Source organism: Pelotomaculum isophthalicicum JI (genome assembly GCF_029478095.1).
Classification (GTDB): domain Bacteria; phylum Bacillota; class Desulfotomaculia; order Desulfotomaculales; family Pelotomaculaceae; genus Pelotomaculum_D; species Pelotomaculum_D isophthalicicum.
In genome coordinates, this window is record NZ_JAKOAV010000002.1 from 1 (window position 1) to 115,343 (window position 115,343).

Here is a 115,343-nt window from a genome sequence, read left to right on the forward strand (position 1 = left end):
GGCTACTCTAGGTAGCCATTTCTTATGATATGCTTTATTTAATTCCGTCTGTTTGGCCCATGTAATCTTATCTTTTTGTAGTCATTTATCTCTGGCAGACTTGGTTCAAATATTGTCAGCGGCAACACTATCCGCAGCATCGGGTAACACCTCCTTTCCTTTAAATAATCCCGCCAATATGCTATCTAGCTTGTGAATGACCTGATAACCCGGAGGGGAGAAACTAAATGTCTGTGTAAGTACGGCAATCAAACCGGCAATGGTGATGGAGAAGTTATTGCAATTAATAAAATACACACTGACTCCCATCCATAAAGCAAGGCTGGCAAGTGATAATAATTTAAAGAGAATTCTATCTGAAATCTTTGTTATTTTTTTAAAAGGAACCTCTCCCGGAGCCCAAATAACAACTAGTCCCAAGCCTGAATGCCCTTCTTTTGTAGTGAAATCTGACTTAAATATGTCATCTCTCATTTCCGGGGCAATAGGGGTACCGGTATTGGTACATGTAATCACGTATGCCCCGTGTTCGAGGGTGATTTTTACCTCCACCCTCCTATTTTCGCCGGTATATTCCTCCACGGCTTCAAGGGCGTTATCGATCAGGTTCCCGAGCAAGGAACTGGTTTCAAGAGGAGTTAAGGGCATTTCTTTAAGGCTGCACTCAATATTTATTTCCAAATCTATGTTTTTAGCTTCGGCGAGGCCTATTTTGGTGTTTAGAAGGGCGCTTATACTGGGATTATCGGTCTTGATCAATTCCCCGGTCTTAGAAACTGCACAAAACAATTTACTTATATAATCCCGCGCTCTTTCATGAGAGCCGCTTTCGAGCAGGCCGTAAACCGTCTGCAATTGGTGGTGGAAATCGTGCCGCTGCTTTCTGGAAGAATCAATCAACTGTTCTATCTGCTTCAAGTTTTCAACTGCTCTTCTGGCTTCATATTCTTTTTCCACATATTGTCCGATTTTTTTGACGGCAGCAGCGGACAGCACCGTCAGAACAGCTATAAATATTCCGATCATACCGGTAAAGATATTGAGATGAGCTTCCGAAATATCGTCAAATTTAGAAGCGTCATAAGAGGTATTTAAGATAACGAGTAAAAGCAGGGGTGAAAGGATAACCACAAATAAAAAGAGATTTTGTTTGTTTTCGATATCTGTCTTTAGAATTTTTTGAAATTCCTTTCTCGAAAGATATTTTCCTGCGTAGCCGTATCCTTGTGAGTAACTGATTAATGAGATATTTAAAATTCTACATGTGGTTATGAATAATAGCATAATCAAGGCCTGGGGTAGAAAGAAAAGGATTCTTATTAAAGTACGATCCAAGACATCGCTCATTGAGTACCCTGTGACATAGAGCATGAACGGCGCTACTACCGTTTCTATTGAACCGTAAAAGATCAAGCCGAGTAAAGATATAAGCAGGACTATCCTGTACGGCAGCCGGGTAACCAGGCGAATGTTTAACGTAAATAATAGTATTTCAATGATGGAGTGAAGCCCGAAAGGCACCGGCAAAAGGCGGACTATATAAGATAAACAAGCTTGTATTGCCCCGATGATTAACAGATCGCGCCACCAAGGTCTGAAACCGGTGAGAAGAAAACCCAGAGCTGCTACTAGGATTGCTTCCGGGAAAGAAATAAATAACAAGGAAAAGAAGTTCATTACATCCAAAACGTTCCTTTCCTCCTTTTTATTATTTAATTAAGCCATGATTCCTGCCTGTCTTGTCTAAAAGCTGCCTTTTCATGCCTAAAAAGCGCATTTCCATGTCTGAATTTACATGGCTCAAATTTGCATAAAAAAACAGGGGTGATAGTAGTATTAAGTTTTGTCATTATATCAATAATAACATATTATCATTGAAATATTTGTCGGATCATGAAATATTAACTAGTATTTTTATGGTTTTGTTTTTTAGCGCATAGTAAAAAACCAAACTGAAAAAAATAATATAGCTATAAAATACCCATGAAAGGAGCAACATCTGTGGCACAATTAAATCAACTTGAACTTCAAAACCTGAGGCACTTGATCGGCTCACATGAAACAGCTTATCAAAAACTGCAGGCATTTTCTCAGCAAGCCAGCGATCCCCAAGTTAAACAAATGTTTGAGAAATCTGCTCAAGATGCTAGAAACACCAAGCAAAAGCTATTGTCATTCTTAAGCTAAAGGAGGAATACTGATGCGTGAAAAAGATATGGTGAACGATGTGCTATCCATGGTAAACAGCAGTTTGACCGGTTATGCCAGTGTCATCTCCCAGACATCGAACCAGCAGTTAAGACAGACTATCCAGCAAATAAGAAATCACGACGAGCAGTTCCAATACGATCTTTATAAACTGGCTAAACAAAAAGGTTTTTACCAACCCGCTCAGCAAGCCGACCCGAAAGATATCCAGCAAATCAAGACCCAGTTGAGCGGTGATATGGCCGGTGGGAGTGAGATGACCGGTAGAAATGTAACAGGCGGCGGAATGAATATGGGCGGCGTAAGCGGAACTGGCGCTGAAATAGGCAGCAGAAGCAGAATGGACTGGTAAGCTCGGGGGCAGGGTAAATGATCAAACATTTTACCTGCCCCAAATGTTTGCCATCTTATTTTTGAAGTGGTGATAATGCGGGATCAAACCTGACGAAGAAGGTAGTTCCTGTGGAACTTGTTTTAAAAAATATTTTGGCGTTATGCCTGGCCACTATACTGTAGCACACCGACAAACCCAAGCCCGTTCCGTGGTCTTTAGTCGTAAAAAACGGCGTACCTATTTTATCCGCTATATCATTAGGGATGCCGCAACCCTGGTCCTCTACCGCCAAAACCACTTCTCCATCTTCCGTATATGTTTTTATCTTTAAGGTTTTACCGTTAGACATTGCCTGGTAGCCATTGTGGACGAGGTTGAGAATAAGTTGGCGAACTTCTTTTTCATCTAAAAGCAAGTCTGGAATTTCCGCCAGTTCCATTTCAATATACTTGTCAGAGTTCATTGCGTCTGCTTGAATTAGCGGAAATAATGTTTGCAATAATTGATTAAGATTCTGTGATTTTAAATCAACAGGCTTATCCTTAGCCATGGACAGAAATTCCGTTATTATAGAATTGGCCCTGTCCAGTTCGCTAATCATTAAATTGAAATATTCTTTGTGTTTATCGTATTCTATTTTTCTATCAAGCAGTTGCAGGAAACCACGCACTGTAGTCATGGGATTTCTTACTTCATGTCCGATCCCGGCCGCCATTTCTCCGATCAAGTTTAAGCGGTCGAGCCGGGCCATTTCGGCTTCCATCTTCTTTTCTTTGGTTATGTCTTTCATCATTACAATACGGCAGTTTTCACCATTAAGATTGATACGTTCGGCCGACAATAATAAGTTTACTGTCTTACCTGATTTAGTCTTTACTTTAAGATCAAAGTTTTGCAATTCCCCTTTTTCTTTAAACTCAATAATAGCGGATTCTATTACATTATCCTGTCCACTCAAAAAATCCAAATCTTCAGGTTTATGGCCCAATACTTCTTCCCGGGAGTACTCTACAACATCCAAGAATCTTTGGTTAACTTCTACAAACCTGTTATCTTCCGCCCTGAGGATAGCTATTAAGTCAGGGCTGTTATGAAATATCTTTTGAAAACGCTCTTCTGATTGATAAAGGTCTACCTCTCGCAGTCTTTTAGCAAGGTTGCGCAGTTTTTTGGCAAGGTTGCGGTAGCGTTCTTCCACTCGCTTGCGATCTGTAATATCTAAAAGAGCTACCACGATCTTATTCGTCCGTGGGATGACAGCAACGGTTGTATAGATATCCTTAATATTTTCCTGTTTATCGAAAAATTGAAACTCATAGTTCCTGGGGGCGATATTTTTATAAACCCTTCTATTATAATAATCGTTTATTCTATCCAAATCATCTTTAGCAACAAAATCAGTTATTTTCTTTTTATTTTCAACCTCTTCTTTAGTATAACCAGATAGTTTTTCAAATTCTGTATTCACTAGAGATATAACTTTTTTTTCACCAATGATTAATATGGCAGTTCCGGTATTTTCAAAAATTGTCCGGTAATTGTCTTCACTTTCCTGAAGCTTGTATTGAGACCGCTCAAGCGATGACAGCATCTGGTTAATTTGACCCGCGAGGGTGGATAATTCATCTCCCCCTGTCATGGACACACGACAGGCAAGGTCACCGCTTGTACTGATATCTAAAACATTAGCGCTCAGCCGGGCCAACCGGCACAATACCACTTTTTCCAGCAGCAACAAGGTTACCACACCAAACACCAGGCCGATCAGCAAAAGTGACAGAATTAAATATTGCATGCTGGTTCGGCCCTGTTTGTAAATCTCCCTGGACATGTCTGTTCTTAAAATAAGCGCCGGACTGCCGTAAATATCATTTAATAAAGCATATCCCGCGATAGAATCCGGGCTTACCGGCTGAACAAATGCCGGCGATTCTTCCGATAAAAAGGAACTTGCAGTCTGGATGTCCGGGAATATCCGGACATCGTTAAACTGACACACAGCGAGAGATAGATGCGCTGTTTCAGATAAGCGATTGATTTCAGATGAGTCCAGGTAGCGGCCCATGATCAGCACACCCCGGGCAGGGCCACTTCTTTCACTTGTCAGGATCGGCCATGAAGCGATAAGCATAGGACCTTCAGGGAGAAGTATAATTCCAGCCGCACCATCTTTTTGATTTTTATTATTAAATAAAAAATCGTAATTATTTAGATGATCTACCAAACTATCCGGAACGGGTGTCTCATTCTCGTTCTCCAAATCAAAACCTTTACCGTAGACGATACGGCCAGAGGAGTTGATATATAAAATCAGATTCAATTTTAGCGCGATGAAAGTGTTATTAGTAAGGTTCATTTTGATATATTCTTCATTCAAGTCGTTAACAAATTCATACGTATCGTTCCATTGAGCCCAGTCACCGGCCTGACGGTTCAGTGTATCAATATTATTTAACAAGGCATCCCTAGCCCTTTCAACATTCACAGTGATGCTTTGTTTTTCAAGATTGGCAAAGCTGGCAGACAGTATGCATTTTGAAATTATGAACAAAATTATAATTAAGCAGATAAGCGTTATACCAAATATGATTATTGTTTTTTTACGTAGCGTCATGAAATTACCACCAATCACATATCTCTCTATTCTGTTTTTTTGCGCTGTCCTTTACCGGCCACATGGGATATGTTCGCTGCAAACATTGTAGAAACCTGTCGGAAAAGAGAAAAATTTTATAAAAAAGAAAAACTAACCTGACCGCCCCGTCTGTAATCGGGCGTTCAGATATTAGCAATCCCGTACCATTGATCGTGATACGGGATTGCTATTTAAGACATAGCTCCTTTTTGGAGCAAATTCCTTGCGTTTGTCTTCCAGCCGGGCTGCTTCTGCAACATAGGTAAATATCCAGGACTATTTAGCATTTTTTACTATTTAATTGTTTTAAGAGCATTTAATAGAACTTTTAAAACAAACCATTTTGGAGCGGTTTCATCGGGATCATGATCAACAGTGATCAATCCAGCTTGTTTTGCTTCTTTAATAATATCAAGTTTCCATTGTTCTGCCATTTGTGATTCCTCCGGTTCATAAAAAATAAAATAATTGGCACTTTGTTCTCGAAACAAATCATAACTTGCTTGAGTTTTTACCGTTGAATTTGGATCGTTTACAAGAATTCTTTCATTTACTTCGTCTAATCCCCAAAGCAAAATATAATGTCCATAATTTGTAAAATAACCTGGCCCCATACTTGCAATAACCAAAGCGCTATTTTTTAATGCCTCTATAACATCATCTGTACTATATGTTAGTTTAAACTCTAAACCATAATATTCTGATGCAAATAGGAAGAATGCCCAATCGACACCATCATCGTAAGTCCGGTACCCGTTATCTACAATCACCTTTGCTACGTCTGGAGGGGTAATATTTTCGTCTAAAAAAGTAGCTAATACCATAGCCATGCAGGTAGCGCCACAACCAGATGAAGCAATAGTTTGACTTGAGTCATTATGATTACTAAAAATAATAGAACCCCATCTGGGATCATCCTGCAGATAATACACAGGTTTATTTTGCATATTGCTCACCCCCTGCCGGGAGTATTTTTTTGCATAAGAATATAGCACTCATGGGAAATTATGGTTTTTATATGTTTTATAATATTCCTGTGAACGTGAAATTGTTCTGCTACTTGTGCAATAAAGCTTTCTAACCTGAAATATATTAAAGCCCCCGGAGTAGGGGGCCTAAACGGTGTTGCACATTTAAGTCAAAAGCGTCAATCCAATTTACCTGTTCGCCAAAAGTCACCGACCTTATTTCGGACAATCAGCCTTATCAATACTATCATAATAATTACAAAACCAATCAGTTCAGGCATATAGGTGTATGGGTCTGTTAAGAGCTTCTGAATTACCATCCAGAAATACTTTTCTTGTTCTGACCTCGGAAAATTCCAACCGTAAAATGGCCAGAAAAAAGTGTCCGCATACAACCACATGCTGTCTAAAACGTCGTGGAAGAAGACACCCAATGCTAGCGCTAATATTTCTGGTTTTTTATATTTGCGCCAGAGATTCATACCAAATACTAATATTAGCAATAAGAATATTGTCGTATGGGCATAAATCCGGCCGTTATTAATAGCTTCCTTAAAAATGACGCGACCAACCGGCTTGTCTATAAGATCCGGCAATATAGAACCTACAAGAACAAGACGATAATCCAATAACGATGTAAAGTCCCTGTTAATTTTCATTTTATTAAGAAGCTTGGTGGCACCAAGGGTTATTCCTAAATGACCAAAAAGTATCATATTTTACTCCATATTAAACAAACTTGTAATCCTATTTTATGCATGAAATCTACGGAGTCAATTATATTGAGGCAAATATTTCACATAAATCCAGGTTCCCTAAATTAATGGCCTTTGCAAATGCCCAAAATTACAGAACAAATTTTGGTATTGACACCATAATTACTATCTGCTAAAATAATATCGAACATAAGTTCGGGGGCAGGGCAAATGGTCAAACATTTTACCTGCCCAAAATGTTTGCCATAGCCCTCCTCGCTTCAATCAAAAACAACGGCTGAAGGCGCTTTTTAGCAGGCTTTCCCGGAAAGGAGGTGAACCATATGGCTGTAAACAAGGTCCCCGCCGCTTCAACACTCAGGCTGGAACTACGCGTGGGTGTCAGCGCCAGCGGCAACCCGGTTATCCGTAACAAGAACCTGGCCAACGTCAAATCCACAGCGTCCGACCAGGATCTGTATGACGTCGCGGCAGCGCTGGCCGCCCTGCAGCAGTACCCGCTGAACGGCATTTCGCGCGTCGACAACGCCCAACTGGTTCAGGCTTAGATAAACCGGATCAGTATCCGGCAATTGTGATTGATTGATAAACATCACAACTAATCAACAAAATAACGAAGAAAGGAGAAGGTTTCCGGCAGTTGCCCGTCAAACAGGGCGTCCAAGTGTCACCGGCATGCCCGGCATAGAGCTTTCAGACATGTTGAAAAACGCAACTGCCTCCCGTGTAGTCGGACGGGGGATATATTCGAACTAATAGTTCATATATATTTTGGAAACCGGTAAACGGATTGGCTACTACGACTGACCAGACCCTGCGCATGGTTTTCCGCAACCAGGAAGGTAAAAACGTTACCATTACCTTGGACAATCCCAAGGAAAACTTGACTGCGGCAGAAATCGAGACAGCCATGGACTTGGTTATCGCCCGGAACATCTTTACCAGCACGGGCGGAGACATTGTCGCCAAGCAGGACATCAGGGTTATCAGCAACACCACAAACGATCTGTATGACCCGCCCGCCTAGAATCCGGGCGTTCATATAAAGGTGGGGGCAGGTCCCCCGCCGCATCTAATTAAAAGGGGTGATTTAACTGGAAACTATCCTGCAGGCAGTGGGCAACGTTGGATTTCCCATAGCCGTAGCCGCATACCTGCTGGTGCGCATCGAGGGCAAGCTGGAAGCTCTGACCGCCAGTATTGCCAGATTGGCCGAAGCGGTAGCTGGTGAGCGGCGGCAGGAAGAGTAAAATATTCATGTATGGAAAAGCCGCCCGGTTGAAAGACCCGGCGGCTTTCATCTTTTCCATTATCAGCGGGGCTTCCGGCTTTTAGCAAGCCTATTTAATATAAAGCGTACGATAATGTCCTGCTGCCTGTTGGTGATATTGGTAAATTCCACCGCCGCGCTGATCGCGGTGGCGCTTATTTTACCAGAACGCACCACTTTGCCGGAAACAGCGATTTCTTCTGATTTATCGCCCAGCAGCAGATTAAATTTCATCAGTAAAGCGGTACCGGCCTCGTATATGTTTTTTACCAGCATTCTGACACCGCCGCCGCTGATGTCCTGCACGGAAGATTTAATATACCGCGGGCTTTCACCTTCTTTTGGCACCTCAGCGTAAAAAATGTCCATGATAACAGGCAGCCTTACAAACTTGCGATCCTGAACGCGGTTATAGTCGTCCGGCCAGGATAAGGAATAGAGCGGTATGTTGTCTACCCGCCGCCCGAGCATAGCGCTTATAAATTCAATTCTTGCCCCCTGCAAAACAATATTTACAATTACCCGGTCACCCTTGCTCAGGATTAACGGGTTGGCTTTCTGGTAGGGTATGGTTATGTAAAATTTCCCTTTTTGGACATCCTGGATATTTGAGTCAAACCAGTCCGGTTCTTTCATGTCGCGGGATACCCTGATGCTCTGATTTATCTTTATCCACTGCTCAACCGTCATTTTCTATCCTCCCACATAAACAACACAGCTTTATTCCCTCCGAATCTATCTATCAACTAGGAGAAAAGCCTTTCCACCGGCTTGCCTCCTCACCATGCAACACCCTGACAATAAAGAGTCCCTTCTCTTTATATAAAGGCAATTCAATTTGCTTGGGCAACAGCCGTTTTTTTTCATCAAAATAAACATGAACCATGGGAAAAAGCGAATTACCTTTTGGTGTATCGGCCGCTACGCCAGCCATGCCGTTATTCAGCTCAACGATAGTGCCGGCGGGGTAAGCGGCAATGTTATACATAAACGCCTTTGCGACAGATTCCTTGACAAAATAGTTAACCGAAGCCTCACACATTTCGTAAGCTTCGACAGGGGGGAAAGCCTTCCGGTAAACCCTGTTCGCGGTTATCGCGTCGAACCTGTCGGCAATGGCCACGATCTGGGCATATTCGTTAATTTGCTCGTCCTTTAGTCCCTTGGGATAGCCTGAACCGTCGTAGTTTTCATGGTGCTGAAGAGCCATTACAGCATTAATTTCATCCAGATTTCCCGCTTCACGGATTAGTTCATATCCAAAAACCGTATGTTTCTTCATAACTTCAAATTCCTCCGCGGTCAAGCCACCTGGTTTATTCAGGATTTTATCCGGTATTTTGACCTTGCCGAGGTCATGCAATAACGCCCCTACACCAAGAAACGCCAGTTCGTTATGACCATATCCTAAAGTTATCCCGGTCATTAGCGTTAAAATGCATACATTTACTGAGTGCGCAAAAGTATAGTCATCTTGTGAACGCAAGTCAACCAGATTAAAAATCAAATTTTTATTGGATAAAAGCTGCTCGGTAAACTCCCCTACAGTGGTATAAAGCGATTGCGGCTCAATCACCAGCCGGCCGGATTCCTTTGCTTCCAGCAGGACATTCTTGATCTGGCGAACTGCCGCTACACGAGTTTGCCGCTTTATCACGTCATTTGCTTCAGGCATCTTAAAAGGTAATCCATCGTCCACCCAGACAAAAGGTAATTCCAGTTTGATTAACAGTTGAATATATGCGTCAGTAAGCGCAACACCGTTTTTTAACAGCTCTTCACCTCTGCTATTGTAAATAGTGCGGCTGAGTTTCATTCCCGGTTTGAGATCAGATACACCGACCTTGCGCATAATTTATTCATCCTCGTCAACTATTTCTGCATACATTACTAATTTCCTTCGATCTCCAAAAAATAAACTATTATATACCATAAAATTACAAATATTACCATTTAAGCGTGAATTATTCCAATAGTTTATATATTACTGACTAATGAACTAAAGCGCAAATCCCATTACCCCGTTATAATGATATTTTTATTCCTTTAAGTGAATCATTTGACCTGTTTCTATGATGATCGATATTTTGCTCTCATGAGGAAGCACCTTTGCAACGCTACCGACATATCCTAAAATAGCAAATTAAGGTACCGAACCTATTATATGCCGGTGGGGAAATTAGATGGGAGAAATTTATTATGGTATTGGCAACTAGCATTAAGCTTAAGTTAATGGTAATAATTTTCTTCGTTCTGGCAACAGCTCTTGGCGCTCTGTCTTATCTCAGTTATTACAAAGCACGGCAGGCTTTAATTAGCAATACGAAACAGGATCTCAATTCCCTGTCCGCAGCTTACGGCAAAGAGGTTAGCCTTTGGTTGGAGCAACACAAAACCGAGATGATTACTTTGGCTAATTCCCCTGTTATAGCCGGGGGAAATCGCAGTTTGATTCTCTCATATTTTAATGACGAGCTAAAACGACTCAAAAATTATGAGTCGTTGTTAATAGTTGATGGAAAAGGGGACTATTATTCGGCTGATGGCACTACGGGCAATGTTAGTGACAGGGATTATTATAAGCAGACGCTAAGCACCGGTCAGGCGGTAATCTCTGATCCCCTTATGTCAAGAGTAACAGGAAAGTTGGTCGTTGTAGCCGCCGCTCCCATTAAAAAGGATTACCGGGTCACCGGTCTTGTTTTAGGAACGCTGCCGATAGATGAAATTGTTCAAGAAATATCTTCGATTAAAATTGGCAAGACCGGCTATGCCATTATGGTGCAGGGTGATGGTTTATGCATAACCCACCCGAATAAGGATTCGATTATGAAACTTAATCTGCTGAAAGACAATAGCCTCCATCCAAATTTAATCACAGCAGCGCAAAAAATGACTAAAGGGGAAAGCGGGGTCACCCGCTGCCTTGATAATGGAGTGGATGAGTTCCTGGCCTACGCGCCGGTACCAAGCACCAATTGGTCTCTTGCCATAACAAGTCCTCTTGCCGATCTTTCATCCTCACTTAGATCCCTGGCTGCCATGGCAGTCATTTTAACCCTGCTCATCCTGCTCATATCGGCATTTATCGCGGTTGCCCTGGCAAACAAAATTGTCAAACCCATTCGCTTTCTCAATAAAGAAATCAGCTTATTGGCGGAACAAGGCGGCGACCTGACCCAGTCGATCCATATTCAAAGCAAGGATGAGACAGGTGAGCTAGCCCGTTCCGTCAACGAGTTCCTTGGCAACCTGAGAGAGATTATCTCGGAGGTAAAAGAAACCGCCGTTAAGGTCGCCGGAACTTCCCGGCAGTTAAACTCCAGCGCGCGGCAAACTGCCGCGGGCGCCAGTGAAACCGCCTCCACTTTGAGTGAAATTACTGCTGCTGTTGAGCAGGTAACCGCTAATATGCAAAACATAGCAGAGGCTTCAGAATCCGCCTCCGGCCATGCCAACGAGGGGAACAAGGGAGTGTTGAGGATTACCGGACAAATGCAAAATATAGCCGATACCGCTGTGGTTGTTTCCAGGGCAATAGACGAACTGAATTTAAAATCCAAAGAAATCAGCCAAATTATCGGGCTGATCACAAATATCGCCGGCCAGACCAACCTGCTGGCTTTGAACGCGGCCATCGAGGCAGCCCGGGCAGGTGAACACGGCCGGGGATTCGCTGTGGTGGCTGATGAAGTGAGGAAACTGGCCGCTCAGAGCGCGAGCGCCGCAAAACAAATAAACAGCTTGATTAGTTCCATGCGGGCTTTAACGGAACAATCAGTTGAAAGCATGTCCCTTGGCAGTAAAGAAGTTGAAGCAGGCATAAAAGTCGTTCAAGAGGTTGGGGGAAACTTTAGAGTTATTATCGGCGCCGTGCACAGCTTAACCTCTCAGATTCAGGATGTGGCGGCGGCGATGGAAGAAATGTCGGCCGGCATGCAAAACATAGCCGCCGCGACTCAAGAGCAAACCGCAACCATGGGGGAAGTATCGGCGTCGGCTGAATCTTTGTCAAGACTATCCTGCGATTTGGATGACTTGGTGGGTAAATTCAAGGTATAACACCGAAAACCCATTCAATCCTACGTCGCCGTCATTTGACGGTATATTTTTCTGCCCAGCCAGCGGGCCGCCAAATTAAAGCCAAGCACCACCAGGATCAGCACCGCTGCGGAACCGTCCGCGACTCTTCTCAAGTCCGGGATGAGACCCTCCGTGTTGACCTTCCAGATATGCACCGCCAGGGTTTCCGCCGGGCGAAAGGGGTTCAAGGGCGAAGCGGGATTAAAGATATTCCACTGAGTGAAGTCCAGAGCCGGGCTGGACATGCCGGCGGTAAACAACAGCGCGGCGGCCTCGCCGAATACTCTGCCTGAGGTGATAATCGCGCCGCTGACCAAACCGGGGAAGGCGCTGGGCAATACTACCCGGCAGATTGTCTGCCAGTGGTTGGCGCCCAGGGCCAGGCTCGCCTCGCGCAGGCTGTCCGGCACACCGTGGATAGATTCCTCAGTAATCCGGACCATCAGCGGCAGATTGATTACAGTCAGGGCTAACGCCCCGGAAATGAGCGAGTAACCCCAACCGGTCATGTTGACGAATGCCAACAGCCCGAAAAGACCGACCACGATTGAAGGCAGCGAATTCAACGTTTCGATGGACAGCCTGATCGCTTCCGTCAACTTGTTGTTCCTGGCGTATTCAGCCAGATAAATCCCGCCAAGCATGCCCACGGGAACTGTAACAACCATAGATAAAAAGAGCAGGTAGAAAGAGTTAAAGATCTGCGGCCCAATCCCGCCCCCGGCGCGAACCACTTGCGGCGGTTTTATCAAGAAATCCCAACTGATGTACTTGCCACCGTGGTAGAGAATATACACAATCATCGCGCCAAGAATAACGATCACCAGCAGCGCGCCGGCCCAGAATACGAGAGTTGCGATTCTGTCGGCAATACGGGAATTCACCTGGTTATCCCTCCCTTCCTCACTCCGTAACGGACAACCAGAATAAAAAAGAACGACATTATCAGGAGAAACAGACCCATTGACCAGAGGGTGTTGTTCCAAAGGGAACCCATGGGAGTGTTGCCCATATCCATTGTGATGGCGCTTGTCAAGGTGATCACGGGATCCAGAATGGACGTTGGAATTTTCCTTGTATTGCCGATAACCATCTGGACGGCCAGCGCTTCGCCAAAAGCCCTGGCTAGGCCGAGAACGACACCGGTGACCAGACCGGAACGCGCGGCCGGAATGAGCACCAGTCGGATAGCCTGCCAGCGCGTGGAACCCAAGGCCAAGGCAGCCTCCTTGTACTCACGCGGCAGCGACTTCAAGCTGTCGGTCAAAATGCTGACTATCGTTGGCAAGATCATCACGGACAGCACCAAAAAGCCAGCCAGGACACTAAAGCCCAGGCCACCGACATTGTCGCGGATAAAGGGGACCAGCACGCTTAAGCCAATATATCCGTAAACAACCGAAGGGATGCCGGCCAGCAGCTCAATAGCCGGCTGCAAGAAGCGCTGCCCCCAGAAAGGCGCGATTTCTACAATGAACACGGCGCATGTGATGCTTAAGGGGCCGCTTAACAAAACAGCCAGCATCGAGACGATAACCGAGCCGAATATAAAAGCCAGCACACCCACTTGCGGGCCGCCTTCCGCCGGCAGGCGGTCCGGCAGCCAATTGGCCGAGAATAAAAACTCTTTAACGCTTACACCGTAAACTGTGAAAGTTGACAATCCCTTTATTGAAATAAAAACAACAATGGTGACAGTGGAAACAATGGCTATCAGCGCCGCCCCGGTAGCCAGGCTTTTGCCCAGCAATTCATTACCGGCAAGATTTCCTAACCTTTTTGTAAAATTATTTTTCATAAGACTATTTATCTTTAGAATTAACGTTGACATTCTTTTGCTACCTCACTTCAGCTTCGAGGATCCCGTCTTCGTAATATCTTTTCTGACGCCTGGTCAATTCAGTTCTTTACGTTCGCCGGTCACAAGGTAGACAATCCGTTCGCCGATGTTGGTGGCGTGGTCGGCTATCCGCTCCAGATGACGGCTGGCGAACAAGAGAGCGGTGGCTTGATTGATGATCTTGGGGTTCTCCATCATATACACCAGCAATTCGCGAAAAACCTGGTTGTGCAGGCTGTCTACCAGTTCATCGTCCGCCGCCATTTTCAAAGCCAGTTCAACGTCCTCACGCACATAGGCGTCGAGCGCCTCTTTCACCATAGTCTGAGCCAATTGCGCCATCCGGGGAATATCGATCAGCGGCTTAATCAGCGGTTGATCCGCTATACGCCTGGCTATCTTAGCAATGTCACACGCTAAGTCACCCATCCGCTCCAGGTCGGTGATGATCATGAGCCCCGCTGCGATACGTCGCAAGTCCTTTGCCAACGGCTGCTGGGTGGCGATCAACTTCAAACACTTGTCCTCGATCAGCATTTCCTGATCATCGATCTGGACATCCCCGTCAATAACACTCTGAGCTAAACTTAGATCTTGTTTAGCCAGTGACTCCACCGCCCGGGCGATAGAGTCTTCAACGAAAATACCCATTTGTAAAATATCTTGCTGCAGTTCACTCAAAGCCTGATCAAAGGTTGTCCTGGTAGCCATAGATATTTTCCCCTCTTTTATCCTAGCCGAAGCGGCCGGTAATATAATCTTCCGTGCGCTTATCGCTGGGTTTAGTAAATATTGTTTCCGTGACGCCGTATTCAATCAGGTCGCCGCTCAGGAAAAAAGCGGTAACGCCTGAGACACGGGCGGCTTGCTGCATGTTATGGGTCACAATGATAATTGTATAGTCGTTTTTTAATACCTGAATCAATTCTTCGATCTTCATGGTAGCCAGGGGATCCAAGGCCGAAGTAGGCTCATCCATTAGCAGCACTTCCGGTTCCACCGCCAGCAACCTGGCTATACAAACCCGTTGCTGCTGACCGCCTGAAAGCCCCAGGGCGGACTTATACAATCTATCCTGAACCTCATCCCAGAGAACCGCGGCGCGCAGACTCTTTTCCACAATTTCATCAAGTTTGCGCTTGTTTTTTGTCCCGTGAATGCGCGGACCGTAGGCTATGTTATCGTATACCGACATCGGAAAAGGATTGGGGCGCTGAAAAACCATACCTATCCTCTTGCGCAGGTTTACCACATCCTCTTCCGGGCGGTAGATATCCTGGCCGTCAAGGAGAATCGCCCCATCTACCCTTACCCCTTCGATCAGGTCGTTCATCCTGTTCAAAGTGCGCAGAAACGTTGATTTGCCACAGCCGGACGGTCCGATAAGCGCTGTAACCTGGTTTTTTTCAACTTCCAGGTTAACATTTTTCAGCGCATGGAAGTCGCCGTAGCGCAGGTTCAAATTCTTTACCGATATCTTCGCTTGTGCCACTGCATTTGCCCCCTCAAGGAGGTATTCTAACCAAAATAAATATAGAACCTCTCACGACATCATAGCAATGCCAGGTTAGATTAATGTTATGCAATTGTTAAGATTAGATTAAAGAACAAAAACTGCCCATCGAGCAAGCAGGGACTGTTCTCCCTACCCCTGAGGGTAGCTAGAACAGTCCCTGCTTGTCCCTGCCCCAAATAAGACTACAATCTTATAGTTTTTTTCCCTTTCCAAGATATTAAGCTCTAATCTAGTACGGCCCAAAACCTCCTCAGTGAGATTCAGTGAGATTAGGCAATTATTTTATGCCCAATGGTCCCTAAAAGATGTTTTTAGTTCTCTTTAAAACGGTAGCCGACTCCCCGCACCGTCTCAATAAGACGCGGTCCTTCCGGCAGATGTTCAAGCTTTTGCCTGATATGACGAATGTGAACATCAATCGTTCGAGTATCGCCAAGATAGTCGTAACCCCAAACACTTTCAAGCAGTTGTTCCCGCGAGAACACTTTTCCCGGCCGGCGGGCCATAAAACGTAAGAGCTCAAATTCTTTTAAGGTGAACTCCTGCTTGATGCCGTCAACATAAACATCAAAACGGTCTTCATCAATAACCAGACGTCCAAAATCCATTAGAGACTTTTTTGTCGATTCATTTTTTCGTTCTTTTTCATGCCGAACGTTGCGAAGCCTGGCTTTAATCCTGGCTACCAATTCTCTGGGACTGAAAGGCTTGGTGACATAATCGTCAGCGCCTATTTCCAACCCGAGAACACGGTCCAATTCCTCAGCCTTGGCGCTAAGCATTATTATCGGAATATTTTTTGTCTTAGTATTCTTGCGCAGTTCCCGGCATACTTCAAGGCCGTCTATTTCCGGCAGCATGACATCAAGCACAATTAAATCAGGAGACTGCGTCCGGGCCAACTCAAGGCACTGAGCGCCATCGGCAGCTGATATCACCTGGTAACCTTCGCGTTCCAGGTTAAAACGAACCAGTTCCAAGATATGTTTTTCATCGTCCACTACCATAATAACGGGCATTTTTCCACCCTTTCTCATGGTTATTGAATAAACAATTTGTAAATAAAGCTATATATATATTATTACAGCTTGAACCGAACATAAAAGGTGGTTCCCGTAGAATAGGTTTCCACCTTTATTGCAGCTTTGTGCCTGGCGGCGATACCATAACAAACCGCCAGCCCCAAGCCTGTCCCGTTATCTTTGGTTGTGAAAAAAGGAGTGCCTATCTTTTCAAGTATATCCGGCTCGATCCCTTTGCCCTGATCCCGCAGCGACAAAACCACTTCATTATTATTATTATCCACGTATGTTCTGACATAAAGATTGCCGCCGGACGACATTGCCTCCAGCCCGTTGCGAGCAAGGTTGAGGATGAGTTGGCGAATTTCTTTCTCATCCAAAAGCAAGTCCGGGATTTCACCCAGTTCAACTTCAACAGATTTATTCGAGTTCATCGCGTCGGCAGCAAGTAACGGAGACAGAGATTTAATGATGGAATTGAGATTCTGCGCCTTTAAATCCACTGCCTTGTTCTTTGCCAGGGACAGAAATTCCGTAATTATTGTATTGGTTCTGTCCAACTCTTCGATCATGATGCCGAAGTATTCCTTGTTTTTAGCATCTTCTTTATTTTTTTTCAACAATTGCAGAAAACCGCGCACCGCGGTGATCGGGTTCCTGATTTCATGGCCGATACAGGCGGCCATTTCTCCCACCAGGTGCAGCCGGTCGAGGCGAGCCATCTCTTTTTCTATTTTCTTAAGTTCGGTGATGTCGTTTATTATGCCCAGTATACATTTTCTACCTTCTATGCTGATTATTTCACCGGAATATAACCCCACACGCACCTCGCCTGTTTTTGCGCGGAAATGGGTCTCCATATTGTTGATCCTGCCTTGTTCATTTAACATCCGGATAAGTTTGTCGCCTTCTTCCGGCTTTGCCAAGGTGTTAAGCTCAAATATCGTATAGCCTAAGACCTCCTCACGCCGGTAACCGGTCGCGCGCAGGAAGCTGTCGTTCACATCTATGAAGCGTCCGTCAAATGTACTGACAGCCATCAGGTTAGGACTAAAATTAAACGCTTTATAAAACCGTTCCTCTGATAATCGCAGCGCCTCCTCAGCACGCCGGCGTTCCAGCGCTTCTCCGAAACTCGCCGCCACAGCCGTTAGAATTGACTCTTCATTTTTTGACCACTTGCGCTCCGAGTGGCAATCGTCAAAGCCGATGAAGCCCCAATACTTATCGCCTACGATTACGGGCACTACTAATAACGAGAGTATTTCCTGCTGCTCTAATAACTCACGCTCAGCCGTTGGAAACTCTTTGATAGGACCGCTAATAGATTTTCCGGCTGAGAGCAATACATACCACCGGGTCATACCCTGGGCATCGTATGAAGCGTTTTGCAAATACGGGTTGTCAATTTGCGGTTTAACAGAATCACGCGACCACTCAAAACGTTGGCTAACAAGTTTTTCCCCAGTTTCGGGGTGCAGGTGATTCTCAAAAATATAGACCCGGTCAACTGCCACCGCTTCGCCAATGATTGCTAAGGCATCGGTTATTGCGGAAATGTAATTGTCAACTGCTAAAAGACGCTTTGTCGCGTCAGCCACCCCTTTTAGCAATTTGTCCCGCTTGAGGAGTTCTTCCTCTGTCCGCCTGAGCAAGTTTTCCACCGCGTTGACCTTTTGCCGCATTTCAACTAATTCATTAATAAGCTGCTCTTTTGTTTTATCTGCATCATTCGTCTTAATTCTCATTCAGACTAGTCCTCCCAGGAATCAAAACAAAGATCGCGGCTCATGTCGGCGCCCCAGGCATATACCCGCCGCCGGCCATATAGATCCGCTAATTTGCCATAAATAGGAGTGCTTACCGCACCAATCAGCAAGTAAATGGAAAAAACCCAGGAGAAAAGGGACATTCCTCCCAGGCGTCCGATGATCGTGGGCATGGCTGTGTTTTATTCCTGGGTCAACCGGCTAACCTTGCCTCCAACCAGTACAAGCTGCACATCCCAGCCTTCATCGACGTCATAAAGGCTGATATTATGGCTGCTATTATCTATCAAACTGGCGCCATCCCTCAGGTAATAGCTAAATTCGTTGCCGCTTAGTTGCTTAATGGTTATTTTCTTACTGCTGGTACTGACATAAGTTACCGTACCTGATACCGTGATATCCTCGTCGTTTATAATCTCAATATTTTTCGCTTTTCCGTTACCAATCTGCGCCTCAACTTCACTGCCGATTACCATATCCCTTAAATGGAGGCTTTCACCATCCCTGTCAATGGTGACATTGTCCGCCAGGTAATACCGGCTCTTGCTCCCGTCGTTTTTCTCTATGATGATAAATGGAGAACTACCGGTTATTAAATCCGCAATTTTGCCGTTGACAGTGGAGTTATATTCGTCAACAACTTCAATATAATCTACACGGTTTACGCTGTTTAGTTCCAGTTTGACCCGATCACCGATACTAAGCACGTTGAACTTAATGTGGGAGCCGTCCCGCACAACTTCCACATCGCTTTCCACCACATAATCCAGGGTATCTCCGTCATCGTTTCGTATGGTTATCCCGAGAGTTCCGGCGGTGTCCAATTCTCTTATATCACCGGTTAACTTATTTGATTCTGAGCCGACTATTTCGATGTATGTAACCCGGTTTTTGCTGTTTAATTCCAGCCTGACCTGGTCTCCCACCCGCAGGTTGTCATAACTAATGCGGGATCCATTTTGCATTACTTCCGCGTCGCTGACCACCACATAATCCCGGGTATAACCGTTGTCGTCACGGATAGTAATAACATAATTACCTGTGGTATTCAGTTCACTAATTACACCTTCCAAATTGGGGGCGCTCAAAATGTCAATCCGTTGCGCTTTGTTATCCAACACCGTGACTTCAATCCGGTTGTCTACTTTAACATCATTATAAGTCATTGTACTGTTATCTCTCACTACTGTTACGTTGTCCGGCACATCAATGTCTGTATTCGTCCCGCTGTCGCTACGCAGTGTCAACCCGGATGTCCGGACCGACGTTACAGTACCTACAATCGTACTTAGAGTTAAAGAGTTGATTTCAATAATTTTATCACCGGAAACCTTTATTTCTACATAGTCCCCTTTGCTCAAAGAGGATACTTCTTTCTGACTGCCTGAATCGTTGACTTTAACGCCGCCGGTTACCGGTCTGGTTACCTGAGTACCGTCGGAACATGTAATGCCAAGCCAGTATTCCTCACCTATCTGAAGCTGGGATGCAACCTTGCCTTTATAGCTTGTGGCCGTGGCATTTGTCTCTGTATTCGTGTTAGTGCCGCTTGCCTCAGTGTTTGTCCTCGCCGCATTGATAAAGGCAATTTGATCGCTTCTATTCAAAACGAATTTGATTTTGTCATCTACTTTTAGATCAGCGATACTCGATGCATTTCCGTCCAGGAATACCTCGCACTCAGGATCAGTAATCTTATTCACGCCGCTGTTGATCGAAACCAGCCAGCGGGACTGGTCCAGGGATAAAACAGATGAAATAGTACCGCTGTAACGCCGGGATTGGATCTCTGAACCGCCAAAATTATTTTCCAAAATCCGGGACAATAAGACAGCCATCTGTCCCCGGTTAATCTGGTCATTTGGTTTGAATACATTGCCGGGGAGCCCTTGCATGAGCTTGTTCTTAACCATCGCCGCCACACAACTCCGGTATGTCTGGGGAATCTGGTCAGAGTCAGCAAAGGTAAGGTTACTATTGTCCTCATTGAGTTTCAGGGCGTGGTAAACCAGTGCGGCCACTTCCGCCCTTGTCGCCGGCTCAGCCGGCCCAAGCTGGATCAAGTAATCCTTGTCCAGCATCCCCTCCTGGACGCCCATAATCAGGTAGCCCCTGCCCCAGTTTAAGGGCGGCAATTGATAATCCACATCGTCATCTTCCTTTTCTTTCGCCTGCTCTTCCAGGCCAAGCACCCGGATTAACGTGGCCACGACCTGTAGTTTCGTGACACTGTCATCCGGCTGAAACAAACCGCCGGGAAAACCGGAAATAATTTCACTGGCATACATCTCCGATATAGCTTGCTGCGCCCAATGCCCCTCAATATCCGTCAGTTTGCCGCCCGCCGCTTCCGTGGTCAAGGTCCCGGCAAGTAAGGTGAATATCGTCAGAACTAAAATCAAAAAACTCCATCTCTTATTTTTTAGCAAAATAAATTTCCTCCTTACAATATAAAGCAAACATAGTAACCAAATAATTAACAAAAAACTTGTCAAATGTAAGCAATAGTTACTCTTTATATATCACATCGGACCACATGATTCAACAGTTAAATCTCCTCAGAAATAAATATTCTCTAACAAACATGCTAAAACGGCGGAAAGCCAGTTCTCCGGCATTCCGCCATCCGATATGCAAATAAAAAATTACGCGTTAGTGATGGTACGGTTCACCCCGGCTGATTTTAAACCAGCGGTAAAGTTGCTCCAGCAAGATCAGCCTGAATAACTGGTGGGGAAAAGTCAGCTTCGAAAATGACAAGAGCAAATCTGAGCGTTGGATAATGTTTGGTGATAATCCGAGAGAACCGCCAATAACGAAAGTCAAGTCGTTTCTGCCCGCCAGCGCCAACTCATTCAAAAGCCCCGCCATTTCTTCGGAAGAACGCGACACTCCTTTTTCGTCCAAAGCCACCAAAAATGTACCCGGCCTCAAACGGTTAAGCAGCCGCATCCCTTCTTTTTCCCGGACTTTTTGCCGCTCGGCGGTAGAAGGATTGTCCGGAAAACTCTCGTCTTCCACCTGGGACAATTCCACCTTGGCGTAAGGAGTCAATCTTTTCAGATATTCCCCCACTCCCGCGGTCAGGTATTGCTCTTTCAGACGTCCGACAGTAAGGATGGCAATATGTCGCATGAACTTACTTTCTCCAAACTTTTGCGCCAAGGGAATTTAGCTTCGCTTCCAGGTTGTGGTAACCCCGGTCTATATAAACAGCGTTAGATATTTCAGTGTCACCGTTTGCCAGCAGGCCGGCCACAATAAGCGCGGCGCCCGAACGCAGGTCAGTGGCTTTGACCTGTGCCCCATGTAAAGCCGGCACTCCTTCGATCACCGCCATTCTGCCTTCAATCTTAATCCTTGCGCCCATGCGCTTCAGCTCATTTGCCACCATGAACCGGTTTTCAAAAATATTTTCCACAATCATGCTGGTACCTGGCACGATGGAAAGCATAGCCATTAATTGGGACTGCATGTCGGTAGGAAAACCAGGGTAAGGCATCGTTTTAATGTCTATGGGCTGCAACGGTTTCCCGGCTAAAACCCTGAGAGTGTCCTCCTCCTCGTACACATCGACATTAGCTTCCCGCAGCTTGGCGCTCAAAGGCTCCAGATGGGTCGGAATCAAATTCTCCAGAATGACATCTCCACCCGTGGCAGCCGCGGCTACCATAAAGGTTCCCGCTTCAATCCGGTCAGGTATAACCGAGTAACGGCCATCTATTTCCAGACCGGGCACACCATCAATCTTGATTATATCGGTGCCCGCCCCGCGCACCCTTGCTCCAATGGTATTTAAAAAGTTGGCCAGGTCAACGATTTCAGGTTCCTTGGCTGCATTTTCAATCAATGTCTGCCCTTCGGCAAGGCACGCCGCCATCATAATATTCTCAGTCGCGCCCACACTGGGGAAATCAAGATAAACTCTGGCTCCCTTTAGTTTCCCTGTGACACTTCCACGCACGAAGCCACGTTCCATAGTAAGCTCCGCGCCTAAACCGGCGAGACCCTTAAAATGCAAGTCCATCGGTCTCACCCCGATGTTGCAGCCTCCCGGCAGGGCAACCTGCGCGTGCCCGAATCTGGCCAGCACCGGTCCCAGGAGGAGATTCGAAGCACGCAGCTTCTTAACCAGATGGTAGGGGGCTTCGAAATTGATCCGCTCAGAAGGAACGATCTTAAGCGTTTCGGCACTTTCCCAGGACGCCGTGACGCCCATGCTTTTAATTATTTCAATCATTACCCTCACGTCACTGATGTCAGGGATATTCTCCAGCACTATTTTCTCCCGGGATAATATAGTAGCACACAAAATAGCCAGGGAAGCATTTTTCGCGCCGCTAATTTTGACCCTTCCCCGTAGCGGCTTTCCCCCAGTAATAACAATCTTGTCCATAAAATCCTCCTAATAGTGCCCGTAGAAAATTCTACATAATTATATATAAATATTCGCCTTAAAAAATGTAATCCCTGTTACAATTCTTTTTTTCATAATTCACTAACAAGGAAAATATCATGATTTCGCCATTCTTTTTCAAACTGCATGATGTTTAAATTTAAGACATTTTCCATAGCCTGGCTCAAGCTGCACCCCTGACCCAGTTCACCGATTAATTCGTACAAAACGTCTTCTCCATAAAATTGCACGATATAATATACCGCTGCAAATGACTCCTGGTAGGCCATAGCCTGATCCGGCAAGCTGTCAAAACTCGCCCCCAATTCCTCCATAGAATAAAGTTGCCGCCCCGGTGAAGCCGCCGGATCTCCAATGACAAATCCAGTCAACTTGTAATCCTCATATTGCGCAACCCCTTCGGTAAACCAGCGCGGGTAGTTTCCCCCGGTCAGGTAATCCACCATCAAGTGGGTAAGTTCATGGGCCATTGGTCCGGAAGAAATAAATTTATCTTTAACCTGTCCTTCATCAACATCACCAGCCCATACCTCAGGGGAAAGCACCCTGATTGTGCCGGCCCAATAAACACCCATCGCGCTTTCTTTCGCTTCCCAGCCAAAACTTTTATTTAATTCCTCTTTAGAGGAATAAAGAATTACCGGGATCTTGCCACGGGTGGAGTAGCAAAAGTCAGCCCTTACCGGCCGGTAAAACTGTTCCGCCACTTCAAGGACCATTTCTGCTTCTGCGCGTTTATCCGGCAAAAACCGGACACAAAAATGCTCCGAGGAAATTTTATTCATCCCCCACGTCCCCATGACCGTATGGACCTTCATCAGTTCCCTAATTGCCCCATAACCATAGAATCTAACGCCGGCCGGGAGCTTAAGGAACATTGCCGTCACTATAATAAATACAGTTGTGAACAAACCCAATACTATTTTCATAGTTTATCCTCTATTTCTCTCACCGCCGGTCTTAATAACGGCATTCAGCAATTAATTAAATTATCTTAATTAACTAATTAATTATAAAGCCCGAACGAGAGCCTTCCAAGAGGAAATACCTGGGGTGACAAACAAAAAGACGGGAAAATACTTTTTTAGTCGCATTGATTTCCCGCCGGTTTAAGTCCATAAAAATTTATTGTTTTTGATCTGCCAGCGCCTTCCATTCATCAATAGCCTGCTTGGCATGTTCAACATCCGGTCCTTGCTTGGCCACGGCTATATATTTCTCCAGTTCCTGAATACCCGCCGTATAATCTTTTTTCCCTTGACCGAGAATATAGCCATACAACAGGTGGGCTTCCCCGTTGCCGGGATCATTCTTAATTATCTCGTTAAGCTGGTCTATAGCCTGGTCATATTTGTTGCTAAAATAATAAATAACAGCCATTTCATAACGGGCCGCGCCGTTATTTGGCTCAACGGAAAGAACCTGTTCATAAGTTTTAATGGCTTGATCCGGCTTACCCAAACGGTAATATGCCTCACCCAGCTCCATCAAAACAGCCGTATCACGCGGGTTCTCTTTAGCCCTGGTTTCAAGGCTGTTCAGCCTGTCTTGCACAGTTTGTCCGGCCTGCCCCGCACTTGGCGACCCGTTGCCGCCCGGCTGCTTTTGAAATAGTCCTGCCAGCGGAACAACCAGTCCAATACCAATTAAAACGGTTATCACTATAAACACAAATTTTTGAAATTTATTTTTTTTGACAGATCTATATATGGACAAAGTTTCTTCACCCCAAACAATTTTAAACATCAACATGTATTATAACATTACATCACATGTTGACAAGTATTTTTCATTAATGTAAAGAACAAATTAGCCCTATGTGACCTTTGGGCATATAGATAGCGCGACTCCGACTCATGTCCGGCCCTTCGCAATAAATAAGCCGCCCGGCTCTGTGTCCGCGCGGCTAAATAGTTATGTTACTGTAAAAAGTTGACCGGATTGCGCTGCTGCCCGTCTACTATTACTTCAAAGTGCAAGTGCGGCCCGGTGGAATTACCCGTGGATCCAACCAGCCCGATTAGCTCCCCCCGGTCGACCGATTGACCGACTGCAACACTGATGGTCGAAAGGTGCGCGTATCTGGTTGCCACGCCGCCGCCGTGGGATACTACCACTGCTTTGCCGTAGCCGCCGTCCCAACCGGCGGATATCACCGTACCTCCCGCGGCAGCCGCGACCGAGTCGCCGTAGTCCGCGCCAATGTCTATTCCTTCATGCATCGCGCCGCCGCGCATGCCGAACGGTGACACAATACCGCCCCCGCAAGGCCAACTCACACGCGCCGAACCACCACGGGAAGCGAGCAACGTCTGAGATCCTCTAACCACAATTTCATTGGATGGCTGACTAATAATATTTTGTTGGCAGATTTTCCTGTCAGTTTCCAAGCCGTTCTCTCTGGTAATGAGATAGGTGGCTATTCTTTGTCCGGGCACACCGCTTTTGACAACTTTCTTTTCACCTGACAACAAACTGTCGTCCATCTCTTCTTCTACCTGATATGGTATTTCTTCCTCGACAGTTTCCTGCCGGGTCGCCACAACTGTGAGCAGCGGCACCTCCTTGCTGAGTTTCAACACTTGTCCGATACTCAGTTCAGAGATATCCACACCCGGGTTGGTCGCCTGCAGCTGTTCGGGGAAAATATCGAACTTCGCGGAAATGTCCCACGCAGTATCCCCGTCTTTTACCATATACTGCTGAATTTGACTTGTCCCTAACAAGACCACGTCTTTAGCGGCCTCAAATTCAAGCAGATCACTCGTGCAGACAGGTTTTTCCACCAGTTCGACTTTTTCCTTAAAACCTACTTGTTCATCTTGTCCAGCGGGATAAACCGACTTAAGCCAATCAAGAAGCTTTCGCGCATCGTCTATTTGTTTCAGGCATAATTTAGTTTCTCCATTAATCACAATAGCAGTGCCTTTGAGATTAAATGACAATGTCTTGTTTAAAATGTCCTTTAAAGCTTCGCGGTCTAATATTTCTCCTTCCTTTACCCGTATTCCGTTATAAGTAACTTTTTCACCAATCATTAATGATGCGCCGGCCTGGTCGGATTTTAGCTTGACCAGCTCGTTAAGCGCTTCCTTCGCGTCACTTTTGTCAGCAACAACAGCTACCACCTTTCCGTCAACAGCCACCGCGCAGGCGTTCTCTCCCAAAAGCGCGTAAGCCGCAAAAGCGAGAATAAAATACAACGCAACGCCCATCCCTATGCGGCAGGCAACTGACTGATTGGAAAGCCACCGTTTAAAACCGTTAATAGACTCCCCCAACTCTGGAAGGCGCCGCAGTCCTCCAATAAATCGCGGCAAATCATTCAACTCCTTTCAGCATAAATTTATTTGTAATTGAAAAATATCCAGTTGTTAATGCAGAACAATATACCCTAAAATAGGAAAAAGCAGAGATATTATAACATATACTATTAAGTCCGTAAACTAACAAATAAAATAGAAAACCGCTCAATTACAGCTATAGGATGAGAATTCTGAAAATATTCCACATTATTGGCAATCGATTGCGCTATCATGACTCTACGGATATTTCCGACTCCCTTGTTTTTAAATAGATCGCACACTCCAAGCGTTTTCGCGCCAATACACAACCCTGTTTGTGCGGTCTAAAAATAGATCCGTTCAGTGCCTCAGCGTTAGCGTGACAGCCGCCGCTGCAGTAAAATTTGGCCCAACAACCGGCACAGCCTTCTTTACTATAGAGATGAGCGTTCCGAAATAATTCCATTATTTCCGTCTTGATTATCCCTTGAAAGACGTTGCCGATCAGGTATTCCGGCCGGCCGGCAAACTGGTGGCAGGGATAAAGCTCTCCGCCCGGCGTAACGGCCAAATACTCGTGTCCCGCGCCACAGCCCGACAGACGTTTAGGAAGGCAGGGGCCGCCGTCGAGGTCTATATTAAAGTGAAAAAAGTCAACCGGTCTGCCGGCCTGTTTCAGGTCAAGCAATTCCCGCGTCAGCCGCTCATATTCGGAAAGAATAAAAGGGATATCCTCATCACGGATGGCATAATCCGCTTCCGGCGGCGCCACAACAGGCTCAACTGAAATCCGGTTAAAACCCAAGCCGGCAAGATGCAGCACATCCGCGCAAAAATCAAGATTGTGCCGGGTGTACGTGCCCCGGATATAGTAATTCAACCCGTCCCGCGAATTCACAAAATTTTTTATGTGGGACAGAACAACGTCATAAGAGCCGCCGCCCCCCCGCGCCTGGCGCATGGCATCGTGGATTTCCCGCCTCCCGTCCAGGCTCAAAACAACGCTAATTTGATTTTCGTTAAGGAATCGGGTGACATCGTCGTTTAGTAGAACGGCGTTGGTTGTCAAGGTAAATTTAAACTCCTTGCCCCTCTCCCCGCCCCGCTTGTGGCCATAATGAACAAGCTCAGTCAAAACCCCAAAATTCAGGAGCGGTTCTCCACCAAAAAAATCAATTTCCAGGTGTTTCCTCCCGGCTGACTTTTCAATTAAAAAGTCGATTGCAGCCCGGCCCACCCGTTCCGGCATAAGTTCATCAGCACCGCCAAAATTACCCTGCCCGGCAAAACAATAACGGCAACGCAGGTTGCAAGCGTGAGCCAGGTGCAGGCACAGCGACTTGATTACACCGCCGGGCGGCGGCTCGTATCCCTGGGCAAAAGGGTCCGGACTATATAATAAGTTGTCTTGTTCCAGTTGGCGGATTTCCTCAATTGCTTCGGCAACCTCTTCGCTAGGATAAAAACGCCGGTTTTTCTCTAAAAGTTCCGCACCGGACATCCGCCGGTAATCGTCAAGCAATTCCCAGACCAAGTCGTCAACAACGTGCACCGCTCCACTGTTCACGTCAACAACAATTTTTGCATCGTCAAATATAAATTTATGCAGCAAGAATTAACCCCCAATCCTACCTTTGGGCGTACAACGCGGCTCATGTTCGGCCCCTATAATTGGGGACATTCCTCTGACCCTAAATATAGGCCCGTTAGGGAGGTGTGTCCCCTTTCCTTATTAGAAAAAGAACCTTATCCCTAGAGGGACAAGGTTCCTTTATTTTGAATTTTCTTTTGCGCAAACCTGATTGCCGACTGTGCAAGAAGTCTTGCAGGCTGACTGGCAGGAGGTCTGGCACTCACCACAGCCGCGATCCTTGATAGTTGCCGGAAGCCGGGTGCTGTTTAAAGTTTTAACGTGTTTATTCAAGGTTCCCACCCCCACTTTCTAGAACATTATAAATGATTCAGAAAGAAGGCGCAATAAAAATGAAATAAATTTTAACAAGCAGCAGTTGAAATAAATCGCACAAGACATCGAAATTAATCGCAAAACGTTTCAGAATAATATGGATAATTTCTATTGATCTATTTGCCGCACCCTGTTATAATTAAATAAAGTTTCATAATATTCTAGGAATTTAATTAATTTAAGAATACATTTGAAAACCCTCATTCCTCTCCTTTTCTATGGTACCCGGCGCAACCGGGTATTTTTCTTTCCCCGTTTTTATTAATATTTAAAGGATTACATGGGGTTTTTACCGAATAATTTTTTTGGGAGTTGGTACAATGATTAACCGTCAAAAAACTATAACCGGTGACCTCGCTTATTTTCTTCCGGTAACAAGTACTTAAAACCAAGAAATTAAGGAAGGAGGTGAAAACCGAAAAATGTTGTCACAACAAATACAATCAACACTGCTTTGCCTGCTTGCCGCTTCAATCATAATCTTACTTACCATCCTGATATTCGTTATGATCACCAAATACAATGACTGGGAAGAAATCCGCAAAGGCAACATTGCCGCCGCTATGGCCCTGGGAGGCAAAATCTTTGGTGTGGGGAATATCATGCGTTTTGCCATATTGTCTAATAACAACGCCGGAGAAACTATCCTCTGGGGGGTGATTGGCCTTGTTCTGTTAATCCTGGTATACCTGCTCTTTGAGTTGCTGACACCACGCCTGAATGTCAACCAGGAAATTGGTTCAGGCAACGCGGCAGTCGGCCTGTTGTCGTTGGTGTTTTCCATTACGTTCAGCTTTGTCATAGGAGCAAGTATTTCATAGCCAGGTCATTGTTCTTAATCCTGACCCTTACCGACTCCGGCAGACTGGCCTTACCACGAGCCCCCTGAAAGCTGGCACAGTCTGCCGCACAGCCGGCTTGAAACAAACCAAACCTAATCGCTGCCGGAATCCCCGCTGTCCCCACCGGAGTCGCTCCATCCGTCGCTGCCGGCATCTTCACTGTACTGGTCAAAATCATCATCATCCCATGATGAGTGACTATGATGCCAGCCCCTCCCGTGGTGTCCAATATACGAATTATGACGCCAACGGCGAAACCGGTTTCTGATAAATAAAAAAACCATTAATACAATCCCCAAAATTAGCAGCAAAACAATCAAGACGAACACAAATCCCAGCTTCAACAGTAACACTAACCCCAACTCCTTCACACAATTTACTGATCATAGAATATCATTTCCTGAAACAACCTTTGTCAGCACTGCCGTGATATCAGGCGGACCGCTTAGAATTAAAAGGTCTCCCGGCAGCAGAATCTCAGATGGCCGGGGATTGATGATATGCCGCTCCCCCCTTTTTATGGCCAGCAGGGTGGCATCGTGATTTTCCCGCAGGCGTGATTCTCTCAACTCCTTTCCCGCAAGCGGCGATGTTTCGTTTAATACCAATTCACCCAATTCGAGGCCGACTTCGTCAACCAGCGATTGCATAAAAGTAACGCTAGCCGGTTTCAACAAAGTCATAGCCATCCAATTACCTGCCATAATTGAAGGACATATAACAGTTTCCGCTCCGACTTTTTTCATTCTGGCGATGGACTCTATCCGGTCGGCGCGTGCTACCACCCTGGCGGCAGGATTCAAGTCTTTGCAGGTAATCACAATCATTAAATTAGCGGCGTCATCGGCAAGAGTGGTGATAACCCCGCCGGCCCGCTCCAACCCGGCCGCTAAAAGCACCCGCTCCTCTGTAGCGTTGTCACTAATAAATAAAATATTTTCAGTATGGCCAAGCTTTGTCAACTCCTGCAACCTGTCTTGATCTTTCTCAATTACTACAAAGTCCTGTTTATCTTCCAGGAGTTCACTTATTACCGCCAAACCCACCCGGCCCGCGCCGCATACGATAATATGGTTTTTTAATCCGTTTATTTTCTTAGTCATTTTTCTCTTCCCCCAGACATCTTTAATATGTCCTTCCACTATACCGCCGAAAATTGTGCTGTAAAGATAAGTAAAAAGACCTATCCCGCCGATCACCAGCACCATAACGATCAAACGGCCGCCTACGGTTTTAGGCACAATATCACCGAACCCAACTGTTGATATGCTGATAATGGAAAGCCAAAAGGCGTCAATAAAGGACATGTCTTCAATCTTCATCAGGCTGAGAATCACAACACCCAAAACCGTTACCAGCACAACAAAAGCATAGATAATTGATCGTAACGATATCAAAAAAAAACTCCTCTCAGGCACTCGAATATTAATAAATTCTACACCATCATGCGGATTCCTTGCTTGTTTCCTGCATATAGGGACAAAAGACCTAGACATGGGACGAAGGTCCCGCCTTAGGACCTTCGTCCCATTTACAATCGTTAGGGCTCATTTTATAATACATTCAATAATGAAGAAAAAGCCAAACCTGTTGAAAGACTGAGACGTAAAGTTCCTGGTCTAAGGCTATAGCAATGATGACCGAACTACCGTGAATATTACTTAAATACGTAACCACCTTATTTCACGGCAAGGTGGTTTTTTTATCTCCGACAATACAGACAGGCATCGAGGAAAGACCCTATTATAAGCCACAGATATCTTTACGGATAAAACTGCATAGGTGGGATATAGATCATGAAACAAAATGCCCATTATCTTCTTATCGTTGATGACAATAAAGGGATCTGTGCTCTATTACACGAGTTATTCAGTGAAGAGGGTTATGTGGTTGAAACCGCTTCCAGCGGTGAGGAGGGGCTTCGGAAAGTCCGCGCGGGAAGGCCGGCATTAATCCTACTGGATATTAAAATGCCGGGCATGAACGGCATCGAGACCCTGGAAGAAATCGGGAAGCTGGCGCCGGAGGTGCCGGTAGTACTGATGACGGCATATACGGAACTGGACACAGTATTAAAGGAAAAAAAGAAAAACCCTAAACAATACTACATTGCAAAACCTTTTGAACTAGAAGATATCAGCCATCTAGTCAGGGGGATCTTGTTAAAAAAAGAAGAAAAAAAGAATGCGCTTTAACTTACTTAATTAGGTTCGGCTCTATCCTAAATTGCGTTATGTTCAGCATAAATATGTTTGCCTGTGGTTAGTATTGCCAAATAACAACTCGTGAACTCCACACCAACTGAATGACTGCCGTTATCTCACCATCAATACCCGACACGCCATAAATAAATTTCTGTCAAAGTGAAAATTACCCCAAACCATAAAATAGTGCCGTATAAAAAATCGTTCTTTAAGATATGCCTGCGCATATTATTCTTTAACTTTTTGTGACAGCAAACGTCGAAGATGCTATTGCCCCGGACTATGCTTTCAGGAGTGCATTGGCTGCATGTATAAACGGACACCTGGTTGACCTCCTCGAATGTGTGTTCTGGTGCCATTATAGCAAACAAGTGTTTGTATAGTCAAGACATATTTTGCAAATTTCGTCGTACTCACTCGCTCTTTAAATTAATTCTCAAAAGGCCGCTTATTTATACTGCCTGTTGTTTACCCGCGCTCAATACATTTACCATATTGATTACTTCATCCAAATCAAAAGGTTTACTGAGCAGCGCCCGATAACTTTCACGCGGCGGCGCATTATCCAAGTCCGGCATACATCCCGACAAGATGACTACCGGTATATGCCTGAGATTGGGGTCGGCATTAATTTTTTCTATTACAGTCCGCCCGCTTAAAATAGGCATGTTCAGATCGACAAAGATAATTTCAGGCGCAGGTTTTTGTTTTAACCGTTCAAGTCCCAACAAACCATTCGGCAATGTAATCACTTCATTACCTTCTTCAGTTAGCGCAATCTCAAGAACCAGGGCAATGTTGGGTTCATCTTCCATTACCATAACCAGTGCCATATCAATCCCTCCAGAAATTATCAAGTACAGTATTGTAATATTACCACACGTTTCCTTCGAAAATTGTCGGATCTTGTTACCTTTGTTATTTTTTATTATTTTTTATAAACATTTAGTTTTGCGGCAGGATATAGAGAAACTATGAACTGCGCGGCGGTTTATATATGCCTTGGCGCAGGCAGGCATTGAGATACCTTATCCGAGAAGGGTTCTTTACACACACAAAGAGACCCATTGATAATGATGAAAAGCGACGGCGTAAAGCCGGCGCTTTTCGTTTATACAATTTTAGATACCTGCATATATAACTGTTTTATTCGTAATAATAATTCTGAGCAAGACCATTAAACATTGGAAAGAAGTGACAATAATAAATAATTCAAAAGTGCCCAATAGATTGAGCAAAGAAAAAAGTCCTTATCTATTGCAACACGCTCACAACCCAGTTGACTGGTATCCTTGGAGCAACGAAGCATTTGAAAAGGCAAAGCGGGAAGATAAGCCTGTGTTTCTTTCTATCGGCTATAGCACTTGTCACTGGTGCCATGTGATGGAACGGGAATGCTTCGAGGACGGGGAAGTGGCTCAGGTCCTCAATAGTGGTTACGTCGCAATCAAGGTGGACCGGGAAGAGCGGCCGGACATTGATCACACTTACATGTCGGTATGCCAGGCTATGACCGGCCAAGGCGGCTGGCCCTTAACGGCGCTCATGACGCCCGAGAAAAAACCGTTTTTCGCAGGCACATATTTCCCCAAAAAGGCCCGGCAGGGCATGCCGGGTTTGATGGACATTCTTACCCGGGTTAGGGATAAATGGAAACAGGAACGAGATAAATTTGTATCTGCCGGGGATCAGGTAGCCAGAGCCATCCAGTACCAGACCGGCATGCCGTCCGGGGACAACCCTGGAAAAGAAAATCTTGAAGACATGCTTAAAAAGGCTTTCGTTCAATATAAAAGCCAGTTCGATAAACAGTACGGGGGGTTCGGAACAGCGCCCAGGTTTCCCACACCGCACGCGTTATCGTTTTTATTGCGTTACTGGAAAAGAAACGGGGAAAAAGAAGCCCTGGCCATGGCTGAAAAAACTCTGGAGTCCATGTTCCGGGGAGGGATCTATGATCATATCGGATATGGCTTCTCACGCTACTCCACCGACAAAAAGTGGCTGGTCCCTCATTTCGAGAAGATGCTTTATGACAACGCCTTGTTAGCCATGGCTTATACGGAAGCATACCAGGCCACTGGCCGCGAACTTTATGCCCGGGTTGCCAAAGAGATATTTACCTATGTCCTAAGAGACATGCACTCTCCGGAGGGAGGGTTTTTCTCAGCGGAGGATGCCGATTCCGAGGGTGAAGAAGGTAAATTTTATGTCTGGTCCCCAAGCGAAATCAAGGAAGTCCTTGGAGAAAAGGATGGTGAAATATTCTGCCGGCTATATGACATTACTTCCCATGGCAATTTCGAAGGGCGCAGCATACCGAACCTGATTGCTCAGACGCCGGAAAACGCAGCCGGAGAATTCAACATGCAAGCCAGGGAATTTACTGATTTAACCGACAGGTTGCGGCAAAAAATTTTTGCAGCCCGGGAGAAGCGGGTGCATCCCTATAAAGACGATAAAATACTGACAGCCTGGAACGGGTTGATGATCGCCGCCCTGGCCAAGGGAGCAGCCGTCTTTGGTGAGTCTGTTTACAGCCAAGCCGCCGAACGGGCAGTAAACTTTATTTACAGGAAGCTAAAACGGGAAGACGGCAGGCTGCTGGCCCGCTACCGCGACGGCGAACCAGCCATTCCCGCCTTTCTTGACGATTACGCATTTCTTGCCTGGGGACTGCTGGAGCTGTATGGGGCCACCTTTGAAGCTGATTATTTAGGCAAATCACTTGCATTGACAAAGCAAATGATCAATTTATTCCAGGACAAGCAAAACGAGGGTTTTTATTTTAACGGCGCGGACGCCGAGGAACTCATTACCCGTCCCAAAGAAATATACGACGGCGCCTTGCCGTCAGGCAATTCCGTCGCGTTGGTCAACCTACTGCGCCTGGCCTTGCTGACAGGCGACAATAATCTGACAGAGTTAGCCGAAAAGCAAATAAATGCTTTCGCAAATATAGTTAAAGAACACCCCCGGGGCTATGCGCATTTTTTAATCGGGGCGCACTTCTTCCTCGGCCCCGCGCGGGGGGTAGTGATTGCCGGGGAAGCCGGGGATCCCGGGGTGAAGAGAATGCTGCAGGCGGTACGGCGGCAATTCCTCCCCGACACGGTAATAATTTTTCACCCGGCGGGAGATGCTGATCAAGGGATAGAAACACTGGCGCCTTATACAAAAGAACAACGATCAATTGACGGCATGGCCACCGCTTATGTCTGTCAAAACTATACTTGCCAGTCTCCTGTCACGGATTTTGACAAACTGTCCGGTATGCTCATATAAGGAAAGGGGACACACCTCCCTTTAAAGCCTATCTTTGGGGGTCGGAGGAATGTCCCCAACTTAAGAAAGGAGATAATAACGGGATGTATCAATGGCGGGCCAAATCTATCGAAAAGTTGATGGCTGAAAAAGAAACCAGCCGTCACCGTCTGCCGCGCACTTTGAGCGCTCTTGATCTGGCGGCTTTGGGCATAGGCGCGATCATCGGCACGGGCATTTTTGTGCTAACCGGGGTTGTCTCCGCCAATTACGCCGGCCCAGGCATTGTTCTGTCGTTTGTGCTGGCGGGTATCGCGAGCGGACTTGCCGCGCTGATATACGCGGAGATGGCTTCGATGATTCCGGTGGCCGGCAGCGCTTACACCTTTTCCTATGTGTCGCTGGGTGAAATACTGGCCTGGCTGGTAGGCTGGAATCTCATTCTGGAGTACATTGTTTCCGCAGGCGCCGTGTCAATCGGGTGGAGTTCCTATTTTGTCGATTTGCTGTCTTCCGCCGGGATAGCCCTGCCAACCGCCATTACCAGTTCCCCTTTTAGCGGTGGTATGATCAACTTGCCGGCGGCGCTAATTGTGCTCGTGCTTACAGGACTGATTATTACAGGCGCTCAGCACAGCGCGACAGCGAACAAATTTGTGGTGACAGCCAAACTCGCCGCCATTTTGCTGTTTATCGGCCTGGGTTTCAGACATATCGATCCGGCCAACTGGAAACCTTTTTTACCGTTCGGCACTGCCGGCATCGTGCATGGAGCCGCCATCGTGTTCTTCGCCTATATTGGCTTTGACGCGGTGTCAACGGCGGCGGAAGAAGTTAAGAATCCCCGGCGGGACTTGACCATAGGCATTGTGGCGTCCCTGGTCATAGCCACAGTTCTTTATATCCTTGTTTCTCTGATCCTGACCGGCATGGTTCATTATTCAGCTCTAAACACCGCTTCTCCTGTATCAGCCGCCTTGCTGCGGGTAGGACTGCCGTGGGCGGCCGCTGTTATCTCCGTGGGAGCTTTAGCGGGACTAACCAGTGTTTTGCTTGTCGTCCTTTACGGTCAAAGCCGTATTTTTTTCGCTATGGCCAGGGACGGGCTGCTGCCGCCAATTTTTGACTGGGTTCACCCTCGACTGCACACCCCCCTGTGGGACAGTCTGATTATCGGGCTGGTTGTAGCCGCCATCGGCGCCCTCCTGCCCATTTCCATAGTAGCGGAACTAGCCAATATCGGCACTCTGAGCGCCTTCATCGCCGTATCGGCAGGGCTCCTGGTCCTGCGGGCCAAGCGGCCGGACTTGCCCAGACCTTTCCGGGTCCCATGGGTGCCTGCGCTGCCTGTTATTAGTATCGCCATGTCCACCTACCTGGCATTTAATCTTCCCAACCTTACCAGAATTCGTTTCATTATATGGATTTTCGCCGGATTGTTAGTTTATTTCGCTTACGGATACAAACACAGCAATTTATCCGTAAATGACAACCCGCCTACATCCCTAAAGTTTAAAATACCTAAACCTGCTTTAAAGAAAATCTCCCACCCCACAAGAAAGCGCGATTCATAACTTCTGCACAATGGTATTGCCATCATCAGTTTCGGGAATGGATTTAGGCGCTCTGATATAATTTATTCCCGTCCCGATCAGGATAACTGCGAAAATTATCCGCAAAGCAATTTCCGGCAAACTATGAGCCAAAGAACCGCCAAGAAACGAGCCGATAAGAATGCCCGGGATTAACCCCGGCAATGTCTTCACGCTAACGTTCCCAAACCGCCAGTGGGTGTACGCGCCAACCAAACCGATAGGAATCATAGCCAGAAGAGAACTGCCTTGCGCGGTATATTGGGTAAAGCCGGTGAGCAGCACCATTGCGGGCACCATTATCGAACCCCCTCCGATCCCCAGCATTCCAGAGAGAAAACCGGTAATGCCCCCTGTAAACAAAAGGATAAATACTTTTGTCCATTCTGCTGGAGATCCGGCAATATGAGATGGATAAGACTTCAGCAGCAAAAGCATAGTTACCGCAAACAATAACCAGCCGAACGCTCTTTTAAGTTTCCATTCAGGAAGAGCATTGGCGTAACTAGCCCCTAACCTGGCAGTAAAAACGGCGACAGACACTAAAAGCATAGCAGCCGTCAGATCAACCGAACCTCTTGACATATAAGTAAGAGTTCCCGATACTCCAGTGAAGACAAAAGCAACAAGACATGTACCCTGGGCTTTGCGTTGTTCCATTTTCAAGATACGAACCATCAAGGGAATCATGATCTCGCCACCGCCAAGGCCGACGAGACCTCCAAAAATTCCTGTCGCCAAGCCAATTAGAAAATTCAATATAGCATACCTCCGGATAACTAAACCATCTTTTGATTTAAACAACTATATTACCGTATATTAAAGCTATAACCACCGGGGGTTACGACCGGTGGTTATTAAACGCAGTCTAGTTATCAATAAGGGTTTTTATACTTAGATACAACCGCCACAGCATCCCACGCCAAAAACGAGAAGGATCAAAATCAAAAAGATAATGAACGCTGGGCTGCCAAAACCTGTTCCACAGGCTTGTTCAGCTTTAACCTCGGCCATTAAGGGTACCTCCTTATTATTAAAATTTTAGTTTACTTTACTATATGAAAAGGACAGTAAATGTGTGATCACATAAACCCAGCTTCAGCCCCAATGTACAAAATATCCCACAATTGTGGGATATTCTAAAAAATTTTAAGAAGATGGATCATCTAATGCTAACGATTTGATCGATCAGCGGCTTTAGTTGACAGCTCGTACACTATCCATTCCTTGTATGTAAGAGAAAACATATTTCTATCCAAGAAGGAAATTTTAATTATTGTTCGAATCTATAAATAAAATTTTACCTTTAGGTGTGCAGTGAATGAAAACAACTTTTGTTTTGACATTATTGTTAGCATTTACTGGGTTATCTGTATTATGGGTAATTTTTTTCAAAAAGCCCAAAGATAAGGATACAATTAACAACAATGAAAATCCGGGAAAGAGAAAAGAATATAAAAGGATTCAATCCCTTATCAGGAATATGGAGGAGGAGAATCCAGAACTTATTAAAGATCTGGCGACACAATTAAATGCAGCCGCAAAACTGAAAAGTATTAAAGAATCTCACCCAGATGACATTAATCTGGTACTTAAATATTGGTTATATGATGATTGGTAATAAAAAGCTCCTGCCAGACAGGAGCGCATAAAGAAGATAGGGTATTAAAAAACCAGGGTACCGCATCCCTGGTTTTTTAATAAATAAAATAATCTTCCAGTTTAAATACAGCAGCAACTTACACCAAAAATGAGCAGGATAAAGATTAAAAAGATAATAAACGCTGGGCTGCCAAAACCCGTGCCACAACCTTCCACCGCCGCGCCAGAAGTACCGAATGCCATCCATATCACTCCTATTGTTTTTTATATAATATGCAGGAGAAAATCAATGTGTTAATGGCTGGTTAATACTAAGCTGACATTAAATACAGCCGCAGGAGATGATATATTGCCAATCTATGGTTACCCGACCAAAATAATCAAGTTAAATCCAAAGCCAGCCGGGCATACTCAATATCAGCATTTGTTCAGTGATTTCAAGTTCAATTCCCTCAAGAGTTTCAATCAACTCAAGCAAATCAGCAGGTTTGACAAAAAATGCGTATGCCCCATTATTTACAGCGGCAATGGCAGTACTTAAATCACCGTGGCCTGCGTTAATTATTACTTTCGCTTCCGGATTGAGATAGCGGATCCGCTTTAAAACTTGAATCCCGTTCATGCCCGACATATTCAAATCAGTAATGACAACGTCATATTGATTTTGCCCGTATGCCTCCATGGCTTCCCCGGGAAATGTGAATTTATCGCACCAGTGCCCGGCAGACTCTAGCGCGTTGACCAGGCTGTCCAAACAATCCTCATCATCATCTATTAATAAGATATTCATACTCTCTGCCTCCTGATTGTTGAGAGTTCCTATAACTTTATATTAACAATTCAATGTGTCAATTTTATGCAGATCCTATGAACATTTTATGAATTTATAAAAATCAAAAAAAGATCTTGGGGTACTAAATGGGTACAAAAAGCCCTCCAAAGTATAGATCCTTGGAGGGCTTGATTTCATTGGAGCGGGTGAAGGGGATCGAACCCTCAACCCTCAGCTTGGGAATTTGAGGAAACAAGAAAAATGTAAGAGTCACAAACGGAAAACACCTTAAATAACGCGGTTTTACGGGTTCTATGAACGCAATGTAAAACTCAGTATAAAAGCAAAAATTAAATCGCATTGTCGTCACAGTTGTCGTCAGAACAATTGTTTGCATGCTTAAATTCATATATTAACGATGGTGATGATAAAATCCAGTTAAATAATGAAAGAGGGGGAACCCCCTCTTCTTATTTATGCGTGAAAGAAATTATTATTTAGAAACAAGTTCTAATTTAGTGTCTAGAGCATCGGCGATTTTAACCAGGTTCTTGTAATTCGGAGGGTATTCCCTTTTTTCTATACGGGATACCATCTGTTGGGTCAAGCCGGATTTATCAGCAACGTCTTTCTGCGTCAAACCTTTTGCTTTCCTGGTTTTAATTATTTGAGCAATTAAATCAAGCTCTGCACTTGCTTCCCGGAACGCTTCTTTAAATTCCGGGTCTTTTTCACTTTTTTCTTTAATTATTCTGTTAATGTCTATCTCCTTGAACGGCATCACAACCACTCCTTTATATTTCTAACTTAATACTTCCTTCATCCTTTTTTCAGCCGTTTCAATCTCGAATAACTCTGCTTTTCCTTTCTGTTTTTTACAAGCGTGAAGCAGATAAACGCTTCCCTGTTCCACCACAACGTAAAAAATCCGGTTTTTCGCGTGAAATTTAATCTCCCATAACTTACCTTTAATTTGCCTTGTAGTTAGGCCCTCCAGAGCGTCAAATCCCTGCTTTGAAAGCCTTTTGATTATAGCATATCCGAGCGCTGATTCGTCCTTGGGTAAGCTGTCCAGGTATTCAAGAATTAAATCTTTACCTCCGCTTGTGTGATAGGTAAATACTCTCATTGGGTAGCCTCATAATATATTATATTTTTAATCCAATAAAAGTATACATCATTCATGATGTAAATTCAATAAATATTGCGCTAATTATATGAACTATTTCGCTAAAACGCTTTGCTAGGCCCGATTGTGCCGGTCTGGTACGTAGCGGCCGGCTCTGGAAGCAAGACCATGGTTTAGAAAACAGGATAAAAAAACCACTTACGGAAAACCGTAAATGACTGTTTATTTGGGGCTGGGATAACAATGTTTCTCTCTTTTACCGTGAATCCTCACTATAAATTAAACGGTAGACTTTTATGACGAAGTGCATCTGGATCTAGCGTAGCTCAGTCAGGCCATTCTATGGTCCTGCCCGACACATACACTTATTTAAATAACCCAGGGGCATATCTACTGTCACAGTTCAATGGATGGAAAAAAGAATGCTCCAGCAAAGTTATCCGAAATCTTATACCTTTGAAAGTTAATCTTAGCCTCCACAGCTTAAATTACTTAATTGCACCAAAAGAGGTTTATATTATTGTCTAATCTTAAGGTATGGGAAAAGCGAGTAACTTGTATTATAACCATTGACGATCTAGAAGAAAAGGAATTGGCTTCCCGTTTCAATAAGGATTTATTAGTTTACTGTAAGTAGTACCAAAGATTGAAAAACGGGTATTGTTTGACATACTTTATATAATTAATGCGCTTTATGGCAATAATTCGGGGAAATGTTTCAAACTTGGCCTATGCTATGGTTATCTTCTTCCGCCACTATAGCGGATTTTCTTTTTCAAAGAGACTAAGATTAACCTCTCAAAGTTGCAGGAACGAGTATCGAAGTACCAATAATTATTACTTTTATTAAATACAGCTTCTATACCGACAGAGTCATTTACTTGCTCTGGCCGGGCTACATCCTTTTGATCTAGGGAGATATGCCAATCGGATTATTCCTCATTATGTTACTTATTGTATATTGACTTATTGTATTCGAGTCTAAATAATATATTCTGAGGTGTAATAAATGGATGCGTTAAAAGTCTTTGCCAGGAACTTACGAAAATATAGAAATCAAATAGGGTTATCACAAGAAAGTTTCGCTGAAAAAGCAGGCCTTCATAGAACTTATATAAGCGCCATAGAGTGTGGTAAAAGAAGTATCGCATTGGAGAATATTCAAAAAATAGCTAATGCTCTGGGAATTGACACATATTTACTATTTGTAGATGAATCACATGATGGTGAATTGCTGGGGAAAAGGGGTGCTGAATAATGCCAACGCCTTGTGTTGCAGTTGATTTATTTTGCGGGATTGGAGGTCTCACAAAAGGTTTGGCATTATCTGGAATAAATGTTGTTGCTGGAACGTTCAGCATATGAAAATAGAATTCAACTAATTATTGAAAGTATAATTACAAATAGTCCGATTGTTCTTACAAAAAAAACTCTTGATATAAGCGGTAATTTGGATGCGAAAAAAATTAAAGCTATTTGCGATAAGCATAGAATACGGTATACCTTGCAGAATAAAGGTGTTTCCCTTGAAAAAGTAAAAAATTTTAGAAACGATTTGGCACACGGTGATGTTTCGTTTAGTGAATGTGCAAGGGATTTAACTATTGATGATTTAGAAACAATTAAGGATGAAGTATTGATTTTTTTAGATGATATACTTCAAGGAATGAAACGTTATTATGACGGGAAACTTTATAAAATAAGTTAGCTTTATTTTAATTTAGACTTAATAGAATTAATTCATATAAAATTGTAATTATATTTACCAAGAGGATATTATGGCAGATATATTTGATAAAGAAATGCGTTCTATTGTAATGAAAAAAGTTAGAACCAAAGGGAATAAATCAACAGAGTTAAAGTTAATTTCTTTGTTTAAAAAATACGACATTAAAGGATGGCGAAGAGGTTATCCTGTGAAGGGTCATCCTGATTTTGTGTTTTTACAAGCCAGGGTTGCAATTTTTGTTGATGGCTGTTTTTGGCATGGCCACGACTGTAGGAATACACGTCCAAAAGAAAACGAGGAATATTGGACAAAGAAAAGAAAGTGTAATAAAAAGCATGACCAAGAAATAACGGAATATTTTCGAAAACGTGGATGGAATGTCATTAGAGTCTGGGAGTGTGAATTAAAAAGTGTAACATTACCAAGCAAATTGGACTTCTTATTAGTTTAAACCTCACCACTAGCGTATAACCGACCCAACAGGCACCAGATCGTTCATTATTATTTCCCTTAGCTGAATTGTAGCGTCAAGTCAGACTCAGATGCAATGAAATAACTAGCGTTCCATACCAATTATTGTCCCCTAGGAGCAGGATTATATCCCTACGTCTCTGGCCAGGCCGGAATCAAGCCATCACAATCCAGTAGATTCATTAAACCTCCCCCATCTCCACTGCCTCCGCCATCGTTCTGCTGTCCAGTTTCATATATAGATTGATGCATATTAATACTGGAATAGCCCAAAACTTGTGCAACTATGCCACCGGCTTTGCAAGCTCGGCCGATCACCATCCGGGCTATGATCTAAATTAAGAAGATTGTTAATCTTCTCAAAGAGAATCCACTGCAGCTACTAATGAATGAAGGTGTGGCTTTAGTGTAGATTGCTGTAATATTAATGTTTTTTCATGGCCAAGTAGTGCCTGAACTTCAACCAGGCTACGATCGTTCTCCAGCATCCTGGTAGCAAAGGTATGGCGATTATGGAGAGCTCCCCACAATCGCCATACCTTTGCTACCAGACTATTGGACTATTGGAATTGGGGGAAGATTTACGAGTAATTCAGGAGCTTTTAGGGCACGCAAAAATGGGCACCACGGCGGATATTTATGCAGATGTGGTTGAAAAGTTAAATTAAAGAGGCGGGCGGTTTGATGTTTTGGGCACCGAAATCAAAAATGAAGTGCCACAGGCACCAAAAAGCCCTCAGAAGGATTAAGTAGAACCTCTGAGGGCTTGGATTTCATTGGAGCGGGTGAAGGGGATCGAACCCTCAACCCTCAGCTTGGGAAGCTGATGCTCTACCATTGAGCTACACCCGCAAATGGTGACCCCACCGGGATTCGAACCCGGGTTACCGCCGTGAAAGGGCGGTGTCTTAGGCCGCTTGACCATGGGGCCGTTTTGGTGGTTGGTGGTGAGTGGTTGATAGTTGGGTTTTCGTAGGAATTCGGCTAAGCCGAATTCCATCTAAACCAACTACTAACAACCAACCACTATAAACTAAATTGGTGAGCCATGGTGGACTCGAACCACCGACACCCTGATTAAAAGTCAGGTGCTCTACCGTCTGAGCTAATGGCCCAAAAGCCTTACATTTAGATATGTTACTATAACAGCGTTACAGTGTCAACAGTGAAACTAATATTTTCGCAACATACATAATGCTAAAGTTCGGCAGTCAATATGGTCTGGGTGCGTTTGCTCCCAACGCCGATGAGAGCGATAGGCGCACCGGCAACCTCGCTGATGCGTTCCAGGTACTTTCTAGCATTAATTGGAAGGTCCTCCAACTTCCCCGCCGTGGTAATATCTTCCTGCCAACCCGGCATTTCCTCATAAACCGGCACACATTCCCCTAACACCTTAAGACTGGCCGGAAAATCAGTCAAAACATCTCCCCGGTATCGATAACCTGTACATATTCTTACCTTATCCAAACCACTTAAAACATCAAGTTTAGTGATGGCAAGATAATCTAAACCATTAATCCGTACGGCATAACGGGCGATCACCCCGTCAAACCAGCCGCAGCGGCGCGGCCTGCCGGTCGTAGTTCCGTACTCGCCGCCCTTGTCCCGCATAAATACGCCTACTTCGTCATTGAGCTCGGTTGGGAAAGGTCCTTCACCCACCCGGGTGGTATAAGCTTTTACCACACCAAGCACACGGTCAATTTTGGTCGGGCCGATGCCCGCGCCGATGCAGGCCGCCCCGGCGGTTGGGTTTGAAGAAGTAACAAAGGGATACGTGCCGTAGTCAATGTCAAGCAGGGTTCCCTGCGCCCCTTCAAAAAGTATGCTTTTCCCTTGTTTAATGGCATCGTTAACAATAACCGGCACGTCCGCCACGTATTTCCTGAGAGTATCCGCATAACCTTTGTACGTTTCCAATACAGTTTTGTAATCCACACCTTCGCTATCATAAACCCTGGTTAACATACGGTTCTTAATTTCCACATTCCGTTCCAGCAAAACCGCCAATTCATCCGGATCGATCAAATCAATCATTCTGATCCCTATTCGCGCGGATTTATCCATATATGCCGGGCCGATTCCGCGGCTGGTAGTGCCGATCTTATTCTTGCCCTTACTTGCTTCCTCTGCCTGGTCCTGGAGTTGATGATAGGGGAAAATAACGTGAGCTTGCTGGCTGATTTTTAAATTTGCCGCGCTGATCCCATTACTCTCCAATGTTTCCAGCTCTTTAATCAACACCGCCGGGTCAATCACCACACCACTGCCGATAATACAGGTTTTATCCCGGTATAAAATGCCTGACGGAATTAAATGCAGCTTATAGACTTTGTCGTCGACAACCACCGTGTGCCCGGCGTTGTTGCCTCCCTGATAGCGCACAATCACATCAGCTTTTTCAGCCAGAAAATCAGTAACCTTTCCTTTACCTTCGTCCCCCCACTGAGTGCCGATAAGAACAACAGTAGACATTGGCAACCCCCTAAATCCGATTTATTATTTCCCTTGCCGCCAGAACTCCTGCCGCTGAAGCTTGGGCCAACCCTCTGGTAATACCTGCCCCGTCCCCGGCGGCAAAAAGATTTTTAACCTCAGTTTCAAGGCAGTTGGACAGTGCCAGGCGGGAAGAATAAAACTTAACCTCGACACCGTACAGCAGCGTATAGCGCGAGTAAACTCCCGGCGCAATCTGATTGAGCGCTTTGAGCATTTCAACGATCCCCATCAAGTGCCGGTAAGGAAATACCAGACTCAAATCACCAGGGGTTGCTTCAGCCAGCGTCGGCATGGTCATACACTTGGCCAGCCTATCCTTGGTAGACCGGCGGCCGGCCACCAGGTCGCCCAAACTCTGAATGATCACACCGCCCCCCAGCAAATTGGCCAGACTGGAAATATATCTGCCGTAAGCGATCGGCTCTTTAAATGGTTGAGTAAAATTCTTGCTGACCAGCACGGCAAAATTCGTGTTCTCAGTTTTGTTAAAAGCATGGCTGTGGCCGTTGACCGTAACCAGCCCGTCGTTATTTTCCAGAACCACTTCCCCGTTCGGGTTCATACAAAAAGTGCGCACTCTATCGCTAAACGTTTTAGAATAATATAATAACTTAACTTCGTAAAAAATCCGGGTGAGGTGCTCCATTACCGCGGCGGGCAATTCCACACGGACGCCGATGTCCACCGGATTCACCGACATCTTCAGTCCAAGCTGCTGTGCCACCCGCTTAAGCCAATCCGCCCCTTCCCGGCCCGGCGCCAGGATTACGCAGTTAGCATGGTAAACCTTACCCTCCTGGGTAACAATCCCCTGGGCAACCTGGTCTTTTACCAATACTTCCTCTACTTGACAGGAAGTTAGCACATCCACACCCCGGGCAACAAGAAACTCTTGCATCCGCTGAAGAATTTCGCTGGTGCGGCCGGTACCCATATGCCTGATCCGGACCGGCAGCAGCTTCAATTCAGAAAGCACCGCGCGCCGCTGCATTTCCTGGATCTCTTCCTCATGCTCCATGCCGAAAACTTGCTCAGGCGCTCCAAAATGGAGATACTCCCGGTCGATATAATCAATTAAGTCCGCCAGGTTCTTTTCTCCGGTATACAGTCCCAGGTTGCCGCCAACCTCTGTGGACAGGGTAAGCTTGCCGTCACTGAAGGCGCCGGCTCCCCCCCAGCCGCAGACAGTAGAGCAAGGCTGGCATTTGAAGCACGCGGCGTTTCGCTCGCGGGCGACACATACGCGCTTTTCAATTTCCCGGCCTTTTTCGACAATTAATATTTTTAGGCCGGCCTTTGCCTTGACGAGTTCAAGAGCGGCAAAAATACCGGCCGGTCCTGCACCGACAATGATTATATCATACTGTTTAACCAAAAAACTTCCTCCAGATATTTCACTGCAAGTAATTTGCATTTATTGTTAGCCAGTCGGCATAAAAATAACCCAAACAACAAACATTTACCAGTTGCTATTTGAGTCTCCCACAATTTGCCGGGTGAAATTAACTTAGTTTCCTTTTCCGGTCAACATTAATATTTTAATGAACAACATCTCCGGTGTCAATAAGATAATAAACAGATATTACGGCTGGTATTCATCAGCGTTTTTCAATAATGGAACAAACTTGGTCAGCTCTTTCAGAAAACCCAGTTCAACCGTTCCCACCGGGCCGTTGCGGTGTTTTGAAATAATAATTTCCGCGATCCCTTTCTTCTCCGAATCAGGATTGTAGTATTCATCCCGGTAAATAAACATCACCAGATCAGCGTCTTGCTCCAGCGCGCCGGACTCCCTCAAATCTGACATAATCGGACGCTTGTCCTGCCGCTGTTCCACCGCCCGGCTGAGCTGCGCCAAAGCCAACACAGGCACGTTCAACTCTTTGGCCAGACCTTTCAGAGCGCGGGATATATCCGCAATTTCTTGCTGGCGGTTTTCCGAACGACGGGTACCCTGCATCAACTGCAGGTAATCGATAATAATCAAGCCCAACCCCTTTTCAACCTGGAGCTGCCGGGCCTTGGCACGGATCTGCCTTATAGTGATGGCAGGCGTATCATCTATAAATATGGGCGCCTTGGCCAGCTTGCCGGCAACATCGTGCAGGGCCTGCCAGTCTCCTTCCTCAAGTGAACCGTTGCGCAAGCGCTGCTGGTCGATCTTGGCCTCGGCGCAGAGGATGCGCTGGACCAGCTGCTCCTTGGACATTTCCAGGCTGAAAATAGCTGCCGGAACGTTATGTTTTAAGGCGGCGCTATAGCCTATGCACATGCCCAGGCTGGTTTTGCCCATACTGGGCCGGCCCGCCAGAATAACCAGGTCACTGGGCTGCAGCCCGTGGCATATTTTGTCCAGGTCGCTGAAAGAAGTAGGCACACCGGTAATACTGTCCCTGTTGTTATAAAGAAATTCCATATGTGTCAACGTATCCAGCAAAATATCCTTGATCGAAAAAAAAGCCCCCGTCACGCGCTTGCTGCCCAGTTCCATGATCATCCGCTCGGCCTCGGCAATAAGCTTTTCCGGCTCCTCACTTTCGTCGTAACCCATGCCGGCGATCCGGGTGGAGAGCTGGATCAAAGTGCGCAGCAGCGACTTTTCCTCGACAATACGCGCGTAATACTCAACATTGGCGGCAATGGGGGCCATTTCCGCCAGCGAGGCAATATATGCCACACCGCCGGATTTTTCCAGATTCCCTTGCTGCCGGAGTTGTTCCGACACGGTAATCAAGTCAACCGGTCTGCTGTTCTCATTTAATGCAAGCATTGCCTCATAAATCAATCTATGGTCTTCCCGGTAAAAGTCATCGGGCTGCACCAGTTTCATCGCTTTATAAACAGCTTCCCGGTCAAGAAGAATAGCGCCAAGCACAGACTGCTCGGCGTCAATGTTCTGGGGGGGGATTTTATCCAACAGCTTGAATCACCTACTATCATTAGTAAACACTGTCTAACTGACTAAAACATCAATATCCGCGGATTGGAAAACATAACTCATGATCTCTTCCACCGAACTAACCGGGATCACCTGGATTCCCCTTAAATCTGCGGGAATATCTTTTTCATTTTCAGTCGGAACCAGAACAGTTTTGATACCTGCCTGCCTGGCGCCGTATATTTTTTCAAAAACGCCGCCTACGGCGCGGACTTTGCCCTGAATGGAAACCTCACCGGTTACGGCGACATCCTGGGGTATGGAACGGCCTTGGATCGCGCTCAAGATAGCCAGGAAAATAGCCACGCCCGCTGAAGGGCCGTCAATCCGGCCACCCCCGACTATATTTACATGCACGTCATAATTTGTCAAATCCTCACCCGTCAACTTGCGGATCACTGAAGCGGCGTTAAAAACCGAATCCTTGGCCATACTGCCGGCTGTATCATTAAAACGGATAGCTCCCTGTCCCTGATTGCGGGCGGGAAAAGCCACCGCTTCGATCTCCAGAACGGAACCCAGAAAGCCCAATACGCCAAGACCGAAAATTTTCCCCACTTCCCGCTGGGAGGAAGCCTTACGGGTTACATGCGGACTTAACCGGCTAACTCGCGCCACTTCCAGGACATCCTCGGCGGTGATCACCGGGATGGTACCCTCCCGCTCGCTGCGGTAGCAAGATAACCCGAAAGCGTCGGACAGGATATTAATGGCCTTGCGGCCTTCAATTGTATATTCACTGATAATTTCCGGGACCTGCCCGTCCATCTCCACATCCAGCTTGACAGCCGCCTGTACGAGTATCTCTTGAATATCTTTGGGAGTAAGCGGCTCAAAATAAATCTCCGCGCAGCGGGAACGAATGGCCGGGTTAATGTCAAGCGGGTCGCGCGTTGTGGCGCCGATCAAAATAAAGTCCGCAGGGGCGCCTTCTTCAAAGATCTTTTTAATATATTGAGGGATATTGTTTTCGTGCGCGTCATAATAAGAGGATTCAAAAAAGACCCTCTTATCTTCCAGTACTTTAAGCAGTTTATTTTGTAAAACCGGATCCATCTCACCAACTTCATCAATAAACAGCACACCACCGTGGGCATCGGTAACCAGACCCAGTTTGGGCTCGGGTATGCCTGTTTCCGCCAGATCCCGCTTGGCTCCCTGGTAAATTGGATCGTGCACCGAGCCGAGGAGCGGGTTGGTCACTTCCCGTGGGTCCCAGCGCAATGTTGTCCCGTTAACTTCTATAAAAGGCGCATCCTTGGCAAAAGGTGTTTTCCCCGCCTGTTTTGCCGCTTCCAACGCCAGGCGGGCTGCCGTCGTCTTTCCCACACCAGGCGGCCCGTATAAAATAATATGTTGCGGATAAGGAGAGGACAACTTGGCCAGTAATGCCTTGACTGCCCGGTCTTGACCGACAATTTCTCCAAATGAAGCCGGGCGCAAAAAATCCATAGCCGAACTGGACAGCTTTTTATGCTCCAGCTTTTCCAGCACAGCCAACTTTTTCAACGTTTGGGCATTTTCAGGCCCGGCATTGTCTTTCAGCACTTGTGCTTTTATTTCTTTAATATAATCTTCATGCCTCTGCTGGAGTCTCTCACTAACTTTTCTTTCCAGCTGATCCTCTACCGTCCGGCGGGCAATACCGTCAGCGATTTCCTCCTCAATCTGCTCCAGAATTCGTGGGATATCCACCAGCGCGGGCGGGCTTTCATAAGTCGGATCCTCGAATACCAGTTTCTGAAGGGCCAGCACTCTCTCCTCTAATTTTTCAGAGCGCATCAACTGCAACGCTTCCAGCTTACCCGCACGCAGCACTAGCTTATCTGAACCATGCAGGTTGGATAAAAGGTCATACAGCACAGTTACCTGACGTTTTAACTGAGCGTATCTTTTATGTTTACCCTTCAGTTTACTGGAAGCATCATTTTTTGAACCCCCGATACACCTTTCGAGGAATGCTTTCATCTTCTGCTCCTTCCTGATGTGGTGTTATTGTATTATTCTCCAACCACTTCCACCAAGATCTCAGCCTGAACAACAGGATGCAGCTTGGCGGCAACCGGGTAACTCCCCAATTGTTTAATCGGTTCTTTGATCACTAGTTTCTTTTTGTCCAATTCAATCTTGTGCTGGTCAGCCAGAGCATCGGCGACATCCTTATTATTGACCGACCCAAAAAGCTTACCCGCCTCGCCGGTTTTAGTTTTAACGACAACAGTAAGATTGTTCAAGCGCTTTGCCAGTTCTCTGGCCGCTTGCTCAATCTTCCGCTCTTTTACTTCAGTGGCCTGCCTGCGATCAGCCATCTCCTTCATTCTTCCTTTAGAAGCCTCACCGGCCAATCCGCGGGGAAACAAGTAATTTCTGGCGTATCCCTCGGCGACATTGATCACATCCCCACGCTTACCCTGACCAGCCACATCTTTAAGTAAAATAACTTTCATCTTGCGCCTCCCCGTAAGTTGGTCTCAATTAAGGAAAGGGGACACACCTCTATTTAATGCCTTAGCTTTGGGGCTGAGGAATGTCCCCAACGAGTTCATTTCAGGTCCGGCAACCGCCGGAAGTTTATCAAGGGGTCAGTTGCCCCTAACAATAATAATACCGTAACGCTAAAGGGAAGGTACGAAAAAGCCAGAATAAGAATAATGATTTTCAGCGGCAGCGCCAGGTTAATCTTCCGGTAATAAAAGACTGCCACGGATAGTCCCATAATCAGGTACAGAATTAACAGGACAAACAAAATATTTTTACCTGTCTTCGCCAGCGACAAGCTGAACTGGTCACCCAGCAAGGTAAGTCCCAGGCCGGCGATTAATCCCCAGATACTATACCACGGCAAATATATGGCGGAAAATAAAGGAGCCTGGGGAATCTTGAACTTCAGGCGCTCCAGAACTATACTTGACAGAATGTACGTCAGCGTGGCGGAAATTGCCGATGAAACAACTATCTGACCGGGAATATAGAATTCAAGAAGACCGACCCAATCATTAAAATTCGCCTGTTTTTCAGGATACATACTTTCTAATGCTTGCATTTGCTGGTTCATTGCCATCCACTGCTGCTCCAGCAAACGGCGTTTTTCCTGCCCCAGCACCAGGGGGTTTTCACCGGTCAGGGTATACATCAGCGTCACCGATACCACCGTCAGCACAACCGCCGCCAATAGGGAGACAACAAGACTTTTGCCGGAAGAAACATAATTCTTGAAAAGCATCCCGTACACAATTCCCAGAAGTCCGTATTGAATGATCATGATCAGCGCCGCGGCCGGCTCATGTCCGGCAAACAGCATTATAAAACCGGCTGTGGCCAGGGCCAGAATACCATACCTGGCATCAAGACGCAGCACCAAAAGTATTGCCGGAAGCGGCATTAGGATAATTGCCGGAAAATTAACTATAGGAATAAAAACTCCTGCCAGTCCGGTAACAGCGATAAGCGCGGTATAAACAATCCATTCCAACAGGCCCCCGGTTTTTTCGCCGGCTGCCAAGGGATCACCTCTTTTTATCAACCAGGTAATTTAATAGATTGGAAATGTCTCCGTACCATTTTTCCACTTCGTGGTTCTCATCGATACCCTGGCGCAGTTTGGATTCTATCTTCAAATCAAGGCGGGGAAAATTGATCCCCAGCCGCCTGCCCAAGACATAACAGGTAATCACCAGGCTGGCCAGCGCATCAAGGATCAACTCTTCACTACCCCTGAGCATTGATTTAAAAAGCGCTGAAAGGGAGGTGAGCAGGTCGGCTTTCAACCACTCTATAACCTTAATATTCTTGGCAATGCCGCCCTCTTGGCCGCCGGTAATCATTTTATGTCCTCCCGAAATGGGTAATACTCAGTAGTCAGTAGTCAGAATAAGAAAATGGTTTATTGTCTCAAGATATTCTGAATTCCGACTCCTGAATTCTGAGTACCAGAATAATAACTTTTATATTCTATGTAACCGGTTTCTTTTCCTCCCTCGCTTTATAACGAATCGTTTGTTATTTGTTCCCCTAATTGTTATACGTTTGGTGACCCTGGGGCAGTCATGCGCGGCTCAAGTTTGGCCTATATAACAATAAAGGGGAGCTTTTTGGCTCCCCATGCTGTCATTCTGCGGTATAAGGCAGAAGGGCGATATAGCGTGCCCTTTTTATTGCCGTTGTCAACAACCGCTGATGCTTGGCGCAGTTGCCTGATATCCGACGGGGCAAGATTTTTCCCCGCTCGGTAACATACTTTTTAAGACGCGGCACATCCTTATAATCAATGGCCGCCATTTTGTCCACACAAAAGCTGCAAATCCGCTTTTTGCCCCTGCGGCCTCTTTCACGTTTCAATAAAATTCCTCCTTAAACCGGCGACCTAATAACGGCTGCCTGTTGTTTTAAAACGGAATGTCATCTTCATTAAATCCTATCTCGCTGCCGTACCCCTGATTTTCACCGGCAACTGCCCCGCTCTCTTTAGCACGGTCAAGGAAACGCACGTTTTCAGCCACCACTTCGGCAGCTTTCCTGCGTATGCCCTGGCTATCGTCATAAGAGCGAATCTGCAGCCTGCCTTCGACCGCGACCAACCTGCCTTTGCCAAGATAATTGGCGCAAGTTTCGGCTTGTTTCTGCCAAACAACAATATCAATAAAGTCAGCTTCTTTTTCCCGATCCTTTGAAAAGCGCCGGTCAACCGCCAGGGTAAACTTCGCCACGGCAATCCCGCTCGTGGTATAACGCAGATCAGGCTCTTTGGTCAGCCTGCCGATTAAGATTACTTTATTTAGCATATTCCCACCGTCCCGGTCTTCTTTCCCCGGCAAACCCGGAGCTGGATTTATTCTTCTTCGCGGACAATGATATGCCTAAGCACTTCATCCGTAATCTTAAACACACGGTCAAGTTCAGAGGACACTTTGGATTCGGCGTTAATATGGAGTATGACATAAAAGCCTTCCCTGAAGTCTTTCACCTCAAAGGCCAGCCTGCGCTTACCCCATTTATCCACTTTAAGTACCTCGCCGCCTTGACTCTCGATCAAGTCTTTGAATTTATCAATGACCGCCGTGCTCTTATCTTCGTCCAGATCAGGACGGATAATAAAGACTACCTCGTACTTGCGCAAACCATTCACCTCCTCCCTATGGACTATGGCCCTACCTCACAGTAGAGCAGGGTGGAACGTCAAAATCCATATTTTGACCTGTAAATTATAACACAATGCTATTTATTTGACAAGAATAAACGAATGACTTGTGAACTTGCAACGCTCCTCATGTTCGTCACTACTGATCGCTTTTTGCAGTGCCCGGCGCTCCGGACGGGCTGTATTGGGTCATGGCCGACAAGCCGGATATCGTACCCAACCCCATGGTTTCCACTACCGAACTTGGCACAACCACCAGAGCGCCCTTCTCCTTCAACCCCTCGTAGAGTATGTTCATGGCCCTTAGCTGCAGCGCGACGGGGCTACTTTCATATGTCTTGGCGGCTTCGGCGAATTTCTCAGCGATCTCCGTTTCCGCGGTTCCCAGGATAATCCTGGCCTTGCGCTCCCTTTCAGCCTGGGCTTCCCGGGACATGGCGTCCTGAAGGTTGGCCGGTATAATCACGTCGCGTATCTCTACCGACTGAACCGAAATACCCCACGGCTCGGTACGCTGGTCAATAACTCTCTTCAGTTCTTCGTCTATCTGGTCCCGGCCAGCCAGCATTTCAGAAAGAAGCGTCTTGCCGATTAGGTCCCTTAAGGCGGTCTGCGCCGCCCAGGATACGGCATCCTTATAGTTTTCAACTTCTAGAGCCGCCTTCTCCGCGTCCCAGACCATCCAAAAAAGGACAGCGTCCACATCAACCGGAACCGTATCCTTGGTCAGAGTTTGTTCAGCGTTAAAAGGATTAGCGATCACCCGCTGGTCCACCCATGATGAAACAGAGTCGATAACCGGGATGATTAAAAACAATCCCGGCCCCGCCAGGCCTTTGAATTTACCCAGCCTGAGGATAACGGCTTTCTCCCACTGCCTGGCGACCTTGACCGCGGACGAGATTATTAAGGCGGCAATAACCGAAATCACCGACACGGCAGTGCTGTTGAGAGCGGAGCCGGCAATGAAACCCAAAACAGCGATGACAACAAATAATAACACCGCAACAGAATTTACCCTTGGTTCCGGGGCCCGCGTTTTTTCTTTTGACCGCATTTTTAAAAGCTCCTTTCTTTTATTAACCCTATTGTTTATTGTTTATTGTTTATTCTTTATCCTTTTTTCCAACTCCGTTAGTAATAACTCCGGCGCAAATCCCCGTGACGCGCATTCAATGAGCAGCGTATCGATTAAATCTTGCAAGCTCTTCTCCCTGTCATCAGCCTTTATTTCCGTTATCTCCCTGACAAAGGTTCCTTTACCCTGGCGGGTCGCCAGAAATCCTTCACTCTCTAATTCGGAGTAAACACGGGCTACCGTGTTGGCATTAATCCGCAAGTCCACGGCCATCTGGCGCACCGTCGGCAATTGGGCTCCGGGCGGGTATTTGCCTGTGGCCACCGCCAGTTTAATCTTCTCTTTCAGTTGAATATAGATTGGTATGCCACTCTTTAAATCTAAATCAAACAGCAAATAGCAAACACCTCCCAACGAACATTATACTATTATATTAGTACAATAATACAAATAGATCAATATATATTTCCCAAAAAATTAATTTGACTCCTGTGCTGGCCGCACAACTTCCTTTACCGATTTTTCAAATTTAGGGCGCGGCAGCAGCAATACCCTTCCACACTTCAAGCATTTTATCCGGAAATCCACTCCTGTGCGCATGACCTCCCACAAGTCACTGCCGCATGGATGCGCTTTTCTGGTCTTGATTACGTCGCCAACCGAAAACTTTTGCAAGCTTCTAACCTCCCCGGATACCCTTTTTGTTATGCTTTAAATATCCTAATTAATTCGAATAAATATTATTATAAAAATCTATTATCAAAAAATAATAGAATATTCAATAAATAATAACGTGCAATATTATAGCGTAAGACTATTTTCGACCGTCTTACGCTATAAATCATACAGTTTGCCAAGCTATTTATCAAACAATTTGCTTACTGAAAGATCCTCGTGGATTCTGATGATTGCCTCGCCCAATAACGGCGCCACGGAAAGAATCTTAATTTTATCAATTAACTTTTCTTTCGGTACCGGTATAGTGTTGGTAATCACCACTTCTTTTATCGGCGATTCCTCCAGCCGCTCGAGCGCCGGGCCTGATAAAACACCGTGAGTACAGCAGACATATATGTCATTAACGCCCCATTTTTTCAATGCGGCGGCCCCTAAGGTAATTGTACCGGCAGTGTCGATGATGTCGTCAACCATAATCACAGTCTTGCCGTGGATGGCGCCGATAATATTAGTGATTTCCACCATATTGGGTTCCGGCCGGCGCTTGTCGATGATGGCGATGGGCGCGCCGATACGCTCGGCTAAATCCCTGGCGCGGGTGACCCCGCCCAGGTCGGGTGACACCACTACGACATTCTCCAGTTTAGCCTGTAAAAAATATTCAGCCAGGATCGGCACTCCCGGCAAATGATCCACCGGTATGTCAAAAAACCCCTGAATCTGGCCGGCATGCAGGTCCATGGTGAGAACCCGCCTGGCCCCGCTGGCAGTAAGTATATTAGCAACCAGTTTCGAGGTAATCGGATCACGCGCCCTTGTTTTCCGGTCCTGCCGGGCGTACCCGTAGTAAGGCATCACTGCCGTAATGCGCCTGGCGGAGGCTCGCCGGACGGCATCGATCATAATCAGAAGCTCCATCAGGTTTTCGTTAACCGGTGTGCTGGTGGGCTGGATCACAAAAACATCCGCCCCCCTGACACTCTCATCAATCCTGACTTGCACTTCCCCGTCACTGAAATGCGTAACTTTTGACGCCCCGATAGTGACGCCAAGATACTGGCAAATTTCTTCAGCCAGTTCAGTGTTGGCGTTGCCGGTGAAAATCTTTAGATTCTTGTAACGCGATGACATCCTGCCAGACCCCCAAATCTTTTATCAAGGATTTAAAATATTACTAATCCTTAGCTAAAAATTTTAGCTAATCTTTTATTTTCTTCCTATCAGCCCAGTTCTTTATTGCTGTCTGTTTCGCCCGCTCAATACCCAGGGCGCCGGCGGGTATATCCTTGGTAATCGTAGAACCCGCGCCGGTAATAGCCTTGTCCCCCACCTCCACCGGCGCCACCAGATTAGTGTTGCTGCCGATAAAAGCCCCGTCGCCAATACGTGTGGTCCATTTATTGCGGCCATCGTAGTTGCAGGTAATAGTACCCGCTCCCACATTTACTTTTTTGCCAATCACAGCGTCCCCCACGTAGCTTAGATGGGGAACCTTGCTGCCATCCCCTATGTTAGACTTCTTTATTTCCACAAAATCGCCCACCTTGACACTCCGGCCCAGGGTAGTGTCAGGGCGCAAGTAGGCAAACGGGCCGATATTACAATTATCCCCAATACTACTGTCCAATACAATTGAATTTTGGATGGTAACCTGGTTGCCCACGGTGGCGTTAACCAGGCGCGAACCGGGACCAATCACACAATCTTCACCAATTACCGTGTCACCTTCGATGATAGTGAAAGGGTGAATAACCGTGTCGCGTCCCACCCTAGCCTTCCGGCTAACAAAAGTTGAGAGCGGGTCAATTACTGTAACCCCGGCTCTCATCATTTCATCCAGCACTCGCCTGCGCATATATTGTTCTGCTTCAGCCAACTGCACACGGTCGTTAATGCCTGCAAGCTCCATGGGATTTTTCAGCACGACAGCGCCGACCGTCAACCCGCTTTTAGCATATATATCTATAATGTCGGTAAGATAATATTCACCCTGGGCATTCGCGGGAGTAATCCTCGCCAGGGCGTCAAAGAGTCCGGCCCCTTCAAAACAATAAACTCCGGTATTGATTTCACGGACTAGTTTTTCATCCCCGGACGCGTCTTTCTGCTCCACAATTTTTAATACCCGGCCCTGTTCGTCCCGGATCACCCGCCCATACCCCGCCGGGTCCTCCATCTCAGCGGTCAATACTGTGGCCGCCACTCCCATAGACCGGTGTTTTTCAACTAATTCAGCCAGGGTTCCGGCTTCAATTAGAGGAGTGTCACCGCACAGCACAAGCAGACAGCCTGAGAAATCCTTCAACACAGGGCCGGCCTGCGCCAGCGCGTGGGCTGTCCCAAGCTGCTCCGCCTGGAGAACCACCTCAGCCTTATTTCCAACTTCACGGGCTACCAGATCGGCTCCGAAGCCCGCGACAACGACCGTCTTTTGGACACCGGCTCCAGTCGCCGCGTCAATAACACAAGACAGCATCGCGCTGCCGCATACAGTATGCAGTACTTTGGGTAATTTTGAATTCATCCGGGTACCCTTACCCGCGGCCAGAATCACTGCCGCCAGATTCATCCGGCGACCCCCTTTATCAAGAATTCGAACAAAACCAATCAGTTACTTTACAAAATTATTACATAAAACCATTCTACCCAAAAATCATTCTACAAAAATCTTTTATTTCCTTTCATTAAAGAGAAAAAAAGAGAGCTTACGCCCTCAATATCATGAAGTTGAAAAATTCATGATATTCTTACTAAACAACTTCACCATAGGCATTTAACACCGCTGTTTGTATTAATTCGCGAGCTGAAGATGTAATCGGGTGTGCGATATCGCGAAACTCCCCATCCGGAGTCTTCCGGCTCGGCATAGCTACAAACAAACCATTGTGCCCCTCCACAACTTTAACATCGTGGATAACGAATGAATCATCTAAAGTTACCGATACTATTGCCTTCATTTTCCCTTCCATCAAAACTTTGCGTACTCTAACGTCGGTAACTTCCAAAAAAATCACCACCTCTCCCCACATTAGTTACCGCACTATTTGGTTATATTTTCTACAACACCAGGCAAAATCCTCCTGCTTTTCAGTAATAATTACTGATTTATGAAAATATTTCCGGCACATAACCAGCTGTGGTTAAACAGGCAATTACTTGTTCGATATGTTCTTTGTTCCTTGTTTCCAAAGTCAGTTCCACTTCAGCTTGTTTTAAAGGTATCTCCTGTTTGATCCGGTCATGAGTGACTGAAATGACGTTAGCCCCGGCTTCAGCCACCACAGAGAGCAATTTCAGAAGACTGCCCGGCCTGTCTGTCACGATAGTGCGCAGCCTGACATACCGGCCGGTTTTAGCCAAACCACGCTCAATAATAATTGAAAGTGTGTTCACATCGATATTGCCGCCGCTTAAAACAACCGCCGTTTTAACATTTTCAAGCGTTGTTTTATTGTGAATCAAAGCCGCCAATCCTACCGCTCCGGCACCCTCCACCACTATCTTTGATCTTTCCAGAAGCATTAATATCGCGCTGGCAATTTCTTCATCGTCCACAATAACAAATTCATCAACACACTGTTTGATCAAGGCGAAAGTTATATCACCCGGTTCCCGGACAGCGATGCCATCCGCAAAAGTACCCGCGCCCCTGACTTTCCGCAAACCGCCTTCTATATAAGAACAGTACATTGACGGCGCGCCCTCGGCCTGCACCCCGATCACCCGCACGGACGGCTTGATTTCTTTAAGAGCAAAAGCAATGCCGGCAAGCAGGCCGCCGCCGCCAACCGGAACCAGCACAGCCTCGACATCCGGCAATTCTTCCAACAGTTCAAGGGCGATAGTCGCTTGACCGGCGACGACATCCAAATCATTAAAGCCGTGCACAAATACAGCGCCGCTTTTGCTTTGCAGTTTTCTAGCCATCTGGTAGGCCTCATCATACCCGCCGCCGGCCAAAACCACTTCCGCGCCGTATCCCTGTGTGGCCATAACCTTGGATATCGGCGCGCCCGCGGGCATTACCACAGTACAACGGATACCGGCCATAGCGGCGGCATAAGCCACACCCTGGGCGTGATTCCCGGCGGAAGCGGCAATCACGCCCAAGTCCCGGTCCTCCCCGCCCAAACTCATCACCTTGTTATAAGCCCCGCGGATTTTAAAAGAACCAGTCTTCTGCATATTTTCAAGTTTCAGATAGACAGAGTTGCCGGTTACCTTGCTGAAAGTGGTGGAGTAGTCCAATGGCGTGCGCCGGGCTATCCCAACCAAGCGGTCCCGGGCGAGGTAAATCTTTTCCATGGTCAGCCGGTCAGCCGCCATCTTATGTATTAGCTCCCTTCCTGGGGGACATTCCTCCGACCCATAGGTTAGGCTATTAAGGGAGGTGTGTCCCCTTTCCTATTACGGCTAACTACCCAGAATCCGCCTGGCCAGCTCCAGGTCGCCTGGTTTATCAACATCCACGCCTATTTCGGGATACTGTGAAACAACTACTTCTCCCTTTACAGCCAACAGTTCGGAGACCTTTTTTTGCACGTCCTTGACGGCAAGAATATGCAGCAAGTACTTGAGAACAAAAGAAAGGCCGATTAAGCGGCAAAGCCCAACGGGACTCTTGCGCTGCTCAAAGATTCTTTGCCCGTTCTCAACACACTGCTTAAAAACCGCGGGATTAAAGAGAAAAACATTCCCTCCCGTAAATACCCCTTCTTTTAATGTAACATAGGTGCGTTTCGTGGAAGCGAAATGCTTCTCTACAAATTCCTTTGGTATGATCGGGTAATAGATATCGCCGGACATGTCGCCGCAAAGCTCAATAAAGTTGTCCACTGAACGGGCAGTCAGCATGGGTATGTCCGACGTGACTATAAGCACTCTTTCCTCGCCTGGCATCTCTTTCAGCCCGGCCTCGACATTTTCCATGACACCGCCGGCCGCGCCGGTCAATGACACTCTTGCTCCGTTTAGAAGCGGGGCGAGCTCCTTCACCGGGCCAACCACCAGGACCCTGTCGATATGCCGGGCGCTGAGAAGCGCTTCCACCACGTATTCAACCATGAGTTTTGAGCCTACCGGTATCAACGCTTCATAGTCAACCGGGCTGTACTCCTTCAAAGGGCCGTTATTCAGGCTCCCGCCCAGAACCACGGCATTAATCATTACTTTGTTCTTCCTTTCTCACCGCATTTAAAAGACTTTGTTCGGCATTCTCAATATGTTCCCTGGCCAACACCCTGGCCAGCTCCACATCGCGGTCGGATATAGCCTCGACAATCTTTTTATGCTCGTCCAGGGCGAACTTGCTCCGTCCGGGCTGGGATAGAGACGTCATCCTGAAGCGCTGGATCTGCTCCCGGAGATGAGTGATAATCTGCACCAACTGCTGGTTGCGGGAAGCCTGGTAAATGATGTCGTGAAAAGCCGTGTCCCCTTCAACGACAGCATTGATATTATCCCCTGACTGAGATTCTCTGATTTGCACCAGTGAACGTTCCAGCTGGTCCAGTTCCTCATCAGTGATCCGCTCCGCCGCCAACCCGGCCGCCATCCCTTCCAAAGCCGCCCGCACCTCAAAAACATCCGCGATGTCCTTGAGGGTGATACCCGCCACATACGCGCCCTTGCGGGGAACCATAATTACAAAACCGTCCAGTTCCAATTTTCTGATCGCTTCCCGGACCGGGGTGCGGCTCACTCCCATTTCTTCAGCCAGTTGCACTTCCATCAAGCGTTCCCCTGGTTTAAGACGTCCTAAAAGAATAGCTTCCCGGAGGGATTCAAAAACCAGTTCCCGCAGGGGTTTATAATTATCCAGCATGATCGGCACTAATCTAGGCTGCTCCATATTGCCCCTCCTATGAATATTCATGGTAAACTATATTTATTTTAACCTTTCTATGCCTATTACCGCAAGTGTACCCGATGACGGCAGATTGTATAATTTTTACATAAAAAATCAACTGCGTTCCGGGTTAAATGTTTCCGTTGCCAGCACCCGTTCACCACAATTTGGGTAGCGGTCAGCCACCGCGCGGGCTGCTTCAAGGTCCGCAGTCACTCCGAAAACAGTCGGTCCGCTGCCTGACATGAGTACGCCCAGGGCCCCCGCTTCCAGCAGCCTTTTTTTAATTCCGGCAATTTCCGGGTGCATCGATATCGTAGCTATTTCCAGCACATTGGCAAGGTTTTGGACAATGCAGTCAATATCTCTTTCCCCGATAGCTTTGATCATGGCAACCGTTCCCGGCCTTTTCCCGGACGGACACGAATCATAAGCACGGTAAACGGAAGCGGTTGAGACACCGAAAGACGGCTTTACCAGCACCAAACCCATACGGGGACACGGGGGAAGCGATTCGAGCAATTCCCCCCTGCCGCCGGCCAGAGCCGTTCCGCCAAGCAAGCAAAACGGCACGTCGGAACCCAGTTTTTCTCCCAATGACAAAAGGTCCCGGGCAGGCAGGTGAATCCCCCAAATTTCATTTAATGCCGATAAAGTCGCCGCGGCATCCGCCGACCCCCCACCCAGGCCGGCCGCCACCGGAATGTTCTTATTCAGCTTAATGCTTATGCCTTTTTTATCACCGGCGAGCTTCCGCATTAATAGGGCTGCCCTGTAGACCAGATTATCCGCGCCGGAAGGAACTTCCCCTCCCGCCACTGTAAGCGAAACGCCATCCTCCAGAGGCGTGAACTCCAGACAGTCGTGCAGTTCAATTGACTGCATTACCGTCTCCACCTGGTGATAGCCGTCCGGCCGCTTCCCCAGCACATCAAGAGTCAGGTTGATTTTAGCCCGCGCATAAACCTTGATCACCATATTCACATCCCTAAAACGATTTTTAGAATACGAGCGATATATACCCGTGGCTGGAACCGCCTGCCAGATCAATCGCCCAACACTAATTATACCTGAGCAACCGCTCAATCACAGCGTTTCTTTCATAGAATAAAATAAATAATAACATTCAGGTATTCAGGAGTCAGTAGTCAGAATTCAGAATACTTCGAGATGATAAATCGATCTCTTATTCTGACTCCTGACTTCTGTCCCCTAAGTAGTACAAATAAACAAAAATGGAGGCCTAATTATGCCTGACAGTTTGACCAGATCTTACAGCAGTCACATTTCTGTCAACCTGGCCAGCCGGCGGCTAACTTATTACGAGAGGGAACGCGTAAAAAAAGTTTATCCCGTGGGAGTAGGCAAACCATCAACTCCTACACCGACAGGAAATTACTCAATAGTTGAAAAAATAGTGAACCCGGGAGGAATGCTTGGGAGCCGCTGGATGGGTTTATCTATTCAGCAAGGGAATTACGGCATCCACGGAACCAATAATCCGTCTTCTATCGGAGGCTACGTGTCACACGGTTGTATCCGCATGTATAACCAGGACGTTGAGGAACTTTTCCCGAATGTTCAAATCGGCACACCGGTCAATATTCATTCCGGCGCGGCTGAACTGGGGCAAGAGGATATTCATAACAACACGCATAACATGACGACTAACCATACCATTCAAGCAGGCGAAACACTGTGGGAAATCGCCGAACGGTATGGTAAAACACTTAATCAGATTCTACAGGCTAACCAAATCAGCGACCCGGACGTTATTTACCCAGGCCAGCAAATTATCATTCCGGGATAAGGCATACCGCCGCCTTCTGCCTAATACAATCGGTTAATAGGTAAAAATATAAAGAAGGCGGGTAAAATTTTGAGTGGTATCGTTCTGCAGGGACTGATCGCCGGTCTTGGAACATGCCTTGGAGCATTGCTTGTCATCGTACTCGGACGGATGCGCCCGGGCACCCTTTCGCTTATGCTCGGCCTGGCCTCAGGGATAATGACCGCCGTAATCATTTTCGACCTTTTACCGTCCTCCCTTCGCTACGGCAGCCCGACAGCCGCCCTGGGCGGTTTTATGGGGGGAATCGCCCTGATGCTGGCGCTGGATTTGGGGACCAATATATTCGCCCCCGTGACCTTTCCAGGAAGAGACTACTTGAAAATGGGTTACCTGATCGCCACCGGTATCGCCCTGCACGATCTCCCCGAAGGGCTGGCTATTGCCGCCGGCTTCGCGACAGCCGAGAAACTTGGCCCGCTCCTGGTCCTGGCTATCGGCCTGCACAACATTCCGGAAGGAATGGCGACGTCGGCGCCGTTGCGTCACGGGGGCTTAGGAGCAGGGCGGGTACTGGCGATTAATATTATAATCAGCTTAATTACACCTATCGGTACTTTCTTCGGGCTGGTCCTGGTTGAAAGCTCCCGCTCCTTCGTCGGCCCGCTGTTGGCTTTTGCCGCGGGTGCCATGACCTATATTGTGCTCGGGGAACTTGCCCCCGAATCCCGCCGCAACAACCGGACACTGTCATATCTAGGTATGCTTTTCGGGTTGAGCCTGATCATCCTGCTGAGTTTTATTGTTTAAGGATAAGCCAGGCGCCCCCCGCCATTAATAGCGTCCCCAAAACATTCCATAGACTGAAAGGAATTTTTTCCATACCGAACAGGCCGAAATGGTCAACCAAACCCGCCGTGAAAACCTGTCCGACAATAATCGCCGTGGTGGCCGGCGCCACACCGACCTTCGGCATGGTACTGACCACACCATACACAATAAGTACCCCCAATATACCACCAAGGTAAGTATACCAGGGAACATGAGAAATGTTTGCCAGGCAGCCGTCACCCAAGCGGCATACAAACAACAAAACCGTAACAAGCAATAGCCCGACCACGTGAACGACCAAAGTAGCTTCCCAAAGCCCGATTACTTTGCCCAAGGCTGAATTAATAGACCCCTGGATAGCCATAATAATCCCTGCCAAAGCCGCTATAGCCAGGGGTAGAATCTCCGGTGTAATGTTCATTTCCCCTTCACCCGCTCCTTTTTCCATTGCATCTATTTATTTTCTTCCGTCCGGGTGGGGATTATTCTTCCGGCGAGGTATTGCCAATGAGTCTGATTTCAGATCTTGAGCAGACACCAGATCTTGAGCGGAACTTGTAAATATTAGATGGTGCTAGTAAAATAATAGAAAGGTTGTACCAAAAGATGTTATTATGATGAGAAACTACCTGGTCATAATTGAAAAGGCAAATGGTAACTTTTCCGCTTATCTGCCAGACGTTCCAGGAGTTATAGCAACAGGTAAAAACGTCGAAAAAACGCGCAAGGCGATTGAGACAGCATTAACAATGCATTTAAACGGGCTAAAAGAAGATGGTCTACCGATCCCCGAACCGGCTGCCCATGCCGACTATGTGGTTTCGGCAATATAAAATACACCAGTAATGTACTCTATTTTTACATGGGATAGATATATTATTAGACTTATAACCTTAGAACAACCCAAGGTTATTAATTTTTGTGTCTAATAAGCTTCTTTCAATACTACGCACCCCTGCGGCGAGCGACTGAAAGATAAGTTGACGCAGCTGGCGTTTCAAGTCACACTCCTATATGGGGAGCGACTAACAAAAATAATTTCCTCTATATCCGGGGTCATTGTTTCATTCCATGCTCCCATATTGGGAGCGATGCGCTAATTCGTAAGGTTGTTCTCGGATTACTTTGTTTCAACCCACGTACCCGCACGGGGTGCGACCTGTTTAACCTGTAGGAGGTGCGGCTGTATATCGGTGGTTTCAATCCACGCACCCGCACGGATTTAATGAAAGTTTCAATTCCTCATAGGCAGGCTAAACACTTTCGGATAACAAAAGCACGACCTTTACTTACTCCGTGTTTCAATTCCTCATAGGCAGACTAAAAACGTTAAATATTTTTTCGCTTCTTTTGTTTGCTCTGGAGTGTTTCAATTCCTCATAGGCAGACTAAAAACCCGCCAAATAAACGCGCGTTACATAAGGATATGGGGTTTCAATTCCTCATAGGCAGACTAAAAACTCAGTTTGTTGGTTATGGTATCTCCTATTTATACCAGTTTCAATTCCTCATAGGCAGACTAAAAACTCAGAGCGGGAGAAGGAGGAATGGTAAATGTTTAGGTTTCAATTCCTCATAGGCAGACTAAAAACACTTACCATACAGGCTTTTCTATATTTATCTGTTTGAAGTTTCAATTCCTCATAGGCAGACTAAAAACCGTCGACATTATCGACCGTCACCCCGGCCGTTACCCCAAGTTTCAATTCCTCATAGGCAGACTAAAAACCGCTGTCCAGCTCTCATCAGGCAGGTTATCTTTTTGCGTTTCAATTCCTCATAGGCAGACTAAAAACTCATGGGGTTGGACCTCCTTAAGATTTGGTTTTAGGGGTTTCAATTCCTCATAGGCAGACTAAAAACTTGGGAGCAAACTTTTTGAGATCGCTTCGGCATTGACGTTTCAATTCCTCATAGGCAGACTAAAAACGGACAATACCACGTACATTACGTACACCTGCACGAGTTTCAATTCCTCATAGGCAGACTAAAAACACATTGGAGTATAAACGACAATCAATTATCTATCAGTAGTTTCAATTCCTCATAGGCAGACTAAAAACTTAAATCTTAAATAGGAGCTGATATTTATGTATAGAAGTTTCAATTCCTCATAGGCAGACTAAAAACATCAAAAAATATTTATTATTTTTCTCGTTGACATATCCGGTTTCAATTCCTCAAAGGCAGACTAAAAACTAAAATAAGCGGTTACTTTTGCTTTTAGCATTCCCGGTTTCAATTCCTCATAGGCAGACTAAAAACGGTGACTGTATCTAATTGACTTTGTTGCCTTTGGCGTTTCAATTCCTCATAGGCAGACTAAAAACAAACGAAAGGAAGTTATAAAAGATGAAACTAAATAGTTTCAATTCCTCATAGGCAGACTAAAAACTATGGCTACTTTCATTTTTTATTGACCTCCCGTCCCGTTTCAATTCCTCATAGGCAGACTAAAAACGTTGTTTTGGGTGCAGTAGGGTTTTATCATAGCGCGTGTTTCAATTCCTCATAGGCAGACTAAAAACCATATATGAAAATTTGAAGTTTATACCGGATGAAAAGTGTTTCAATTCCTCATAGGCAGACTAAAAACCAAACCAGTGCTGTTCCTCCCCATCGCTCTGAACGAGTTTCAATTCCTCATAGGCAGACTAAAAACCGATACCGCCGGCGTCATTAGTGGGCCAGGGAATTGGTTTCAATTCCTCATAGGCAGACTAAAAACTCAAGGCTTACCAGTATCTGCATAGGTTTTCACCAGGTTTCAATTCCTCATAGGCAGACTAAAAACACAGGCCGGGATATATGGTTGAATTTGTCCAAAAAAGTTTCAATTCCTCATAGGCAGACTAAAAACTCAAAGTGCTTTTGCCACTTCGGATCGCCGCAGCGGGGTTTCAATTCCTCATAGGCAGACTAAAAACTAGCCAGTGAAATAATTTCCGAGGCTTGTTTTTTGGGTTTCAATTCCTCATAGGCAGACTAAAAACAAAGGCGGCCATGACTGTCAAGATCCTGAAGCAGGGGTTTCAATTCCTCATAGGCAGACTAAAAACTCGATGTCCTCGTCTTCTCCCAAGTTCCAAACATCGTGTTTCAATTCCTCATAGGCAGACTAAAAACATAGTATATAATTGGGTGTAGTGTACCCAGAATAAGGTTTCAATTCCTCATAGGCAGACTAAAAACATTTCAATGCAGAGTGACGGCGGTCCTACCCGCCGGGTTTCAATTCCTCATAGGCAGACTAAAAACCAAGTCCGGGAAATAAAAAGGAGGAATTCAAAAATGAGTTTCAATTCCTCATAGGCAGACTAAAAACCTGCGCCTCCAAATGCGCTATAGCTGAGGGGATAGACGGGGTTTCAATTCCTCATAGGCAGACTAAAAACCAAAGCTTGACGCAAAAGCGCTAAATTTGAAATTAAGGTTTCAATTCCTCATAGGCAGACTAAAAACACGGTTCTTCATTATTCAACACTCCGATATTGTTTGTTTCAATTCCTCATAGGCAGACTAAAAACGGTGTAGTTTTCATTTCGTTTTCTCCTTTCCGCCCGGTTTCAATTCCTCATAGGCAGACTAAAAACAGACAACCCCCTACAAAATCGCTCAAAACCTGGTAGTTTCAATTCCTCATAGGCAGACTAAAAACGATATAAAATCTCAAATATCTATCCTGGTGAGTGGGGTTTCAATTCCTCATAGGCAGACTAAAAACTCAAGATCGGCCTTGAGTCTGGTATTTTCGGCCTTGTTTCAATTCCTCATAGGCAGACTAAAAACCAAGTATCGCACGGGCAAAAAATGCATTGAGCCAGGTTGGTTTCAATTCCTCATAGGCAGACTAAAAACTTGGAGAATAGATCATGCAGGGAAATGCTTTTTTGACGTTTCAATTCCTCATAGGCAGACTAAAAACCAAGCAAAACTTATCTAAAGTAACTTTTAAAAGTGTGTTTCAATTCCTCATAGGCAGACTAAAAACAGGTTAAGCAGGAAAGACAAATACAGGCAGGCAATGCGTTTCAATTCCTCATAGGCAGACTAAAAACCAGCAGGATGATCAAGATTCTTCTCCTGCTGCTAAGTTTCAATTCCTCATAGGCAGACTAAAAACTAAAAAGTCTCTCATTATGAGAGACTACAAACAGACGGGTTTCAATTCCTCATAGGCAGACTAAAAACGATATAACTATATAATATCGTTTTAACCATTCAATATTGTTTCAATTCCTCATAGGCAGACTAAAAACGAGGGAAAGGAAGGGAAAAAGAAATAGGAATAGTTATGTTTCAATTCCTCATAGGCAGACTAAAAACTAAAGCTATCACCATAGTCAGTGTTCTTTGCTATATAGTTTCAATTCCTCATAGGCAGACTAAAAACCCATTTATAGGGCTTTGCATATACGCGAGTCCGGGGTTTCAATTCCTCATAGGCAGACTAAAAACGCTGACTTCTTGGTTCGGGTAGGTCACTGCCGGACCAGGTTTCAATTCCTCATAGGCAGACTAAAAACATACCAGATTCTGCACTAATTTGGCGGGTCTGGTAGTTTCAATTCCTCATAGGCAGACTAAAAACAAAGCCTTGACGGCAGCCCTAGAAGAGGGGAAGTCATGTTTCAATTCCTCATAGGCAGACTAAAAACCGGTCCCGTACGCTGGCGGGCGCGCCTCCAGAAAGTGTTTCAATTCCTCATAGGCAGACTAAAAACCGCCGCGCTCAAAATAGCCTACGGCATCGAACCCGGGTTTCAATTCCTCATAGGCAGACTAAAAACATAGAAAGGAATGATGCTACCATGCCCGAACAACCGTTTCAATTCCTCATAGGCAGACTAAAAACCAAGCCCGAGCCGGAGAAGTTGGCATCCAGCCAGCGTTTCAATTCCTCATAGGCAGACTAAAAACACGAATTGAGCTAATTGAAAGCCTGCCTGACGAGTCGGTTTCAATTCCTCATAGGCAGACTAAAAACGTACCAATCAGAAGTAGTTATTCCTAGTTACTTCCATAGTTTCAATTCCTCATAGGCAGACTAAAAACCCGACGAGGCAAGGCCAAAACCATATCCGAAAGGCGGGTTTCAATTCCTCATAGGCAGACTAAAAACGGGTGAAGCCGCTGCCGGCGCAAGTATGATCGACACGTTTCAATTCCTCATAGGCAGACTAAAAACTCTTCCTTTCCCACGACACGCCAGCGTAATCACAAGTTTCAATTCCTCATAGGCAGACTAAAAACGCAATGACTTCTTCTGCTGGGATAGTTGAGAATCACGGTTTCAATTCCTCATAGGCAGACTAAAAACTTGGCTTTTTCGCCATGGCAACGCTTCCACAGTTTGGTTTCAATTCCTCATAGGCAGACTAAAAACGGGTATTCATGGGATAATAAAAGTATATACAATATTGTTTCAATTCCTCATAGGCAGACTAAAAACTTCTATACTTACCGAAATAGAGCAAGACATTAAGCTGTTTCAATTCCTCATAGGCAGACTAAAAACCCGGGAACCGGCGATTCTGGCCGATTGACGTAGGGTGTTTCAATTCCTCATAGGCAGACTAAAAACTGAAACAAGCCGAGGCCAAGTTTGCCGGTGGAGCTGAAGTTTCAATTCCTCATAGGCAGACTAAAAACAAATTAATGAATCAATAAAGAAAATTGAACAATCTAGTTTCAATTCCTCATAGGCAGACTAAAAACCCAACCGTCAACATTTTGCATTAGGGTCTTACCTTCGGTTTCAATTCCTCATAGGCAGACTAAAAACTGTTGCCAATGTTGCCGATTCAAAAAAGCATATCGGGTTTCAATTCCTCATAGGCAGACTAAAAACCCGATAGATTTAACAAAATTCTATAAAAGAAGAATTTAGTTTCAATTCCTCATAGGCAGACTAAAAACCGGAGATATAGTAGCTTTTACAAGAGCAGGTTTGGGGTTTCAATTCCTCATAGGCAGACTAAAAACGTGATAAAATGTCTTTTTTGCGTAGTTAATTCAGCTTTGTTTCAATTCCTCATAGGCAGACTAAAAACTCTAATTAGTTGAGAAAGGACCACCGGTACACTGTCAGTTTCAATTCCTCATAGGCAGACTAAAAACAAAATAAACGGTCCTCAATAGAGCCCGCAGGTTTCTGTTTCAATTCCTCATAGGCAGACTAAAAACGAAGCCCTGGGGGCTGCTGTGGCCTGGGATGAAGCTACGTTTCAATTCCTCATAGGCAGACTAAAAACGGGTTTATCAATACGCCAGTATCGTTGATTTTTTGGTCGTTTCAATTCCTCATAGGCAGACTAAAAACCCGAATCAGTTGAATTTATCTCCGGCCTTTTGTCAGTGTTTCAATTCCTCATAGGCAGACTAAAAACGAACTTACACGTTAGAAATTCGCTCAACTTCATAATGTTTCAATTCCTCATAGGCAGACTAAAAACTTCCGGTAACTTCTTCCCTCGCTTTTCCGCTCTTCGGTTTCAATTCCTCATAGGCAGACTAAAAACAAAGCAATAGCAAAATATTCAACCGCTGGAGCCATAGTTTCAATTCCTCATAGGCAGACTAAAAACTATTTTCATCTAATAACTCATTCGAAATACAAGCGGAGTTTCAATTCCTCATAGGCAGACTAAAAACTGATTAATTTACGAAAAGATAAAGATTCTAATTCTGGTTTCAATTCCTCATAGGCAGACTAAAAACGGACAAAGTAGTGGTAACCAATGCCTGCCCAACCGTTGTGTTTCAATTCCTCATAGGCAGACTAAAAACCTTCCCAGAATTTGAGCCCCCAGGTTGCGGTTTGAAGTTTCAATTCCTCATAGGCAGACTAAAAACGGTAAGACCCTAATGCAAAATGTTGACGGTTGGATGAGGTTTCAATTCCTCATAGGCAGACTAAAAACTCCAGGACTGCTCCTTCTGTTTCAGCGGTTATGATGGTTTCAATTCCTCATAGGCAGACTAAAAACTTATTTTTAATGAATTGGGTGTAACTCATTTTTTTGTTTCAATTCCTCATAGGCAGACTAAAAACGGTACAACTCCGGAATGAAGAATTTGAAATGCTCCAGTTTCAATTCCTCATAGGCAGACTAAAAACGGGCAGTTTTTACACTGCCCACTCATTTCTGCTTAATCGTTTCAATTCCTCATAGGCAGACTAAAAACGGAATGTGATTGGTTAAGCTCATTTATTTTTTCAACGTTTCAATTCCTCATAGGCAGACTAAAAACTAAGCTTAGCTACAAAGATGAACATGGAAAGAAATAGTTTCAATTCCTCATAGGCAGACTAAAAACCAGTTTGGGAAAACGTTCCCGGAGCCCTCTCCAGCAAGTTTCAATTCCTCATAGGCAGACTAAAAACTGTAGTAGCTGACTTGGCTTCATCAGTATAGATTTGTTTCAATTCCTCATAGGCAGACTAAAAACGGTCAAGCTGAAGATAATGTTTTAGTAATACATCTCGGTTTCAATTCCTCATAGGCAGACTAAAAACCCAGCGCTCTTGCTGCACATTCGGCCGATACTACGAGTTTCAATTCCTCATAGGCAGACTAAAAACATGGGTGCCCGGTGGGTTCGGGACTGGCGATGTGGGTTTCAATTCCTCATAGGCAGACTAAAAACGGTCCATCGTGTTAACTTGCAATCGACTCACTCCTGTTTCAATTCCTCATAGGCAGACTAAAAACCCGTGATTGTACTTGCTGTAAGAATATTAAAGTTTGGAGTTTCAATTCCTCATAGGCAGACTAAAAACGAATATTATCGAAGAGCAATATAACTGGTCTGGTGAGTGTTTCAATTCCTCATAGGCAGACTAAAAACCCAACGACTTATGATTTTTTGTTGTCTTATGACATGTTTCAATTCCTCATAGGCAGACTAAAAACCGACAATGCACGATGCTAAAACAACGGCAACGGCCAAGTTTCAATTCCTCATAGGCAGACTAAAAACTTCGATTACGTTTATCAGGCACAAAATACCGTTCTCTGGTTTCAATTCCTCATAGGCAGACTAAAAACATTGAGGGATACGCTGTTAAATGGGACCAGCCCTGGGAGTTTCAATTCCTCATAGGCAGACTAAAAACTTGCAAAGGGTAGACTCAAAAGTGGATGGGATCTAGTTTCAATTCCTCATAGGCAGACTAAAAACGGAAAAAAGAAGCGGTTCAAAGTGATGCAGCATTTCAGTTTCAATTCCTCATAGGCAGACTAAAAACATCTAAGAGGTTATCTTCATCATCGCCCACACTATGTTTCAATTCCTCATAGGCAGACTAAAAACAGAACTATAACGAGCATAGATTGCACCTTTAAGCATGTTTCAATTCCTCATAGGCAGACTAAAAACTCATCCAGCCTGCGAACCAGGTCCTTGCGGGTGTTGGTGGTTTCAATTCCTCATAGGCAGACTAAAAACTCGAAAGCGCCGGCGGGAGGAGGGGAAACAATGAGTGTTTCAATTCCTCATAGGCAGACTAAAAACGGGGAGAACGCCTTAACCGAAATGTGGTTGTAGAAAGTGTTTCAATTCCTCATAGGCAGACTAAAAACTGCCGTTGCCTCCATGATCAACTTTGTTCCCTCAGGGTTTCAATTCCTCATAGGCAGACTAAAAACTTTGCTTCCGCCATGCAATTGATTTCCAGAATATCTTGTTTCAATTCCTCATAGGCAGACTAAAAACACTGCCCGGAATGTCGCCTGTTCCAAGGGCAATCCAAGTTTCAATTCCTCATAGGCAGACTAAAAACACGTTCTTGGGAGTAACTTTGACCTGATCTATCCGGTTTCAATTCCTCATAGGCAGACTAAAAACGGCCAAATGAGTTTTCCCAGTGCCGTTGGGTCCCAGTTTCAATTCCTCATAGGCAGACTAAAAACAGCCGTGCCATAGCGCTCAATAATTTCATGATCGTGTTTCAATTCCTCATAGGCAGACTAAAAACCCAAAGCGCACCTTCTCAAAGGCCCGCTCTCTCGCAGTTTCAATTCCTCATAGGCAGACTAAAAACGCATTAAATACTCGGAAACCGAGGACGGAATAAAAGGTTTCAATTCCTCATAGGCAGACTAAAAACCGGCCGGAGGAGCAATATCAGTGGCCGACCCCAGGTGTTTCAATTCCTCATAGGCAGACTAAAAACCCGTCTAAAGCCGCAAAAAATAAGGCATTCATTTTTAAAATAATTTCGTAACTTCTATGCTAGATTTAACAAAAGCCTTTTTTCTTGCAAGTTTATCAGGCTGTAGTTGTCGTCAGTCCTTCAGCAATTATACTCTACCATGGATCGACGACATGATAGGTAGAGCAACTTATATAATATTTTCCTGGCCACCTTTTTCTAAACCAATTATTTCTCTGGAGGAGTATTTTGTAGTTCGTAAATTATAGAAAATCACTGAGTCCTCATCCTTCCTTATTATACGTTCCAATTCCATCTTTAGCTTTTTAAGATTAGCTTCTGAGATTTCACCTTCAAGAACAGAGTTTTGAACCCAGTGTAAGTACTGGCGGCATTTTTTCAACACTTTGGCAACTCTCTTTTGATTGACATCATAGACTAATATTATAAACATGTCAAACACCACACAATAAATATCTTACCACCTGGCTACAAACGCCTTGTAATCCTTTTCGCCTATCAGGTGTTTTTCAATTTTATAAAGCTCCAGTCGAATCAGCCTCCGGTAAGAGACGGGATGGCCGATCTCCCTGTGGCTAATTGTGGTTTTAAGCTTATTATCTAATTCTTCCACAAAGCACTTTTTAGCTTTTTCTTTTAGCATTATACCTTCAGTATCCCGGTCAAAATCTTTTTTGGTAACCATTTTTTTGCCTACCAAAGTGAAAATAATACGATCAATAATTATCGGCTTGAAGACTTCTGAAAGGTCCAAATTTAAGGTAAACCGGCGAAAGTTGGTGGCGTGCAGGTAGCCGATGCGTGGATCCATATGTGTTTTATAAATTTCACTGAGGCATATGGTATATAGCAAAGAATTGCCGAAACTAATTAGCGTATTGAGATAATTCTTGGGTGGACGTCTGCTGCGCACTTGGAAAATAAAATCAGGATCTTCGATTATTTCGTCAAAGGCCTTATAATAATAGTCACGGATGTTACCCTCGATGGCCATCAAAGATGGTATATCCGGGCAATCGTTAACCGTTTCCAAGAGTTTTTCCACAGATTGAAGAACTTCGGTTACATTTTTCCCCCGGCCTTGGTAATATTTCAGAACTTGGCGGATGTTTTTAACTGCACCAAGAACTATTTCCCGGGCAATGGTAAGGCGTTTGTTCTCGTCCAGGTAGTGCTCAGCTTGCTTTAAGGTAACGTAGCCAGAGTTTAGATGTTCCCGGGGATAAAAGGAGCCCATGTAATAGCCATGGTGACTGAAAAAATGGAGGACTATTTCCCTCTGGGAAAGGAATTCAAGCAACTTTTTATTAACGGTAACCTCCCCGAATATCATTATTTCTCCAGTGTCCTCCACTGGTATGAACTTTTTGGCCTCTTCGTTTTCAAAGCATAGTGTATTATCTTTCCGTACCAGTTCCCCGCTGGAGAATATATAAAGCGTTTTTTTTATAATTATCCGCTCCTCTCATGACCAGCAAAATTCTGCATAAGCGCATTTTTTACAGAACTTAATTTTAGCAGGTGGTGGGGGTTGGGGCAGATAGAGGATATGCAATATCTCCCGCCTGGTACGATCCAGTTCTTTCTCCATATCTTCGTCCAGAATAACTTCTTCTCGTAATTTTTCACGGGGAAAACGTAATTCACCTCTGGCGTCTACACCACGTTGCTTCAGTTCTTCAAGATAAAAAGCCAGCTGCATCCGCGCGCTTTGACGGTACTTAGAGGTTTTTTTAACCTCCCCAATAATTAATTTGCCGTTATCCACCTTAAATACATCCATTTTGCTATGCCCTACGGAAAGTTCTTTACGTTCCCTGGGGTATGAATAGTCCTGGATAAAACGTCCAAGGGAGACATTGGAGTCGTCCTGATCGGGTGTTATTTGGTGGCTGATTAGCCAAACTTCCCGCGGACAGATATTGTAATACCATACAAGGGTTCCGCTTACGTGTAATTCTTTTTCTTCCACTAGACATCACCGCTATTTAAATTTTTAAAACAATAGGAATCATTTTATCTTTTTTAACATATCATTATTCTGTACAGAATGTACATTATGTGATAAAGTGGGGTGGAGGAGGTTTGACCATGCTTACAGAGATAAAATTTACGAATGCACGTAAAACTTTTACCGATATTTATGATAATGTCTGGCACCGGCATCTCCCCGTTATTATTAATCGCCATCAAAACGAAGAGGTCTTATTGCTTAGGCGAGAATTACAACAGGATATACTAAAGGCTTACCATCTAAAACCGGAGATTTTACCGGAAAAAGATGGTTCTGTAACAGTTGCTTTAAATGAAATTGATATTGCCGTTAATGAACCGACCCTAAAAAAGGCTATTGATGAACTTATTAAAGAGATGAAAATATACGCACAAGATTATATTGACAGGAGTCAACTTTTTTTGAACGCTCCAAACCGTAAGGGGCATTTCCCTTATATACTACGAGTGTTGCTTTGCGACAATGACCAGGAAATTAAATCCCTCCTGGAGTTGTAACTATGCCTCCGAAATTCGGCGACCTAAAAAGATACTGTGAAAAGAATGACTGGGTCATGATTAGGGACACAGACCATTGGTATTATGAAAAAGTGTTGTCCAACGGCGATATCCTACGAACAAGAGTTAGTCATTCTGTAAGCAAGGAAATTCCCGCCAACTTGTGGCGAAAAATATTGAAACAGCAACTTAAAATAACTGAAGAAGAGTTCTGGAAAAGGGTTTAGCACACATCATATTTGAAATATGATTATCATAAGATAAATGCGTCTCCTGTTTCACTGATAAACCCAGTATCTTTATCATAAAAATCATAAAGTTGGCCGGGAGGAATCCAATACATGGAGGAAGGCACACCGCCACGCGATGAAAACTCAATGGGCCTATTTTTTTTCAGTCTTGAAGTCCTGACCTGAATGACATAATCATTTAGTTTGGTTAATACCAAACGCACCAGCGCTTTTCTTTCAAAAACACTAAGCTTTTGATTATACTCCGGGATAATAGACCGCTCAAAAACCTGTGTCAAGTCACAATTGAAATATTCCTTATTTCTCAGCAATTCCTCGTAAGCATCGGCTAAAAAAGCGGCCTGCGGACTGCCGTCCTCAACAAAAACGTCAACGACCTCTTCGGAATTTTCAATTAGCATAAACTCTTCCATCTTTTCAAAGTTTAGTTTAAGAATGCCTTCCTGCCAGAGTTCTCTCGAAATATCCGAAACGCCTCTCTTCAGCGCTAAAGCATAGTATTCCTCAGCAAGTCTGCCGAACTGAGGCTCTATGATTACCCCCTTATTCTTGATTAAATCCTGCGTGGATTTACGGTGCATTAATGTATAAACGTAGTGGTTATCCGATTCTAATTGAACTATGTATACAGGCAGATATTCACCTTTTTTCCCCTCCCGGTTAACCCGCCCGGCTGTTTGAATCAAAGAATCTAGAGGGGCAAAGTCTCGAAAAGCCATATAAAAATCCAAATCAACACCGGCTTCAATTGTTTGCGTGGAAACCAGAATAACGGGCTGTTCATTGTCAAGGAGGGTTTTAACCTGGGCAATAACTTCACTTCTTTTTTTAGGGATAATATTTGTGGAAAGGTAATAGACAGGGACTTCACATCCATTATTCTTAAGTATTTTTTTAATCTCACGATAAATTTCAACACTGCGCTTAATTGTGTTAACTACAACCAAAGTGGATTTTTTAACATCCCCTTTTTCCTGAAATAGTGAGATGAATTCTTTAGTATCCAATTTCCTATCCAGCAAGGGGATAAATTTGGTTCTTTTCAGGTCTTTAAAGTACTCCGGGTAGTCCGGCAAAAGAGATATTACTTGTTTTTCAGGGTTTTTCTTATCGTTTAGTAATAAATTTCCAAAGTCTAAAATTTTAGGCTGTGTTGCTGTCATTAATATAAACCGAGTACCCCAATATGTGCTTATTTTTTGCAATACTGCTCCAATTAAAGGCATATACTTTTCGGGGATGGCCTGTGCCTCGTCAAGTATAACGATGCTCCCCGCCAGTTTATTAATCTTTTTTAACAAACGGTTTTGACCGGTAAAGATAGACTGGAAAAGCTGAACGAAAGTTGTTAAAATAATATCTCCTTCCCACGATTCAACTTCTAATAGGGCTTTGTCAATAGGTGTTTCTTCATTTGAACCTGCTTTTACTGAAAAGTCCCCTAGACGGTGGTGGACTACCAGGCGAAGCTTATTATTGAATACATTTTCATACTCCTTTTTGGTTTGTTCTATTATGTTAATAAATGGAATTGCAGTAATGATGCGAGGAGTATAATTTTCAATTTCTTTTATCCTTTCTTGTAAGCGGAGTGCACACTGCAAGGAAGATAGTGTTTTGCCTATTCCCGTTGGGGCCGTGAGGGTAAAGAAGCGGACATTTTTGATATCGTCGTTGCTTAGGCCGTCTATTACACCCAGCATTGTCCTGCGGGCTTTTTCCCTGCGAACTGTTAGGGATTCATTCGGTTTGCGTATAGGTTTTCGGTCGAGGTAATCACTGACACATCCGTAAAAAATGCTTTTTACTCCTCCGGGCTTTAATCCACCGGAATCAAGCTTATCGGAGTCAATCAGCAGTGAGAATAAATAAATCGTGAAAAGAAACCACTGGTCCTCACTTGCCCGGCCGCTGCTAAAATATTGAGGCATGAATATAAAGTGTTTTCTTTCTGCCAATAGTCGATCAATATGCAAATAATTTTTAAATTGATCTGGTGTAATACTGTTTGACAGTTCACTGTCTTTAAGAATATCTACTGCTTTTGCAGCAAGGTTGTTTTCAAATGCTTGTAATAATAGTCTCATTTCATTTTCCTGTGAGGTTTTAAACAGACCGTCCAGGTTTAGTGCGCCGTGATGTAGTCGGGCGCATAGATACGCTAGAAACGCAATAATTCTTTTTTGTGTACCATCTTGCAAATCACTCAGTCGATCCAATAAAAGCATATACAAAAAACATGCTGATATATGCGCGTGGTTCTTTAAATGAGAATTAATGCTCCTCAGCAAATAATCCTGAAAATAATCAGTATATTTACCAAGATCATGGCAGTAGCCTAGCCAGAAAACTATATCCCTCACTGTTGTGATTGAAATTTTTTTAAATCTTAAATTTGGTGGTACCTGCAGCAGAGCCGAAGCTGATACAGAACTTAAATGCTCTTTTAATAATTGCTTGATGTTTCTATCTTTATCATAATGGGCAAAGTACTGTTTCACTTTTATTCCCCCACCAGGAAAAGGTATCGCGGCAAAAACCCGACTTGGATGATGCCACAATACCCTATCGGATTTTTATTCCATCCAGGTAATGATCTCGCCCTGATCCGTTACAACATATGAATCCACCTTGACAGGTACTGGATTAGGGTTTAAGTTGATCACCATGTTTCCCAGTCCTCTTTCAGTAATACGTCTTTCATGGTCATACTCCAGCGGGATCTCTTCCTTGATTAACCTATATCCACCAGCACTTATTTGTTCTATTAAGAAGCCGTGCAATTTTCTTGTCGGTATAGCTGAAACGACCGACTGATTATTGCTCTCTTTTTTCTCTTCTCCTTCCATGACTTTGCCACACTCCAGCCATCCCAGGTTATAAGCAGTACCCAGGCCCAAAGAAATACCCAAACTTTTATAACCGGGACTTTCTACAACTAAGATTTCTTCCAACTCGTTCATAATGGCTCCGTCAAGATGGTGCAACCATATTTGGTAATCAATTATTCCGGTGCGAATATTCAATGGTATGATCAACTCTGTGGCCGTTTGGCTGTGATACCCCGAAGAACCGTTGAGGTCATTCAGACTTTCCACTTTCAACAAGTTTAATTTTTGCATGCACTTTTTGATTGGGGCACGGGAAGACACAGCGATACGGCACCTGTCCAAGGAAAAATCCAGGTAGTAATCATCCCGCTCCCGACCTAAAAGACCTGCCACAATGCCAGTAATAGTGGTCCTGGGGGGAATCGTGTAGGATAAAGAAGATGAGTTTGAATAGAACCTCCTAAAATGAGCCATTTTCCCTCTCAGGTGAAATGAAATAATTTTCATTTTATTCCCTCGCTTTAATAGGCGCCCATAAATCGACCGGATCAAACTCAGGCATATTTATTAGCTGGTTACTTTTTATATAAGATGGATGGAGCCAGCCCAGCATTTTTTCTACATAACCTTTATCCTTCATTTCTTGCACAGCGCTGGTTAGCTTATTAAAATCGACCTTTAAATCTTCCAGTTTTCGGATGGGTTTGTCCTCATCATAACCAACCTTTAAAAAGCGCCGCAAATCTCCCAAATAACCATCAAAATCCGGCCTGTAAACAATTTCCAAATAGAATAAGGGTTCCTGCCCCTGCTTACTGTCCGTTTGGTTACTCATTAAGCCCTGAACAAGGCATTTGCGCAACAAGTCCTGATCATTTTCGGTCATTCCTGTTAACCTGGCGCTATATTTATTTATAGTGCCATAATGAGCGACCAGGGCATAGTATAATTTATGCTTTTTGCCGAATGTGGAGCTGTCCTCATTCATAATGGATGTGATTGTATTTGATTTAACCAGTTCCACCGGGTGTAAAGAGTAGCCCCAGGTGATTTGTACCGGCCCTGTATAAGTGCGGCTTACACCTTCCACTGCCATTGCGCTTCCAAACAGGCGAATATCAATAAGTGAACGTTTAATTATTTCAGTCAAAAAAAGGTTATTAAATTCGGGTAATCCCTTTAGAAAAATTTTTTCGGATTCGTTCAAGTCTTTTTTCGCCTTTTTCTTTATTCCATCATTTTTTTTATGATATATATCTTTGAAGTTATCTTTTGCTTCCCCGTACAATAGCTTCCATTTTTCAGCGAGATAAGAGTTTTCATTAAGAAGTTTTTCCATTTGACTATTATTTGCCAGCCAATAATCCCGGACATGTTCAAACATTACATCCATAGGAACCTTTTTATCGGCCAGGGTATCGACGAATACTGAATAACCTTTGTTTTTTAGAAAGTCTCGTATATCTCTTTTCCTCCTGGCATCGCTAACCAGTAAAGTGGACGTTTCGTAATCCATCCTGGGTTTGTTTTCCTGGTCAGGATCTCCGTTACAATTAGTCATACTGGCCTGAAAGCCGAATAAGAAATCACTATTTTGGTTTAAAAACATGTTGCTGACCTCCCATATTAATATTAGATATTCTCATAGCTTGCTTTCTTCAATACTGCTTTCAAGGATCTCTTCTTCCTCTGCCGTTATGTCCGGAGCTTTTTTACCTACCATATAAGCATAACCAGACATGATATAAAACACGTTAGCCCGTTCGCTGAGCGGCCAGGTACGGTCGAGTGTACCATAGTAATAGTGAAATCGGTTCATCACAGCCTCCGCAAAAAGCGTAAACTTACCGTATTGCCGCAGTTTTTCAATAACTTCTTCATATAAACGGTGTACATCTTTATCTTTCATTCCCTGGAACTGGATCTTTTTTAAGATAGGCTTTGTTTTATGTTCTTTTTGAAGTTGAGCTATTGCAACGCGGTTGATTAGTACACCTAAAAAATACAAAGCTTTCGCTTCTATGCTGAACCCCTGGTTTTCTAAAAACCTTTCCATGTCCTCAATAGATAAATTTACTTTCTTGGAAGCAGTATCTATAGTATCCAATTCCTTTTCACCCTTTCCCTTAAAAAAGCATACAGGCTGATTTAAAATGCACAATTGTTGACAAGTGCGAAACAACACAAGATAGCTCATCACTATCCTCTTAATAAAAAAATCTTCATATCCTAAATAATACTGCAGGCCCATATTGTGATAATTATCAATTTTTTGTTTGTTTATCTGGCGCAAACCCTTGTCCAGAGCCTCGTCGGCATAACCAAATAAAACTTCAGTGTTAATTTGTCCTCCGGATAGGATAGTCTTATATAAAGACAGTACCCTTCCAATATCCAGTTGCTCTCCACTTTTGTTGGTACGCACCGGTACTGCACGGTAAATCTGCCCAAGGGACATTCCTTTTAAATGGTTGTTTAAAATAGCTGCATTATCGCCCAGTGTTTTGATGACCTTTTGAAAGCGAATGGTCGGAATATCTTCGATGACTTCCAAAACTGTAACCGAGTTACCGTCCGTACGGTAGAATATAAAATTGAGAGAATATAAGTTTATGTCATCAAATAATGCCGCGGCTTCAATATCTCTCAGCCATTCCTCCGCGCTGTTGCTTTTAAAAGCCAGGTCAACACTACCTTTTAATTTATAAGCGTGGTTATAATCAAAAAAGCCTAACAATCCTTCCGGAATGATAAACACATTCTCGCCGGCAATTTTGCTCCTATACTGTCTACTGATGATTTTTTCACCGGCTAACAGCTTTTGATAACACCCGGTACACATGGAGTAGACATCATCGTAATTACTTTTGTTAAAAAAAGGGGAAGTATTGATAGTTGTGGTAGTAAACATTTTATTGATGCCTGTGCGTTCAAATTTTGTCGTGTATTCACTTAACACATCCGCCTTTTTTTCACCGCAAATATAACAAACTCTTTCAATACCTTTTCTGGCTTTAATATTATTGTCCAATTTATTTGCGCGCCTTACTAATTCAAGGTAGTCAGGATGAACAGAAAGAATTTCTTCCTCGTTGTTTTCGAACCGCACAGCCGGGACAACCAATACATACTTGTTGTTTTTATTATCATCGTTTAAAAACATACGAACAAAAGCGTCAAAACTGTATTCGCGATCTTTGATTTTAATCTTCTTTTTATCAAGTGATAATGTAAGGCCTTTATCTTTAAATAAGGAAAACTTATCAAAATTTACTTTACCATTACCAATCTGTGGACTTAATGAAACTAATTTTGAATCTTTCATCTTTACAATCAGAGACGCTAGATCACTATTCTCCATATCATATCTCTTTAGCATTAAATAAAGGTCATTCCAGATGCTACCTAACAGGTAATAAAGGGAACCGGTTTCTCTGGAAAGGTAATATTGAGAAGAAGCCGCTTTATTATTGCCGAAATAGTTATATTCCTTTGCAGAATTACTTGAGAATTGAGCCTGCAATTTAAAGTATATTTCTTCTGTTTTTAAATCAAAAACCAGTGCTATTACGTAGTTTTCCCCGTCTGACTGAACCCCTCTTACCTGCTGGATTATTGAACTGAATACGTTCTGATTGTCTCCGGCGCTATCGCCAATATAAGCAGTCAGTTGAGGTAAATTCATTCGCCCACCTCCTTAACTTTCCGTAATAATCAATAATAACAAATCTTTGTTCCCTCACCTCTTCTCTCGCATAATTATTTTAGAACCACCGGACAGCCAAAAGTCCATCATCTCTTCCTTATCTCTTCCTTATCTCTTTCTTTTTTCTTGATTCCACCTTCTCCAAACAGCCGTACCCCTGCCCTCCCTTACTCCCAATCCCAGCATCAAGCCCTATCTGCAGCAGTTCGCGTGGACCTGTCAACTTCAGGCGGCAAGTGTATCCTTTAATAACCGTGCCTTTATAAGACATAACGTGCAGGCGGGGCCTGTCCAGCGGCCTTGCCTGGATTTCTCCTTCCGGAGGCTGTTTACCGTAAAAGGCCTCATATTTCTTGCGCAGGTTGGCATTAACCAGTTTATTGAACTCACCTTCACCCGGTTGGTAATAACACGTATATTTACCTCCCCCGGGTCTTAGTAGAGTACTGTAAGCTACGACCGGCGATAAAGTACGTACTATTAAAACATCACTATCCACTTTCAGTTCGTCAAAACGAACTTCATTGATATGTAAAATGGAGTCTCCAATTCGGACGTGGTTTTTGGTGAGCAGGTTATTGACCAGGGAAAGGAAAAATTTTATATCCGGTGATGAGATCACCAAATTGGCACCATCAGGAAATTTGATAGTACCTGCCGTGCTATCAATTAAGAACTTACCCATAATTCGAGAGAAGGAAAACATTTTAAAACGTCTGTTCCCGGCAGAGTAACCTTCGTCATGAATACGGGAGGCGACATCTTCGGGAAGCGCCGCGTAAATAGCTGACTGAACTAAATAATTATATTGGATAGGGAGGGCGGGTGAGAACGGATCTATTTTCATATTTATGTAAGCATGCAAAGCAAACCCTCCTGTAAAGCCTAATTCTTAATCATTAGTTTAACATTTGGACATGACTAGTCTTTGTCACAAAGTAGAAAATTTTATTTTTAGATTCCAGAGAATTTATGTTAATTCATTATTTTATATTTGATTATACCACCATAATTTGCATATATCTACAAAATAGGACAATAAATAAGACTCTTTCCAATAACAACACGATAGTACACACAATAGTACTCTGGGAAGTGACGCATATAAGCGATCATATTGGAAACCTTATTTATCACAGCACCTCACCCATCCTTCGCCATTGTGTAACAGAATACCCCCAATAAACATAAACTAAAATGACGACAACGCGGGAACCCAACCGACAAGAAAGGAGTTGTGAACAGCTTGTACCGCTTGCTCCCCCTATTGTTAATGCTCGCAGTCAGCCCAGAATCAGAAAAGAAACTAGAGAGTCTAAATTCCTTTATTCTAGCCACCAAAGATACTGTGTCGAGCATAAGAAATGGTATCGATACATTTCATGCTGCGATGATGCCCTTCATGACAGGACAGGGGACTAACAAACCCGGTTCTTCTTCACCCGCGCAACCACAATATAATGATATGCCGGGGCAAAAAGAAGCAGGCGATTCCGAGGTATAGTCATGCATCCTTTTGCCTGAACTAAGGCGGCTTCTTTTTAAACCGGAACTCTCCCCACCGGGCTGTTATTATTTCAAGCCCGTTTTTTTTATGATTACAGAAAAAACAAACCGCTTCCAGGCGGCACGAGCCACCTCCAAGCGGCGACAAACGATCAAAAGTTCCCTTACAACCTATTTGCTTTGCACTCTTTTGCGGTTATCCAGGCTATCCCACTTCATAATTTTCGGCACTTCCCGGACGGCTTGTTTTTCGCCGCTCCGGTCATTTTTCGCTGTTCCGGCTGCGTTTGACGCGTCATTGGCTGCAGCCGGCGTATCTTTTGATGAGTCTGACTTGGTGTTATTCTTCGCGCCTGTTCCCATTAACCCGGCCATCATGTTCATAAGGTTGCTCAAATCCATATTCTGCCCCCCGAGGGCGCAAAGCAGGCTCGTCAGCATAGCTGGATTCAGTCCTTGCCCCTCCTTACCGCCGCCAAGACATCCCAAAAGGTTCATTAACGCGGCAGGGTTGAATCCCTGCCCGCCGGTACCGCCTTGGTTGCCCAGCAAGCCTGCCAACATACCTATCAGGTCATTTAGTGACGGAGCCGTCCCGGTAGTACTGACCGGCGCAGGCGCCGGAACTGTCGCCGGCGCCGTGACCGGAGACTGTATGTATCCGCTGGAACTGCCGTGATAACGGTTCCCGATCAGACTCAAGATACTGGTGAGGTTTACCGAACACATATAAATCAACATTGTTTCCTGGTCCATCCCATACTTTGACTGCAGTTCCAGCACCCTCGCGACCGCTTCTTCCAACATGGCAGTTCCTTTGGCATCTTCAGCCAATCAAATCACCTCCCCGGTTAAATGTATGATATTGTTAAAACAATCCGGGTATATTGGGAATACTCATCCCACCGGTCAACTTGGCGATTTCGTTTTTAAACAAACTTTTTGATTCGGCGGTAGCTCTATTGAACGCACTCGCCACCATTATTTCCAGTGCCTCGGCATTACCAGGTTTCAGAGCGCCCGGGCCGAATTTAACATTCAGCACCTGCTGCTGGCCGTCCATCACAATGCTGAACAATCCTTCACCCTCACTGATTTCCACGGTTTTGTTTTTAAGCTCCTGCTGCAACTTTTGCATCTCGGCAACTATCGCGCCCATATTATTCATCATTCGATTCTTTTCCCCTTTCCATACACAGCGTCATGGCCGCTGCAACTCATTATTAAATATATTCGCCCGGCGCTAAAAAAGTTTATTAAAGGCAAAAAAAAAGCTGTTTTACAACAGCTTTTTCTATTTTCATCCCGGGATTAATAGTGCTTGCGCATGCATTCCAGCATAACATCGTCAATTTTGACAGTGTTGGTGTTCCCAGTGCTTGGGGTAAAGGTGAAGCGGACCATGATTGAATCAACGCTTGAATCTACTGCCGGTGTGGTAAACTGGACCTGGGTGTAGGCATTGTCCGGTATACCGGTGCTGGGCAGCGTTTGCGTGCCGATGCCGATCTGAGTGCCGAATTGATCATAGAATACTACTTCAGCGGTTAAGGAGAAAGCGCTGGTCGCGCCGAGCACATCTTCCCTGACCCAGAAGGTGAGGCGGTACTGGCGTTCGCCAACGATTTTTTTGCTGATCATCTGGAATAAAGCACCAGGCAGCGCCGTATTCAGCAGGCCGATCTCCGCCGCGAATGACCCGGAATGAGCCGTAGTGGTCTGGGATACATTGCTCGCGCCCCAAAAGACCGGGGAATAGGGGCTGGCCCAGGCTTCGAGGCCGCCGTCCCTAAGCAGGTTGCCGACGGGAGCCTCTTCCGGTGACGGGCAGGTCTGCACATAGATTTTGCGGTCTTCCGTAACCCTGGCGGTAGCCTGAATGACAGAAGTCTGGTGGACCCGGCAGCCGCGATGAATTTCAAAGTTCACATCAACATCAACATGACGGAACGTAATAGTAACATCATGCTTGTGGTGAACCTTCACAGGTTCAGCCAGTTCAACCAGCTTGGAAAACGGCAGATCCTCAGTCACGAATTTGACTTCGTTATTTTTATTTACATAGAATATTTTCTTGTGCAGAGTGCCGTTGACAACGATTTTCTTAAGAAACAAATCCCTAAACGGGTGCATGCTGTCGTGATGCACCATAACGAATTCTTCATCATGGTGGAAATGGTCGTCATGATGATGATGGGCTTCTTCAACAAACACCGGTGTGCCGGTCAGATCGCGAACATGAGCTTTAATTCTGTCGCAATTGTGGACCAATTCGGGCAAGGTGGCAATGTTGTCGACAACCACTTCCACATCTACAGACGCAATAACTAACGGCACTCTTATTTCAATGCATTTCACCGGCTGAACTTCCGTGTAGTAGAATTGTTCAGGCATTCTTTTAGACCTCCTTAATTATTTTTTAATTGCATTCAACAAAAATTATTAACCCATTGGCGCGCACGGAATCTTAATCACCTGTCCGACGCTGAGGACATCCGGGTTGGTAATCTGCGGGTTTTCAGCCAGGATCAGGGCCACCGTCGTTCCATGCGCCGCGGCAATTTTACTGAGTGTGTCACCCGCCAGAACAGTATAATCAGTTGGCACACAGGTAATAGGCGTGGGAGTCGGTGTGACGGCGGGCACATAAACGTGCAGTTGGGACAGATCGGTCACTGTCGCCTTGACTTTTAAAACAGCTTCCGTGTGTAAATCACACCCTTGCTGATCCACACTTACATATTCCGGACTGATTTTAACTTTGGCTCTCATACCATGTTCTGCGCCGGGCACTGTCACAAACGTGCGGAAATTCAAACGCTGGTGCAGCGCGTGGACAGCCTGGTCGGGTTTTGTGCTGACATAAACCACTTCCACATCGGCATGACCTCTGATCAACACTCTACCCTTTTGTATATCTGTTTCCGTAGCTTTTACCTTATCTACCCTTGACTCCAGCACTTTCATGACGGCGGGTTTTGTTTCAGGAACTTCAGTTGTTTCCCTGAGAACCACTTGAGTTTCTCCTGCGCCGATTTCCCGGTCAATCTTCAGTTTTACCTTGTCATAGCCCGCCTCATTTTGTAATTTGGTAGGAACATTTTTTAGCGTCCTGGTTTCGGAAACAAAGACGGTCAGCTTGACGATGACATCCGCTGTTAACCTCGGACAAGTTACCGTCGAAATTTCGGCGCTTTCCACTTCCGCCCGCACATGAACGTTCATGCCATGCTGGGCTTCAGGAACTTCCACAAAGTCACTGAATTTGATGACTTGGTGCAGGTCATGAACGGATTGCCCCGGGGTCAAGGACACATACAAAACTTCAAGTCTTACCTCACCGTCCACAATCACTTTGCCGGCAAGGACCCGTTTATCAGTAATTTCTACTTCCGCTTTGGTATTCAGAACTTTTTCCACGCCCGGTTTTTCTTCTGGCACTTCGAACGTATCGCTGACAATAATTTGCTTGGTTTCCTTCTCACCAATCATGTGTTCGACAGTGATATCCTGGGTTTCCAGAGCGACATTCCCGGCCGGAGTGGTCGTGAGCACTTCCATTTCTTCAACATCCATTATTTTTGCAAAAGTGCTGAGCACAGCGGCCACATCAAATGCACAAGCGTTGGTTTTACTTGGAGTCAAACTCACATCCTCCACAGTAAAATCGACAACATAATCCATCCCGGGCTCGGCGCCTGGCACATCGACAAAGGTCGTAAAATTGACATCGCCGTGCATCGAGTGAACTGATTGATCAGGTTCAAAGGCGACATACATCACTTGTACAGTCAGGGTCCCATTAATGATAATCTTGTCCGGGACAATGCTGATGTCTCTAACTTTGGCAGTTGTTTCTTTTGATAAAATCTTTTCCACGCTCGGCTTTGTTTCAGGAACTTCAATCTGACCTCTAACCACGGTCTGAACTCTATTTTCACCCTGGACCAAATTGACCTTAAGCATTTCGGTTCCAGCCATGATGGTTTCCTCCTTTCAAAATTTTTCTATACTAATATATGAGAGAAACATACGAAAATGTGCAATAAAGGTAGTCCGCCTGCAAAAAACGAAAAAAAAAAGAGGACCTGGGTCCTCTTCCTTATTTTAACATAATAAATATTTTTTATATTGTTTATATCTCGATCAGTTCTTCAATTTTTATGCTATACCGTTAATCAACCGATAAACATCTGCACGAACATTTTCCCGTATGGGCCGCCGCTGACAACACCAATGCCCACTTTAGTATAATTTGAATTTAATATGTTTGCCCGGTGTCCGGACGAGTTCATCAGATTGGTATGCGCAGAATCAACGGTTGGAGCCCCGGCTAGGTTTTCCCCGGCGTAGCGATACTGCACCCCGTATGTTTTCATCATATCGAAGGGAGAACCGTAAGTTGGTGACGTATGGTCAAAATAATTTTTATCAATCATATCCTGCCCCTTCATTCTTGCCAACTTGACCAGGGTCAGATCGATTTGCAGTGGTTGCAGGCCTGCCTTGCTCCTTTCCTGATTCACCAAATCGAACATCCGCTGCTCGTCGGCATTTAAACCGCTTACGGGTGTCGGCGTGGGTGTTGGTGTTGGCGTCGGTGTCGGTGTCGGTGTCGGTGTTGGCGTTGGCGTTGGCGTCGGCGTCGGTGTTGGTGTCGGTGTAATCACTTTTTGACCGCCTGTAAACAACAGGACGATAGTTTTATAGTTGTTTTTTGTGATTATTCCAACGCCAACCCGGTCATAAGATGAGCTGAGTATGCTCGAACGGCTGCCGCCGGCGCTTAGTCCCTGAAATGCCGAGTTAACAGTCATAGCCTTGCATAGGCTTTCCCCGGCGCTGCTATACTGCACACCGGCCGCCCTCAACATATCACAGGTAGATCCATACATTGGCGAGTTATGGCTGAAATAGCCGTTCGAAGCAATATCCTGGGCCTTAATCCGGGCCAGATTTGACAGAACAGGGTCGACAACCAGCGAGGCTTTATTCGCGTCATGGCGCGCCTGATTTATCAGGTCAGCCATAGACTGCTCATCAGCTGTGCAGGAAAGGCTGGCGTCAGCCGGCGCCGGAGCCGCCGCCCCAATCGAGAAAGCCAGCGCAAGAAGGAACAAGGTAGCAATCAAACCGAACTTCAGGTTTTTGGAAAACCGCATAAAGTTACTCCTTTCTTTTGAGCCTCCGGGGTTAGCTGACGGGTTCGGTAAAAGACAAAACCCTACCCATTCGAGTCACAAGATAAAGGACATGGCATTATTATACAATAATACCGGTGCCTGGGTCTTAGCTAATGACTTTACCGGGATTCACCCCATAAACCGGTTCCCCCGTACCCTGATTTTTTGGGATTCGGCTGCTTGTATTTAATTGGCATTGACTTAACGTCTGACGTCTGACGTCCGCCAAAAGACGGCTGTTAAAGAAGCTCTTTATGAAAAGAGCTTGTACAAGTTTAATATATAAGCGAATGGGGTCTCATGGCAAAACGGGCAATTAAAGACCAGCTATCGTAATGTTTACTTTTATGGGATTATTCTGCGGTGTTGTCAGATAGACTCCAAATTAGGGTTGATTGCTAAGATCCGGCAAAAAATAAAAGCTAACGGCAGTTGTCCAGGGCCTTGGTTACTACATGAACATCTACTAATAATAACTTAAACAAAGTTTCCGCTTCCCTGGCCGCGCAACCGGACAGAAAAATACTTAGCTGACCGCTATCGACAAGTTTTCGGATTACCTGGTAAACCCTGCCGTACGGTGGGTCGGCGCCTGGAGACTCTTCGGCGCCAGACCCTTCACTAAGTCTCAGTGCCGCTAAAAACCCATTGTTGTAACCTAATGCGCTTCCTTCGGTATATCCTTTTTCAAACCCTGACTCAAAGCCCAAGTTGTATCCTAAATGATAACCAAGATCTTTCTGCCGACCATGGGTCCAACATTGCTCATTTTTCCCTTTTTTTTCTTCGCCCATGTCTCCTGCCCTTCCAAGAGATTATACCCTAATATGTACCCATGGCATTAGGGGCGTAAAATACCGCCCCTAGACCTTCAGTAAGAACCAAACATTCCAGCCCATCAGCACCCGTTACAAAACAGGTTAAGATAAATAACTTTTTTTTCAAACCTTTACGAAACCGTTTCACGAGCAATTCATCAAGGTTATTCAAGGTGCTCACCATTTGCTGTGAGCTATCCACTACGAGTGAATACCGGCCGTCCGCCTGTTTGTTCAGGACAATTTGAAACGGCGAGTTCTGGTCCTGCCCCGATAACTCGTTAATCTTTTCAAGATATTGTTGAGCCGCTTTCATGGCGTCTTCTCTGTTGTTAAAACTCGGACCGATTGCCGGGATATCTTCACCTAAAAAAGCCAGCGCTACATCACCGGACACAACTGCTTTCAGTACCATAAGATAAGCCTCCCCGGTAATCAATATATGGCCCGGCTGAAACAAAGGTGAGGTGGATCAGCAAAAATCAATAATTTACGGGGAAAGTTAAACGAACTCTATGCCAAGCCGCTCCACTATATTGCTGATCCGGTTAAATATGGTCAGCTTATCCGATCCGGCAAACAGCAAACCCACAACTTTATGGTTTTGATTCAAAATTATTGACCCGCTGTCTCCCGGTTGTGAAGCCATATCAGTCACTACCTGGTCGGAAAACCAGACTTTTTCGTCATCTTTCATTTCCACTTGCAGCGTAGTGCCGATGGATTTAACCACACCACTAGTCAGACCGGTAGTCCTGCCGCTCTTTTGCACCTTCTGACCGGGTTTAATATCAGCTATTCCTTTTATCTCGCCTATCTCCAGGATAGAGGGCTTGACAAGATCCGCTGAATCAAGTTTGGCCAATGCGCAATCCACGGTGTTTTCAGCCGCATAGTTTTTATAAAAGCGTATTTCATAATCCCGTTTAACCAGGTTAAGGATCTTGGTACTTCCGCTAGCTAAGGCCGACGCCACCGGGCAGTCGGATTTAGCCACATTTTTTTGCAGCGGCACATAGCGCTGCAGTACACCGATGCGATCTTTCAAGGTGCCCCCGTCATAAGGCCCGGGCTGTGCAACTACATGGAACAACTATACAAGCATTCAAAATTTAGCGGCAACCATTCTCTCATATAACTACTGACTACTGGCTACTGACTACTTATATAGTATTATTAGTCTGATTTTCCTATGCGAAATTTTACCCAATTGCTCTCCGGTGAAAATTAAATCCAGGTTGTATTTTTCTTTTATGCTCTCACTAATCTCTTCACCGTTATCGATAATAATAATTTTCTTGATAAACTTTTCTAAAAACATTCTATCAATATCATTTATATTAATCTGAATTTGCCCGGAATTAGTTTTTTGAATACTTTCTTCCACCTGCCTTGTTTTGATTAATTCTTCTTTCAGCCTGAGAATACCGGCGTTTAAGACAGTAATTTCCTTCTCAATCTCAGCGGCGACCTCAATGTAAAGAGCCTCGTTGACATTTCCCTTGATTCTGTCAAAATACACCATCCGCTGCTGCCGTTTTTTTTCGATTATTTTATTTTCCAGCCGCTTTACTTCTTCGTCTATTTTTACAGTGGGTAGTCTGATACTTTTGTTATACGCATCTGCCAGCAGGTTTTGAACATTTGTCTCCCGGGCCATTTGTTCAATATCTTCGACGAGATAATTGACCAATCTATCTTCCAGTATGTGATGAGTCGTACACCCCCCCCTTTTTCGGCCAAAATTATTATACCTGCCGCAAATGTAATGAGCGGGGCGGTTTTTTTTCTTTTTATGAACCAGATAAGCTCCACAAGCGGCGCAGATCAAAAAACCGGAGAAAAGATGCTGTTCTTTTGACTTATTCTTTTTTCTTCCTTCCCCCTCATGCCATCTTTTAACTCTGATCCTTTGCGCCAGTTCAAAGGTCTCTCTGGAAATTATCGCTTCATGAGTGTTTTCCACCACCACCCACTTCTCCGGTGGCAACCGCCGGGTCTTCCGCAATTTAAAAGATACCTTTTCGCTTACGCCTTGGATTGTATCGCCACAATAGACCCGGTTTGTGATGATCCGCCTGATGTGCTGCTCATTCCAGCGGTCAGACTTCTTAGCGCCGGGGTAATTTTTATCCTGGCTGGGTGTCGGTATATTCATGTTTTGTATATACTCGGCCAGCGCCCGGTAGCCCCAGCCGTTGATATACATATCGAAAATCATCCGAATAATTTTTTGATACCGCCCGTCTACTACCAGCTTGTTTTTCTCACAGGTAGACTTTAAGTAACCGAAATGCGGCTTGCCTAAGTATTCGCCGTTCTGTATCTTCCTTTTTAAGTTCGCGCGCACTTTTTTGGAAATGTCCCTGCAGTAGTGTTCATTAGCCCACGTTTTAATTCCGATAATCTCGTCATCGTCCGCGAAGCTGTCGTAATTATCGACAACCGAGATCAGGCGCACATTGTTATTGATCAGAAAATCGAGAAAAGTTAGCGTCTCGCCGTTGTTTCTTCCCAACCGGGACAGGTCTTTCACTATCACTGTGTCTACAAGGTTGTTTTTTATATCATGAATTAACTGAATAAGGCCAGGCCGGTCGAAATATACGCCTGATTCGTCATTATCAACATACAGCTTGGATTTTCCAAATTTATTTTTTTGTACAAAACCATTTAATAAATCGCACTGCGTCTCCAGGCTCTCGTCTCGTTCACCGTTTTCATTGACGCTAAGCCTTGCGTATACCGCCACCAGTTTTCCTCTTGTCCCGTCGCCGGTTTCGTGAATGGATGGCATGTTACACTCTCGGTTCAACAGATCACTTCCCCTGAGCCTCTTTAATGCTTTTATACGCATATGCAGATGATGAGGCGGCAAGCGTTCTTACAAGCTTTCTGTACGCCAAAAAAACAATCATATCGTCAATCTTCTCCCTACCGCTCAGTACCGAAAGCCGCTCATGGTTCTCAATGATCAGTTTTTTCTCCACTTTTACACCTCCTTTTCTTAATTTATTCAAACAGTGTTTTGTCCAAAAACAAGCGAAACAATAAAAACCCCGGCATATTCAGACTACAACCTGAAAGAGTGCCGGAGAAGTAATTTATGGAAAATAATCATCAAATATTGTAGGAATTTTGTTAAATGTATTGAATAATTAACCGTCCACTACCAGCACGGCCGCGCCGCTGATTTTGCCGCCACGCAAGGCGTCGAGCGCTTCGTTGGCCGCACTGAGGGGGAAAGGCCGCACCTCGGTATGTACCGGAATCTTGGGGGCGATGGCCAAAAACTCTTCTCCATCCCTGCGGGTCAGGTTCGCCACGGACCGCACGACTCGCTCGCCCCAGAGGATTTCATACGGAAACGTGGGAATGTCACTCATGTGTATCCCACCGCAGACCACCACGCCACCCTTCGCCGTGGCACGCAGCGCGGCTGGGAGCAACGCGCCATCCGGAGCGAAAATAATAGCCGCGTCCAGTTCCTCCGGCGGCGCTTCCCTACAGTCCCCCGCCCAGACAGCTCCCATGTCGCGGGCAAACCGCTGGGCTTCGACGTCACCCGGCCGGGTGAAGGCATAGACCTTCCGGCCCTGGTAGCGGGCTACTTGGGCTACGATGTGGGCGGCGGCGCCAAATCCATAAATGCCGAGGTGTCCGGCCTCACCCGTCATCATCAGAGAACGGTAGCCGATCAAGCCGGCGCAGAGCAAAGGCGCGGCCTGCAGATCGGGATAGCCTTCAGGTATGGGAAAGCAAAACCGGTAATCAGCCACGGTATACTCTGCATAGCCGCCGTTAATCTGGTACCCGGTGAACCGCGCCTTATCGCACAGGTTTTCCCGTCCTGAGAGGCAGTAGCGGCAATGGTTGCAAGTAGAACCAAGCCATGGCACCCCTACCCGGTCACCCGCGGCAAATTGCCCGGCACGCTCGCCGGCCGCCACTACCGTACCCACGATCTGATGGCCGGGAATCAAGGGCAGCGCGGGCTCTTTTAATTCCCCGTCTACAATATGCAGGTCGGTCCGGCATAACCCGCAGGTATGTACTTTAATCAAAACCTGTTCCGGTCCGGGTTCGGGTACCGGCATCTCAATTTCGCGCAGAGGCCGGCCCGGCGCGTCCAGGATCATCGCGCGCATTACTACCACCTCAATCCTTTTCCTCTTACTTTATTATTTATTGACAATACTGTTGCAAAGTTGGAGTAGCGCTTGCCATTAGGGCGATTTTGAGCCCTAAACTTTATATTATATTATCAAAAATCTCATTCATTTGCATGCGAAATCCCTTTTCCTTTTCCATGTAGTGTCACAACCGCCGGGCTGCAAAATGGGATCGCCCAACTTAGCCCTGGCCTCTTGAATACTGGAGCCATTTGCCAGGACGTGATTATTGGACAACAACATCAATTCATTGGTCTTCTTGTCTTTAACCACCGCCCCGAAAGTACCCGCGGTGGACTGGTAATGGCCGATGCTCATTCCCGGCTGGCATGGCCGCTCACGTGAAGTGCGCACTCCCAACATCCTGACAACGCCTATTTCGATTACATCGGTGTCCAAACCGTCAATTTGCCTTGGTACAATGTGACTGCGGGACAGATCTGACGGGTGCACTTTTTTTTCAACATAAACGATATAAGCCGGACTTCCGGTGTTATCCCCACCAGCATTCTTATAGCCAACTCCGACACCCACAACGTTTTTTAAGCCGAGCAATTTCCCGCGATATTTTTTAAATGCGTTAAAATATCTATCCATTTTCTTTAATCCCTCCTTTGGATCCTACAACATGATATGCAGGCTAATAATAAGAGGGCACTAACTTAATAAGGTGACTTCGGAATCCCCATGCGATATTTCCCGCGTGTTTCCATCCCGCCGATCCCTTCAAAGCCGGTAACCGTTCCCGCAATGATATCCTTGATCGAAATCGGGTCATAAATAGACGTATAAGCGATTTTTTCCACGACAAAGACCGGATCGTACGCATGGATTAACACTCGTTGGGGAGAGCTGGCGAAGTTGGCTCCGGCAGTCAGGATCGCTTCGTAATGCGACTGGCAGGCTCCCGCGAAGATAACCAAATCATCCCTGCTCTTTTCATAGCGCCTGGCCGCCCTGATTGCTTCAACGAAATATTTGGATGAGTAATAGTTGTTTATATCCTTAAAATCCACTTTGCCCTTGATAAAACCATCATGCCCGGTGAGCACAAGCAAATCCGGGCTGTGTTTTTTTAGCAATTCTTCCACTAAAGCAGGTTGTTTGTCTTCATCGATACAATAACCGTTGGCGGGGATGCTCAATTGCTTGTATGTTGTTAAACAAAGCTCCAGGTAATCATTGTCGCCGTCGATGTGCAAAACAGTTCCGGGAATATCATAACCGTCCATTTTACCCTGTTCCTGTTCCTTGCTCCGGTCCCCGGGAATAGCCCTGCCCAGAATGATTTCCCGTTCTTTTACCCGGCGGCTGAAAATGCGCTTCATGTGTTCGCTGTTTCTCTTTGTCTGTTCCATCAAATGCCTGGCCAGAACACCCGGTTCGACTTTGATCAGGTCATCCACCGGGGCATTCGCGAAGAGCCTGAGTTGAAGCCCTTTTAAATACGCGATTTTGGTCCCGTCCTCGCGCCTGTATAAATCTACCACCTTAAAAAAAACATCGGAATTATAGGACCTTCTACCTACTATATCACCTTGCTTTATCTCTCCCATCATACCCGAACTCCCCAATATTCATTTGCTTCATTTTTATATAATATGTCGGTTGCAACACGACTTGTGTATTCCCCAAGCAACTTTCACCGGCTTTTTCCATATATTAGATCAAACAACATGAAAGGGAGTTATTAATGCTTGCCGCAGTAGTGCCAGCCCGCAATGAAGAGAAGCGTATCATTAAAGCCATTGATACACTATTAGCCACACCTGTTGATCTGATTATCCCGGTGATTAACGGAAGCACTGACGATTCCCCGTATTATGTCCGTCAGATCAAGTCTCCCCGGGTTTTACCGTTGTATTTTGCAGAACCCCTGGGTATAGACGTGCCTAGAGCGGTGGGCGCTAAAATTGCCTGTGACAAGGGTGCAGCCGCGATACTATTTCTGGATGGGGATATGGAAGGGGATATATCAAAAAACTTATGTGAATTGTTGGAAAACGTAAACTCCTATAACCTTGACATGTCGTTAACTGACTGTTACCCGGATGAAGGCAAAGCAAGCCTGTCAACCCTGGCGTCCCACCTTCTTGAAGAGCGCCGGCGGTTAAACATGGAGCTCGGTCTGGAAGAAAAGGTCGGCGCCGCCTCCCCTTCCCATGGGCCACACGCTGTGTCCCGGCGTTTCCTTAGCTTAGTGCCGCTGAAGGAACTGGCAATTCCACCAGTCTCCCTGGCACTCGCGGCGAAGAATAATTTACGAATAAACATAGGTACGATAGTCGGTCATAAATACCTGGGCTCACCGGAAAAAAACGAAAACCATGCCAGACTGATTGCCGAAACGATCATTGGGGACTGCATCGAAGCTTCCTGCGCCTTTAAAAACAAAAAGCGCAGCAGGATCAGAGGAGGAATCGAATATATAGGATACCACCGGGAAAGGCGCTGGGACCTCCTGGAAAAATGTATCAGCGAAAAAACATAGAGGGGCGCAACGCCCCTCTCCATAAGTTGCTTTCACAATTCTTAAGTTTGCTCATTACAACATCAGATTTCAAAGACATCCACTTCTATCACGGAAAGGGGACATACCTCTCTTGGGAGCCTGACTTTGGGGTCAGAGGAATGTCCCCAACTAATTCCTCTCATTCTGACTCCTGACTCCTGAATTCTGACTCCTATTTATTTTGTATGTTTATCAGCCACACTGGAAGCGCCATAAGCATCCGGTTTAATTTTTGCCTGGAAGCCGCTTCCCGTGACCATGCCAACCACTTCGCGGATCAGGCTTTTAGTCTCACCGTGGTTGCCTACGTCAATGTGGATTTCCACGTTTAATTCATCGAACCCGCTGCTGCTGAAATATTTATTGACCATTCCCCCCAGTTCCAGGCTTAGCGCTGTTTCATAAAAAATTTTCTGCCGGAGGCTTTTGATCTTCCGGTGTGTTTTTTTGCGGTAATAATAACGGGCGCCTTTACCCAGACGGTGCACAATCACGGCTGTAACAAAAGAAGTTTCTCTTTTAACCTGGGAGTCTGAACCGATAATGATCTTATACGATGAGGTGGGTATGCCTTTAATATAATTAATTATGTCGTTCATCATTTCATCAAAATCCATACGACCCTTTGAAGGACTTATAAAATACATGGTCACTACCTCACCCGTCAAATTCAAGTAGTCAGTACACAGTAGTCAGTATTCAGAATAATGACCCTTATTCCGGTTCCTGATCCTTGAGCAATTACGCTAGTTTATAATCGAAGCATTCAGAATAATTCAAGACGATAAACTGCTCACTCATTCTGACTACTAACTACTGGCTCCTGTCTACTGTCTACTGTCTACTGACTACTGACCCCGGAGCAGTACCCTAATTTTATAATAATCATATCTAAACATATTGTTCCTAATTGCCGTAAGTGCTACTTCCCTGCTCATCTCAACAACCCTGGATTTCCCGCAAACAACCGGTTAAACGGGCAAATTCGGCCAGACACAAAGTTTCACCCCGCCGTCCCGGATCGATAGCGGAACTTTCCAGCACCGCCCTCCATACTTCCTTTTCTATACCAAACCCTGAATCCGTCAAAGAGTTCAGCAAGGTTTTACGGCGCTTGCCAAAAGCTGCCCGCACAACCTTGAAGAAGGTTTTCTCATCCTGCACCGGTTCAAGCGGCGGCCGTAATATAAGCCGCACAACAGCGGAATCCACTGCCGGTGACGGATAGAAAACAGTTCTGGGAACCCGGAAAAGGACTTTTACATCAGTAAAATATTGCACGATCACGCTTAACACGCCATAATCCTTGGTGCCGGGCGCGGCACCGAGCCGGTCAGCCACTTCGGATTGAACCATCACAACCATCCGGGATAAATTATAGCGCTCTTGTAGAATATTTATGAGCAACGGGCTGGTAATATAATACGGCAAGTTGGCAACTAGTTTGTACTGCCCGCTCCCCCGGCCAAACCGTCCACCGGTTTTTATTAGAACAAGATTGTCAAAATCAATCTCAAGAGCGTTGCCGTGGATAATCTCCACATCTCCGGCGCCTTCCACTACCTCCGCCAGCAGCGGCAACAAACCCCGGTCCACTTCTACCGCCAGCACCTTGCCGGCGCTGCGGGCAATTCTCGCAGTCAAGGCGCCAAGCCCGGGGCCGATTTCCACAACCAGATCGCCGGCCGACAAGTCTGCCGCTTCAATGATTTTATTGATTATATTAGAGTCAATCAAAAAATTCTGACCTAAACTCTTCCGGCAAGATAATTTATTGCGGCTGAGGAGATCCCGCACTACCGCAGGCGACGCTACTTCTTTCAACCTGTGTCCTCCCGAGTAAACTTTCACCAAAACCGGCTCCGATAAATATTTTCGGCAAATTGCTCTCATTTCCTCTTTATTATTCCCAATTCTAATAAAACAAAAATAAAACTGAACAAATTATTCTTTGGCAACCCTCATTTATAAAACTTTTCGAAAAGCATAATTCCCTAATCATAAAACAAAAAAGGCCTTTCGGCCTTTTGTTTTTAATCTAACACATATACTTTTACCCACCTTAAGCCCCAACCCATAGCCTCACTATATGATCCGAAAAACAGGTCAATCCGGTTTCCTTGTATTGCGCTTCCCCGGTCAAGAGCAGTGGCATATCCATAACCGTCAACATATAATCTGGTTCCCATCGGAATCCTGCTGGTATCGACAGCCGCGACGCCATAACTCGGTGCGACACCTGAAGCGGTGTTATAACCAGTGTAAGTATAGGCTGATGCCAGCATATCCAGGACACGGGCATACCGGATATTATCGCCGCCACGGGATACGACCATGGTGCTCCCGTATAAGACTATCTTATCAGTCGGAGGTTCAATCACCTCCCGGGAGGCCAACTGCCGGTCAACTTCCTTCCCGTCTTTAAAAGTAACCTGCCAGGTCTGACGCTCCGTCCCTTCTTTGCCTTCTTGCGCTACACGGCTTTCCCCACCCGGCAGCTTAACCGTATACTGCTTTTTAGTCTCATAATCAATTGGAGCGTCGCATGTCAGGCTTTCAGTTTTAACCCTGGCCACCTTAACAGTCATCCCAGGGTTGACCGGGCTGTCTTTAGCCGGTTCAACCTCATCTTCCGGACCTAGGCTAATTCCGTATTCTAAAAGCGCATCTTCAACTTTTCTTGTCATGGTTCTGGCGGGAATCTCACTGCCATCCACGGCAATAGTCAGATCCGTCGCCCTTTTTATTGTCACAATCATGCCTTTTTTCAACGTGGATGCAAGAGGCGGAGACACCTCATCTTTTTCCAGCAAGGCGATTTTTTGCGACTTCAGCAAACCGCCAACCGTAAAGGAAAAAGTTTTCACTGTTGTCTGGCTGCCGTCAATATCCACAACTACTGTTTTTTTTGCCCAGGCATAACAGCTTAATAAAATAACAACCGCCACAGCAATCAAAACAGGTCCCTTAAGCAAAGCCGCCCGGTCCCGGTGCACCGTTTTCTCTTTGCTACTCATTTATTGCCCCCTTTTCATTTAGTATGGCAATAAAGCAAAATTATCAGCACTGGAAAAATTATCACTTTGCGGTATAACCGCAGCAGCAATGGTTATTTTTTTTATTATAAAATGATTTTGCCTTGTATTATTTTACTATATGCAGTATGCTCTGGATAGGTTTATTTTTTGTAAGATTATAGCTAATAATGACAAAAAAACCGGGTTATCCACCCGGTGGGTTTATTTCTTCTTTTTGTTATATTCTAGGTTGTTGACGGGCGGTTTGTCAATCAATTCTATTCCCTTTTGTCGAAACCAGTCTAACAGAAATTCCTCATACTTGTCGTTTTCAAAACTATACCATCGCCGTCTCGCCTCTTCAAACTCCATTAGTATGTTCCGGTACTTTTGCTCTTCCTGTCCGTCTATAGCTTTTTCCAGCAATCCTTTCAAATAAGGATCCTCTACGATAGAAGCATATTCCTGCTTGACTTTTAAACAGAAATCCATGTCCCTTTTTGGCAGTTTGATGAATCTGTCCGGCTGCTTATCAAGCTTTTCCATAACTGTAACATGTTCAGGAAAATCCATTGGAGAAAAAAACTTTACATCGCCAGTCTGCATGTCAAGATAGTATTCAGAATGCCCGCTGCTGTTTTCAAAAGCGTTAACAATCCAAGACATATTCACCAGTACCTGGCGCATATATAATCCTCCTTGACATCTATTCTATATTCTAATATTCAATACCCATCTGAGCGTAGACACCTTTTGTAAAGGGGTGCTTTATTTCTTTCATTTCGGTAACCAGGTCCGCTTGTCTGATTATCTCGGGAGGCGCGTAACGTCCGGTAAGCATGAGGTGCAGCCGCTCCGGCTTCCCTGCGATTAAGGCCAGCACGTCTTCGATGGAAACCAGGCCATAATGTAACGCGTATAATATTTCGTCCAGGATGATCAGGTCATATTTCCCGGAGTTCATTTCGTTCACCGCTACATTCAATGCTTCCCGGGCGGCGCGGCTATGCCGGTCCGGAAATTCTTCACCGTTATTGTGAATAAACCCTTTACCCATCGGCCATATTTCAAAACCCGGCCCAAGCTTTTCCACTGCCCTGATCTCTCCTGACCGCCGGTCACCCTTGATAAACTGGAGTATCAGCACCTTCATGCCCTGACCCCAGGCTCGCAGGGCCATCCCAAGCGCGGCAGTTGTTTTGCCTTTGCCGTCGCCCGTGTTTACCAGAAGCAGCCCTTTCTCCCTGTCCATCCATTAAAATCCTCCTCCGGCAATGGACCTTAATAAATAACATTTCCCAGGGCATATACACTTCCCCTGGGAAAACATCAAGCTCATCAGGATTCTTTTACCCATATTCCTCTTTTTAATGAAATAATAATATGAATGTCCATGCATTGTCAACTGCATGTGTTGAGGTAAGTTCGCCCGGATTTATGAAGCAGCGTTTTCCTTGATGCCGGCGGTTTCCAAGCGGAATAACTTTCTGCCGTTATCAGTGCAAATTTTTGCCAATTCATCAGCTGCTACCTTTCTGAGCGCAGCTATTTCAGTCAAAGTATGTCTTACGTTAGCAGGCTCGTTTCGCTTACCCCGGTTCGGCACGGGGGTAAGGTAAGGCGCGTCGGTCTCCACCACGAGGCGGTCCAGAGGCACGCGGGCAGCCACGTCTTTTAATCTGGCGGATTTGGGGAATGTCACCGGCCCGGCTATGGAGATGTAAAATCCCATTGCGATACATTCCTTGGCCATCTCCCAGCTACCGGAGTAACAATGGATTACCCCACCCGCGGGGAAAGGGCCGTCGTTACGTAAAATATCCATCGTGTCACCGTGGGCCTCCCGGTCGTGAATGATCACGGGCAAGTCAAGCCTCTTGGCAAGAGACAGTTGCCCCCGGAACACCTTCTTTTGTTCCGGAACAGGGGAAAGGTTCCGGAAATAATCCAGACCCATTTCACCCAACGCCACGACTTTAGGGTGAATCGCCAGCTTTTCCAATTGCTCAAGGTAATCGGACGTTGTCTCACCGGCGACATGGGGGTGTACTCCCACCGCGGCGTAAACCAAATCATACTTTTCCGACATTTGCAGGGCTTTGCGGGAAGAATCAAGTTCAAAACCGACGTTGATTATATTTACAACTCCAGCGTCGCGAGCCCGCTCGATCATTTCATCGCGGTCGGCGTCGAAATCCTCAAAGTCCAAATGGGCGTGTGTATCAAACAAGATCACAAACATCATTCCTTTGTTTTTTTCACGTCGATGCGCGGGAATAAGGCCTGCCCCTTTTTCACTGTCGTACCTGCGGGCAGCTTACCCCAAACCAGTGACTCCCAAGTCGCGAGTTCAGGCCGGTCTTCAATGCCAAGTTGCGCCCAGACCTTGCCCGGCATCAACGGCATAAAAGGAGAAACCATGATGGCAATAAACCGCAGGCTTTCGGCGAGATTATATAACACCGTGGCAAGCCGCTCCTGCATGGCGGGATCCTTGGCCAATCCCCAAGGAGCTGTTTCATCCACGTACTTGTTGGCTCTGCCGACCAGACGCCAAATCGCGGCCAGCGCGTTGGACAGCTCCATTTTTTCCATAAGCTCTTCAACAATGGCGGGGGTCTGTTCGGCCAAATCAATTAGTTCCCTGTCTAGTTCTTCAGAAGCGACAGGCGCCTGAACTGTCCCCTGAAAATATTTTTCTACCATTGCCACCGACCGGCTGACCAGGTTGCCCAAGTCATTGGCCAAATCCTTGTTGATGCGCTCCACGAGCAAATCCTCATTGTAGTACCCATCTGAACCGAACGGCAACTCGCGAAGCAGGTAATAACGGATGGCGTCGACACCGTATTTGTCGATTAGCGCCAGCGGATCAACCACATTGCCCTTGGATTTAGACATTTTTCCACTGTCCAAAAGGATCCAGCCGTGGCCTACCACCTTTTTCGGCAGTTCGATCCCCAACGCCATTAGAATTGCCGGCCAGATAATACTGTGGAACCGGATGATGTCTTTAGCCATCAAGTGCACATTAGCCGGCCAATATTTTTTAAACAAGCTGTCATCCTCGCTCCCGTAGCCGAGGGCGGAAATGTAGTTGGTAAGAGCATCAATCCATACATAGATAACATTTTTCTGATCAAAAGGAACCGGTATACCCCAGTCAAAGGTGGTCCTGGATACACAAAGGTCTTCCAAGCCGCTTTTGATAAAGCTTACCATTTCGTTCCGCCGGGAGGTCGGCTGGATAAAATCGGGGTGTTCATCTATATATTGAAGCAACCGGTCAGCGTATTTGGAAATCTGGAAAAAGTAATTCTCCTCACTGACCATTTCCACCGGACGGCCGCAGTCAGGACAATTTCCTTCAACCAGCCGCGCCTCTGTCCAGAATGTTTCGCACGGTGTGCAATACCACCCTTCATAGCCGGCCTTGTAAATATCACCCTGATCATAAAGCTTTTGAAATATTTCCGATACCACCTTTTTATGGCGCGGCTCGGTGGTGCGGATAAAGTCGTTATTACTCACTTCCAGCCGGCTCCAGAGATTTTTAAAACCGGCTACAATCTTATCCACATACTCCTGCGGAGTCTCCCCTTTAGACTTGGCGGCCCGTTCAATTTTTTGACCGTGTTCGTCAGATCCTGTCAGGAACCAAGTGTCATAACCCGTCATTTTTTTAAAGCGTGTCATAGTGTCCGCGGCTACGGTGGTGTATGCGTGGCCGATGTGCAGATTATCGCTCGGGTAGTAAATTGGCGTGGTAATATAAAATGTTCCTTTTTCCATGATCCTTCCTCCCTGATTCTCCAAGAACAAATCAACAAAAAAACCCGCACCCCGTTTTGCATGACAAGGGCGGAATTTTTATACTGATTTTAGCAGGATAAATAGCAACTTGTCAAGTTTACTCAAATCTTGTTATCAAGCAAAAAAAATGTAAAAAATTATAAAATGCTGGTTGACTTTTAATGACATCATTGGTACCATTTAGCTATGCAATCTTAAGGTTTTTGTTGCATTATATAGAAAAAAGGAGGAGGTAGCAATGAAATCCACAGGTATTGTAAGGAAAGTTGACGAACTGGGACGGGTGGTTATTCCTATCGAATTAAGGCGGACTTTGGGAATTGATGAGAAGGACGCGCTGGAAATTTACGTCGACGCGGAAAAGATTATCCTGAAGAAGTACGAGCCCGCCTGTGTTTTCTGCGGCAACGCATCCGACGTGCAGCATTACCGCGGCAAGCTGGTCTGCCGTGAATGCGCGGTAAGCATGTTCGAAAATACCCAGGCTATCTAAGAATCAGGAAATGACACAATTACTGCTATCCATTTAAAAAGACAGTTGCGACGAGTTTTATAGTACAAGCTGTTAAATAACTAAGTGACTGAAAAGTAAAACCAATATCTCTTCAGCTACTTAGTTTGTTTTTTTGATACCACCGCCTGGTAAACCTCCCTCCTTGGCAAGCCATGTATGCGGGCAACCTCGCGAATGGCTTCCTTTCGCCCGGCGCCCTCCGCTTCAAGCCGGGCGACATGCTCAGCCGGTTCCAGAGAAACCTGTATTGTTTCAGCCACCTCCAACCGCTCACCCGTGGCGCCGGCCAGAACAAGACAAAATTCTCCCCTGGGCTCTTTCCCCCGGAAATGTTCCAGCACCTCGTCCACCGTACCCCTTACCACTTCTTCGTGCTGTTTGGTCAGTTCTCTTGCAGCCACCATCAGGCGGTTTCCAATAATCTCCCGAAAATCAATCAGAGTTGCCGTCAAACGATGTGGCGCTTCATAAAAAATCAGTGTTCTCGGCTCACGCGACAAAGCGGCCAGCTTGTCCCGCCGCGCCTTCCGGGCTGCCGGCAAAAAGCCTTCAAAAGCAAAAGCGCCGGCAGGCAGTCCTGACACAACCAGCGCGGTGATGCCCGCGCTGGGACCGGGCACCGGAACCACCTTTTGGTTATTTTCCAGCGCCGACGCCACCAATTCAGTGCCGGGGTCCGAGATACCCGGCATGCCGGCATCGGATACCAGGGCAATCTTTTTGCCCGCGGCAAGCAGATTTAGGAGATATTCTCCTTTTTTCTGGCGGTTATGCTCATGGTAGCTGGTCAGCGGGGTGTGGATATCGTAATGGCTCAGCAACTTGCGCGTGTGGCGCGTATCCTCGGCCGCGATTAAATCAACTTCACGCAATACCCGTAAGGCTCTCAACGTGATATCCTCCAAATTGCCGATGGGAGTAGCGCAAAGATACAGCGTCCCTCTTTGTTCCATAGCCCAAAATTCACCTCTGCGACATTTTAACCTTCCGTTCGCTTCGCGCCCGGTTCATGCTCCTTTCTTAAAAAAGCCATACAAAAAAGACACCCCGCCGTTCGCCTGCCTCCGAAGTTTAAATTGCATACATGAAAACCTTGATCATAAAGCTCCAGAAGGTTAATAAAACCCTCGCCTGTTTTCTCCGCTTCACCCTGCTCCGCGCAAACAACGCCTCTTTCCCGGCAGGCGGCAGCCAGCCTCTTTCTCAGCTGGGCATTTTCCTCTTCCAACTCATGCGCTTTCTGTTTTATCTCTTGCATTTCCGCTAAAAGAGCATGCAGTTTGGTTTCCATATCTTTTATTATTTTAAAAAAAGATTGCAACTAAACACTCTCCCCATCCAGTGTTCCGGCGCACTTCTTTTTTTCATCCGTCTGGCAGTTGCAGGCTGGACTGTTTTTCAAAGTTATTTCCCCGTTCTGGTATTCCTTCACGATTTTACTTTCCTTTAGCTCCACGCTCAGGCCCTTTTTAAAGATATTAACACCCGCCACTTTTCCTTCTCCATCAGGCGTTATCACCCATGTCCCAATCTCCGGAAACTCCTCCTTGGCGTGTTCGTAACACTCATTTTCATATTTCAGGCAGCACATCAGCCTGCCGCAGATACCTGAAATTTTAGTCGGGTTTAAAGAAAGGTTTTGGTCCTTCGCCATTCTGATCGACACCGACACAAAATCAGACAGCCAGGCTGAGCAGCAGAGTTCCCTGCCGCAGCAGCCAAGTCCGCCGACCATCTTTGCCTCGTCCCGCACGCCAATCTGTCTTAATTCAATCCTGGTCCGGAAAACAGAAGCCAAATCTTTAACCAGTTCCCGAAAGTCGATCCTTCCTTCGGCGGTAAAGTAAAAAATTATTTTATTTCCATCAAAGGTTTGTTCAACACCGACAAGTTTCATCGGCAGCTTATGGGCTGATATTTTCTCCAGCCCGACCTGAAAAGCCCTGCATTCTTTTTCTTTGTTTACTGATACCTGGCGAAGATCAGTTTCATCAGCTTTGCGGATTACCATTTTCAGAGGAGCAACCATCTCATCTTCTTCCACCTCCATGGGACCGGCCACCACCTGACCGTATTCAATACCTCTGGCGGTTTCGACTATTACTCCGTCACCTTGTGTCAACATATTTCCAGCGGGGTCAAAAAAGTATACTTTCCCAGCCTTTTTAAAACGCACCCCTACCACTAGCAGTCCCATTGGTAAACCTCCCAATCTGTTTGTGTGCCGCTAATCCCCCCGGCCAGGCGCAAAAATAATGCCTCAAGAACCAGTCTTGTATTTGCGTTGCCCAGGACTTTAGTCTTTGCCTTTGTAATATCTTCTATTATTTCCACTAGACGCCCGGTTTCAAAATAACCAGTCTCTTTTTCCAACGCAATAATCTGGTCGGGGTTAAATAAAAGTCTTGCTTCGCCTGTCTCTTTCCAAACTAAAAGATCCCGGAACCAACACGCCAGCATTTCCAATAAACCCAAAGCGTTGTCCCTGTTCTTGGACACTTTCTCCGCTTCTTCCAAAGCCTCCAGAGCACCCGCTTCCTTCAATAAAACAGTCAACCGGAGAGCGGCATCCCGCTCTTTTTGAAAGGAACCTGAAGCATAAGCAAGCGCCTTGCCCAGGCTGCCGCCGGATAGAGCGGCCAGCAGCCCGGCTTCATCCCGCGCCAGCCCATGCCGGTTGTATAAAAGCGAATTAAGTTGATTAAAAGGAATTAACTTGAAATTAAACTGCTGGCAGCGCGACAAAACGGTAGAAGGCAATATCTGCGGCAACGCTGTCAGCAGGATAAAAACTGTTTCGTCAGGCGGTTCCTCAAGTGTTTTTAACAGGCAGTTGGCAGCTTCGGAGGTCATTGCTTCAGCCTGCTCAATTATAATTACTTTTCGCCCGCCCTGATATGAGTGAAACATTACCTTGCGCTGTATTCCACGTATCTGTTCAATCTTTATTGATGAGCCTTCCGGCCGCACACAGTGAAGGTCCGGGTGATTGGCGTGCTCAAACTGCCGGCATGCCCGGCATGACCCGCAGGCGTCACCCTTGTCCGGACCGGCGCAGAGCAGTGACCGCGCAAACGCCAGGGCGGTTGTCGCCTTGCCTACTCCTTCCGGCCCCGCAAATAAATAGGCATGGCCCACCCTGTCATATAGAAGAGCGTTAAGCAAAGCCCGGATAATCTGTTCGTGCCCGGTTATTTCTCTCAGGAGAAGCATTGCAAAACTCCTATCATAATAAAGTAGTCAGGAGTCAGGAGTCAGGAGTCAGAATAATCTTAGGGTATAACTCAAGGGTTAAAAAACCTTAAAGGAATGCAAGAACCCTACTGAATTCTGACTACTGACTACTGACTACTTGAATAGTAACAACATTCCTAAACAAGAACAATATCCCTGACTACTTGATAGATTTCCTTGTGAATTTCCTCAATATCTCTTAGCCGCCCGCCGGCTACGCAATTAATCCGGCGCCATTTATGCCGCTCAGCGATTTTGCGGGCATTGTGGTACGATTTTACGATATATTCATAATTTCGTTCATGGATATCTTTTTCTTCTTCACCCAGCTTGTTAACCCTGCCGTTGATAAGCACTCTGCTATACTCCGGCGGCATATCCAAAAAAATGACTAAATCGGGTGCCGGGAGCTGAAATAAGGTGAACTCAAAATGCAACAACCAGTTGATATAATTTTCTCTTTCAATATCGTTAGTTATTTTCGCCGCTTGATGAACCATATTCGCCGTCGTATAGCGGTCGGCGATAATAATACCGCCCTTATTATAGAATTCTTCCCATTCTTTCTTATACGAGGCATACCGGTCAACAGTATAAAATGTGGACGCGATATAAGGATTCACTTCATTCGGATCACTGCCGAATTCACCGTTTAAGTACATTTTAATTAAGGCCGAAGAACCGCTCCCATAATTTGGAAACTCAACTTTTTTTGTATGATAACCCTCCGCCGTCAACCGCTTGTACAGTTTTTCAGCCTGGGTACCCTTGCCGCTTCCGTCGCCCGCTTCTAAAGCTATGAGTTTCCCTTTCATAATTGCTTCCGCACAGCCCCCTTGCTTTCCCTATATGTTATTCTACCACAACTTTAATACTTTTTAACGTCTGGTCGGACGGTCCCTGGCAAGGCAGTCCAAGTTTTCTTACCGCCTCCAGGTAATCATAGACTCCGGGAGTTATTTCTTCTCCCGGACACAGTACAGGAATACCCGGCGGGTAAACCGCCACCATCTCGGCGGATATCCTGCCGCGGGCTTCTGCCGTCGCAATCCTTCGGACCGGAGCAAACCAGGCGTCCCTAGGCTTCATTCTGACGACCGGACAAGCCGGTATTTCGGGCAAGTTGACAGGCGCTGCGACAAGCTTGTCCCGCTGCGCTATCTCCGACAAAGCAAAGACCAGGGCGTCGCACTCCGCCGTCGCGCTGCCGGGTGACAAAAATGCGACAATATTGACCTGGTCGGCCATTTCAATATAAATATTGTAGCGACTGGATAACAATTCGCCGACCTGATAACCGGTCAGGCCCAAACCTCTAACCGATACGACCAGTTTAGTCGAATCAAGAGATTGACTGCCGCCGGCCAGGTACTCTTCTGATAAAACCTCCAGTCCGTTGATACCGGACAGTCGCTTTCTTGTTTTGTTCGCCAGTCTCAAGGTCCTTTCCAACAAGTCTTCGCCGGTTAAGGCCAGTTGCCGCCTGGTCAGGTCAAGTGAAGCCATCAGAAGATAAGACGGGCTGGTGGTCTGTAATAAATCCAGCGCGCCGGCCACCGCGCCGGCATCAAGAAGCCTGCCGCTCAGGTGCAACAGCGAACTCTGGGTTAACGAGCCGCCCATTTTGTGGGTGCTCTGCACGGAAGCATCGGCGCCCGACGCCATGGCGTCACCCGGCAACCCGCGGTGAAACCGCAGGTGGGCGCCATGCGCCTCATCAACGAAAAGCGGTTTGCCGGCGGCGTGAGACACCCGGACCTGCCCGGCTAAGTCATCCGCAACCCCGTAATAGTTCGGGCGTACTGTCAGAACTGCCGCGGCGCCGGGGTTCGCTTCCAGCGCCTGATTTATTTGCCCGGGCGAAACGCCTGAAGCAATTCCAAACTCATTAATTATTCCGGGCATTACATACACCGGGTCGGCGCCGGACAAAATTAAACCGCCCATTACGGAGCGGTGGGCGTTCCTGGGAACAATTACGCTCCCCCGTTCTCCCACCGCCATTAGTAAAGCATGAATTCCCACCGTAGTGCCGTTTACCAGAAAAAAACTCTTAGCGGCTCCATAAGCCCGGGCCGCCAACTCCTGAGCCCGGGCAATCACTCCCCGCGGGTTATGCAAGTCGTCCAGCTCCGGTATCTCCGTCAAATCCAATGCGAACAAAGCCTGTCCTTCAAGAGATGACAGTTCCCCGGACAGACCCCGGCCTTGCTTGTGCCCAGGCATATGAAAATTTGCCGCTTGTTTCCCGGCATAGACTTGTAATGCTTCAAAAAGGGGAGCGTCACTTTGCCCGTTAATGGTTGACAACCTCCAAGCTAATTGATAACTGACAAATTTACCAAACCATTATTTCGCAGGAAAACACAAGTTATACTAATTAACTATTTTAGCATAACTGTCTCCGCCTTACCAAGTTTAGGCATAGTTATTCCCAATAGTTTTAGCTCATAGATAACTGATTCCTGGTCAAAATATTTTTAAACAACATTAAAGAAAGGGTGTGGACAGCCACGGCCGGGAATATTAAATCGAAAGTCGATGAAAAATCCCTGTCAAAAAAGTATCGCACCAATGTTGGCAGATTAATCAAGGCATTTAAACTCGGTCTTTCCGATCAAGAAATTGCTGACCGGACCGGTGTTAAGCTCTCCACTATCTATTTAATTAAACAAGACATCGAACTGCTTCACAGGAGGCTACGCCTTGCTAAAAAGAAACAAGAGTTGGCAGAAGCTCAGACTTTAGGAAAACACCAAATTTTTTTTAACCCTTTGATAAAATAATCATAATCCGGGTTATCCGCGGATAAGGCCATGATTTTATTTTCACAGTTGAAACAGATATTATGACCGGTGATAAAAAGCGACTGCTCACCCTCTTGCAGCGCTTGCCGGCAAATAATACATATTGGTGAAATGTTGACCATCTTTCCATCCCTTCTAAGTTTCCTCAGATAACGTAACGAATAAATAAAAATTATTTAATAAAATATGCATTTAATTATTCTTAGGTGACCTTTAAGCTTACATCGGATTGTTAATAAAATATTATAATTCAAAACCTGCCATCTCAATGGGGGTGGCAGGTTTTTGTAATTTTTGTATAATAGTGGGCACCGTTGAATAAGGGTTTAATGCTTCACCTTTTTTTCTATATGTATGGCACAGTCCGGGCAAACGTTCTGGCAAATCCCACAGGCAATACAGTCGTTGTTTGCCCGGACCGACGGTGTGCCGTAAACACCTAGCACGTTGGACCAGTCCAGGGACTTTTTTGGGCATTTTTCAATGCATAACCCGCAGCCTTTGCATAAACCAGGGAAAAGTGTAAAAAATCCTTTTTCCGTTTCCTGAGTGCTCGGTTGAAATTCCATAGTCATGGTTAACTTCCTTTCCTTACAATCTTTCGATATCCGGCTTTCAAGCCTCGGCTACCAGTTCAACGCCCCGCTCCATTGCTTTAAAATTCAAATCACGCAATCTCGGCTGCTTTTCAAATTTATAACCCAGCTTTTTTTCGACGGCAGCTTTGGCCTGATCCAGGGATATTACACCAGTAGCGCCGATAACCGCTCCCATGATGATAATGTTGAACACCCTGGGGTGAAATTCGTTTTTAGCTACATCGATAGCCGGTATGGGCAAGATTCTGCCTGCTTTTTGGGGCAGTTCACCTTCAATACCCTCGATCCCGCGCTCATAGACAAAAGTGGTATCGGGGCCTGCATAATTAGCCGTGCGGCGCACGGCGCGGTCACTGAGAGCCACCACGATATCGCCGGTCTGAAATTTTGGCGCGCCGATATTGCCGTCACTAATCTGAACATAGGCCACTGACACCCCGCCGCGCTGTTCCACACCGAAATTAGGAATATACAAGGCCTGTTTACCTTCCTCATTTGCCGCTTCCGCGATAATCTCAGCTACTGACTGAACTCCCTGGCCACCTTCACCGGCCAGCACAATCTTCATAGTTTTATCCATTTAGCCGAGCCCCCTCCTGACCGACTGCCGGCGTCTTCGTTTCACCCACCTTAAAATAAACCGGCATTTTCTCTTCGATAAAATCCCACGTTTCCGCGGCGTTGGTACGCCAGTTGGTAGGGCAGGCGGAAAGAGCCTCAACAAAAGAAAAACCAATCTCCATCATCTGATTTTCCAGCGCTTTTTTAATGAAGCTTTTCAACTGGCGGAGGTTGGCGATGCTGCCCCGCGCCACATAAGCCCCTTCCCTGCTGACGGACGCGACCATTTCCTGGCCGTGCAGCGGGTATCCGGTAGTTTCAGGATCACGCCCGTAAGGGGTGGTTTCTGTTTTTTGCCCTGGCATGGTAGTTGGCGCCATTTGTCCGCCGGTCATCGCATACTGAGTGTTGTTGGCCAAAATGGCGGTGATTTTCTCATCGCGCGCGGCCGCGCTGATGAGGTGCTGCACGCCTATCGAGTAACCTCCCCCGTCACCCATGTAAGCTATGCAGATCAATTCCGGTCTGGCCCGCTTGATGCCGGTTACCACGGGTGTGGTTCGCCCGTGGTGAGTCTGGATGGAATCCAGGTTAAAAAAGTCCCATGACAGCAAAGAGCAGCCAATATCGCACCCGAACACCGTTCTCCCCTGGATACCCAGTTCATCAATAGCCTGTCCCAGGCATTTTAAAACCAGGCCGTGGCCGCAACCCGGGCAAAACTTGTGGGGTTTAGTATCTGCCCGCCAGCTTTGAGGCATGACGGGCTCTATAGCGCAAGAATTATTTACCGACAATCCACAGCACCGCCCTCAAGTGGTATTATTACCGAATAATCATATTTTACCTGGCTGGCGGACAGCTTATACTGTGACTTGTGAAAGAATTTTGGAGAATTCAGAAGTCAGGTGTCAGAATTAAGATTTAAGAATTAATTTTACCATTAGAGACCTTTGGGTATATAACGCGCCTCATGTTCGGCCCCTATAAATGTACGAGCTCTATCGCCCTCAGGTTCGGTCAAACTCGGCGCTTTGCGCCTCAAACAGTTCCCTCACTTATCCTCGGGCTCGTCCGCTCTTTGAATAATGCCTCAAAATCGCCGCTTATATATACCCAAAAGTCACTTGTCCACAAATTGCAAGGAGCGTAATTTCTTAAGCAATTAAAAAAAGCCAGGGACAACCCTAGCTTACCGCTATCGCGAATACCTTTTACTTTGGGTATTTATTTTTCAGAGATTTTTTAGCACATTTACACGTCTGACAATTCTTTTTCATAATCTGGCTATCCTTTCTTTACTTCATAACCGTAATTGGTCCTTCACCAAATCACATACCAGCCCTTGCTACGTCTCGCACCGGTAACGTGGTAGTCTTGGCTTTCGGTAATGCAGCCGTGGAAGCATGTACTCCTTCAAGGTGCAGTTAGTCACATGGTACCAGCGCCGGTGCCAGTGAAAGTCGATCGGCTGAGATTAAGAATTATTTATAAAAATTTTCTGTATGAAGAAGGAATTATCTAATTAATGTCAAATAATTCATGTACGGCAGGTATCAAGACACCTTCTTTTTTACAATACAATAGTATATACTATAAATAGCGGACGCCTGCTCAGAGCTTTATCTGAGCGTCGACCTCCACCTTCGGGCGGGGGTTCGGCTTTTATGTCCGAAACAGCTTATTTATTTCATTATTTTTAGAAATAGATTCATTTTGCTGAATAGAACCTGCCTGTAAGTTTTGCTCGTCTTGAGTCCGTAGATTCTCTGTAATTTTAGGATTTTCGTTTTCAGATGAATCATCTAATGTTTTGTTTAAGCTCAACTTATAATTTGATAATTCTGGGTAATTATTAAACAACTCTTCAGGTGTTGTCCTAGTATTTGCCCATGGTTTTCCAGTATCAGACAATGGAAGCAAAAATGCCTTAGTAATACATTTTATTAAATCATCAAATATTTTTTTCGGAAGACCTGATTCTGGATATTCTCTTTCATTAAATGATAATTTTAATAATTCTTTAACACCAGACAACGTAAAAAAGCGGGTATATGGGTTAACAGTTAATTTTTCATCTTTTAGTATGTCTATCTCTTCCTGTGTCCACCCAGGCAAATCTAAGGCATATTTAAGTAAATGATAATCGCGTACATTTCGGCGTACATTCGGCTTTGATGCACCTAATCTCGATGCTATTTCGTTAATTGTTTCACCATGGTTAAACCATCTCGCAGCTCTCCTCATTTTGGCAATGGGAGACCATTTTTGGATTCCGGGTTCTGTATGACGCTTTGTTAGTACATTTTCTGCCATATTGCGATTTGGAGCCACATCAGCTTTTATTTGGCTGATATTTAATATGAGTTCCTCGCTATCCGCTTTTGGAAAACGCTTCTTATACTCTAGAGGTACAAGTGTTGGATTGAGGAGCATTTGACAAGCACAAACACGCCGGTTACCCTCTAAAACAACATGTTTTCCATCAATAATACATGTAATTATCCTATCGCCAGGTAGTAAACGTTTTTCACGAATAATATCACTCGCCAAATCAACAACTTCTTCATATTTTAAAAGTTGCAACCTAATTTCTTCCTGGGAAGCATTAATACTAGCATCAATCCTAGGGTTTAATTGATCCAAAATAAAGATCAAGTGTATTTAAAGTAGCTTCTGCCCAAGAAAAATCATCCATAGAAAAACCTCCAAGAATAATAAACTTCCTTTATAATGGGTTAAATTCTTCGACATTAAATAACAAATCCCTTCCAACTAAACCATATTAAGTCCACATAATTGTTAATAACATCATTTAAAGAATACTTTAATGTTTTAGCATCGGAACAAATTCGTAGTTGGCGACCTTTGGGTATACAATGCAACTCATATTCGGCCCCTATAAATGTACGATCTCTATCGCCCTCGGGTTCGGTCAAAACTCGGCGCTTTGCGCCTCAAACAGTTCCCTCACTTATCCTCGGGCTTCTTGCTCTTTGAATTAGGCCTCAAAATCGCCGCTTATGTATCCCCAAAGGTCACTTATCCACAATTCTCGAAAAGCATAATTTCTTATACAAATAAAAAAACAGGAGTCGTTAATCAGAAATTTTTATTCTGACTCCTGACTCCTGAATTCTGACTCCTGTTTTTTATTTAAGGATCTCCATCGCCGCGGCTTCCACCTCTTCAGCGGTTATTCCCATACCTGGTTTGAAAAACGTATTAATCTTGGCAGGCGAACCATAAGCAACATCTTTAAACAACCTGGAAAGTTGACCGTACGAGGATTCCATCAGCAATATCTGTTTATTGCTTGCCATCAATTCTTTAATTTGCGGAACAGGCAGCGGACGCAAGGTCACCGGGCGGAAATAACCGACTCGCAAACCCTTTTCCCGCATGGCTTCCACGGCCGCTTTGATCGCGCGGTAGACAATGCCGTGCCCGACAATCACCAGTTCAGCGTCTTCAATGCCGAAAGCATGGTACTCGGCCACCTCCGGACTGATCTTTTCATAGTCCTGTAGAGCGTCCATGACTAATTCGTAGAGTTCTTCCTCCATATTGTAGGTATTCCTGAAATGGGCGGGAGGCCTGTCCTTCCCGGGCACTCCTTCCTTGCCGACATAAGGCTCGGGGGGAATCAACTCGATGCCCCGTGCTTCCGGGTCATAAAGCGTCAGCGACTCGCGCATTTTGGCCTGGTAACCGTCCCCCAGCACGAAAGTGGGAAAGCGGTATTTCCACGCCGTATTAAAAGCCTTGATTGTATAATCATATAGCTCCTGGTGACTGGATGTAGAGTAAACAATGCGCATACCCTCTCCGTTACCGCCGATAGTGGTCATAGTCACTTCCTGCTGGGAGTAAATCACTGTGGCCGTGGACGGGCCGCCTCTCTGCTGGATAATCAATACAGTAGGCAAACGCATCATTTCAGCCATGGACATCGGTTCCTGCATCAGGGTGTTGCCCGGCCCGGCGGTGGCTGTAAAAGCTTTGCGCCCGGCCATAACGCCGCCGATGGTGGTAAAACCGGCTGAAAGTTCATCTTCCGTTTGTAAAAATTTTTTGTCATATTTGGGCGCCAGTCTTGTCCAATAGTGCATGATTTCGTTCTGCGGCGTAATCGGGTAGCCATACATGATGTCGGCCTTGGCGGCCAGCGCGGCCCAGGCAACCACCTCGTTGCCGGTCATAAACGCCTTTTTTTCCTGCTCAACTATTTTTTTCGACACTAGTGATCCCCCTTCGGTCAGTTTCCGTTAATAAATCACCAAAACGCCTTCTGCATGTACCTTGTCAAAACGCGGACCGGATTGCCCATGCAGTCGACATCACCGATTTCTTCAGCTATACTTGTCACGGCGGCAGTCGCCACTACCGGCAGACCAAGATAGCTGGCAGCCTCCGCAACCACCCGCGCGCCTTTCTGAACCACCTCTGGCGTGGTTTCATCGGCGAGGTGGGTATTGTTCAGCAGCCCGTCGACCCTGCCCATCTCCCTGACATGCTCCACAATATCTTCGACTCCGGCCGTCATGGGGCGCGAGATATTGATCACGGCGATCACCTGCAAATCCGGGTCGGTCATGGCGCCCTCCAATAAATTCAGTGTCCTGGTGCCTTCCACACCGTAACCGATGTCCAGGATGATATCACCTTCATGCCGCAGCGCCCACCTGGCGCCCGGTTTTAAAGTTGTGCCGGCCTCACCAAGCCCGACGGTTTCCTTAGTCTTCCAAGCTATAACATTGATGCCCAGGGCTTTTAATTCTTCCTGGATTGGCCGCAAGGTGTAAACCGGCTCGACGATATCCAGGTCGACCAGGGTAACCATCCTGCCCTGGCGGGCCAGCGCCAAAGCCCGGTTTAAAGCATTCTCACTTTTACCCCCGGCATACTCGCCGGTATACGCCTCCACTATTCGCCTCGACATTATTATGCTCACCTGGCCTCAAATGCATCACTACCCCCAACCGCCCCTTGCCACCAGGTTTTCGCTCCTTTCAAATTTTAATTTGTCCACTACTTTGGATTAATATCCCGCTATCACCAAGATGCTGATAAGCTTTGTGAGTAACCCTGCGTCCGGACGGCGATCTGCTGATATACCCGGTTTTCAGCAAAAAAGGCTCTACCATATCCTGCAGGGTATCCACTTCCTCATTAAGCGTAGCGGCAATTGCCTCTATACCAACCGGACCGCCTTGATAATTCTCGATTATCGTTTTCAGGTATGATTTATCCATTCCGTCAAGGCCTTCCGGGTCGATACCTTCCAACCCGAGAGATTTTATCGCTATTTCTTCATTTATCGAGCCGTCGCCGATTACTTCAGCATAATCCCTCACTCTTCTTAAGAGCCTGTTGGCAATCCTGGGCGTACCCCTGGAGCGCCTGGCGATTTCCAGAGCTCCTTTCTCATCAACAGGCACGTTGAGTATTGAACTCGACCTTTTTACTATCTCGCCTAATTCTTCCGTTGAATAAAAATCGACATGATGCAGGATGCCAAAGCGGTCACGCAAAGGTGACGACAAAAGACCGGCCCTTGTAGTTGCTCCCACCAGGGTAAAATGTTTGATATTTACCTTGATGGTCTTGGCGAACGGCCCTTTATCCACGACAAAGTCTATTTTAAAGTCTTCCATCGCGGAGTATAAAAATTCTTCAACCGGCCGGGGCAGCCG

Annotated in this window: 114 protein-coding genes, 3 tRNA genes, 2 pseudogenes, 1 CRISPR repeat array and 2 riboswitches (1 of these 122 running past the window's edge); of the genes and pseudogenes, 24 read left to right on the forward strand and 95 right to left on the reverse strand. The window is 45.6% G+C overall.

Annotated features, from left to right (window positions below):
* Positions 1 to 105 precede the first annotated feature (105 nt).
* Positions 106 to 1,677: a sensor histidine kinase gene (locus L7E55_RS01275; RefSeq protein ID WP_277442385.1), complete on the reverse strand. Its 1,572-nt coding sequence runs from the start codon at positions 1,675 to 1,677 to the stop codon at positions 106 to 108.
* Between the two features lie 306 nt (positions 1,678 to 1,983).
* Here L7E55_RS01275 and L7E55_RS01280 point away from each other — a divergent pair, with 306 nt between their 5' ends.
* Positions 1,984 to 2,187 (forward strand): hypothetical protein, encoded by a 204-nt coding sequence (locus tag L7E55_RS01280; RefSeq protein WP_277442167.1) that lies wholly within the window; start codon positions 1,984 to 1,986, stop codon positions 2,185 to 2,187.
* Between the two features lie 13 nt (positions 2,188 to 2,200).
* A pseudogene (locus tag L7E55_RS01285) lies at positions 2,201 to 2,440 on the forward strand (spore coat protein); the annotation flags it as partial.
* A gap of 175 nt (positions 2,441 to 2,615) precedes the next feature.
* On the opposite strand, the gene L7E55_RS01290 reads toward L7E55_RS01285, so the two are convergent.
* The 3 genes from L7E55_RS01290 to L7E55_RS01300 form a co-directional block, all read right to left on the reverse strand.
* A complete protein-coding gene (locus L7E55_RS01290; RefSeq protein WP_277442168.1) occupies positions 2,616 to 5,156 on the reverse strand; it encodes a CHASE4 domain-containing protein in 2,541 nt (846 codons plus the stop codon).
* 314 nt (positions 5,157 to 5,470) lie between these two features.
* On the reverse strand, positions 5,471 to 6,124 hold the full coding sequence (locus L7E55_RS01295; RefSeq protein ID WP_277442169.1) for a C39 family peptidase: 654 nt from the start codon (positions 6,122 to 6,124) through the stop codon (positions 5,471 to 5,473).
* 200 nt (positions 6,125 to 6,324) lie between these two features.
* Complete coding sequence (locus L7E55_RS01300) at positions 6,325 to 6,861, reverse strand: metal-dependent hydrolase (RefSeq protein ID WP_277442170.1); 537 nt, start codon at positions 6,859 to 6,861, stop codon at positions 6,325 to 6,327.
* 323 nt (positions 6,862 to 7,184) lie between these two features.
* Between L7E55_RS01300 and L7E55_RS01305 the strand changes: the two genes are divergently transcribed.
* The 3 genes from L7E55_RS01305 to L7E55_RS01315 all read left to right on the forward strand — a co-directional run bounded on the left by L7E55_RS01305 (position 7,185) and on the right by L7E55_RS01315 (position 8,111).
* Positions 7,185 to 7,409 (forward strand): DUF1659 domain-containing protein, encoded by a 225-nt coding sequence (locus L7E55_RS01305; RefSeq protein WP_277442171.1) that lies wholly within the window; start codon positions 7,185 to 7,187, stop codon positions 7,407 to 7,409.
* 242 nt (positions 7,410 to 7,651) lie between these two features.
* Positions 7,652 to 7,888: a DUF2922 domain-containing protein gene (locus tag L7E55_RS01310; RefSeq protein WP_277442172.1), complete on the forward strand. Its 237-nt coding sequence runs from the start codon at positions 7,652 to 7,654 to the stop codon at positions 7,886 to 7,888.
* Between the two features lie 67 nt (positions 7,889 to 7,955).
* On the forward strand, positions 7,956 to 8,111 hold the full coding sequence (locus L7E55_RS01315; protein ID WP_277442386.1) for a YvrJ family protein: 156 nt from the start codon (positions 7,956 to 7,958) through the stop codon (positions 8,109 to 8,111).
* Between the two features lie 62 nt (positions 8,112 to 8,173).
* Here the strand turns inward: L7E55_RS01315 and L7E55_RS01320 are convergent, their stop codons facing one another.
* Positions 8,174 to 8,821: a flagellar brake protein gene (locus L7E55_RS01320; protein ID WP_277442173.1), complete on the reverse strand. Its 648-nt coding sequence runs from the start codon at positions 8,819 to 8,821 to the stop codon at positions 8,174 to 8,176.
* Between the two features lie 52 nt (positions 8,822 to 8,873).
* Positions 8,874 to 9,983 carry an HD-GYP domain-containing protein gene (locus L7E55_RS01325; protein WP_277442174.1) on the reverse strand — a complete coding sequence of 370 codons (1,110 nt, stop codon included), beginning with the start codon at positions 9,981 to 9,983 and terminating at the stop codon, positions 8,874 to 8,876.
* Positions 9,984 to 10,330: 347 nt separating this feature from the next.
* Here L7E55_RS01325 and L7E55_RS01330 point away from each other — a divergent pair, with 347 nt between their 5' ends.
* Positions 10,331 to 12,193, forward strand: coding sequence for a methyl-accepting chemotaxis protein (locus tag L7E55_RS01330; protein WP_277442175.1), 1,863 nt, complete (start codon positions 10,331 to 10,333; stop codon positions 12,191 to 12,193).
* A gap of 20 nt (positions 12,194 to 12,213) precedes the next feature.
* Here the strand turns inward: L7E55_RS01330 and pstA are convergent, their stop codons facing one another.
* The 15 genes from pstA to scfA all read right to left on the reverse strand — a co-directional run bounded on the left by pstA (position 12,214) and on the right by scfA (position 27,986).
* A complete protein-coding gene (gene pstA, locus L7E55_RS01335; protein ID WP_277442176.1) occupies positions 12,214 to 13,098 on the reverse strand; it encodes a phosphate ABC transporter permease PstA in 885 nt (294 codons plus the stop codon).
* Positions 13,095 to 14,045: a phosphate ABC transporter permease subunit PstC gene (gene pstC / locus L7E55_RS01340; RefSeq protein WP_420851986.1), complete on the reverse strand. Its 951-nt coding sequence runs from the start codon at positions 14,043 to 14,045 to the stop codon at positions 13,095 to 13,097. The genes pstA and pstC overlap by 4 nt, the downstream gene beginning before the upstream one ends.
* Before the next feature lie 63 nt (positions 14,046 to 14,108).
* A complete protein-coding gene (phoU, locus tag L7E55_RS01345) occupies positions 14,109 to 14,765 on the reverse strand; it encodes a phosphate signaling complex protein PhoU (RefSeq protein ID WP_277442177.1) in 657 nt (218 codons plus the stop codon).
* 22 nt (positions 14,766 to 14,787) lie between these two features.
* The gene (pstB, locus tag L7E55_RS01350) at positions 14,788 to 15,546 is read right to left on the reverse strand and encodes a phosphate ABC transporter ATP-binding protein PstB (RefSeq protein ID WP_277442178.1); all 759 of its coding nucleotides are present in this window, start codon (positions 15,544 to 15,546) and stop codon (positions 14,788 to 14,790) included.
* Positions 15,547 to 15,881: 335 nt separating this feature from the next.
* Positions 15,882 to 16,589, reverse strand: coding sequence for a response regulator transcription factor (locus L7E55_RS01355; protein WP_277442179.1), 708 nt, complete (start codon positions 16,587 to 16,589; stop codon positions 15,882 to 15,884).
* 62 nt (positions 16,590 to 16,651) lie between these two features.
* Positions 16,652 to 18,340, reverse strand: a complete 1,689-nt coding sequence (locus tag L7E55_RS01360) for a sensor histidine kinase (protein WP_277442180.1) — start codon at positions 18,338 to 18,340, stop codon at positions 16,652 to 16,654.
* 5 nt (positions 18,341 to 18,345) lie between these two features.
* Positions 18,346 to 18,534 carry a hypothetical protein gene (locus tag L7E55_RS01365; protein ID WP_338091137.1) on the reverse strand — a complete coding sequence of 63 codons (189 nt, stop codon included), beginning with the start codon at positions 18,532 to 18,534 and terminating at the stop codon, positions 18,346 to 18,348.
* A gap of 9 nt (positions 18,535 to 18,543) precedes the next feature.
* Positions 18,544 to 20,790 carry an S-layer homology domain-containing protein gene (locus L7E55_RS01370; protein ID WP_277442181.1) on the reverse strand — a complete coding sequence of 749 codons (2,247 nt, stop codon included), beginning with the start codon at positions 20,788 to 20,790 and terminating at the stop codon, positions 18,544 to 18,546.
* Positions 20,791 to 21,013: 223 nt separating this feature from the next.
* A complete protein-coding gene (gene rlmH, locus L7E55_RS01375; protein WP_277442182.1) occupies positions 21,014 to 21,496 on the reverse strand; it encodes a 23S rRNA (pseudouridine(1915)-N(3))-methyltransferase RlmH in 483 nt (160 codons plus the stop codon).
* A 4-nt stretch (positions 21,497 to 21,500) separates the two neighbouring features.
* Positions 21,501 to 22,757 (reverse strand): UDP-N-acetylglucosamine 1-carboxyvinyltransferase, encoded by a 1,257-nt coding sequence (murA, locus tag L7E55_RS01380; RefSeq protein ID WP_277442183.1) that lies wholly within the window; start codon positions 22,755 to 22,757, stop codon positions 21,501 to 21,503.
* Between the two features lie 92 nt (positions 22,758 to 22,849).
* Positions 22,850 to 23,707: a peptidase MA family metallohydrolase gene (locus L7E55_RS01385; RefSeq protein WP_277442184.1), complete on the reverse strand. Its 858-nt coding sequence runs from the start codon at positions 23,705 to 23,707 to the stop codon at positions 22,850 to 22,852.
* Positions 23,708 to 23,903: 196 nt separating this feature from the next.
* Positions 23,904 to 24,494, reverse strand: a complete 591-nt coding sequence (locus L7E55_RS01390) for a tetratricopeptide repeat protein (RefSeq protein ID WP_277442185.1) — start codon at positions 24,492 to 24,494, stop codon at positions 23,904 to 23,906.
* Positions 24,495 to 24,697: 203 nt separating this feature from the next.
* On the reverse strand, positions 24,698 to 26,098 hold the full coding sequence (locus L7E55_RS01395) for a LysM peptidoglycan-binding domain-containing M23 family metallopeptidase (protein ID WP_277442186.1): 1,401 nt from the start codon (positions 26,096 to 26,098) through the stop codon (positions 24,698 to 24,700).
* A gap of 214 nt (positions 26,099 to 26,312) precedes the next feature.
* Complete coding sequence (gene scfB, locus L7E55_RS01400; RefSeq protein WP_277442187.1) at positions 26,313 to 27,674, reverse strand: thioether cross-link-forming SCIFF peptide maturase; 1,362 nt, start codon at positions 27,672 to 27,674, stop codon at positions 26,313 to 26,315.
* Positions 27,675 to 27,833: 159 nt separating this feature from the next.
* A complete protein-coding gene (scfA, locus tag L7E55_RS01405; protein WP_277442188.1) occupies positions 27,834 to 27,986 on the reverse strand; it encodes a six-cysteine ranthipeptide SCIFF in 153 nt (50 codons plus the stop codon).
* Between the two features lie 464 nt (positions 27,987 to 28,450).
* Between scfA and L7E55_RS01410 the strand changes: the two genes are divergently transcribed.
* Complete coding sequence (locus L7E55_RS01410; RefSeq protein WP_277442189.1) at positions 28,451 to 28,849, forward strand: DUF350 domain-containing protein; 399 nt, start codon at positions 28,451 to 28,453, stop codon at positions 28,847 to 28,849.
* Positions 28,850 to 28,962: 113 nt separating this feature from the next.
* Here L7E55_RS01410 and L7E55_RS01415 read toward each other — a convergent pair whose 3' ends face one another.
* Both L7E55_RS01415 and L7E55_RS01420 read right to left on the reverse strand, forming a co-directional pair.
* The gene (locus L7E55_RS01415; protein ID WP_277442190.1) at positions 28,963 to 29,223 is read right to left on the reverse strand and encodes a hypothetical protein; all 261 of its coding nucleotides are present in this window, start codon (positions 29,221 to 29,223) and stop codon (positions 28,963 to 28,965) included.
* A gap of 30 nt (positions 29,224 to 29,253) precedes the next feature.
* On the reverse strand, positions 29,254 to 30,267 hold the full coding sequence (locus L7E55_RS01420) for a potassium channel family protein (RefSeq protein ID WP_277442191.1): 1,014 nt from the start codon (positions 30,265 to 30,267) through the stop codon (positions 29,254 to 29,256).
* A gap of 173 nt (positions 30,268 to 30,440) precedes the next feature.
* Positions 30,441 to 30,523, forward strand: a riboswitch (cyclic di-GMP riboswitch).
* A 143-nt stretch (positions 30,524 to 30,666) separates the two neighbouring features.
* Here L7E55_RS01420 and L7E55_RS01425 point away from each other — a divergent pair.
* Positions 30,667 to 31,065 (forward strand): response regulator, encoded by a 399-nt coding sequence (locus L7E55_RS01425; RefSeq protein ID WP_277442192.1) that lies wholly within the window; start codon positions 30,667 to 30,669, stop codon positions 31,063 to 31,065.
* Positions 31,066 to 31,526: 461 nt separating this feature from the next.
* On the opposite strand, the gene L7E55_RS01430 is transcribed toward L7E55_RS01425, so the two are convergent.
* On the reverse strand, positions 31,527 to 31,907 hold the full coding sequence (locus tag L7E55_RS01430) for a response regulator (RefSeq protein ID WP_277442193.1): 381 nt from the start codon (positions 31,905 to 31,907) through the stop codon (positions 31,527 to 31,529).
* 397 nt (positions 31,908 to 32,304) lie between these two features.
* Between L7E55_RS01430 and L7E55_RS01435 the strand changes: the two genes are divergently transcribed.
* Together L7E55_RS01435 and L7E55_RS01440 are read left to right on the forward strand one after the other, a co-directional pair.
* A complete protein-coding gene (locus L7E55_RS01435; RefSeq protein WP_277442194.1) occupies positions 32,305 to 34,359 on the forward strand; it encodes a thioredoxin domain-containing protein in 2,055 nt (684 codons plus the stop codon).
* An 83-nt stretch (positions 34,360 to 34,442) separates the two neighbouring features.
* Positions 34,443 to 35,912, forward strand: a complete 1,470-nt coding sequence (locus tag L7E55_RS01440) for an amino acid permease (RefSeq protein WP_277442195.1) — start codon at positions 34,443 to 34,445, stop codon at positions 35,910 to 35,912.
* On the opposite strand, the gene L7E55_RS01445 is transcribed toward L7E55_RS01440, so the two are convergent.
* Complete coding sequence (locus tag L7E55_RS01445; RefSeq protein WP_277442196.1) at positions 35,907 to 36,689, reverse strand: sulfite exporter TauE/SafE family protein; 783 nt, start codon at positions 36,687 to 36,689, stop codon at positions 35,907 to 35,909. The two genes, L7E55_RS01440 and L7E55_RS01445, sit on opposite strands and share 6 nt — an antisense overlap.
* A 562-nt stretch (positions 36,690 to 37,251) precedes the next feature.
* Between L7E55_RS01445 and L7E55_RS01450 the strand changes: the two genes are divergently transcribed.
* The gene (locus tag L7E55_RS01450; RefSeq protein ID WP_277442197.1) at positions 37,252 to 37,551 is read left to right on the forward strand and encodes a hypothetical protein; all 300 of its coding nucleotides are present in this window, start codon (positions 37,252 to 37,254) and stop codon (positions 37,549 to 37,551) included.
* Positions 37,552 to 37,652: 101 nt separating this feature from the next.
* Here the strand turns inward: L7E55_RS01450 and L7E55_RS01455 are convergent, their stop codons facing one another.
* The 4 genes from L7E55_RS01455 to L7E55_RS01470 all read right to left on the reverse strand — a co-directional run bounded on the left by L7E55_RS01455 (position 37,653) and on the right by L7E55_RS01470 (position 39,433).
* Complete coding sequence (locus L7E55_RS01455; RefSeq protein WP_277442198.1) at positions 37,653 to 37,775, reverse strand: hypothetical protein; 123 nt, start codon at positions 37,773 to 37,775, stop codon at positions 37,653 to 37,655.
* 142 nt (positions 37,776 to 37,917) lie between these two features.
* Positions 37,918 to 38,322 carry a response regulator gene (locus L7E55_RS01460; RefSeq protein ID WP_277442199.1) on the reverse strand — a complete coding sequence of 135 codons (405 nt, stop codon included), beginning with the start codon at positions 38,320 to 38,322 and terminating at the stop codon, positions 37,918 to 37,920.
* A gap of 475 nt (positions 38,323 to 38,797) precedes the next feature.
* Complete coding sequence (locus L7E55_RS01465; protein WP_277442200.1) at positions 38,798 to 39,085, reverse strand: helix-turn-helix domain-containing protein; 288 nt, start codon at positions 39,083 to 39,085, stop codon at positions 38,798 to 38,800.
* 21 nt (positions 39,086 to 39,106) lie between these two features.
* Positions 39,107 to 39,433: a type II toxin-antitoxin system RelE/ParE family toxin gene (locus tag L7E55_RS01470; RefSeq protein ID WP_277442201.1), complete on the reverse strand. Its 327-nt coding sequence runs from the start codon at positions 39,431 to 39,433 to the stop codon at positions 39,107 to 39,109.
* A 1,009-nt stretch (positions 39,434 to 40,442) separates the two neighbouring features.
* On the opposite strand from L7E55_RS01470, the gene L7E55_RS01475 reads away from it, so the two are divergent.
* From L7E55_RS01475 to L7E55_RS01490, 4 genes are all read left to right on the forward strand, one after another.
* A complete protein-coding gene (locus tag L7E55_RS01475) occupies positions 40,443 to 40,691 on the forward strand; it encodes a helix-turn-helix domain-containing protein (RefSeq protein WP_277442202.1) in 249 nt (82 codons plus the stop codon).
* Between the two features lie 84 nt (positions 40,692 to 40,775).
* Positions 40,776 to 41,141: an MAE_28990/MAE_18760 family HEPN-like nuclease gene (locus L7E55_RS01480; protein WP_277442203.1), complete on the forward strand. Its 366-nt coding sequence runs from the start codon at positions 40,776 to 40,778 to the stop codon at positions 41,139 to 41,141.
* Positions 41,142 to 41,211: 70 nt separating this feature from the next.
* On the forward strand, positions 41,212 to 41,613 hold the full coding sequence (locus L7E55_RS01485) for a very short patch repair endonuclease (protein ID WP_277442205.1): 402 nt from the start codon (positions 41,212 to 41,214) through the stop codon (positions 41,611 to 41,613).
* Between the two features lie 523 nt (positions 41,614 to 42,136).
* Complete coding sequence (locus L7E55_RS01490) at positions 42,137 to 42,301, forward strand: hypothetical protein (protein WP_277442206.1); 165 nt, start codon at positions 42,137 to 42,139, stop codon at positions 42,299 to 42,301.
* A 109-nt stretch (positions 42,302 to 42,410) separates the two neighbouring features.
* Here L7E55_RS01490 and L7E55_RS01495 read toward each other — a convergent pair.
* From L7E55_RS01495 to ispE, 23 genes are all read right to left on the reverse strand, one after another.
* Positions 42,411 to 42,485, reverse strand: a tRNA-Gly gene (locus L7E55_RS01495).
* A gap of 3 nt (positions 42,486 to 42,488) precedes the next feature.
* A tRNA-Glu gene (locus L7E55_RS01500) sits at positions 42,489 to 42,564 on the reverse strand.
* A 108-nt stretch (positions 42,565 to 42,672) separates the two neighbouring features.
* Positions 42,673 to 42,748 (reverse strand) — tRNA-Lys (locus L7E55_RS01505).
* Between the two features lie 82 nt (positions 42,749 to 42,830).
* On the reverse strand, positions 42,831 to 44,111 hold the full coding sequence (locus tag L7E55_RS01510) for an adenylosuccinate synthase (RefSeq protein WP_277442207.1): 1,281 nt from the start codon (positions 44,109 to 44,111) through the stop codon (positions 42,831 to 42,833).
* Between the two features lie 10 nt (positions 44,112 to 44,121).
* Positions 44,122 to 45,510, reverse strand: a complete 1,389-nt coding sequence (locus L7E55_RS01515; RefSeq protein ID WP_277442208.1) for an NAD(P)/FAD-dependent oxidoreductase — start codon at positions 45,508 to 45,510, stop codon at positions 44,122 to 44,124.
* A 207-nt stretch (positions 45,511 to 45,717) separates the two neighbouring features.
* Complete coding sequence (gene dnaB / locus L7E55_RS01520) at positions 45,718 to 47,055, reverse strand: replicative DNA helicase (RefSeq protein WP_277442388.1); 1,338 nt, start codon at positions 47,053 to 47,055, stop codon at positions 45,718 to 45,720.
* 33 nt (positions 47,056 to 47,088) lie between these two features.
* Entirely contained in the window at positions 47,089 to 49,041 is a 1,953-nt protein-coding gene (lonC, locus tag L7E55_RS01525; protein ID WP_277442209.1) for a Lon family ATP-dependent protease, read from the reverse strand.
* Between the two features lie 32 nt (positions 49,042 to 49,073).
* Positions 49,074 to 49,520 carry a 50S ribosomal protein L9 gene (rplI, locus tag L7E55_RS01530; RefSeq protein ID WP_277442210.1) on the reverse strand — a complete coding sequence of 149 codons (447 nt, stop codon included), beginning with the start codon at positions 49,518 to 49,520 and terminating at the stop codon, positions 49,074 to 49,076.
* 95 nt (positions 49,521 to 49,615) lie between these two features.
* Positions 49,616 to 50,575, reverse strand: coding sequence for a DUF2232 domain-containing protein (locus tag L7E55_RS01535; RefSeq protein WP_277442211.1), 960 nt, complete (start codon positions 50,573 to 50,575; stop codon positions 49,616 to 49,618).
* A 4-nt stretch (positions 50,576 to 50,579) separates the two neighbouring features.
* Entirely contained in the window at positions 50,580 to 50,897 is a 318-nt protein-coding gene (locus L7E55_RS01540) for a MazG-like family protein (RefSeq protein WP_277442212.1), read from the reverse strand.
* Between the two features lie 283 nt (positions 50,898 to 51,180).
* Positions 51,181 to 51,411 (reverse strand): 30S ribosomal protein S18, encoded by a 231-nt coding sequence (rpsR, locus tag L7E55_RS01545; protein ID WP_277442213.1) that lies wholly within the window; start codon positions 51,409 to 51,411, stop codon positions 51,181 to 51,183.
* A 47-nt stretch (positions 51,412 to 51,458) separates the two neighbouring features.
* The gene (locus L7E55_RS01550; RefSeq protein ID WP_277442214.1) at positions 51,459 to 51,854 is read right to left on the reverse strand and encodes a single-stranded DNA-binding protein; all 396 of its coding nucleotides are present in this window, start codon (positions 51,852 to 51,854) and stop codon (positions 51,459 to 51,461) included.
* 47 nt (positions 51,855 to 51,901) lie between these two features.
* Positions 51,902 to 52,189 carry a 30S ribosomal protein S6 gene (gene rpsF, locus L7E55_RS01555; RefSeq protein WP_277442215.1) on the reverse strand — a complete coding sequence of 96 codons (288 nt, stop codon included), beginning with the start codon at positions 52,187 to 52,189 and terminating at the stop codon, positions 51,902 to 51,904.
* 160 nt (positions 52,190 to 52,349) lie between these two features.
* Entirely contained in the window at positions 52,350 to 53,267 is a 918-nt protein-coding gene (locus L7E55_RS01560) for a slipin family protein (protein WP_277442216.1), read from the reverse strand.
* 42 nt (positions 53,268 to 53,309) lie between these two features.
* On the reverse strand, positions 53,310 to 53,684 hold the full coding sequence (locus L7E55_RS01565) for a GntR family transcriptional regulator (protein WP_277442217.1): 375 nt from the start codon (positions 53,682 to 53,684) through the stop codon (positions 53,310 to 53,312).
* An 81-nt stretch (positions 53,685 to 53,765) separates the two neighbouring features.
* Positions 53,766 to 53,963, reverse strand: coding sequence for a DUF951 domain-containing protein (locus L7E55_RS01570; protein ID WP_277442218.1), 198 nt, complete (start codon positions 53,961 to 53,963; stop codon positions 53,766 to 53,768).
* A 183-nt stretch (positions 53,964 to 54,146) separates the two neighbouring features.
* Positions 54,147 to 55,097 (reverse strand): ribose-phosphate diphosphokinase, encoded by a 951-nt coding sequence (locus tag L7E55_RS01575; RefSeq protein ID WP_277442220.1) that lies wholly within the window; start codon positions 55,095 to 55,097, stop codon positions 54,147 to 54,149.
* A gap of 67 nt (positions 55,098 to 55,164) precedes the next feature.
* A complete protein-coding gene (glmU, locus tag L7E55_RS01580; RefSeq protein ID WP_277442221.1) occupies positions 55,165 to 56,535 on the reverse strand; it encodes a bifunctional UDP-N-acetylglucosamine diphosphorylase/glucosamine-1-phosphate N-acetyltransferase GlmU in 1,371 nt (456 codons plus the stop codon).
* 181 nt (positions 56,536 to 56,716) lie between these two features.
* Positions 56,717 to 56,971, reverse strand: coding sequence for a septation regulator SpoVG (gene spoVG, locus L7E55_RS01585; protein ID WP_277442222.1), 255 nt, complete (start codon positions 56,969 to 56,971; stop codon positions 56,717 to 56,719).
* A 100-nt stretch (positions 56,972 to 57,071) separates the two neighbouring features.
* Entirely contained in the window at positions 57,072 to 58,292 is a 1,221-nt protein-coding gene (ilvA, locus tag L7E55_RS01590; protein ID WP_277442224.1) for a threonine ammonia-lyase, read from the reverse strand.
* Positions 58,293 to 58,379: 87 nt separating this feature from the next.
* A complete protein-coding gene (locus L7E55_RS01595) occupies positions 58,380 to 59,132 on the reverse strand; it encodes a nucleotidyltransferase family protein (protein WP_277442227.1) in 753 nt (250 codons plus the stop codon).
* Positions 59,125 to 59,817, reverse strand: coding sequence for a GntR family transcriptional regulator (locus L7E55_RS01600; protein WP_277442228.1), 693 nt, complete (start codon positions 59,815 to 59,817; stop codon positions 59,125 to 59,127). Before L7E55_RS01600 ends, L7E55_RS01595 begins: the two co-directional genes overlap by 8 nt.
* 111 nt (positions 59,818 to 59,928) lie before the next feature.
* Complete coding sequence (gene ispE, locus L7E55_RS01605; protein ID WP_277442230.1) at positions 59,929 to 60,792, reverse strand: 4-(cytidine 5'-diphospho)-2-C-methyl-D-erythritol kinase; 864 nt, start codon at positions 60,790 to 60,792, stop codon at positions 59,929 to 59,931.
* Positions 60,793 to 61,063: 271 nt separating this feature from the next.
* Here ispE and L7E55_RS01610 point away from each other — a divergent pair, with 271 nt between their 5' ends.
* Positions 61,064 to 61,624, forward strand: coding sequence for a L,D-transpeptidase family protein (locus L7E55_RS01610; protein WP_277442231.1), 561 nt, complete (start codon positions 61,064 to 61,066; stop codon positions 61,622 to 61,624).
* A gap of 69 nt (positions 61,625 to 61,693) precedes the next feature.
* The gene (locus tag L7E55_RS01615; RefSeq protein WP_277442232.1) at positions 61,694 to 62,413 is read left to right on the forward strand and encodes a ZIP family metal transporter; all 720 of its coding nucleotides are present in this window, start codon (positions 61,694 to 61,696) and stop codon (positions 62,411 to 62,413) included.
* On the opposite strand, the gene L7E55_RS01620 is transcribed toward L7E55_RS01615, so the two are convergent.
* Complete coding sequence (locus L7E55_RS01620; RefSeq protein ID WP_420851987.1) at positions 62,403 to 62,855, reverse strand: DMT family transporter; 453 nt, start codon at positions 62,853 to 62,855, stop codon at positions 62,403 to 62,405. The two genes, L7E55_RS01615 and L7E55_RS01620, sit on opposite strands and share 11 nt — an antisense overlap.
* A gap of 193 nt (positions 62,856 to 63,048) precedes the next feature.
* Here L7E55_RS01620 and L7E55_RS01625 point away from each other — a divergent pair, with 193 nt between their 5' ends.
* The gene (locus L7E55_RS01625) at positions 63,049 to 63,267 is read left to right on the forward strand and encodes a type II toxin-antitoxin system HicB family antitoxin (RefSeq protein WP_277442233.1); all 219 of its coding nucleotides are present in this window, start codon (positions 63,049 to 63,051) and stop codon (positions 63,265 to 63,267) included.
* Positions 63,268 to 63,665: 398 nt separating this feature from the next.
* Positions 63,666 to 71,612: a CRISPR direct-repeat array (repeat unit 30 nt; unit sequence GTTTCAATTCCTCATAGGCAGACTAAAAAC).
* Positions 71,613 to 71,781: 169 nt separating this feature from the next.
* On the opposite strand, the gene cas2 is transcribed toward L7E55_RS01625, so the two are convergent.
* From cas2 to cas4, 3 genes are read right to left on the reverse strand one after another with little or no spacing between them, the layout of a single operon-like run.
* The gene (cas2, locus tag L7E55_RS01630; RefSeq protein ID WP_277442235.1) at positions 71,782 to 72,045 is read right to left on the reverse strand and encodes a CRISPR-associated endonuclease Cas2; all 264 of its coding nucleotides are present in this window, start codon (positions 72,043 to 72,045) and stop codon (positions 71,782 to 71,784) included.
* 24 nt (positions 72,046 to 72,069) lie between these two features.
* On the reverse strand, positions 72,070 to 73,062 hold the full coding sequence (gene cas1b / locus L7E55_RS01635; protein ID WP_277442390.1) for a type I-B CRISPR-associated endonuclease Cas1b: 993 nt from the start codon (positions 73,060 to 73,062) through the stop codon (positions 72,070 to 72,072).
* 15 nt (positions 73,063 to 73,077) lie between these two features.
* Positions 73,078 to 73,584 carry a CRISPR-associated protein Cas4 gene (cas4, locus tag L7E55_RS01640; RefSeq protein ID WP_277442236.1) on the reverse strand — a complete coding sequence of 169 codons (507 nt, stop codon included), beginning with the start codon at positions 73,582 to 73,584 and terminating at the stop codon, positions 73,078 to 73,080.
* 119 nt (positions 73,585 to 73,703) lie between these two features.
* On the opposite strand from cas4, the gene L7E55_RS01645 reads away from it, so the two are divergent.
* Positions 73,704 to 74,123, forward strand: coding sequence for an exoribonuclease R (locus tag L7E55_RS01645; protein ID WP_277442238.1), 420 nt, complete (start codon positions 73,704 to 73,706; stop codon positions 74,121 to 74,123).
* A gap of 2 nt (positions 74,124 to 74,125) precedes the next feature.
* Positions 74,126 to 74,350, forward strand: coding sequence for a type II toxin-antitoxin system HicA family toxin (locus L7E55_RS01650; protein ID WP_277442239.1), 225 nt, complete (start codon positions 74,126 to 74,128; stop codon positions 74,348 to 74,350).
* A 26-nt stretch (positions 74,351 to 74,376) separates the two neighbouring features.
* On the opposite strand, the gene cas3 is transcribed toward L7E55_RS01650, so the two are convergent.
* The 5 genes from cas3 to cas6 form a co-directional block, all read right to left on the reverse strand.
* Positions 74,377 to 76,875 (reverse strand): CRISPR-associated helicase Cas3', encoded by a 2,499-nt coding sequence (gene cas3 / locus L7E55_RS01655; RefSeq protein WP_277442240.1) that lies wholly within the window; start codon positions 76,873 to 76,875, stop codon positions 74,377 to 74,379.
* A gap of 75 nt (positions 76,876 to 76,950) precedes the next feature.
* Positions 76,951 to 77,712 carry a CRISPR-associated protein Cas5 gene (gene cas5 / locus L7E55_RS01660; protein ID WP_277442241.1) on the reverse strand — a complete coding sequence of 254 codons (762 nt, stop codon included), beginning with the start codon at positions 77,710 to 77,712 and terminating at the stop codon, positions 76,951 to 76,953.
* A 1-nt stretch (position 77,713) separates the two neighbouring features.
* Entirely contained in the window at positions 77,714 to 78,814 is a 1,101-nt protein-coding gene (locus L7E55_RS01665) for a CRISPR-associated protein (protein WP_277442243.1), read from the reverse strand.
* Between the two features lie 33 nt (positions 78,815 to 78,847).
* Entirely contained in the window at positions 78,848 to 80,890 is a 2,043-nt protein-coding gene (locus tag L7E55_RS01670) for a TM1802 family CRISPR-associated protein (protein ID WP_277442244.1), read from the reverse strand.
* A 118-nt stretch (positions 80,891 to 81,008) separates the two neighbouring features.
* Positions 81,009 to 81,776 carry a CRISPR-associated endoribonuclease Cas6 gene (gene cas6 / locus L7E55_RS01675; protein WP_277442245.1) on the reverse strand — a complete coding sequence of 256 codons (768 nt, stop codon included), beginning with the start codon at positions 81,774 to 81,776 and terminating at the stop codon, positions 81,009 to 81,011.
* A gap of 372 nt (positions 81,777 to 82,148) precedes the next feature.
* On the opposite strand from cas6, the gene L7E55_RS01680 reads away from it, so the two are divergent.
* Entirely contained in the window at positions 82,149 to 82,415 is a 267-nt protein-coding gene (locus L7E55_RS01680; RefSeq protein ID WP_277442246.1) for a hypothetical protein, read from the forward strand.
* A gap of 173 nt (positions 82,416 to 82,588) precedes the next feature.
* Here the strand turns inward: L7E55_RS01680 and L7E55_RS01685 are convergent, their stop codons facing one another.
* The 13 genes and pseudogenes from L7E55_RS01685 to yabG all read right to left on the reverse strand — a co-directional run bounded on the left by L7E55_RS01685 (position 82,589) and on the right by yabG (position 94,146).
* Entirely contained in the window at positions 82,589 to 83,251 is a 663-nt protein-coding gene (locus tag L7E55_RS01685; RefSeq protein ID WP_277442247.1) for a hypothetical protein, read from the reverse strand.
* Between the two features lie 34 nt (positions 83,252 to 83,285).
* A pseudogene (locus L7E55_RS01690) lies at positions 83,286 to 83,597 on the reverse strand (YbaB/EbfC family nucleoid-associated protein); the annotation flags it as partial.
* Between the two features lie 131 nt (positions 83,598 to 83,728).
* Positions 83,729 to 84,811 carry a DUF3794 domain-containing protein gene (locus L7E55_RS01695; RefSeq protein WP_277442248.1) on the reverse strand — a complete coding sequence of 361 codons (1,083 nt, stop codon included), beginning with the start codon at positions 84,809 to 84,811 and terminating at the stop codon, positions 83,729 to 83,731.
* A gap of 48 nt (positions 84,812 to 84,859) precedes the next feature.
* On the reverse strand, positions 84,860 to 86,398 hold the full coding sequence (locus L7E55_RS01700) for a DUF3794 and LysM peptidoglycan-binding domain-containing protein (protein ID WP_277442249.1): 1,539 nt from the start codon (positions 86,396 to 86,398) through the stop codon (positions 84,860 to 84,862).
* A gap of 197 nt (positions 86,399 to 86,595) precedes the next feature.
* Complete coding sequence (locus tag L7E55_RS01705) at positions 86,596 to 87,579, reverse strand: CAP domain-containing protein (protein WP_277442250.1); 984 nt, start codon at positions 87,577 to 87,579, stop codon at positions 86,596 to 86,598.
* 5 nt (positions 87,580 to 87,584) lie between these two features.
* A riboswitch (cyclic di-AMP (ydaO/yuaA leader) is annotated at positions 87,585 to 87,788 on the reverse strand.
* Positions 87,789 to 88,022: 234 nt separating this feature from the next.
* A complete protein-coding gene (locus L7E55_RS01710; protein WP_277442251.1) occupies positions 88,023 to 88,394 on the reverse strand; it encodes a FliH/SctL family protein in 372 nt (123 codons plus the stop codon).
* Between the two features lie 28 nt (positions 88,395 to 88,422).
* Entirely contained in the window at positions 88,423 to 88,833 is a 411-nt protein-coding gene (locus tag L7E55_RS01715) for a hypothetical protein (protein ID WP_277442252.1), read from the reverse strand.
* An 87-nt stretch (positions 88,834 to 88,920) separates the two neighbouring features.
* A complete protein-coding gene (locus tag L7E55_RS01720; protein ID WP_277442254.1) occupies positions 88,921 to 89,466 on the reverse strand; it encodes a trypsin-like serine protease in 546 nt (181 codons plus the stop codon).
* A 111-nt stretch (positions 89,467 to 89,577) separates the two neighbouring features.
* Positions 89,578 to 91,233, reverse strand: a complete 1,656-nt coding sequence (locus L7E55_RS01725; protein ID WP_277442255.1) for a recombinase family protein — start codon at positions 91,231 to 91,233, stop codon at positions 89,578 to 89,580.
* Positions 91,234 to 91,237: 4 nt separating this feature from the next.
* Positions 91,238 to 91,408 carry a hypothetical protein gene (locus L7E55_RS01730; protein WP_277442256.1) on the reverse strand — a complete coding sequence of 57 codons (171 nt, stop codon included), beginning with the start codon at positions 91,406 to 91,408 and terminating at the stop codon, positions 91,238 to 91,240.
* A gap of 168 nt (positions 91,409 to 91,576) precedes the next feature.
* Positions 91,577 to 92,566 (reverse strand): zinc-dependent alcohol dehydrogenase family protein, encoded by a 990-nt coding sequence (locus L7E55_RS01735; protein WP_277442258.1) that lies wholly within the window; start codon positions 92,564 to 92,566, stop codon positions 91,577 to 91,579.
* Between the two features lie 129 nt (positions 92,567 to 92,695).
* Complete coding sequence (locus L7E55_RS01740) at positions 92,696 to 93,187, reverse strand: hypothetical protein (protein WP_277442259.1); 492 nt, start codon at positions 93,185 to 93,187, stop codon at positions 92,696 to 92,698.
* A gap of 65 nt (positions 93,188 to 93,252) precedes the next feature.
* Positions 93,253 to 94,146: a sporulation peptidase YabG gene (yabG, locus tag L7E55_RS01745; protein ID WP_277442391.1), complete on the reverse strand. Its 894-nt coding sequence runs from the start codon at positions 94,144 to 94,146 to the stop codon at positions 93,253 to 93,255.
* A gap of 137 nt (positions 94,147 to 94,283) precedes the next feature.
* Between yabG and L7E55_RS01750 the strand changes: the two genes are divergently transcribed.
* Positions 94,284 to 95,081 (forward strand): glycosyltransferase family 2 protein, encoded by a 798-nt coding sequence (locus tag L7E55_RS01750; protein ID WP_277442261.1) that lies wholly within the window; start codon positions 94,284 to 94,286, stop codon positions 95,079 to 95,081.
* Positions 95,082 to 95,278: 197 nt separating this feature from the next.
* Here the strand turns inward: L7E55_RS01750 and L7E55_RS01755 are convergent, their stop codons facing one another.
* The 7 genes from L7E55_RS01755 to metG all read right to left on the reverse strand — a co-directional run bounded on the left by L7E55_RS01755 (position 95,279) and on the right by metG (position 101,911).
* Complete coding sequence (locus L7E55_RS01755) at positions 95,279 to 95,749, reverse strand: ribonuclease H-like YkuK family protein (RefSeq protein WP_277442262.1); 471 nt, start codon at positions 95,747 to 95,749, stop codon at positions 95,279 to 95,281.
* A 292-nt stretch (positions 95,750 to 96,041) separates the two neighbouring features.
* Positions 96,042 to 96,926 (reverse strand): 16S rRNA (adenine(1518)-N(6)/adenine(1519)-N(6))-dimethyltransferase RsmA, encoded by an 885-nt coding sequence (rsmA, locus tag L7E55_RS01760; RefSeq protein WP_277442263.1) that lies wholly within the window; start codon positions 96,924 to 96,926, stop codon positions 96,042 to 96,044.
* A 209-nt stretch (positions 96,927 to 97,135) separates the two neighbouring features.
* Positions 97,136 to 98,119 carry a 3D domain-containing protein gene (locus L7E55_RS01765; RefSeq protein WP_277442264.1) on the reverse strand — a complete coding sequence of 328 codons (984 nt, stop codon included), beginning with the start codon at positions 98,117 to 98,119 and terminating at the stop codon, positions 97,136 to 97,138.
* 222 nt (positions 98,120 to 98,341) lie between these two features.
* On the reverse strand, positions 98,342 to 98,806 hold the full coding sequence (locus tag L7E55_RS01770; protein ID WP_277442265.1) for a UPF0158 family protein: 465 nt from the start codon (positions 98,804 to 98,806) through the stop codon (positions 98,342 to 98,344).
* Between the two features lie 31 nt (positions 98,807 to 98,837).
* Positions 98,838 to 99,371 carry a cob(I)yrinic acid a,c-diamide adenosyltransferase gene (cobO, locus tag L7E55_RS01775; RefSeq protein WP_277442266.1) on the reverse strand — a complete coding sequence of 178 codons (534 nt, stop codon included), beginning with the start codon at positions 99,369 to 99,371 and terminating at the stop codon, positions 98,838 to 98,840.
* A gap of 183 nt (positions 99,372 to 99,554) precedes the next feature.
* Positions 99,555 to 100,361 (reverse strand): TatD family hydrolase, encoded by an 807-nt coding sequence (locus tag L7E55_RS01780; RefSeq protein ID WP_338091145.1) that lies wholly within the window; start codon positions 100,359 to 100,361, stop codon positions 99,555 to 99,557.
* Positions 100,361 to 101,911: a methionine--tRNA ligase gene (gene metG, locus L7E55_RS01785; RefSeq protein ID WP_277442267.1), complete on the reverse strand. Its 1,551-nt coding sequence runs from the start codon at positions 101,909 to 101,911 to the stop codon at positions 100,361 to 100,363. The genes L7E55_RS01780 and metG overlap by 1 nt, the downstream gene beginning before the upstream one ends.
* A 259-nt stretch (positions 101,912 to 102,170) precedes the next feature.
* On the opposite strand from metG, the gene L7E55_RS01790 reads away from it, so the two are divergent.
* On the forward strand, positions 102,171 to 102,425 hold the full coding sequence (locus L7E55_RS01790; protein WP_277442268.1) for an AbrB/MazE/SpoVT family DNA-binding domain-containing protein: 255 nt from the start codon (positions 102,171 to 102,173) through the stop codon (positions 102,423 to 102,425).
* Positions 102,426 to 102,541: 116 nt separating this feature from the next.
* Here the strand turns inward: L7E55_RS01790 and rsmI are convergent, their stop codons facing one another.
* The 6 genes from rsmI to L7E55_RS01820 form a co-directional block, all read right to left on the reverse strand.
* Positions 102,542 to 103,399, reverse strand: a complete 858-nt coding sequence (gene rsmI / locus L7E55_RS01795; RefSeq protein WP_277442269.1) for a 16S rRNA (cytidine(1402)-2'-O)-methyltransferase — start codon at positions 103,397 to 103,399, stop codon at positions 102,542 to 102,544.
* 26 nt (positions 103,400 to 103,425) lie between these two features.
* Positions 103,426 to 103,767 carry an initiation-control protein YabA gene (locus L7E55_RS01800; protein WP_277442270.1) on the reverse strand — a complete coding sequence of 114 codons (342 nt, stop codon included), beginning with the start codon at positions 103,765 to 103,767 and terminating at the stop codon, positions 103,426 to 103,428.
* Positions 103,768 to 104,643 carry a PSP1 domain-containing protein gene (locus L7E55_RS01805; protein WP_277442271.1) on the reverse strand — a complete coding sequence of 292 codons (876 nt, stop codon included), beginning with the start codon at positions 104,641 to 104,643 and terminating at the stop codon, positions 103,768 to 103,770.
* Positions 104,631 to 105,659, reverse strand: coding sequence for a DNA polymerase III subunit delta' (holB, locus tag L7E55_RS01810; RefSeq protein ID WP_277442272.1), 1,029 nt, complete (start codon positions 105,657 to 105,659; stop codon positions 104,631 to 104,633). The genes L7E55_RS01805 and holB overlap by 13 nt, the downstream gene beginning before the upstream one ends.
* Before the next feature lie 158 nt (positions 105,660 to 105,817).
* The gene (locus L7E55_RS01815; RefSeq protein WP_476747914.1) at positions 105,818 to 106,498 is read right to left on the reverse strand and encodes a dTMP kinase; all 681 of its coding nucleotides are present in this window, start codon (positions 106,496 to 106,498) and stop codon (positions 105,818 to 105,820) included.
* 34 nt (positions 106,499 to 106,532) lie between these two features.
* The gene (locus L7E55_RS01820; RefSeq protein ID WP_277442275.1) at positions 106,533 to 107,990 is read right to left on the reverse strand and encodes an aminotransferase class I/II-fold pyridoxal phosphate-dependent enzyme; all 1,458 of its coding nucleotides are present in this window, start codon (positions 107,988 to 107,990) and stop codon (positions 106,533 to 106,535) included.
* Between the two features lie 191 nt (positions 107,991 to 108,181).
* Here L7E55_RS01820 and L7E55_RS01825 point away from each other — a divergent pair, with 191 nt between their 5' ends.
* Entirely contained in the window at positions 108,182 to 108,466 is a 285-nt protein-coding gene (locus L7E55_RS01825; protein WP_277442276.1) for a hypothetical protein, read from the forward strand.
* Here the strand turns inward: L7E55_RS01825 and L7E55_RS17645 are convergent.
* The 8 genes from L7E55_RS17645 to ruvB form a co-directional block, all read right to left on the reverse strand.
* A complete protein-coding gene (locus tag L7E55_RS17645; protein ID WP_420851988.1) occupies positions 108,418 to 108,609 on the reverse strand; it encodes a sigma factor G inhibitor Gin in 192 nt (63 codons plus the stop codon). The genes L7E55_RS01825 and L7E55_RS17645 overlap by 49 nt on opposite strands.
* 204 nt (positions 108,610 to 108,813) lie before the next feature.
* Positions 108,814 to 109,056, reverse strand: a complete 243-nt coding sequence (locus tag L7E55_RS01830; protein WP_420851994.1) for a 4Fe-4S dicluster domain-containing protein — start codon at positions 109,054 to 109,056, stop codon at positions 108,814 to 108,816.
* A gap of 46 nt (positions 109,057 to 109,102) precedes the next feature.
* Positions 109,103 to 109,666 (reverse strand): 2-oxoacid:acceptor oxidoreductase family protein, encoded by a 564-nt coding sequence (locus L7E55_RS01835; RefSeq protein WP_277442278.1) that lies wholly within the window; start codon positions 109,664 to 109,666, stop codon positions 109,103 to 109,105.
* Entirely contained in the window at positions 109,659 to 110,444 is a 786-nt protein-coding gene (locus tag L7E55_RS01840) for a thiamine pyrophosphate-dependent enzyme (RefSeq protein WP_420851989.1), read from the reverse strand. Before L7E55_RS01840 ends, L7E55_RS01835 begins: the two co-directional genes overlap by 8 nt.
* 868 nt (positions 110,445 to 111,312) lie before the next feature.
* A complete protein-coding gene (locus tag L7E55_RS01845) occupies positions 111,313 to 112,233 on the reverse strand; it encodes a hypothetical protein (RefSeq protein WP_277442279.1) in 921 nt (306 codons plus the stop codon).
* A gap of 566 nt (positions 112,234 to 112,799) precedes the next feature.
* Positions 112,800 to 113,888, reverse strand: coding sequence for a ferredoxin oxidoreductase (locus L7E55_RS01850; RefSeq protein WP_277442281.1), 1,089 nt, complete (start codon positions 113,886 to 113,888; stop codon positions 112,800 to 112,802).
* Positions 113,889 to 113,923: 35 nt separating this feature from the next.
* Positions 113,924 to 114,589, reverse strand: coding sequence for a hypothetical protein (locus L7E55_RS01855; RefSeq protein ID WP_277442282.1), 666 nt, complete (start codon positions 114,587 to 114,589; stop codon positions 113,924 to 113,926).
* A gap of 70 nt (positions 114,590 to 114,659) precedes the next feature.
* A protein-coding gene (gene ruvB / locus L7E55_RS01860) for a Holliday junction branch migration DNA helicase RuvB (protein WP_277442283.1) crosses the window boundary here: on the reverse strand, positions 114,660 to 115,343 show its 3' portion. 345 nt of this gene lie beyond the right edge of the window; the window shows 684 of its 1,029 coding nt (coding positions 346-1,029); its start codon lies off the right edge, out of view; the stop codon is at positions 114,660 to 114,662.

Bases quoted from the DNA above. Each gene is read 5' to 3' on its own strand.
- L7E55_RS01550 (WP_277442214.1), bottom strand. From the start codon at position 51,854: ATGCTAAATAAAGTAATCTTAATCGGCAGGCTGACCAAAGAGCCTGAT.
- L7E55_RS01750 (WP_277442261.1), top strand. From the start codon at position 94,284: ATGCTTGCCGCAGTAGTGCCAGCCCGCAATGAAGAGAAGCGTATCATT.
- metG (WP_277442267.1), bottom strand. From the start codon at position 101,911: ATGGAAAAAGGAACATTTTATATTACCACGCCAATTTACTACCCGAGC.
- murA (WP_277442183.1), bottom strand. From the start codon at position 22,757: ATGGACAAGATTGTTATTACTGGGGGAAAGCCGCTACGGGGAAGGGTC.
- L7E55_RS01670 (WP_277442244.1), bottom strand. From the start codon at position 80,890: ATGAATTTACCTCAACTGACTGCTTATATTGGCGATAGCGCCGGAGAC.
- L7E55_RS01620 (WP_420851987.1), bottom strand. From the start codon at position 62,855: ATGAACATTACACCGGAGATTCTACCCCTGGCTATAGCGGCTTTGGCA.
- glmU (WP_277442221.1), bottom strand. From the start codon at position 56,535: ATGAATCTGGCGGCAGTGATTCTGGCCGCGGGTAAGGGTACCCGGATG.
- lonC (WP_277442209.1), bottom strand. From the start codon at position 49,041: ATGAAAGCATTCCTCGAAAGGTGTATCGGGGGTTCAAAAAATGATGCT.
- L7E55_RS01360 (WP_277442180.1), bottom strand. From the start codon at position 18,340: ATGAGAATTAAGACGAATGATGCAGATAAAACAAAAGAGCAGCTTATT.
- L7E55_RS01460 (WP_277442199.1), bottom strand. From the start codon at position 38,322: ATGAATATCTTATTAATAGATGATGATGAGGATTGTTTGGACAGCCTG.
- L7E55_RS01715 (WP_277442252.1), bottom strand. From the start codon at position 88,833: ATGGTACTGAAAGCAGTTGTGTCCGGTGATGTAGCGCTGGCTTTTTTA.
- L7E55_RS01700 (WP_277442249.1), bottom strand. From the start codon at position 86,398: ATGGCTGGAACCGAAATGCTTAAGGTCAATTTGGTCCAGGGTGAAAAT.
- cas5 (WP_277442241.1), bottom strand. From the start codon at position 77,712: ATGAAAATTATTTCATTTCACCTGAGAGGGAAAATGGCTCATTTTAGG.
- cas2 (WP_277442235.1), bottom strand. From the start codon at position 72,045: ATGTTTATAATATTAGTCTATGATGTCAATCAAAAGAGAGTTGCCAAA.
- L7E55_RS01765 (WP_277442264.1), bottom strand. From the start codon at position 98,119: ATGAGTAGCAAAGAGAAAACGGTGCACCGGGACCGGGCGGCTTTGCTT.
- L7E55_RS01695 (WP_277442248.1), bottom strand. From the start codon at position 84,811: ATGCCTGAACAATTCTACTACACGGAAGTTCAGCCGGTGAAATGCATT.
- L7E55_RS01610 (WP_277442231.1), top strand. From the start codon at position 61,064: ATGCCTGACAGTTTGACCAGATCTTACAGCAGTCACATTTCTGTCAAC.
- L7E55_RS01650 (WP_277442239.1), top strand. From the start codon at position 74,126: ATGCCTCCGAAATTCGGCGACCTAAAAAGATACTGTGAAAAGAATGAC.
- rlmH (WP_277442182.1), bottom strand. From the start codon at position 21,496: ATGCGACATATTGCCATCCTTACTGTCGGACGTCTGAAAGAGCAATAC.
- L7E55_RS01275 (WP_277442385.1), bottom strand. From the start codon at position 1,677: ATGAACTTCTTTTCCTTGTTATTTATTTCTTTCCCGGAAGCAATCCTA.
- L7E55_RS01365 (WP_338091137.1), bottom strand. From the start codon at position 18,534: ATGCCCACGATCATCGGACGCCTGGGAGGAATGTCCCTTTTCTCCTGG.
- L7E55_RS01330 (WP_277442175.1), top strand. From the start codon at position 10,331: ATGGTATTGGCAACTAGCATTAAGCTTAAGTTAATGGTAATAATTTTC.
- L7E55_RS01755 (WP_277442262.1), bottom strand. From the start codon at position 95,749: ATGTATTTTATAAGTCCTTCAAAGGGTCGTATGGATTTTGATGAAATG.
- phoU (WP_277442177.1), bottom strand. From the start codon at position 14,765: ATGGCTACCAGGACAACCTTTGATCAGGCTTTGAGTGAACTGCAGCAA.
- L7E55_RS01450 (WP_277442197.1), top strand. From the start codon at position 37,252: ATGAAAACAACTTTTGTTTTGACATTATTGTTAGCATTTACTGGGTTA.
- L7E55_RS01470 (WP_277442201.1), bottom strand. From the start codon at position 39,433: ATGAGAGTATTTACCTATCACACAAGCGGAGGTAAAGATTTAATTCTT.
- L7E55_RS01780 (WP_338091145.1), bottom strand. From the start codon at position 100,361: ATGTTTGTGATCTTGTTTGATACACACGCCCATTTGGACTTTGAGGAT.
- L7E55_RS01595 (WP_277442227.1), bottom strand. From the start codon at position 59,132: ATGATTAATGCCGTGGTTCTGGGCGGGAGCCTGAATAACGGCCCTTTG.
- L7E55_RS01455 (WP_277442198.1), bottom strand. From the start codon at position 37,775: ATGGCATTCGGTACTTCTGGCGCGGCGGTGGAAGGTTGTGGCACGGGT.
- L7E55_RS01790 (WP_277442268.1), top strand. From the start codon at position 102,171: ATGAAATCCACAGGTATTGTAAGGAAAGTTGACGAACTGGGACGGGTG.
- L7E55_RS01425 (WP_277442192.1), top strand. From the start codon at position 30,667: ATGAAACAAAATGCCCATTATCTTCTTATCGTTGATGACAATAAAGGG.
- L7E55_RS01325 (WP_277442174.1), bottom strand. From the start codon at position 9,983: ATGCGCAAGGTCGGTGTATCTGATCTCAAACCGGGAATGAAACTCAGC.
- L7E55_RS01290 (WP_277442168.1), bottom strand. From the start codon at position 5,156: ATGACGCTACGTAAAAAAACAATAATCATATTTGGTATAACGCTTATC.
- L7E55_RS01385 (WP_277442184.1), bottom strand. From the start codon at position 23,707: ATGAAAATAGTATTGGGTTTGTTCACAACTGTATTTATTATAGTGACG.
- L7E55_RS17645 (WP_420851988.1), bottom strand. From the start codon at position 108,609: ATGGTCAACATTTCACCAATATGTATTATTTGCCGGCAAGCGCTGCAA.
- L7E55_RS01710 (WP_277442251.1), bottom strand. From the start codon at position 88,394: ATGGGCGAAGAAAAAAAAGGGAAAAATGAGCAATGTTGGACCCATGGT.
- L7E55_RS01705 (WP_277442250.1), bottom strand. From the start codon at position 87,579: ATGCGGTTTTCCAAAAACCTGAAGTTCGGTTTGATTGCTACCTTGTTC.
- L7E55_RS01560 (WP_277442216.1), bottom strand. From the start codon at position 53,267: ATGCGGTCAAAAGAAAAAACGCGGGCCCCGGAACCAAGGGTAAATTCT.
- L7E55_RS01440 (WP_277442195.1), top strand. From the start codon at position 34,443: ATGTATCAATGGCGGGCCAAATCTATCGAAAAGTTGATGGCTGAAAAA.
- L7E55_RS01575 (WP_277442220.1), bottom strand. From the start codon at position 55,097: ATGTCATCGCGTTACAAGAATCTAAAGATTTTCACCGGCAACGCCAAC.
- L7E55_RS01805 (WP_277442271.1), bottom strand. From the start codon at position 104,643: ATGGGACTGCTAGTGGTAGGGGTGCGTTTTAAAAAGGCTGGGAAAGTA.
- L7E55_RS01665 (WP_277442243.1), bottom strand. From the start codon at position 78,814: ATGTTTTTAAACCAAAATAGTGATTTCTTATTCGGCTTTCAGGCCAGT.
- ilvA (WP_277442224.1), bottom strand. From the start codon at position 58,292: ATGGCGGCTGACCGGCTGACCATGGAAAAGATTTACCTCGCCCGGGAC.
- L7E55_RS01625 (WP_277442233.1), top strand. From the start codon at position 63,049: ATGATGAGAAACTACCTGGTCATAATTGAAAAGGCAAATGGTAACTTT.
- cobO (WP_277442266.1), bottom strand. From the start codon at position 99,371: ATGGACAGGGAGAAAGGGCTGCTTCTGGTAAACACGGGCGACGGCAAA.
- L7E55_RS01735 (WP_277442258.1), bottom strand. From the start codon at position 92,566: ATGCGCGCGATGATCCTGGACGCGCCGGGCCGGCCTCTGCGCGAAATT.
- L7E55_RS01835 (WP_277442278.1), bottom strand. From the start codon at position 109,666: ATGGATAAAACTATGAAGATTGTGCTGGCCGGTGAAGGTGGCCAGGGA.
- pstC (WP_420851986.1), bottom strand. From the start codon at position 14,045: ATGTCAACGTTAATTCTAAAGATAAATAGTCTTATGAAAAATAATTTT.
- L7E55_RS01475 (WP_277442202.1), top strand. From the start codon at position 40,443: ATGGATGCGTTAAAAGTCTTTGCCAGGAACTTACGAAAATATAGAAAT.
- ispE (WP_277442230.1), bottom strand. From the start codon at position 60,792: ATGGTGATCAAGGTTTATGCGCGGGCTAAAATCAACCTGACTCTTGAT.
- L7E55_RS01490 (WP_277442206.1), top strand. From the start codon at position 42,137: ATGGCGATTATGGAGAGCTCCCCACAATCGCCATACCTTTGCTACCAG.
- L7E55_RS01305 (WP_277442171.1), top strand. From the start codon at position 7,185: ATGGCTGTAAACAAGGTCCCCGCCGCTTCAACACTCAGGCTGGAACTA.
- L7E55_RS01830 (WP_420851994.1), bottom strand. From the start codon at position 109,056: ATGGAATTTCAACCGAGCACTCAGGAAACGGAAAAAGGATTTTTTACA.
- L7E55_RS01740 (WP_277442259.1), bottom strand. From the start codon at position 93,187: ATGGATAGATATTTTAACGCATTTAAAAAATATCGCGGGAAATTGCTC.
- L7E55_RS01465 (WP_277442200.1), bottom strand. From the start codon at position 39,085: ATGCCGTTCAAGGAGATAGACATTAACAGAATAATTAAAGAAAAAAGT.
- L7E55_RS01295 (WP_277442169.1), bottom strand. From the start codon at position 6,124: ATGCAAAATAAACCTGTGTATTATCTGCAGGATGATCCCAGATGGGGT.
- holB (WP_277442272.1), bottom strand. From the start codon at position 105,659: ATGCTTCTCCTGAGAGAAATAACCGGGCACGAACAGATTATCCGGGCT.
- rsmI (WP_277442269.1), bottom strand. From the start codon at position 103,399: ATGGAACAAAGAGGGACGCTGTATCTTTGCGCTACTCCCATCGGCAAT.
- L7E55_RS01280 (WP_277442167.1), top strand. From the start codon at position 1,984: ATGAAAGGAGCAACATCTGTGGCACAATTAAATCAACTTGAACTTCAA.
- L7E55_RS01430 (WP_277442193.1), bottom strand. From the start codon at position 31,907: ATGGCACTGGTTATGGTAATGGAAGATGAACCCAACATTGCCCTGGTT.
- L7E55_RS01540 (WP_277442212.1), bottom strand. From the start codon at position 50,897: ATGATTACCGGCGGCCAAGAGGGCGGCATTGCCAAGAATATTAAGGTT.
- L7E55_RS01855 (WP_277442282.1), bottom strand. From the start codon at position 114,589: ATGTCGAGGCGAATAGTGGAGGCGTATACCGGCGAGTATGCCGGGGGT.
- L7E55_RS01410 (WP_277442189.1), top strand. From the start codon at position 28,451: ATGTTGTCACAACAAATACAATCAACACTGCTTTGCCTGCTTGCCGCT.
- L7E55_RS01770 (WP_277442265.1), bottom strand. From the start codon at position 98,806: ATGCGCCAGGTACTGGTGAATATGTCTTGGATTGTTAACGCTTTTGAA.
- yabG (WP_277442391.1), bottom strand. From the start codon at position 94,146: ATGGGAGAGATAAAGCAAGGTGATATAGTAGGTAGAAGGTCCTATAAT.
- L7E55_RS01510 (WP_277442207.1), bottom strand. From the start codon at position 44,111: ATGTCTACTGTTGTTCTTATCGGCACTCAGTGGGGGGACGAAGGTAAA.
- L7E55_RS01320 (WP_277442173.1), bottom strand. From the start codon at position 8,821: ATGACGGTTGAGCAGTGGATAAAGATAAATCAGAGCATCAGGGTATCC.
- L7E55_RS01355 (WP_277442179.1), bottom strand. From the start codon at position 16,589: ATGCCCGTTATTATGGTAGTGGACGATGAAAAACATATCTTGGAACTG.
- L7E55_RS01300 (WP_277442170.1), bottom strand. From the start codon at position 6,861: ATGATACTTTTTGGTCATTTAGGAATAACCCTTGGTGCCACCAAGCTT.
- L7E55_RS01645 (WP_277442238.1), top strand. From the start codon at position 73,704: ATGCTTACAGAGATAAAATTTACGAATGCACGTAAAACTTTTACCGAT.
- L7E55_RS01600 (WP_277442228.1), bottom strand. From the start codon at position 59,817: ATGGAGCAGCCTAGATTAGTGCCGATCATGCTGGATAATTATAAACCC.
- rplI (WP_277442210.1), bottom strand. From the start codon at position 49,520: ATGAAAGTTATTTTACTTAAAGATGTGGCTGGTCAGGGTAAGCGTGGG.
- L7E55_RS01485 (WP_277442205.1), top strand. From the start codon at position 41,212: ATGGCAGATATATTTGATAAAGAAATGCGTTCTATTGTAATGAAAAAA.